The following is a 115,343-nucleotide window of genomic DNA, read 5'->3' on the forward strand; positions in this document are numbered from 1 at the left end:
AGGGGACCGGTTAGTCACTCTTCGGGGTGGCGAAGCTGAGAACTTAAGCGCCAGTAAACGGCGGTGGTAACTATAACCATCCTAAGGTAGCGAAATTCCTTGTCGGGTAAGTTCCGACCTGCACGAATGGCGTAACGACTTCTCGACTGTCTCAACCATAGGCCCGGTGAAATTGCACTACGAGTAAAGATGCTCGTTTCGCGCAGCAGGACGGAAAGACCCCGGGACCTTTACTACAGTTTGATATTGGTGTTCGGTTCGGCTTGTGTAGGATAGCTGGGAGACTGTGAAGCATGCACGCCAGTGTGTGTGGAGTCGTCGTTGAAATACCAGTCTGGTCGTGCTGGATGTCTAACCTGGGTCCGTGATCCGGATCAGGGACAGTGTCTGATGGGTAGTTTAACTGGGGCGGTTGCCTCCCAAAGGGTAACGGAGGCGCCCAAAGGTTCCCTCAGCCTGGTTGGTAATCAGGTGTTGAGTGTAAGTGCACAAGGGAGCTTGACTGTGAGACTGACGGGTCGAGCAGGGACGAAAGTCGGGACTAGTGATCCGGCGGTGGCTTGTGGAAGCGCCGTCGCTCAACGGATAAAAGGTACCCCGGGGATAACAGGCTGATCTTCCCCAAGAGTCCATATCGACGGGATGGTTTGGCACCTCGATGTCGGCTCGTCGCATCCTGGGGCTGGAGTCGGTCCCAAGGGTTGGGCTGTTCGCCCATTAAAGCGGTACGCGAGCTGGGTTTAGAACGTCGTGAGACAGTTCGGTCCCTATCCGCTGTGCGCGTAGGAGTCTTGAGAAGGGCTGTCCCTAGTACGAGAGGACCGGGACGGACGAACCTCTGGTGTGCCAGTTGTCCTGCCAAGGGCATGGCTGGTTGGCTACGTTCGGAAAGGATAACCGCTGAAAGCATCTAAGCGGGAAGCCTGCTTCGAGATGAGGACTCCCACCCCCATGAGGGGTTAAGGCTCCCAGTAGACGACTGGGTTGATAGGCCAGATATGGAAGCCCGGTAACGGGTGGAGTTGACTGGTACTAATAGGCCGAGGGCTTGTCCTCAGTTGCTCGCGTCCACTGTGTTGGTTCTGAAACCACGAACAACCGTCGTAGCCCTGTGCCACGGCTCCGGTTGACAAGTTTCATAGTGTTTCGGTGGTCATAGCGTGAGGGAAACGCCCGGTTTACATTCCGAACCCGGAAGCTAAGCCTTACAGCGCCGATGGTACTGCAGGGGGGACCCTGTGGGAGAGTAGGACGCCGCCGAACTAAATTTGATAAAGCCGTATCCCCCGAGTTTCGACTCGGGGGATACGGCTTTTTTGCGTTCCCCCCATCCGCCTTAGAGGCGGCCGGCCGCCTTCAGCGACAGGTATGCGTCCGCCAAAGCGGGGGCCAGATTATCGGGAGTGGCGTCGACGACCGTGACACCGTGACGGATGAGCTGTTCCGCGGTGCGTTGACGCTCCGCCTGGGCCTGCGCCGCGGCAGCGGCGTCGTACACGGCATCCGTCGTCCCTCGTGCCTTCGCCATCTGTGTGATGTGCGGGTCGGCGACAGACGCGAGCAGGATCGTGTGGCGTTGCGTGAGACGGGAGAGGACCGGGAGCAGGCCCTCCTCGATGGGGGCCGCGTCGAGGCTGGTGAGCAGCACGATCAACGAGCTGCGGGGAGCGGCGCGCAGGGCTGTGGCCGTGAGGCCGCGGGCGTCCGTCTCGACGAGTTCTGGTTCGAGGGTAGCCAAAGCGTTCACGAGAGAGGGAAGGACGTCGCCCGCGGCCTTGCCTTGGACCACGGCACGCACCCTGCGGTCGTACGCCAGGAGATCCACGCGATCGCCGGCCCGGGAAGCCAGGGCGGCGAGGAGCAGGGCGGCGTCCATGGACGCGTCCAGGCGAGGGGCGTCGCCGACCCGGCCCGCGGAAGTGCGGCCGGTGTCGAGGACCAGGAGGATGTGGCGGTCGCGTTCGGGCCGCCAGGTGCGGACGGCCACGGAGGACTGGCGGGCGGTGGCGCGCCAGTCGATGGACCGGGTGTCGTCGCCGGGAACGTACTCGCGAAGGCTGTCGAACTCCGTGCCCTGGCCGCGGATCAGGACGCTGGTGCGGCCGTCGAGTTCGCGCAGCCGGGCCAGCTTGGACGGCAGGTGCTTGCGGCTGGCGAAGGGCGGAAGGACGCGGAGCGTCCAGGGAACCCTGTGGCTGCCCTGGCGGGTGAAGAGGCCGAGCGGGCCCCTCGAGCGGATCGTGACGCGGTCGGCCTGGTGGTCGCCGCGGCGGGTGGGACGCAGGCGGGTGGTGAGGCGGCGGCGTTCGCCGGACGGGACGTCCAATCGCTGCCTGGACGCGGCGACTTCGGTGCCCGGCTGCCAACTGCTCGGGGGCCAGGCGTCGCGGAGTTCGGCGCGTAGGGGGCGACTGGTGGGGTTCGTGACGGTGAGCTGGACGTCCGCGGGTTCGCCGAGACGTACAGAGGTGTCGCCGGAACGGCTCAGGACGAGGCGGCGTACGGGGGCGGCCAGGGCGAAGTCGCAGGCGCAGGCCAGGGCCAGCGGGGCGTTGACCGCGAGGATGCCGGTCCAGCCGGGGTCCAGGATGCCCACAGGGAGGGAGCCCAGGGCCGCCAGGAGGGCGGTGCGGCCGGTGACGGGCATCAGCGGGGCACCGGGACGTGGGCGAGGATCGCGTTGACGACGGAGTCGGCCGTCACGCCCTCCATCTCGGCCTCCGGGCGTAGTTGGACCCGGTGGCGGAGCGTGGGCAGGGCGAGGGCCTTCACGTCGTCGGGAATGACGTAGTCGCGGCCCGTCAGCCAGGCCCAGGCGCGGGCCGTGGAGAGCAGAGCCGTGGCGCCGCGCGGGGAGACGCCCAGCGTGAGGGACGGCGATTCGCGGGTGGCGCGGCAGATGTCGACTACGTAGGCGGTGATTTCGGGGGAGACGGTCGTCTTGGCGACCGCCGCTCGGGCCGCCTCCAGGTCGGCGGGGCCCGCCACGGGGCGCACGCCGGCGGCGCTCAGGTCGCGCGGATTGAAGCCTTCCGCGTGGCGCTTCAGGACGTTGATCTCGTCCTCGCGGGAAGGGAGAGGGACCGTCAGTTTGACGAGAAAGCGGTCGAGTTGGGCTTCGGGGAGGGGGTACGTGCCTTCGTACTCGACGGGGTTCTGGGTGGCGGCGACGAGGAACGGCTCGGGGAGCGGGCGCGGGGTGCCGTCGACCGTGACCTGGCGTTCCTCCATCGCTTCGAGGAGGGACGACTGGGTCTTGGGCGGGGTGCGGTTGATCTCGTCGGCGAGGAGCAGGTTGGTGAAGACCGGGCCCGGCTGGAAGGAGAACTCCGTGGAGCGGGCGTCGTAGACGAGGGAGCCCGTGACGTCGCTGGGCATCAGGTCGGGGGTGAACTGGACGCGCTTGGTGTCGAGTTCGAGGGACGCGGCGAGGGCGCGTACGAGGAGGGTCTTCGCGACGCCCGGGACGCCTTCGAGCAGGACGTGGCCGCGGCACAGCAGGGCCACGACGAGGCCGGTGACGGCGGGGTCCTGGCCGACCACGGCCTTGGAGATCTCCGTGCGCAGGGACTCCAGGGAGGAGCGGGCGCCGCCGGAGCTCGCGGCGTTGTCAGTGGTCGGGTCCATCATGAAGTACGTACCTCACTTTCGAGGGCGTCGAGTTGGTCGGCGAGGGCGATGAGCCCTGCGTCGTCGCCGGGCGGCGGGCCAAAGAGGAGGGGGTGCAGGTCCTGGCCGGGCGTGCGGAGACGGCTGGTCAGGGCGGGCAGGAGCGCTTCGGGCGCGTGGGCCCGGGCGGTGGGGACGCCGACGAGGGGGGCGAGTCGGGTGCGGGTGGCCGAGCGGAGGGCCGCGGCGGCGCGGTCGCGCGCGTTGGCCTTGCGGTAGAGGCGGGCGCGGCCTTCGGCGGTCTCGGAGGCGCGGATCGCGACGGGGAGGTTTTCGGGGACGAGGGGGCCGAGGCGGCGGGCGCGCCACAGTGCCGCGAGGACAGCGGCGACGGTGAGCTGCAGCGTGCCCCAGAGCCAGCCGGACGGGATGAGGTCGAAGAAGCTGTCGTCGGCGGTGTCGTCGACCGCGTCGTCGGAGAGCGAGGGGAGGTACCAGACCAAGTGGGGGCGGGAACCAAGAAGTTGCAGGGCGAGCGAGGCGTTGCCGTGCTCTTCGAGGCGGTCGTTGTGGAGGATGTCGGGGGCGCCGAGGATGACGGTGTCGCCCCGCGCGGGGGCTTGGTCCGCGTTCTCCGGGGCGTCCTCTGGGGTGTCTTCCGTGTTGTCGCCGGTCTCCGGAGAGCCGTCCTTCGCGGTCGTCGCCGGGAGCTGCAGGAGGCTCGGCAGGCCGTCGTCGATGTAGCAGGCCTCGGCGCCGGGGGTGAGCGTTTCGTAGCGGATGCCGCCCACGTCCGCGGAGCCGGCGCGGCGGGCGGCGGGCAGGGAGCAGTCCGGCGAGAGCGTCGAGTCGAAGCTGCGGGTGGGGTCCGCGGTGACCCCGGGGGCGAGCTTCGACACCGACGGGGTGCCCGGGGCGATCAGCACGGTGCGGCCGCCGGAGCCCGCGGTGGCTTCGTGGAGCCGGGTCTGCTGGCGGTCCGTGAGGAGGTCCGGGGCGGCCACCAGGAGGGTGGTGTCGGGGCCCGCGGCGGACCGTGCCTCTTCGGTGGTGGTGACGACACGCGTGGACACGCCCCGGTCGGCGAGGAGTTCGGCGACGGCACGGCTGCCGTAGGGGTCGGCGGAGCGCGGGTCGAGGCGGCCGTGCTGGGCGCCGGAGCGGACGGCCGCGATGGCGACGGCGGCCGCCAGGAGGATGACGACGGCGAGGACGATGCCGCGGGAGCGGGTCCAGAGCTGACGGGGTGTGGGGGCGGTCGAGGTCGACGGGGCGCCGAGGGCTCGGGTGTTGGTCGTCGGTGCGGCCGTGGCGGTGGGGAGCTCGGTGGGGGTGCCGGTCGACGGGGTGGCCGGGGTGCCTGTCGATGTCGCGGTGGAGGCGGGGCGTGCGGGTGTTGTCGTCGTGTCCGGGGTGTGCGCCGTGTCCGGGGTGTGCGCCGTGTCCCGGGTGTGGGGGGAGTCCGTCATCGGATGGCTCCCCAGGAGGCGCTGTCGGACGCCGCGTGGGACGCGGTGGCCAGGAGCGGCTTGGTGCGTTCCAGGTCGCGGTCCAAGTCGGCGAGTTGGCGGTACGCCGCTTCTGTGGCCGTGCGGCCTCCGTACGTCACGTCGTCGAACTCCCGGGCGGCGGCGCGCAGCCGGTCCGCGTGGCCGGGCAGGGGGTGGGCGGCCTCCGCGGCGGCCTCGTCCGCGGTGCGGCCGGGGCGCGGGTCCAGGAGGGCGCGCTCCTCCAGGGAGCGCACGACGGCCCGCATCCGCTCCTGGAGGGCCTGGTTCCAGTGGCCCTGGGCGGCGTGCGCCTCGGCGGCCGAGCGGTGCTCCGCGGCGCTGCGCGGGCGGTCGTCGAAGAGCGCCGGAGAGGTGGCGGGGGCGCGGCGCGGGGTGCCGAGGCGCCACCACAGCGCCACGACGACCGCCACCACCGCGAGGGCGATGACCACGAGGCCGACCGTGCCGCCCGGTGCCGCGCCGGAAGCCGCGCCGAACAGGTCGTCCACCCAGCCCCAGAAGCGGTTCAGGGCGCGCTGGAAGAGGCTCGGGTCGTTCTCGTGGTACATCGGCTTGGACAGCTCGCGCTCGGCCGCCTCCCGCGCGGGGCCGCGCGGGACCGTCACCGGAGGCTCGTCGCCGGAGCGCGGCAGGGTCAGGGCCGCGCCGAAGCCGGTGCGCGGCAGCGGAGCCCCTGCGCCGAGGCCCGTGCGTGGCGGCGCGGCCACGCCGAAGCCGCTGCCTGGCAGTCGTGAGACCGCGCCGAGCGTGTCGAGAAGCGCCCCTGCCGGCGTCACCGCATCAGCTCCCCGGTGTGCCGGGGGTGTCGGAGGTGCCGTGGCCCGGCACACCGGCGGCGCGGGCGAGTTCGAGGTCGAGCGCCTCGCGGCGGATCCGCTGGTCGATGTAGAGGAGCACGGTGACCCCGGCGGTGATCGGGAACGTCAGCATGGAGCCGATCACCTGCCCGACGCCGCTGACGATCAGGAACGTCCAGCCGACCTCACCCGAGCCGGCGTCGAGCAGGTTGGAGATGCTGTCCCCGCTCAGCGCGCCCGCGATGATCGTGAACGGGATGACGATGATGGACGCCACGACGTTCGCGATGACGGCGGCCAGGAGCTGGATGCCGAAGACGCGCCACCAGGAGCGCCGGACCAGCTTTACGGATCGGCTCATCGACTTCTTCACGCCCTGCTTCTCCAGCATCAGCGCCGGAGAGGAGAGCGAGAGGCGGACCATCAGCCAGATGGCGACGACACCCGCGGCGATGCCGCCGATCACGGCGAGGGCGACCCCGGCGTCGGTGGCTCCGGCCACGGCGATCAGGACGCCGGGCAGGGTGCCGGCGGCCACGACGCCCACGGCGATCAGCGGCAGCAGCAGCGTCAGTCCGATCAGCTTCCCGATCCGCGGCTTGGCGTCGTGCCAGGCCTCGGCCGTGGTCACCGGCTTCCCCAGCACGGCGCGGCTGGTGACCATCGTGAGCAGGGCCGTTGCCACGATCGTGCCGAGCAGGGTGATCACGAGGACGACGCCCGAACTGAGCAGCGTGTCCCAGAGCGCGCGCGTGACCTCGCCGACGGACGCGCTCGGGTCGTCGAGGGCCTCGGTGTCGGCCGCGTCGTTGAGGACCAGGCCCTGGAGCAGGATGACCAGGACTTCGGTGACGACGGCGACGGTCAGCGAGATGCCGAGGACCGTGCGCCAGTGCGTACGCATCGTGGAGACCGCGCCGTCCAGGATCTCGCCGACGGCGAGCGGACGCAGCGGGATGACGCCGGGCTTCGCGGCGGCCGGCGGCCCCTGCCAGGCGCCCCAGCCGCGGTAGGGGCCACCGGGTCCGCCGGGGCCGCTGCCCCAGCCGGGTCCGCCCGGGCCGCCGGGGGCACTTCCCCAGCCGGAACCGCCAGGACCGCCGGGACCGCCTTGGCCGCCACCGCCACCGCCACCGCCGTCCCAGCCCTGGCCGGGAGGCGCGGCGGGTGGCGGCGGGTTCTGGCCGGGTGCCGGAGGGCTGGGCGCGGACCACTGGGCGGGCGGCGGCTGCTCCTTGGACCACTTCGAGTCCGGGGCGCTGCCCGGCTGGTCCTCGGGCTCGTCGGCCCCCTTCTTGCCCGGCTTCTTGTCCGGCTCGTGTCCGTCGGAGGGGGCAGATCCGGGCGAGGCCCAGCCCGGAGTGTCGTTCATCGTCGCTCCTTCACAGTGCCCGTCCGCGGTCGCGGCGGCAGGTTGGCAGCCATCGTGCCACGGGGCGGTTGCCCTGGGACCGGGCACGGTGGCGCGGAGACCGTGTGCTGTATGGGCTGCGCACCTTCTATTGTCCGCCGGGTAGCGGGCAGACTGGGCGGATGGCTGATCAGTACGCGCAATCCGGCGAGGCCGTACGGCCGTCCGACGCCGCGGCGATCCCAGCGGTCCCCGCGATTCCCGCGATCCGCTGGGACGAGCCCCCGGAGGGGCCCGTCCTCGTCCTCCTCGACCAGACCCGGCTGCCGGCCGAGGAGACGGAGCTGGTGTGCACGGATCCGCCCGCGCTGGTCCAGGCGATCCGCACGCTCGCCGTGCGCGGGGCCCCGCTGCTCGGCATCGCCGGTGCGTACGGCGTCGCGCTTGCCGCGGCCCGTGGCTTCGACGTGGACGAGGCCGCCGACGCGCTCGCGGGGGCACGGCCCACGGCGGTCAACCTGGCGTACGGGGCGCGCCGGGCGCAGGCGGCGTACCGCAAGGCCGTGGCAGGCGGCGCGGACGGGCGGCAGGCGGCCGCGGCGGTGCTCGCCGCCGCGCGGGCGCTGCACAAGGAGGACGCCGAGGCCAGCGCGCGGATGGCGGTGCACGGCCTGGCGCTGCTCGACGAGCTGATGCCCGGCGGCGGGCACCGCATCCTCACGCACTGCAACACGGGGGCGTTGGTCTCCGGTGGCGAGGGCACGGCGTTCGCGGTGGCGCTCGCCGCGCACCGCAAGGGGCAGCTGCGCAGGCTGTGGGTCGACGAGACCCGGCCGCTGCTCCAGGGCGCGCGGCTGACGGCGTACGAGGCGGCGCGCACCGGCATGCCGTACACACTGCTGACCGACAACGCCGCGGGTTCGCTGTTCGCGGCCGGTGAGGTGGACGCCGTGCTGATCGGCGCCGACCGGATCGCGGCCGACGGTTCGGTGGCCAACAAGGTGGGGAGCTATCCGCTCGCGGTCCTCGCCCGGTATCACCACGTGCCGTTCATCGTGGTGGCGCCGGTGACGACCGTGGACCCCGACACCCCGGACGGAGCCGCCATCGAGGTCGAGCAGCGAGCGAGCCACGAGGTGACGGAGGCCACAGTGCCGTTCGTGCCGGTGACCGGAGCCGAGGTGGGAGGCGGTATTTCCGTGGCGCCCCTGGGGACACAGGCGTACAACCCGGCATTCGACGTCACCCCACCCGAGTTGGTGACAGCCGTCGTCACGGAGGAAGGTGTCGTCTCACCCGTGACAACGGAGGGCCTTGCCGAGCTGTGTGCCAGGTCACGCCAGGTAACGATTAGCTAATGGGATGATGTCAGGCATGAAGGGACGAGTCCTTGTCGTCGACGACGACACCGCACTGGCCGAGATGCTCGGGATTGTGCTGCGTGGTGAAGGTTTTGAGCCGTCGTTCGTGGCAGATGGCGACAAGGCGCTGGCCGCTTTCCGGGAGGCCAAGCCCGATCTGGTGCTTCTCGACCTGATGCTGCCCGGACGGGACGGCATCGAGGTGTGCCGCCTGATCAGGGCGGAGTCCGGGGTGCCCATCGTCATGCTCACGGCCAAGAGCGACACCGTGGATGTGGTGGTCGGTCTGGAGTCGGGAGCCGACGACTACATCGTCAAGCCGTTCAAGCCCAAGGAGCTGGTGGCCCGCATCCGTGCGCGGCTGCGCCGGTCCGAGGAGCCCGCGCCGGAGCAGCTGGCCATCGGTGACCTCGTCATCGACGTGGCCGGGCACTCCGTGAAGCGGGACGGGCAGTCGATCGCGCTGACCCCGTTGGAGTTCGACCTGCTGGTCGCGCTGGCCCGCAAGCCGTGGCAGGTGTTCACGCGTGAGGTGCTCCTGGAGCAGGTCTGGGGCTACCGGCACGCGGCGGACACCCGTCTGGTGAATGTGCATGTGCAGCGCCTGCGCTCCAAGGTCGAGCGGGACCCCGAACGGCCGGAGATCGTGGTGACCGTCCGTGGCGTCGGTTACAAGGCCGGACCGAGCTGACATGTCCCGCGACAGTTCCTCTCCGGCGCCCGGCGAACCGGGAGCGCGGCCGGGGCGGACTGTGCGGCCGCCGCGGCGGGGCCCCCGCTTCGGGGCGCTCGTCGACAGCGGTCTGATGCTGCAGGGCGGCGTGCAGGGCAGCAGCCCCCTGCTGCGCCTCTTCACGCGCTGGGTGCGCCGCCCGCTGCTGCCGATGATGCGGTTGTGGCGGCGCAACATCCAGCTCAAGGTCGTCGTCACCACGCTCCTGATGTCGCTCGGCGTGGTGCTGCTGCTCGGCTTCGTCGTCATGAGCTCGGTGAGCAACGGCCTGCTCAAGGCCAAGGTCAACGCGGCGCAGAGCCAGGCGGACGGTGGCTTCCGGGCCGCCCAGGAGCAGGCCAACAGCGCCCACCAGCCCGCCGCCCAGGGCGGCGACGCGGCGGACGGTCCCACGGCGCAGAACGCCGCCGTGTGGCTGTCCGAGCTGGCCGAGCAGCTCGCCAGCGGCGGCCAGAACGCCTTCTACGTAGTCACGCTGAGCTCCAACGCCAGCGACAGCGGCAGCGTGCGCGGACCGCGCGCCTCCGGCGGCGTCGACCCCATCCAGAGCGTGCCGGTGGACCTGCGCGAGCGGGTCGACGGCGGCTCACTCGCGTACCAGAGCAACACGCGTATCGACTTCATCGACCACCGCGAGTCCCAGCCCGGCCTGGTGATCGGCAAGCAGCTGAGCGACCTCAACGGCGACTCGTACCAGCTCTACTACCTCTTCCCGCTGACGCAGGAAGAGGAGTCGATGAACCTGGTGCGCGGCACGCTCGCCACGGCCGGCCTCTTCGTGGTGGTGCTCCTCGGAGCCATCGCCTGGCTGGTGGTACGCCAGGTCGTCACGCCCGTGCGGATGGCGGCCGGGATCGCCGAGCGGCTGTCCGCGGGGCGCCTGCAGGAACGGATGAAGGTCACCGGAGAGGACGACATCGCGCGCCTCGGTGAGGCCTTCAACAAGATGGCGTCGAACCTCCAGCTCAAGATCCAGCAGCTCGAGGAGCTGTCGCGGATGCAGCGGCGGTTCGTCTCCGACGTGTCGCACGAGCTGCGTACGCCGCTGACGACCGTGCGGATGGCGGCCGACGTCATCCATGAGGCGCGCGTCGACTTCGATCCGGTGACGGCCCGCTCCGCGGAGCTGCTCGCCGACCAGCTCGACCGCTTCGAGTCGCTGCTCGCCGACCTGCTGGAGATCAGCCGCTTCGACGCGGGCGCGGCGGCGCTGGAGGCCGAGCCGATAGACCTGCGCGAGGTCGTACGCCGCGTGGTCGGCGGCGCCGAGCCGCTGGCGGAGCGCAAGGGCACGCACATACGGATCGTCGGCGATCAGCAGCCCGTGGTCGCCGAGGCGGACGCGCGGCGCGTGGAGCGGGTGCTCAGGAACCTCGTGGTCAACGCCGTGGAGCACGGCGACGGCAAGGACGTGGTGGTGCGGCTCGCGGCCGCGGGCGGCGCCGTCGCCGTTGCCGTGCGAGACTACGGGGTGGGGCTCAAGCCCGGCGAGGCCACGCGCGTGTTCAGCCGCTTCTGGCGGGCCGACCCGGCACGCGCGCGTACCACCGGTGGAACGGGCCTCGGGCTCTCCATCGCCCTGGAGGACGCGCGGCTGCACGGCGGCTGGCTGCAGGCGTGGGGCGAGCCGGGCGGCGGCTCGCAGTTCCGGCTCACGCTGCCGCGTACGGCCGACGAGCCGCTGCGGGGTTCGCCGATACCGCTCGAACCCGACGATTCACGGCGCCACCGCGGCCTCAACGGCGCGGGGCTGCCGCTCGGCGGCGGTACGAAGCGGGCCACAGTGCCCCATCAGATGCCCCCCGACCGGGTGCCGCCGCCCATGCCCGCGAAGGCTCCCATCGCGCCGCGACTGGCCCATGCGGCGGCCCTGGACGTGGATCCCACGGCTCTGCCGGGCAACGGGGCGCGCGTGGTGCCTCGACAGGCCTGGGAGGAGTCCGGGGCGGAGAGGGCGTCCGGAGGGGGCGCGGGGGCGGGGTCAGGCGTGCGGTCCGCGGAGGCGGGCGTGGAGTCCGTGGGGGCAGGTGCGGAGTCCGGGGCGGAGGCCACGGGAGCGGGCGGGGGCCCGGCGTCTGCGGAGGATGTGGCGGCCGGTGCGGACGAGGTGTCTGTGGCGGGTGCGTCGCCTGTGGCGGGAGGGGGGCCCGGCGCGGGCGCGGAAGCCGACGCGGGCGCAGGCGTGGACACCGACGGGGGAGTCGGGCCGGGCGTGGACGCCTCGGCGATGGATGCCCCAGTGGCTGCGGAAGCCCAGGCGGAGACGGAGGTCCCGGCGGGTGCAGACGTCCCCGGGGGTGCTGAAGTCCTCGCGGGTGTCGAAGCCCCGGTCGGTGTCGAAGTCCCCCTGGATGACGAAGGCCCCGTGGGGCGGGATGCCGTAGTGGGCGGCAGGGAAGAGGAGGCCTCGCGTGGGCGCTGAGGGTCGTTTGCGGGGGCGTGCGCACCCGCTGCGCGCCGGTCTCGTGCTTGCCGCGTGCGGCGCGCTGCTCGCCGGATGCGCCTCCATGCCCGACGAGGGCAACATGAAGAAGGTCGACGCCTCACAGCGGCCCGATTCGCAGTCCCAGGTGCGCGTGTACGCGATGCCGCCGCCCGAGGACGCGGGCGCCGTGGACATCGTTCAGGGCTTCCTCGAGGCGCTGACCAGCGACGATCCGGACTTCGCGATCGCCCGCAAGTACCTGACGAACAAGGCGTCCGAGAACTGGCACCCGGAGCGCTCCACCACGGTGCTCGCCGACGGCCCGAACACCGTCGCGGACAACGTGGGCAACAACAACGAAGGCGAGCGTACGTACGCGCTGACCGGCCGCAAGCTCGCGACGGTGAACGAGCAGCGCGCGTACAAGCCCGACGCGGGGGCGTACCGCCAGGCCGTCCACCTCACCCAGCAGAACGGGCCGAACGGCAGGGTGTGGCGCATCGACGTGCCGCCGTCGGGCGTCGTGCTCGGCGAGTCGGACTTCGAGCGGAACTACCAGGCCGTCAACAAGTACTACTTCGCGGCGCCTCCGAAGGGCCTCGGTACGGTCCGCCAGGTCGGCAGGCAGCAGGGCCTCGTCGCGGACCCCATCTACGTACGCCAGCGCATCGATCCGCTGACGGAGACGGTGAAGGCGCTGCTCGACGGGCCCACCAACTGGCTCGACCCGGTGGTGCGGACGGCGGTTCCCAGGGGCGCGCGGCTCGCCCCCGACACCAAGTCGCTCACGCCCGACGACAAGAACAAACTCGTCGTGCCGCTGAACGCGCGCGCGGACACGCTCGGCCATGACCGGTGTACGGAGATGGCCGCCCAACTGCTCTTCACCCTGCAGGACCTGACGGCCTCCGGAGTCGAGCAGGTGGAGTTGCAGCGCACGAACGGCTCGCAGTTGTGCGTCCTGAGCAAGGACCGCGCCGAGACCGTCGCGCCGCACCGCACGGCGGACCTACCGGCGTACCAGTACTTCATCGACGGCGAGAAGAAGCGCCTGGTACGGATGCCCGGCAACACGGGCAGCAATGCCGCGCCGGAGCCGGTGACCGGGCCGTTCGGCGAGGGCGAGCAGCCGCTGCGCTCGGCGGCCGTGTCGCGCGACGAGGAGCACGGGGCCGGGGTGTCGCTCGACGGGCGCCGGCTCTACACCGCGTCGCTGGTGAACAAGGGATCGCTCGGCGGTCCGGAGCTGCGTTCCCGCTCCAAGTCGGAGAACGACGGGTTCTCGACGCCCAGTTGGGACGTCCGCGGCGACCTGTGGGTGGCCGACCGCGACCCGAAGCGGCCGCGGCTGCTGTGGCTCGCGGAGGGGACCGGCGAGCCGGTGCAGGTGAACGTTCCCGGCCTGGACGGGCGCATCGAGGCGGTGCGGGTCGCGGCCGACGGGGTGCGGGTCGCGCTGCTCGTGGAGAAGGACGGCAAGACGTCGCTGCGGATCGGCCGGATCGACTGGGCGGACGGCAAGGGCGGACAGCCCGACATCTCCATCGTCGAGCTGCTCGAGGCGGCCCCGCAGATGGAGGAGGTCACCGCCATGTCCTGGGCGGGTGTCAGCCGCCTCGTGGTGGTCGGGCGCGAGTCCGGCGGAGTGCAGCAGATGCGGTACGTCCAGAGCGACGGGTCCGCGCGGACGGGGGCGACGCTGCCCGGCCTCACCGGCGTGAAGGAGATCGCCGCGTCCGAGGACGAGCGGCAGCCGCTGGTGGCCCACTCGGACGACGGAATCGTCCGGCTGCCGTCCGGCGCGCAGTGGCAGACCGTGGTCAAGGACGGGGCCAAGCCGGTCTATCCCGGGTGAGGCCCGGGTGCGGGGCGGCGCTGCGCTCGGCCCAGTGGCGCTGCGCCCGGCCGCCGGGTGAGGCTGCCTCGGCCTGCCCGCGCTCCCGCTCCCGTGCCAACTCCCTCAACAGCGCTTCGTCGCAGGTCAATTGGGGTGCGTGAGGTTATCCACAGGCGGTTGTCCACAGGGGTGGCCGCTGGGCGTCCGCGTTGGCACAGTGGAGGCATGCGGGGGTGGTGGCAGGACCTCACGGATCTGGTGCTGCCGGCCGACTGCGCGGGCTGCGGGGCGCCGCGCGTGGCTCTGTGCGCCGGGTGCCGGGCCGCTCTGTGCGGGGCGGCGCCGCGCAGGGTGCGGCCGGTTCCGGAGCCGCGGGGGCTGCCGGTCGTGCACGCGGCCGCTCCGTACGGGGACGCGGTGCGGGCGGTGCTGCTCGCGCACAAGGAGCGGGGCGCGCTGCCGCTGGCCGGGGTGCTCGGCGAGGCCCTGGCGGGGGCGGTGCGGGCCGCGCTCCGGGCCGGGGAGCGGGGTCAAGGTCCGGCCGGGTCCGTGTTGTTGGTGCCCGTGCCGTCCGCGCGGCGGGCGGTGTGGGCGCGGGGGCACGACCCGGTGCGGCGGATCGCGCTCGCGGCGGCGGGCGAGTTGCGGCGTGCCGGGGTGTCGGCGAGCGTGCTGTGCGCGTTGCGGCAGGGGCGGGCGGTCGCGGACCAGGCAGGGCTCAACTCGCGGCAGCGGCAGGCGAATCTGGCGGGCGCGCTGGAGGTGGCCGCCGGTGCCGGACGGCCGCTGCGGGGTGCTGGACAGGTCGTCGTCGTGGACGACCTGATGACGACGGGGGCGTCGCTGACTGAGGCGTCCCGCGCACTGGGAGGCGTATGTGACGTACAGCGGGTAGGCGACGGGGCAGGGGGCGAGACGGCCGACAGGAGTGGGCGGAAAGCACAGATGGCGGCGGAGCACCAGGCGGGGAATCGGCCAAGCTGCGGCGGCCGGAACAGCGCTGCGGAAGTCGCCGTGAACAGCCGCGCGGCCTGCGAAATGGCCCGGGTAAACATCATCCACGCCGCAGTGGTCGCCGCTACTCCGGCTTCTTTCGAAATAAACCGGAACTGACCGAGAACTTTCATCGTTGCAGGTAGTGAGAGGGCCTATCCACCCGAATGGAGGTACGTGTCAGTAGAGGGTGACGACATCCGTCCGGGCGAGATATGTTCGGTTGTGAGGAACGGCGGACAGCGCCCCTCGCATATCGGATTGCCGGTGCATGGGTTTTCTGCAATCACCCGAGGCCGGTGGGGTGGAGATCTTGTCCACGGGGGAGGAGGAGGTGGAAGTCACCGAGTCCGAGGCTCCGGGAGTTTCCGGGGCCTGGTGCAAGAGGGAGAGGCTCCGCCGAAGCAGCGGAGCGATCCGGAACGGAGTTCTGCGTGGACATCGTCGTCAAGGGCCGCAAGACCGAGGTGCCCGAGCGGTTCCGCAAGCACGTGGCCGAGAAGCTGAAGCTGGAGAAGATCCAGAAGCTCGACGGCAAGGTGATCAGCCTCGACGTCGAGGTGTCCAAGGAAACCAACCCGCGTCAGGCCGACCGTTCCGACCGCGTGGAGATCACCGTCCGTGGGCGTGGCCCCGTGATCCGTGCGGAGGCCTCGGCGTCGGATCCGTACGCGGCGCTCGACCTGGCCACCGCCAAGCTCGAGGCGCGACTGCGCAAGCAGCACGAGAAGCGGCACAACAGGCGCGGCAACGGCAGGCTCACCGCCGCCGAAGTGGCCACCCATGTCCCGGACGCGGCGCATCTCAACGGGGACGGCAGCCTGGTCCGTGACGAGGAGCCGGAAGGCGTGCCCACCACCAGGATCGGCACGCTGGAGATCCAGGGCGAAGGCCCCCTCGTGGTCCGCGAGAAGACGCACGTCGCGGCCCCCATGTCCCTGGACCAGGCGCTGTACGAGATGGAGCTCGTCGGACACGACTTCTATCTCTTCATCGACTCCGAGACCAAGGAACCCAGCGTCGTCTACCGCAGGCACGCCTACGACTACGGCGTCATCCACCTCAACACCGACCCCATGGTCACGCACCCGCAGTCGGCGGGCGGGGGCAGCGCCCTGGGTGGCTGACGCACGCTGACGGAGCGCATTGGCCGGTGCCCCTGGAGCGCGTGTGCGCCCCCAGGGGCACCCCCGTGCGACCACTGCGGGCGCGACCGGGGGGCCGGACATGGAATCATGGGCGCGACGGCCCAACCCACCTGACTCTGCCCAGGGTTGGTGCAGCCAAGGCAAGAGACGGGCCCTGGCCTTCAGGGGGAGGAACGATGGCGGACAGCTTCGGACCGATGCGGAGCGAGGATGCCGGTGACGGCATCGGCATCGGCACGGACGCGGGCGCCCCGCGCAAGGAACCCATCAGGGTCCTGGTCGTGGACGACCACGCGCTCTTCCGCCGCGGCCTGGAGATCGTCCTCGCCGCCGAGGAGGACATCCAGGTGGTCGGGGAGGCGGGTGACGGCGCCGAGGCGGTGGACAAGGCCGCCGACCTGCTGCCGGACATCGTGCTCATGGACGTACGCATGCCGAAGCGCGGCGGCATCGAGGCGTGCACCTCCATCAAGGAGGTGGCCCCCAGCGCGAAGATCATCATGCTGACGATCAGCGACGAGGAAGCGGACCTCTACGACGCGATCAAGGCCGGCGCGACCGGCTATCTCCTCAAGGAGATCTCCACGGACGAAGTGGCCACCGCCATTCGCGCCGTGGCCGACGGGCAGTCGCAGATCAGCCCGTCGATGGCGTCGAAGCTGCTCACCGAGTTCAAGTCGATGATCCAGCGGACGGACGAGCGGCGGCTCGTGCCCGCGCCCCGGCTGACCGACCGGGAGCTGGAAGTCCTCAAGCTCGTCGCCACGGGGATGAACAACCGCGACATCGCCAAGGAGTTGTTCATCTCCGAGAACACCGTGAAGAACCACGTGCGCAACATCCTGGAGAAGCTGCAGCTGCACTCCAGGATGGAGGCGGTGGTGTACGCGATGCGGGAGAAGATCCTCGAGATCCGGTGACCCTTCCCGGGGCCGGGCCCCGGTCGGGGTCAGCTCAGCGCGCGGACCAGGTCTGGCGTCAGCTCCGGGCGGTCCACCCGCTCTATGCGTACGGAGTCGCAGTCCACCCACCGCGCCGCCTCGAGAAGTGCCTGGGCGATGGCCGGCACCGCCTTGGGGCCGTCCAGGGACACCTGCTTGGCCACCAGGGTGCGGCCCTCGCGGGCGGGGTCCACGCGGCCGACCAGCCGGCCGCCCGCGAGCACCGGCATCGCGAAGTAGCCGTACACCCGCTTCGGCTTGGGGACGTAGGCCTCCAGGCGGTGGGTGAAGCCGAATATCCGCTCCGTGCGCGCACGCTCCCAGATCAGGGAGTCGAACGGCGACAGGAGCGTCGTGCGGTGGCGGCCGCGCGGGGGTGTGGCCAGCGCCGCCGGGTCCGCCCAGGCGGGCTTGTCCCAGCCCTCCACGGCCACCGGGACCAGGCCCGAGTCCGCGACCACCGCGTCGAACTGCTCGCCCTTGAGGCGGTGGTAGTCCGCGATGTCCGCGCGCGTGCCGACGCCCAGGGACTGGGCGGCCAGGCGGACCAGGCGGCGTACGCACTCCGCGTCGTCCAGGTCGTCGTGCAGCAGGTCGGCGGGGATCGCGCGCTCCGCGAGGTCGTACACCCGCTTCCAGGAGCGGCGCTCGGTGCACACCACCTCGCCGTACATCAGCGCGCGCTCCACCGCGATCTTGGAGTCGGACCAGTCCCACCACTCGCCCTTGTTCTTCGCGCCGCCCAACTCGGTGGCCGTCAGGGGGCCTTCGGCGCGGAGCTGCTTGATCACCTGGTCGTACGCACCGTCCGGGAGGTCGTGGTGCCAGTGGGGGCGGGCGCGGTAGGCGCGGCGGCGGAAGGCGAAGTGGGGCCACTCCTCGATGGGGAGGATGCAGGCCGCGTGCGACCAGTACTCGAAGGCGGTGGGGCGGGGCGGGGGCGCGCCGTCGGGCGCAGCCGTCCAGTACGCCTTCTCGACCGTTTTGCGGCCTACCGCGCCCAGGCGGGCGTACGGGATCAGCTCGTGGGAGCGGGCCAGGACCGAGATCGTGTCCAGCTGGACCGCGCCGAGGTGGCGGAGCACGCCGCGGACGCCGGCCCTGCGGGGCGGGGCGCCGAGGAAGCCCTGGGCTCGGAGGGCGATGCGGCGGGCCTCGTCGGCGGAGAGGGTGATCTCGGGGCGCGGCATGCTCGTCGTCATGGTCGGAACGATAGGGGGAGGGTCTGACAGTGGGGGTGGCGGTGTGGGGTGCGGGCGCGGGTGGTTGGGCCCTCGCGGGGCGCCCCAGGCCCGCCCCTTTCCCGAAACCAGGGGCGCTGCGCCCCCTGGACCTCAGCGGGGGTGGGTGTCCCGGGTGGGTGGGACAGACCCCTGCCGGAGTGGGTGTTCCGTGCGGGTGGGACGGGCCGCCGCCGATCGCCGCTTCGCGGCTCGTCCTCTCACGGGGCGGGGTGGGGGGGTGGGGAGTTGGGCTCATGTCTGTTCGGGGGCCGGCAGGTATGGCTGGTGGGAGGGGAGGCCGATGTCTGAGGGGAGTAGGGCGCCTACCCAACAGTCGCGGACGGTGCCCTTGTTGAGGAGGGCCGCGCGGAGGGTGCCCTCGATGGTGAAGCCTGCTTTTTCGGCTACCGCGCGGGAGCCCTGGTTGCCGACTTCGGCGCGCCATTCCAGGCGGGTGCAGCCGAGGCGTTCGAAGGCCCAGTGGGCCAGGGCCTGCACTGTTTCCGTCATGTAGCCGTGGCCGCGGTGTTCCCTGCCGGTCCAGAAGCCGATCTCCCAGGCGCCCGCGCGCGGGTGGTGCAGGCTCGTCGCGGCGAGCAGCGGCCCGCCTCCGCGCGGGCGCACCGCCCAGCAGTACTCGGTGTCGTAGCGCCAGCCGTCCGGGACCATGCGGCCGATGAAGCCCTCGGCGTCCGCGCGCGCGTAGGGCGAGGGGATCGTGGTCCAGCGCTGGATCTCGGGGTCCTGGCAGGCGGCGTAGACCTCGTCGGTGTCATCGGGAGTGAAGGCGCGCAGCAGCAGGCGCTCGGTGGTCAGGGTGACGGGCTCCATCGGCTGATTCTGCTAGGGGCGGACGGAAGGACGCCAGCGGATTGTGCTGCCGGGGACGGCACGGGGGCCCCTCAGGGGCCCTCCGGGGCGAGGATTCGCGGTGCGGAGGCGGCACCTTCACGGGTGCCCGTCCGTTGACGTATTGGCAGACCTCCCGGGGCGGCCGGGTCCTCGCATACGATGGCCGTTGCCCGACGAGTAAAACCGACCGTGCCAGGCCCGACCGGCAAGGAGACCAACCCCCGTGTCCGTCCTCTCAAAGATCATGCGTGCAGGCGAAGGCAAGATCCTGCGCAAGCTGCACCGCATCGCGGACCAGGTCAACTCCATCGAAGAGGACTTCACCGCCCTCTCCGACGCCGAGCTGCGCGCGCTCACAGCGGAGTACAAGGAACGGTTCGCCGACGGCGAAACCCTCGACGACCTGCTGCCCGAGGCCTTCGCCACCGTTCGCGAGGCCGCCAAGCGCGTTCTCGGGCAGCGGCATTACGACGTGCAGATCATGGGTGGCGCGGCCCTGCACCGCGGCTATGTCGCGGAGATGAAGACCGGTGAGGGCAAGACGCTCGTCGGCACGCTGCCGGCGTATCTGAACGCACTCTCGGGCAAGGGCGTGCACCTGATCACGGTCAACGACTATCTGGCCGAGCGCGACTCCGAAATGATGGGCCGCGTCCACAAGTTCCTCGGTCTGAGCGTCGGCTGCATCCTCGCCAACATGCCGCCCGCGCAGCGCCGCGAGATGTACAACTGCGACATCACGTACGGCACGAACAACGAATTCGGCTTCGACTACCTCCGCGACAACATGGCGTGGTCCAAGGACGAGCTCGTCCAGCGCGGCCACAACTACGCGATCGTGGACGAGGTCGACTCGATCCTCGTCGACGAGGCGCGTACGCCACTGATCATCTCCGGCCCCGCCGACCAGGCCACCAAGTGGTACGGCGACTTCGCCAAGCTGGTCACCCGCCTCACCAAGGGCAAGCCCGGCGAGCCCCTCAAGGGCATCGAGGAGACCGGGGACTACGAGGTCGACGAGAAGAAGCGCACCGTAGGCATCCACGAGTCCGGCGTCGCCAAGGTCGAGGACTGGCTCGGCATCGACAACCTGTACGAGTCGGTGAACACCCCCCTCGTCGGTTACCTGAACAACGCCATCAAGGCCAAGGAACTCTTCAAGAAGGACAAGGACTACGTCGTCATCGACGGCGAAGTCATGATCGTCGACGAGCACACCGGCCGTATCCTCGCCGGCCGCCGCTACAACGAGGGCATGCACCAGGCGATCGAGGCGAAGGAAGGGGTGGACATCAAGGACGAGAACCAGACCTTGGCCACGATCACCCTGCAGAACTTCTTCCGTCTCTACGGCAAGCTCTCCGGCATGACCGGTACGGCCATGACCGAGGCCGCCGAGTTCCACCAGATCTACAAGCTGGGCGTCGTGCCGATCCCGACGAACCGGCCCATGATCCGCGCCGACCAGTCGGACCTGATCTACCGCACCGAGGTCGCCAAGTTCGCCGCCGTCGTCGACGACATCGCGGAGAAGCACGAGAAGGGCCAGCCGATCCTCGTCGGCACGACCTCCGTGGAGAAGTCCGAGTACCTCTCGCAGCAGCTCTCCAAGCGCGGCGTCCAGCACGAGGTCCTGAACGCCAAGCAGCACGACCGGGAGGCGACGATCGTCGCCCAGGCCGGCCGCAAGGGCGCCGTCACGGTCGCCACGAACATGGCCGGCCGAGGCACCGACATCAAGCTCGGCGGCAACCCCGACGACCTCGCCGAGGCGGAGCTGCGCCAGCGCGGCCTCGACCCGGTCGAGCACGTCGAGGAGTGGGCCGCCGCGCTGCCCGCCGCCCTGGAGAAGGCCGAGCAGGCCGTGCGCGCCGAGTTCGAGGAGGTCGTCGACCTCGGCGGTCTCTACGTCCTCGGCACGGAGCGGCACGAGTCGCGCCGCATCGACAACCAGCTGCGCGGCCGCTCCGGCCGTCAGGGCGACCCCGGCGAGTCCCGCTTCTACCTGTCGCTCGGCGACGACCTGATGCGCCTGTTCAAGGCCCAGATGGTCGAGCGCGTGATGGCGATGGCCAACGTGCCCGACGACGTGCCGATCGAGAACAAGATGGTCACCCGCGCCATCGCCTCCGCGCAGTCCCAGGTCGAGCAGCAGAACTTCGAGACCCGGAAGAACGTCCTCAAGTACGACGAGGTCCTCAACCGCCAGCGCGAGGTCATCTACGGAGAGCGCCGTCGCGTCCTGGAGGGCGAGGACCTGCACGAGCAGATCGTGCACTTCATGGACGACACCATCGACGCGTACGTCTCCGCGGAGACCGCCGAGGGCTTCGCCGAGGAGTGGGACCTGGACCGGCTGTGGGGCGCCTTCAAGCAGCTCTACCCGGTCAAGGTCACCATCGAGGAGCTCGAGGACGAGATCGGCGACCGCGCGGGTCTGACCGCGGAGTTCATCTCCGAGGCCATCAAGGACGACATCCACCAGCAGTACGAGGCGCGTGAGGCGCAACTCGGCTCCGAGATCATGCGTGAGCTGGAGCGCCGCGTCGTCCTGTCGGTCCTCGACCGCAAGTGGCGCGAGCACCTCTACGAGATGGACTACCTCCAGGAGGGCATCGGCCTGCGCGCCATGGCGCAGAAGGACCCCCTGGTCGAGTACCAGCGCGAGGGCTTCGACATGTTCAACGCCATGATGGACGGCATCAAGGAGGAGTCCGTCGGCTATCTGTTCAACCTGGAGGTCCAGGTCGAGCAGCAGGTCGAGGAGGTCCCGGTGGCGGACGCCGCGCCGTCGCTGTCCAAGGAGGGCGTCCAGGACGCGGTCCCGGCCGGCGCCGGCCGCCCCGAGATCCGCGCCAAGGGCCTCGACGCCCCTCAGCGCCCCGACCGCCTGCACTTCCAGGCGCCGAACGCCGAGGGCGGTGTCGACGAGGGCGACTTCACGACCTCCGACCAGCCGGCCGGCGACACGGCGCCGGCGTCGGGCGACGGCATGACCCGCGCGGAGCGGCGCAAGGCCCAGAAGGGCGGGCGTCGCCGTAAGAAGTGACGCTGCGCTGTGCGGGACGCGGTCACGGGGTGACCCGGGGCCTTGCACGCAGGGCGTGAGCTGAAGGGCGTACGTAGGTACGCAGGGTTTCAGTGAGGGCCGGGCACCAGGTGGGTGCCCGGCCCTTCGCGTTGCCTTTCGCGTTGCTCTTCGCGTGGGCGTCGGCCTCGGTGGCCGGGTCGCCCGGTCGATCGTCAGCCCACCTCCACCGCCGTGCAGCGCCAGCGCTCGTCGTCGCCCCGGTGCAGGCGGAACGCCAGCGCCCGCAGGGCCGGGCCCGCGCCGACGCGGGCGAAGACCTCGAAGACCCCGGGGCGTACCTCGTAGTGGCCGACGCGCTGGACGGCGGGGCGGTGGCCGCCCACGGAGCGCAGCGGCAGCAGTTCGGCGAGGCGGACCAGGTCGTCGTACGCGGTGTGGGCGACGTGCCGGGCCACGGCGTGCACCGGGCGCTGGCCGCTGAGCACCAGGAGCAGCAGCTCGGTGAAGAGCTCGGCCGGGTGCGGGGGCGGCTGCGCCGGGATCCGGCGGGGGCGTTGGCCCGGGCGGCGCGGGTCGTGACGGCCTGGCGGGCGGCCCGCGGGCGGGCGGGTTCCGGCGGGCCGGGAGTCGCCGGGGCGGGTGCCTGCCGGGCGGCGAGGGCGGGTCATGATCTTGCGGAGGCTGGTCGGGGGACGGTGCATGGGGGATCTCCGTTCAGGGCTGTGGTGCGGTTCGGGGCTGTGGTGCGGCTCGGGCTGTGCTGCGGCGCAGTGCCGCTCGTGCGGCTCGGGTCCGGTCACCTGGTGGGCCGGTGCCCGGATACCCGGGGGTAACTTTCTGCTGGGGATCTTGTACGGCCACACGTGCGGGCGTCGCAACGGCCTCGGACGGGTCTCGGGGACGGCAGGGCGGTTCACTCATCACGGTGATCAGGGGCGCCCAGGGCCCCGTGTCCGTGCGGGACGGGAGGGTGACGGGGCGTACCGGGGTGGACGCGGCCGTGGCGGCGGGCGGCAGCTCGAAGGGGGACGCGCGCACGTATCCTGAAGGCCCGTCCCGGGAGTCCTGGAGGCCACTCCCGGGAGCCTTGGCGACTACGAAAGCGGCCAGTCATGCGCGTGTACGTTCCCCTGACACTGCCCCGTCTCGCGCAGGCGCACGAGGCCGGTGAGCTGGGTCCCGGGCCGCTGACCGCGTACGCCGTGACGCCCGCGCTGCGCGAGTGGTACGTCTCGGACGACGTCGAGGAGCTGGAGTACGCGGCCCTGAACCGGGCGGCGCTCGCCTCGCTGCGGATGCTGGCCGGGGAGCCGGGGACCGCGCGGCGGCGGGTCGTCCTCGCGGCCGACGTGCCGGACGGAGCCGCCGTCGCCGACCCCGACCGCGGGCTCGACCGGGGTGCCCTGGGCGAGGTGCGGATCACCACCGCGCTGCCGCTGGCCAAGGCGGCCGCGGTGCACGTGGACTCCGACGACGCGGAGGCGGACGTCGCCGCGGCGGCCGGCGCGCTGGGGGCGGCGGACCAGGGGGACGACGACGCGCAGTTCGTCGTGGACGGGGCCGAGGACCACGAGCTGCTCTGGTACGCCACGCAGGAGATCCCGAACCTGGTCGGGCCGGGCGCCTAGGCGGGCTCGGGCCGGGGTGGACCCGGGTGCCGGACGTGTTGTCGGTGGCGCCGGGTACCGTCGTGGCATGGGGACGCAGCAGCGCGGGGCGCACATCGTATGGGACTGGAACGGGACACTTCTGCACGACATCGACGCGGTGATCGAGGCGACGAACGCGTCGTTCCTGGAGATCGGGCTCGAGCCGATCACGCTGGAGCGGTATCGGGAGCTGTACTGCGTGCCGGTGCCGTTGTTCTACGAGCGGCTGATGGGGCGGCTGCCCACCGAGGACGAGTGGCTCGTGATGGACGCCGTCTTCCACAAGCACTATGGCGCGCGGGTGGACGCGTGCGGGCTTGCCGAGGGGGCGGCGGAGCTGCTTGCCGTGCGGCAGGCCGAGGGGCGTACGCAGTCTTTGCTGTCGTTGGCGCCGCACGAGCAGTTGGTGCCGCTTGTGCGGCGGCATGGGATCGCTGAGCGGTTCGTGCGGATCGATGGGCGTACGGATGCTTCCCATGCCGGGAAGGCGGAGCGGATGGTTCGGCATCTCGGGGAGCTGGCGGGGGTTGCCGCCGAACAGGTCGTTGTCATCGGGGACGCCGTTGATGACGCGAGGGCTGCGGCGCATGTGGGGGCTCGGGCCGTGCTGTATACCGGTGGGTCGCACAGTCGGGGGAGCCTGGAGGTTGCCGGGGTGCCCGTTGTCGACAGCCTCGGGGAGGCGGTGGAGACCGCGGAGCGGTTGGTGGCCTGAGCGTTGGCCGTACGGTGCCCTTGGCTCGGCCGGGGTGCCGCCGTCGTAAACGGCACTGTCGGACTGGGCTGTGCCCACCCGTGCCGCCCCTGGCGGCCCAGCTGCCCACAGCGGGGACGGGTACGTCCCCGTCCGCGCCTGGCGGCTCAGGCTGCCCACGGCGGGGACAGGCAAGTTCCCGTCCCGCCCCTGGCGGCCCAGCTGCCCACAGCAGGGACGGGTACGTCCCCGTCCGCGCCTGGCGGCCCAGCCGCCCACAGCGGAAGCGGGCACAGCAGGGAGCGGCGGCCCAGCTGTGCCCACAGCCGGGAGAAGGGACAATCAGGCTCAGCTCACGTAACCGGTGCCTTTGCCCTCAGTACCGTCAAGAATTCGCGCATCCACCTCGAGTGATCCGGCCATGCCCTGGACGAGACCAGCGTGCCGTCGACCACCGCTTCCGCGTCCTGGTAGGTGGCGCCCGCCGCCTGCATGTCGATTTCCAGGGCCGGGTAGGCCGTCACGCGGCGGCCCGCGAGGCTGCCGATGGCCGCGGTGAGCAGCGGGCCGTGGCAGATCTGCGCCACGGGCTTGTCCGCGTCGAAGAACGACTTGAGGATCTTGCGGAGCTCGGGATCCGCCCGGAGGTATTCGGGAGCGCGGCCGCCCGGGATGACCAGGGCCACGTACTGGCCCGGATCGACCTCCGAGAAGGCCAGGTCGGCGGGCCAGGTATAGCCCGGCTTCTCGGTGTACGTGTCGAAGCCCGGCTCGAAGTCGTGCACCACGAACTGGAGCTTCTTGCGGGCGGGGGCGGCGATATGGACGTCGTAGCCCTCCTCGCGCAGGCGCTGGTAGGGGTAGAGGACTTCCAGTGACTCCGCCGCGTCACCGGTGACGATCAGGATCTTGGCTGCCATGGCTGTTCGCTCCCCGGGTCGGTCGAGCGCGGTACGGGCCGTCACGCTCACGGCCGTCACGCCCAACGTGCATCGCGCCGCCGCGTTTGCCAAGAGGGTCCCAGAGGCCGCCAGACGGCGGCGGGAGGCACGGCAAGGCTGTACGTGGCCGGATCTGCCCACCGGCCCCGCCCACCGACCCTGCACACCACACCCCCGCACACCGAGCCGCCCGCCACCCCCGCACTACGACTGTGCAGACTGTCAAAGTTCACCCCCTGGTTTTGTACACATGCGGCTCATGACGACTTCCCCGTGCGGGGCGATAGCCTTGACCCGTGATCAGCGCGATATCCCGCGGAGGCGACGTCGCCTCCGCCTCGCGCCCGGAGACCACGGAGTACACGAACCGTGCCGGGCGCCACGCTGACGACTCTTCCCGGAGCGGATGTCGCGGACATCGTCGACATCACGGACACCTGGGTCGGCCAATGATTTCGCCAGAAATGGCGGATAACCGCCCGGTCACCGCTCATCGCGGCATAACGTCGAATCGGACCGGAGACCCCGCGTCGCGGCGTTATGTCACATCACTTCCTTCTACGTCACGCAACGGCGCGCGACAGGAGTCAGAGGACAATGCAGACCAAGCTGGACGAAGCCAAGGCCGAGCTGCTCGCGCGGGCCGCCCGGGTAGCTGAGAACAGCCCGGTCGGGGGGCGCCTGCCAACGGGAGCACCGACCGGGTCCACGGGCGGGAGTAAGAGCGGCGGGAGGGCCGGCGCGGACCGGACGGCGGACCAGGCCGACCGGACCGACCGGACCGACCTCCAAAAAGTGCTCGCGTTCCTCCAGCGCTACTACCTGCACACCGCCCCCGAGGACCTCACCGACCGCGACCCGGTCGACGTCTTCGGAGCCGCCTTCTCCCACTACCGGCTGGCCGAGAACCGCCCCCAGGGCACGGCCAACGTCCGGGTGCACACCCCGACAGTCGAGGAGAACGGCTGGACGTGCAGCCACTCCGTCGTCGAGGTCGTGACGGACGACATGCCGTTCCTGGTGGACTCCGTCACCAATGAGCTGTCCCGGCAGGGACGCGGCATCCACGTCGTGATCCACCCGCAGGTCGTGGTCCGCCGTGACGTCACCGGCAAGCTCCTCGAGGTGCTCCCCGAGGCGCCGAGCGGCGCCGCGCGCCCGCACGACGCCCTCACCGAGTCGTGGATCCACGTCGAGATCGACCGCGAGACCGACCGCTCCGACCTGAAGCAGATCACCGCCGACCTGCTGCGCATCCTGTCCGACGTCCGCGAGACGGTCGAGGACTGGGAGAAGATGCGCGACTCCGCGCTGCGCATCGCCGACGAGCTGCCGACCGAGCCGACCGCCGACGACCTCCGCGACCAGGAGGTCGAGGAGGCCCGCGAACTCCTTCGCTGGCTGGCCGCCGACCACTTCACCTTCCTCGGCTACCGCGAGTACGACCTGACGGACGAGGACTCGCTCGCCGCCGTCCCCGGCACCGGACTCGGCATCCTGCGCGCCGACCCGCACCACACCGAGGGCGACGACCACCACCCGGTCAGCCCGTCCTTCAACCGGCTGCCCGCCGACGCCCGCGCCAAGGCCCGCGAGCACAAGCTGCTGGTCCTGACGAAGGCCAACAGCCGCTCCACGGTGCACCGGCCCAGCTACCTCGACTACGTCGGCGTGAAGAAGTTCGACGAGCACGGCGACGTCGTCGGGGAGCGCCGCTTCCTCGGCCTGTTCTCCTCGGCCGCGTACACCGAGTCCGTGCGCCGCGTGCCGGTCATCCGCCGCAAGGTCCAGGAGGTCCTCAAGGGCGCGGGCTTCTCGCCCAACAGCCACGACGGCCGTGACCTGCTGCAGATCCTGGAGACGTACCCGCGCGACGAGCTCTTCCAGACCCCGGCCGACGAGCTGCGGTCCATCGTCACGTCGGTGCTCTACCTCCAGGAGCGCCGCCGCCTGCGCCTGTACCTGCGCAAGGACGAGTACGGCCGCTACTACTCCGCGCTGGTCTACCTGCCGCGTGACCGCTACACCACCGGCGTCCGGCTGCGGATCATCGACATCCTCAAGGAGGAGCTGAACGGCGCCAGCGTCGACTTCACGGCCTGGAACACCGAGTCGATCCTCTCCCGCATCCACTTCGTCGTCCGCGTCCCCAAGGGCGGCGAGGTTCCCGACCTCTCCGACGCCGACGTCGAGCGCATCGAGGGCCGCCTGGTCGAGGCCGCCCGCTCCTGGGCCGACGGCTTCGGCGAGGCGCTCACCGCCGAGCTGGGCGAGGAGCGCGCGGCGGAGCTGCTGCGCCGGTACGGCAACGCGTTCCCCGAGGGCTACAAGGCCGACCACACCCCGCGCGCCGCGGTCGCCGACCTCGTCCACCTGGAGCGGCTCTCCCAGCAGAGCCACAAGGACTTCGCGCTCAGTCTGTACGAGCCCGTGGGCGCCGCCCCCGACGAGCGCCGCTTCAAGATCTACCGCTCCGGCGCGCAGATCTCGCTGTCCGCCGTGCTGCCCGTCCTGCAGCGCCTGGGCGTCGAGGTCACCGACGAGCGGCCGTACGAGCTGCGCTGCTCCGACCGCACGAACGCCTGGATCTACGACTTCGGCCTGCGCATGCCCAAGTCGGGGAACGGCAACGGCGACTACCTGGGCGACGACGGCAGGTCCCGCTTCCAGGAGGCCTTCGCCGCCGCCTGGACCGGCGAGTGCGAGGTCGACGGCTTCAACTCCCTGGTCCTGCGCGCCGGTCTGAACTGGCGCCAGGCGATGGTCCTGCGGGCGTATGCCAAGTACCTGCGCCAGGCCGGCTCCACCTTCAGCCAGGACTACATGGAGGACACCCTCCGCAACAACGTCCACACCACCCGGCTGCTCGTCTCGCTCTTCGAGGCCCGGATGTCCCCGGACCGCCAGCGCGCGGGCACCGAGCTCACCGACGGGCTGCTCGAAGAGCTCGACGGGGCGCTCGACCAGGTGGCGTCGCTCGACGAGGACCGCATCCTGCGCTCCTTCCTCACCGTCATCAAGGCGACGCTGCGCACCAACTTCTTCCAGGAGGCGGCGGGCGGCAAGCCGCATTCGTACGTCTCCATGAAGCTGGACCCGCAGGCCATCCCCGACCTGCCCGAGCCGCGCCCGGCGTACGAGATCTGGGTGTACTCGCCGCGCGTCGAGGGCGTGCACCTGCGCTTCGGCAAGGTCGCGCGCGGCGGTCTGCGCTGGTCCGACCGGCGTGAGGACTTCCGTACGGAGATCCTCGGCCTGGTCAAGGCGCAGATGGTGAAGAACACCGTCATCGTGCCGGTGGGCGCGAAGGGCGGCTTCGTCGCCAAGCAGCTGCCCGACCCGTCCGTGGACCGCGACGCCTGGCTCGCGGAGGGCGTCGCCTGCTACAAGACGTTCATCTCGGCGCTGCTCGACATCACCGACAACCTGGTCGCGGGCGAGGTCGTGCCTCCGGCGGAAGTGGTGCGGCACGACGAGGACGACACCTACCTGGTGGTCGCGGCCGACAAGGGCACGGCGACGTTCTCCGACATCGCCAACGAGGTCGCCGAGTCGTACAACTTCTGGCTCGGGGACGCCTTCGCCTCCGGCGGCTCCGCGGGCTACGACCACAAGGGCATGGGCATCACCGCGCGCGGCGCCTGGGAGTCCGTGAAGCGGCACTTCCGCGAGCTGGGCGTGGACACCCAGACCGAGGACTTCACGGTCGTCGGCGTCGGCGACATGTCCGGTGACGTGTTCGGCAACGGCATGCTGCTCTCCGAGCACATCCGCCTGGTCGCGGCCTTCGACCACCGGCACATCTTCATCGACCCGAACCCGGACGCGGCCACCTCCTACGCCGAGCGCCGCCGCCTGTTCGAGCTGCCGCGCTCCAGCTGGGCCGACTACAACAAGGAGCTGCTGTCCCCGGGCGGCGGGATCTTCCCGCGCTCGGCCAAGGCGATCCAGCTCAACGCGCACGTCCGCCAGGCCCTCGGCATCGAGACCGGCGGCGCCAAGATGACCCCGGCCGAGCTGATGCAGGCCATCCTCAAGGCGCCGGTGGACCTGCTGTGGAACGGCGGCATCGGTACGTACGTGAAGGCGAGCGCCGAGTCGCACGCGGACGTCGGCGACAAGGCCAACGACGCGATCCGCGTCAACGGCGCCGACCTGGGCGTGAAGGTCGTCGGCGAGGGCGGCAACCTCGGCCTGACCCAGCTCGGCCGGATCGAGTTCGCCCGCAACGGCGGCCGCATCAACACCGACGCCATCGACAACAGCGCGGGCGTGGACACCTCCGACCACGAGGTGAACATCAAGATCCTGCTGAACGCCGTGGTGCAGGCCGGGGACATGACGGTCAAGCAGCGCAACAAGCTGCTCGCCGAAATGACCGACGAGGTCGGCCAGTTGGTGCTCCGCAACAACTACGCGCAGAACACCGCGCTCGCCAACTCCGTCTTCGAGTCGCCCTCGCTGCTCCACGCCCACCAGCGCTTCATGCGCCGCCTGGGCCGGGAGGGCCAGCTCGACCGGGGCCTGGAGTTCCTGCCCACCGACCGGCAGATCCGGGAACTCCTTAACTCCGGCCGCGGCCTCTCGCAGCCCGAGCTCGCGGTGCTCCTCGCGTACACGAAGATCGTGGCCGCGGACGAGCTGATCCACACGACGCTGCCGGACGACGACTATCTGCGGCGGCTGCTGCACGCGTACTTCCCGAAGGCGCTGCGCGAGAAGTTCCCCGAGCAGGTCGACGGGCACGCGCTGCGCCGCGAGATCATCACGACCGTCCTGGTCAACGACACCGTCAACAGCGGTGGCTCGACCTTCCTGCACCGGCTGCGCGAGGAGACCGGCGCGTCGCTCGAGGAGATCGTGCGCGCGCAGCTCTGCGCCCGCGCGATCTTCGGGCTCGGCGAGGTCTGGGACGCCGTGGAGTCGCTGGACAGCGTCGCGGCCGCCGATGTGCAGACGCGGGTGCGGCTGCACTCCCGCCGGCTCGTCGAGCGCGGCACGCGCTGGCTGCTCAACAACCGGCCGCAGCCGCTGCAGCTCGCCGAGACCGTCGAGTTCTTCGGCGAGGGCGTCGCCCAGGTGTGGACCGAGCTGCCGAAGCTGATGCGCGGCTCGGACCTGGAGTGGTACGAGAACATCCGCGAGGAGCTGACCTCGGCCGGCGTCCCGGACGAGCTGGCCCAGCGGGTCGCCGGGTTCTCCTCGGCCTTCCCGTCGCTCGACATCGTGGCCGTCGCGGACCGCATGGGCAAGGAGCCGCTGGCCGTCGCCGAGATCTACTACGACCTCGCGGACCGGCTGCGGATCACCCAGCTCATGGACCGGATCATCGAGCTGCCGCGGGCCGACCGCTGGCAGTCGATGGCCCGCGCCTCCATCCGCGAGGACCTGTACGCGGCGCACGCCGCGCTGACCGCCGACGTGCTCGCCGTCGGCAACGGCGCGGCCACGCCCGAGCAGCGGTTCAAGGCCTGGGAGGAGAAGAACGCGGCGATCCTGGGCCGGGCCCGGACCACCCTGGAGGAGATCCAGGGCTCCGACGCCTTCGACCTGGCCAACCTGTCGGTGGCCATGCGGACGATGCGGACGCTGCTGCGCACGCATTCGTAAGCCTCGCTCGTTCGTAAGCCTCGCTCGTTGGCTTCGCCTCGTACGTTGTACGTTGCCGGGGGCGCCCCGCACCACATGGTGTGGGGCGCCCCTGTCGGCGTTTTCCGGTGTGTCCGGCGTTTCCGGTCGTGTTCGGGGATACCCGCAGTCTGCGGAATGGGTGATGAGAACGGCCTTATGCTGCCAATTCGGGCATTTGGGCTACGGTAGGTGAGATTGTCTGACGGATGGGTCCGTACGGGTCGGGAAGGGCACAGGGTGAGCCGATGACAGAAGCAAGTCCGTTGGACGCGGCGGAGCGCGCGGTCCGGGTGCTCGGCGCCGGACGGCTGCCCGAGGAGTGGGCCGCCACACCGCTGACCGTCGTGATGCCGACGTACAACGAGGCGGGGAACCTGCCGGGCATGGCCGACGCGCTGCTCGCGCTGCCGCTGCCGGGCCTCAGCCTGCTCGTCGTCGACGACTCCAGCCCCGACGGCACCGGCGACCTCGCCGAGGACTGCGCGCGGCGGCACGAGGAGACGGACGGCCGCCGCCGCATGAGCGTGCTGCACCGCACCGCGAAGGACGGCCTCGGCCGGGCCTACGCGGCCGGGATGGCCAAGGCCGTCGAGGACGGCGCGCACTACGTCCTGCAGATGGACGCCGACGGCAGCCACCCCGTGGAGAAGGTCGCGGAACTGCTCGGCGTCGCGCTCGCCACGGACGCCGGGGTCGTCGTCGGCAGCCGGTACGTCCAGGGCGGCACCCTCTCCGACGCCTGGGGCGCGCACCGCAAGCTCCTCTCCCGCTGGGCCAACGCCTACGCGGGCACCATCCTCGGCACCCGCGTCCGCGACATCACCGGCGGCTTCAACCTGTGGCGGGCCGACGCCGTGCGCGCCGTCGACCTCGCGAGCGTCGACAGCGCGGGCTACAGCTTCCAGGTCGAGATGAAGTACCGCGCGCTGCGGTACGGCTTCGGGGTCGTCGAGGTCCCCATCCACTTCGAGGACCGCACCGTCGGCGAGTCCAAGATGAACCTGATGGTGCAGCTGGAGTCGGTCGCGATGCCGTGGAAGCTGAGGCTGCGGGGCGGGCCGCGGCAGGGTTCCGGTCCGGGGCCGTCTCCTGGTCCGGGGTCAGGTTCGGGGTCGTCCGCATGACGAGCACGCTGCACGAGGCTCCGGCCGCCGCCGTCGCCGGTCCGGCCCCCGCCGCCGGGCTCACCCTGGCGCGGCTGCGCCGCCTGTTCCTGGAGCTCGTCAAGTTCGGCGTCGTCGGCGGCAGCGGCGTCGCCGTCAACCTGGTCGTCTTCAACCTCCTGCTGCACGGCCTGAGTTCGGCCCCCATGACCGCCACGGTCCTGGCGAGCTGTGTCGCCATGAGCACCAACTACCTCGGTTTCCGCTTCTTCGCGTACCGCGACCGCGCGTCCCGCACCAAGCGGCAGATCGCTCTCTTCTTCGTGTTCAGCGGCATCGGCGTGGTCATGGAGAGCCTGCTCTTCTACGCCGCGTACCACGGGGCGGGCCTCAGCGGGCCGCTCGGCTCCAACGTCGCGAAGGCGCAGTCCATCGTGCTCGCGTCCGCGTTCCGCTTCCTGGTGTACCGGACGTGGGTGTTCCAGCACCGTGCCGCTCAGCATGACGTCCGGCGGCCGTGAGCCCGTTTTGACGTCCGGCGGCCGTGAGACCGTTTTGACGCGTGGCGGCCGTGAGCCCGGCTTGACGCGTGGCGGCCGCAGCCGGGACGAGGCCCGCTGGGCGTGGGGGCTCTGGGCGGTGGCGGGCGCCGTCGCCGCGCTGCTCCTCGCCGTGGTCGTCCGCCTCCCCTGGGTCGGTGACCTGGGCATGCACGCGGCGACGATCGAACGCCTCCGCCACGACCCGGTCCACCCCGGCGACCCGCTCGTCGACGCCGACGTACCCAGCCCCTACTACTCGCCGTGGACGGTCCTCCTCGGCTGCCTCGCCAAGGCGACCGGTGTGGGCGCGTTCGGGGTGCTGCGGGTCGCGGCCGTCGTGGGCCTCGCGCTGCTGCTCTCCGGGATCTGGCACTTCGTCCAGGCGCTGACGGACCGCCGGGCCGCCCCGCCCCTGGCCGTGTTGTGTGTGCTGTTCCTGTGGGGCCCGGCGCTGTTCGAGTGGAGCGGGTTCCTCGGCCTCAACTCCCTTGCCCTGACGGTGTCGTATCCGAGTACGTTCGCGCTGGGGCTCTCGTTCCATCTGTGGGCGTGGCTGCGAAAGGCCCTGCGGGCGGGCTCGGGGTGGCCGGTGTTCCTCGGTCTCGGCGTGCTGTGGGCCGTGGTCCTCCTCACCCACCAGTTCACCGGCGTGGTCGCCTCGCTGGGCGCGGCGGCGATGCTGCTCGGCGCGCGACCGTGGCCCCCGCGCCCGGTCCTGCTGCGCCTGGCCGCGGGCCTGGCCCTGGGCCTCGCGGTGCTCGCCGTCTGGCCCTACTACCCCTTCTTCGACCTCTTCGGCGCGGGCGGCGGTGACTTGGAGCAGATCCACCGCGCCCTCTACCGGAACCTCCCCGGCCGCTTCGGTCTGGTCCTCGTGGGCGTGGCCGCGCTGGCTCTGCGGTTCCGGCGGGACCGGCGGGATCCGCTGGTGCTGTTCTTTGCGCTGGGGGTGGTCGTGTTCGCGGTGGGCGGGGTGAGCGGCCACTACTCGTGGGGGCGGGCGCTGCCTGCGGCGTTGTTGCCCGCGCAGGTCGCGGCGGCCGTGGAGGCGGCGGAGGTGGTGCGCGGGGGCGCGACCCGTACTCGTACCCGTGCCCGGCAGGTGTTCGCCGGGGTCCTGGCCCTCGCCCTCGCCGTCGGCGTGTGGACCCAGGCCGGGACGCTCGGCTACGTGCTCCCCACGGGTGCGCTGCCCTCCGCGGTCGCCGCGAAGTACCGGCCGCCGTGGTCCGGCTACCGGTGGATCACCCCGTGGGTGCGGTACGGCGACGTGGTCCTGGCGAAGACGTTCCCGGCCCGGCAGATCCCGGCGTACGGGGCCTACACGGTGGCCCCCGGCTATCCCGACTTCTTCCTCCCGGACGAAGTTGCGCGGGCGGACGCCGTGCGCCGGTACTTCACCCCTGGTACGCCCCGGGACGAGCGGGTGGAGATGCTCCGGCGGTACGGGGTGCGGTGGGTCGTGGCGTATCCCGGGGACGGAGGGCTGCGGGCGGACGACCCCGCGCTGCGGAAGGTGGCGACGGGGCCGCGGGGACAGGGGCTGTACCGGGTGGTGGGGTGAGCGGTGCCCATGTGGACTGCGCGCCGCCGGAACGGCCGTACACTCGGGCTCATGGGTCGCACGAGTTCTATGGGGCAGTGCCCGCACAGGGCGGCCTCAGGACTGCGCCCAGTCGCCGTCGACCCGGTTGTCGCCGTTATCGCCGATACCGCCGTTGACGTCGAGACACCTCAGACCCGGCGTATCGCACTCCACGAGCACGGTTAGCGCTCTTCGCACCGGCTCGCCGCTCCTCCATGCCGCGCGCCGGGCCCCCTTCCCGCGGCCGAGAGCCGCTTCGCCCCTCCCCGCCGGGCGATCTCCCTTCCCGCTCCACGCGTCACCACCACAGCCTTCCGGCCCCCGCCGGTGCTGCCACCTGGCTCCAGCCGCACGACCGGGCCGAGCCACCTCGAAGGGATCACTGTGAAGCTCAGCGAGCTGCTGGCCGGACAGGAACATCAGGTACTCCAGGGTGACCCGAGCAGCACTCCGATCACGGCGGGCGCGACCTTCGACGTCGACCGGGTCACGCCCGGTTCCGTCTTCATCGCCGTGCCCGGACACCGGGAGGGCGGGCCCGGCTCCGTGCCGGCGGCGTTCGCACGCGGCGCCGCCGCCGTGGTCGTCGAAGGGGCGGATCCGGCGCTTCCGGCGATGCCGTGGCCCGCGGACAGGTGCACCGTGCGGGTGCCGGACACCCGACGGGCGGCCGCGGTCGTGGCCTCCCGGTACGTCGGCGAACCGGGGCGGCTGATGGACATGGTGGCGATCACCGGCACCAACGGCAAGACGTCGGTCTCGTACATGGTCGAATCCCTCCTGCGGACTGCCACGGGGGCGAAGGTGGGGGTCATCGGGACGGCCGGCAGCCGGATCGGCGACGAGCCGATCCCGATGCCGCCTTCGGTGCTCACCACGCCGGAGTCGCCCGACCTGCAGTACCTGCTGGGACACATGCGTGACCGGGCGACCGGCAGCGTGGTTCTCGAGGCCACCTCGATGGGGCTGCTGACCCACCGGGTGGACCGGACGTTCATCGACGTCGGGGTGTTCACCAACCTGACGCAGGACCACCTGGACGACCACGGAACGATGGCCGACTACCGGGACGCCAAGCTCCGGCTCTTCCAGGGACTGTGCCGGTACGCGGTGGTCAACGCCGACGACCCCGTGGGCAGGGGGATCGGGGCGATGATGCCGGGCGCGGTGACCACGTACGCCCTGGACGTACCGGCGGACTACCGGGCGACCGGCCTCGCCGTGAGCGCCGAGGGTACGCGGTTCACCCTCCGGCACGGCGGGCGCGCGTACCCGGCGTCGATACCGTTCCCGGGCCGGTACTCGGTGGCCAACGCCCTTGCCGCGCTGGCCTCCTGCCACGTCCTGGGACACGATCTGGACGCCCTCATCGCCGCGCTCGGCCGGATGCCGGCCGTCCCCGGCCGGTTCGAACGCTTCCGGACCCCCGACGGCACCTCCGTGATCGTGGACTACGCCCATTCCCCGGACTCCCTGGACAAGGTCCTGACCACCATCCGCGGCTACACGCACGGCCGGGTGATCACCGTCTTCGGCTGCGGTGGCGACCGGGACACCACGAAGCGGGCCGACATGGGCAGCATCGCCGGAACCCACTCCGACCTGTGCGTCCTGACCTCCGACAACCCCCGCAACGAGGACCCCGAGGCCATCCTCGACCAGATCACGCCCGGCCTCGCCGCGACGGGCACCCCCTTCGAGCGGCTCGCCGACCGCCGCGAAGCGATCGCCTTCGCCCTGTCCGCGGCGGGCCCCCAGGACACCGTCCTCATCGCCGGCAAGGGCAGCGAACCCCACCAGACCGTCCGCGAACAACTGCTCCCGTTCAGCGACATGGCCACGGCGCGCGAACTCGCCCTGGAACAGGCGCCCACCCGCCGCCCCGTGGCCCAGCCCGCCACGACGTGAGCCGCCCTGCGCGCGGCGCGGGCCCTGCGGGCCGGGGCACCTCGGTGGGCCGGGACGCCCCGGCGGGCTCCCGGGTGAGTGAAGCCCGAAGAAGTGGGTAGCGGGCGCCATGTCCGGCTTCGGCTGTTCGGTGGCTTCCAGGGGGCATCGGCCGTTACGGGTGGTCATGATCCGGTCTGATACGGTCAAGTGACCGTTAAGACCGCGTCAAGAACCGGCGAAGGCCGGGGAATGTCGGCGTGGTCCAGTTGCCATGAACCGGGGGGTTCCCATGGTCAAGACGCCTGTTCGCAGGGCGCTGTCCGCTTCGAACCGACGGCTGCGTCGCATCAGTTGACGCGCGGCGCGGGCTGAGGCGCGCTCCGGCTCCGGAGCCGCCAATTCGCTCGCTTCTGTTTACTCTGCCGTACGCCGTTCAGCGGGAAACCCGTCGCCCAAGCCCAACGGGCCCATTCCTGTTGGCTGTTGGCGTGCTCAATTCGTCTTCTCGCCTTCCGGGGCGGCCTCGTGCTGCCCGGACGGAGGCGTCCCCGGCATCCCACACAACGTATGAAAGGTCCTCTGGACGTGAAGTACCAGCACATCGTCGGCGGCTTCGCTGCGGCCGTTACCGCAGGAACCTTCCTCCTCGGGGCGGCCCCGGCCGCCTCCGCCGCCGACGCCGCCCCGGACGAGGCCCCGGTCAAGCCGGTGATCGCCGAGTACAACGGCGAGAAGATCAACCTGGCCGAGTCCTGGGAGGGTGCGAAGGTCTGCACCGAGCTGCCCGGCGGCGAGGCCCGCTGCTACGACAGCGACGCCGAGGCCCAGGCCGACCCCGACCTGCCGAAGCCGAAGGTCCCGGCCGCCCCGGCCGCGCCCACCGCCTACGCCGCCGCCTACCCCTCGAACTGCGCGGTGGACTACTGGTGCCTGTACGAGCACAAGAACGGCGGGGGCCGCCACCTCCAGTTCTTCGACTCGGGCCGGAAGAACCTGGCCGACTGGGGCTTCCGTGACAAGACCAGCTCCATCTACCGGCGCGTGGTGAAGTACCCGCTGGGATACGGCCACGCGACCATGGTCGATTTCCGCTCCGGCCTTCTGCACAACCGGGTACGGAACGTCGGCCAGGGCCTGAACTCGGCGTACCCGAACCTGACGGCGCTGGCCTACCCGGACGGTGGGAACTGGAACGACAAGATGGACGCCTTCGACGTCACGCGCTGACGCCACGTCACATTCCTTGCAAGAAAAGCTTCAAGAGAAGGGGAATTGTCGTGGCTGATGAACAAGTGCGCCGCGCACAGCGGTTTGTGAACACCACCTATGGCGGTGCCATCGGTATGAAACTGAAGGAGGACGGGCGGACAGGCTGGGACGTCATGTACGCCCTCACCCGGGCCCTTCAGTACGAACTGGGGATATCGGCGCTGTCGAACAGCTTCGGGCCCACCACCCTGAACACGCTGACGTCGAAGTACCCGAAGATGAACGCGTCCACCGTGCCGTCGGCGAACTTCGCCCGCATCATCCAGTCCGCCCTGTACTGCAAGGGCTACGACGGCGGCGACATCGACGGCAAGTACAACTCGCGGGTCCAGTCGTCGATCGCCAAGCTCAAGGCCGACATGGGCGTCGACCACGCCTTCCCCGGCGGCGACTTGACGCCGAAGGTGTTCAAGGGCCTCCTCAACATGGACGCCTACGTCACCGTCAATTCCGGTTCGTCGGCGATCCGCGACGTACAGCAGTGGCTGAACGGCCGTTACGTACAGCGCAAGGACTTCTACATCATCCCGTGCGACGGTCACAATTCGCGGGACGTCTCGAAATCCATGCTGCTCGCCATTCAGTACGAGCTGGGCATGGCCGACGGGACCGCCAATGGCGTCTTCGGGCCCGGTACGCAATCGGGATTGCGGAGCCACACCGTGACGCTGCAGTCGCGGGGCACCTGGGTCTCGCTGTTCTCCGCCGCCATGATTCTCAACAAGCGCCCGGTCACGTTCGGCGGGACGTTCAACGGCGCGCTCGCGGACGCGGTCCGCGCCTTCCAGTCGTTCGTCAAGCTTCCGGTGACCGGCAACGGCGACTTCCAGACCTGGGCGTCGCTGCTCGTCTCCTACGGCGACCAGTCGCGTAAGGGCGAGGCCTGCGACGGCGTCACGAAGATCACCCCGGCGCGGGCCGCGGCGCTGAAGGCGGAGGGCGTCAAGTACGTCGGCCGCTACCTCATCAACCCGAGCACAACGGACCTGCCGGAGAAGGAGATTCAGCCCGGGGAACTGCAGACGATCGCGGAGAGCGGCCTGCGCTGCTTTCCCATCTACCAGACCTACGGCCGTGACGCCGAAGGCTTCAATTACCCCTCCGGGAACGCCGCCGGATTCGCCGCGGTCACCGCCGCCCAGGAACACGGGTTCAAGACCGGCACGCGGATCTTCTTCGCCGTCGACTTCGACGCCCTCGACCACCAGGTCACCTCCAACGTCCTGCCCTATTTCAAGGGCATCGAGGACGCCATGGCGGTGTCCGGGAATCCGTACAAGGTCGGTGTGTACGGGCCGCGCAACGTCTGTACGCGGGTCGGCGAGGCCGGGCATTCGACGGCGAGCTTCGTGTCGGACATGTCCTCCGGGTTCTCCGGGAACTACGGATATCCGCTGCCCGCCGACTGGGCCTACGACCAGATCGTGACCCGCTGGGTCGGCTCCGGCGACGGCCGCATCAACGTCGACATCAATATCGCGTCCGGCCGCGACACCGGCCAGAACTCGTTCAACAAGCCGCGCCGCAACAACGCGCCCGACGTCGCCTTCGACGACGGTTTCCTGCTCGCGCTGCACGACGACATCGACAAGTACATGCAGTCGATCGGCTTCGCGAGCGACGGCGGCAACCGGATCTTCTCCCACAAGGAGTGCTTCGAGACGATCCTCTCCAACGACGACATCGTCACGGAGGCCTCGAAGACCCTCAAGATGCGCAAGGCGCTGATCCAGACGTCCACGTACTGGGAAATGCGCCACTACGACCTCATCGACGTGGGCGTCGACGCCGCCGTGAAGTACTACCACACGGGTGTCGGCGGCGGCATGACGCCGAAGCGGGACTCGTCCACGGGCATCGCGCAGATCAGTGGCGACGTCGGCATCCGCGCCTGGAACCACTGCATCAAGAAGGGCTACGCCACCGGAAAGACCCTCGACCCCGCCAAGGACGCGGACATCTGGTGGATGTGGCAGAAGGTGAACAAGGACAACCCCTTCAGCCTCAAGACCGTGTCCCTGATCCATATGTGGGGCGTCGACGGAAAGCCCGGCGGCAACAACCCGCCCAAGGGCGAGACCACTTTGCGCTCCATGCGGTGGGACTACACGGAGAAGGAGATCTTCGAGGTGCTCCGCCGCTATCAGGGATGGGGGAAAGAAGCGGAGGAGCACGCCACCAAGCGCATGGCCCTTTACCAGATCTTCGAGAAGTACAACGGCATCATCCGGAACAACAAGTGAGTGCTGGGTCGGCCGTGGCCGCCGATTCCTTTGCCGGGCACGACCCCGTCACTCTCTTCGGCATCGTCCTGGCCGGCCTCGTGGTCGCCGCCGCGCTCGGGCTGTACGGCCTTCGCGGTCTTTACGGCTTCACGCCGTTGGCGCGGCGTGGCGGGCGGCCGCTGCCGCGGTCGGACAGGGGGCGCGCCTTCCGGTACGTCGCGGCCCTCGCCGCCGCTGCCGCCCTCGCCGTGTACGTCTGGGGCGGCGCCCACCTCATGGCTCTCGACGAGACGGGGCGCGACCAGGCGTGCAAGGGCGCGGTGGGCGCGGAGCGCGCGGGGGACGTCGACGGGTACCGGCCGAGCTATGTGCCCCTGCGGCTCGGGTGCCATGTCGCGGGCGACGGCACGTACTTCGTCGGTGTTCCCGGATACGTCAATCCGGCGGTCCTCGGGCTCGGCGTTGCCGCCGTTGGCCTCGCCATTTTTGCGGCGTTCGAGTCGGAACGCCGTGCCAGAGACAACTCTCAGATCGACAACTCTCAGAGAGACAACTCCCAGAAGGAGAGCTTCAGTTGAATGCTCCGGATATAGCGCGCCGTACCGTGCTTGCTCGTAGCGTCGTTATTACGGGTGCCGCCGTTGCGGCCTCCCTTCCTGCTTCGCAGTTCCTCGCTTCTCCCGCCTACGCGGCCGTTCCCGAGGAGGTGAAGGCCGCCGTGCGGCGGGCCCAGGAACGGCAGAAGCGGGTGCGTACGGGGAAGCCCTCGCTCAACGGCTGGGAGATGGAGCGGGTCGCGGACGACGGGGGCTCCGTCTTCACCCGGCCCGTGCCCGGGACGCCGCTCGGCGGGATCGCGGTCCGCATGGGGGACGTCGAAGCCGTGCTCGTGCATGTGGTGCGCCGCTTCCACTACGAAGTCGACGAGCTTCGTAAGGGGGACGTGGTGGGGTGGCTCTCCCCGGGCAGCGTGCGGAAGGGGCTCGCCGAGTCCAATCTGGCGTCCGGGACCGCGGTGCGGATTCGGCCCGGGCACTACCCCGTTGGCGTGCGCGGTGGGTTCTTTCCGCAGCAGGAGCTTGTGATTCGGGATGTTCTTGCCGAGCTTGGTGGGGTTGTTCGGTGGGGAGGCGACGACCGCAAGGTGGATGAGGCGTTGTTCTACGTCGATGTTGCGCCCGGGGATGGGCGGTTGGCGGAGGTTGCCGGGAGGCTTCGGGGGTGGCGGGACGAAGCCGGGCAGGGGGCCGGGGGGTCTGTTGATGTGACCTCCCGTACGCGGAGGAGTGCGGCCAAGGCCATGGAGCGGAGGCAGGGGGCGTAGGGCCCTGTGGGGCTTTCCCCAGTCCCACCCCTTCCCGCTGCATCGATTGGCGGCTCCGCCGCGGGCAGGGACGCTGCGCCCCCTGGGCCCCAGCGGGTGGGTGTCCCGGGCGGGTGGGACGGGCCTCCGCCGATCGCCGCTTCGCGGCTCGTCCTCAAGCGCCGGGCGGGCTGAATATGGGTGGGCTATGGAGTCCCGCCGGACAGGCTGGAAGGGCGGGCGGGTGGGGTGTGCAGTGCTCGTCAAGGGCGGGTGGGTGGGGTGTGCAGTGCTCGTCGGACTTGGCCTGCCCGGCGGGCTACCGGGCGGATCACGTGTCTCGTTACGCCCACCGGGGTCCAGCGGAGCTGTAGGCGGCCCGCGCCCCTGCCCTCCGGTTCTGCTGTCACCTTGTGGGGGGTCGTGCCGGAGCGGTAGGGGACTCGGGCCGTCAGGCGGGGGAAGGCCAGGGGTGCCAGGAGCAGGCCGCTGTTGCGGAGGTGGCCCTCGGTGAGCTGGATCAAGGGGTGGCGTACGCCCTCGAAGCCGTTCGGGGGGATCGGGGCCGCCGTCAGGTCCAGGGTGACCCGGCCCTCGAACACGCCGGGGCGGACCGGGTCCAGGCGGAAGCGGGTCGTCATCCGGCGGCGGCCGGGCGCCACGACCAGGCTCGCCACCTGGGGGCCCACGGGGAGGCGGAGACCGGGGTCGTATGTCCGGATGTGGAGGGTCAGTGCCACGCCCTCCGACGACCGGTCGATGCGCGTGATCTCGTGGCGGAACTGGGCGCTGGAGAACGGGCGTGAGTCCAGGCCGAGTTCGGTGAGGTCCAGCTCCCGGCGGGCGATCACCCCTTCCGGGACCCGTGCGCCCCAGTACAGCCGCCCCGCCCCGTCCACCGACACCTCGCGCGGAGCCACCCCGTGGCCGAGCCCCCGCGCCGCCACCTGCGCCTCCGTCAGCCGCCCGTCCCGCACCAGTTGCAGCACCACCCGCTCCGCGCGCGGCAGCCGCTCGTACGCCCCCTCCGCGAGCCCCGCCAGATACGGGTTCACGATGTCCGCGAAGCCCCGCACCCACTCCTCGTCCCGGAACGGCAGATCCCCCGCGTACATCCGGAAGTCGTGCTTGAGGAACTTGTAGTCCTTGGCTTCCTGCACGTCCGCGTGGCCGCTCTCCGCGAGGAACGCGTCGATCAGGCCCTGCACGTGCACCCGGTCCCGCACATTGCTCAGCTTGTGCCGCTGGTTGGAGATCGACGCCGCGTCCGCCGCGCCGTACGGCTCTATGTACCAGCGGTACACCGGCTCCGGGATCACCGTGAACGCCTTCGCCAGGCAGTACGCCTGCGCCGAGAACAGCTGGTCCTCGTAGTGGATGCCCTCGGGGAAGCGCAGCGCGTTCCGGTCCAGGAACGACTTGCGGTACATCTTGCTCGTCGACAAGTGCTCGAAGAGCAGCCCCGGTTCGGCCTCGATGCCCGCCACCGTGCGGCGCTCCGCGACCAGGTGCGGCATCCACGTCGAGGTGCGGCCGGTGTCCACGCGCACCCGCTCCACCGCGCCCATCACGAAGTCGACCTCCGCCTCGGCGTGTGCCGCGAGGAGCAACTCCACCGCCCGCTCCGGGAGTTCGTCGTCGCTGTCCAGGAACATCAGGAACGGGGCGCGCGCGATGTCGACGGCGCGGTTGCGCGGCACGCTGCAGCCGCCGCTGTTCTCGGGCAGCCGGAGGTACGTCACACGGTCGTCCCGCGCCGCCAGCTCCCGTGCCACGCGCGGCGTCTCGTCCGTCGAGTGGTCGTCGCTGATGACGATCTCGATGTTCGTGTGCGTCTGGGCGAGCAGCGACGCCACCGCGCGCGGCAGCCGCTCGGCGTCGTTGTAGACGATCACGGTGATGGTCACGTCGGGCACGCGGAGTGCGCCGGGTGCGGTGGTCATTGGGCCGCCTCCTCCGGGGTCGGGGCCGGGGTCCGTTCGTCGACGGGCGTCACCGGCGGCAGCGCCTCCTCGCTCTCGCCGAGGAACACGCGGCGTACCACCCGCTCCGCCGCCCGCCCGTCGTCGAACTCGCAGAACCGCCGCCGGAACGCCGCCCGCGCCTTCGCCGCCGTCTCGTCCCGCCACGCGTCGGACGTGAGGATCTGCGTCAACTCCTCCTGGGTGTGCGCCACTTGGCCGGGCGGCTCGGCCAGCAGGTCGAAGTAGACGCCGCGCGTCTTCGCGTACGTCTCCCAGTCGTCGGCGTAGATGACGATCGGGCGGTCCAGATTGGCGTAGTCGAACATGATGGAGGAGTAGTCCGTGATCAGCGCGTCCGCGGCGAGCGCCAGGTCCTCGACCGGGTCGTACGTCGAGACGTCGATGACGCGGCCGGCCCGGCGCAGGCTCGTCAGCGGGGACGCCGTGCCGCCGTAGAAGTAGTGGCCGCGGACAAGGAGCACCGTGTCCTCGCCGAGCCGGTCGGCGAGCGCCGCCAGGTCCAGGCGGGGTGTCCAGGTGGCCTCGTAGTCGCGGTGCGTGGGGGCGTAGAGGAGAGCGCGCTTCCCGGGTGCGATGCCGAGGCGTTCGCGGACCGCCCGCACGTCCGCGGCCGTCGCCGTGTAGTACACGTCGTTGCGCGGGTAGCCGTGGTCCAGCTCCACGTACCGCGACTGGTAGGCGCGCTGCCACATCTGTGTGGAGTGGCTGTTGGACGAGACGCTGTAGTCCCAGCGGTCGACGCGTGCGAGGAGGTCGTAGAAGTTCAGGCCCTTCGCCGCGGCCGGGTAGTCGAGCTGGTCCAGGCCCATGCGTTTGAGGGGCGTGCCGTGGTGGGTCTGGACGTGCACGGCGTCCGGGCGTTTTACGATCGCGTTGGGGAAGTTGGCGTTGTTCACCAGGTATTTCGCGGTCGCGAGGACCCGCCAGTAGCGGCGCGTGCCGGGGACCACGTGGTCCGTGCCGGGCGGCAGCAGCGGTACGTTCTCGGCCGTGACGATCCACACCGGGTGGATGTGCGGGGCGAGTTCGGCGAGCTTCGCGGCGATCGCGGCCGGGTTGCAGGCGACGCCCCGGTCCCAGTACGCGGAGAACACGGCCAGGTCGGGGTCGACGGGGCGGCGCAGGTCCCGGTGGTAGCGGACGTCGCGCACCTTCCGGCCCAGCGCCCCGCGGCCCGCCCCGACGGCCGACCGCACCTTGCGGCGCCGCTGGTTGGCCGCCTGGAACGCGCGGTACTTCGCGTACGCGTTCTCCTCCAGGAGGCGGCGGCGCACGCCCTCCCAGCCGCCGGGGTGCCGGTGGCCGGGCGGGCGGAAGGCGACCGCCGCCCACGAGGCCCGGCGGAAGAACTCCCGGGCCGCCGCCTCGGGCAGCCGGTCGCGGGCGATGATCCGCAGGCTCGCGGTCACCATCGCCGTGTAGAGCACGGCACGGGGGCCCGGGCCCGCGTCCCGCTCGGCGGCCAGGCGCAGCAGCCGCTCGTACGTGTCGAGCAGCGCGAAGCGGTCGTCGGCGGTGACGGGCGGCAGGCTCGCCGCACGCAACTGCCGTTCCTCCAGGGCGACTTGGTCGTGCGCGGCGACGCGGTCGGCGGTCAGGAGGAGTGCGTACGCCGTGAACAGCTCGTCGTCCGCGGTGAGTTGCTCCTCGTGCGCCCGCCAGAAGGCGGTCCGTACGACACGGGTCCCGAGCAGCGGTGTGACCTTCAGGAGGTCCGGGCAGTCTGCGAGCGGTACGGCGCGGCGGCCCGGCTTGGCCAGGAACCGGCCGTCGGGGCTCGCCGCACCCGCGCGGCGCCAGGTGGAGCGGACGTGATCGGTGAGCAGTACGTCCACGGTGTCGTCCAGCGCGGCCGCGCGCTCGGCGGCCGCGCGTGCCGCGAGCGCGGGCACGCCGTCCTTGCTGTGCACGAACTGCAGCCAGCGGCCCGTGGCCCGCGCCGCGCCCGCCGCGCGGGCCGCCGCGTCCGGGGTGCCGTCGGGCAGCGGGACCACTGTGACGTACGGGTGACGGGCGGCGGCTTCCTGGGCGGAGGTGCCGACGGCCGCGAGGACGACATCGACCGCGGGGGCGGCGTCCGCCAGCTCCGCCAGGGTCCCGGGGAGATGCCCCTGCACATTGCGGCCGTACAGGACGACGCTCAGGTCCGGCATCCGTGGCCCGCCTCTCTCGTCCGTCTGGTGTAAACGCTCCCATAGTGTATGGATCTGCGTATTGATGCGACAAAAGGGGCGCCGTTAGCGGGCAGTGAACCGCTCGTACTCCTTCATGACCTCCGCCGTCGGCCCGTCCATCCGCAGCTCGCCGCGCTCCAGCCACAGCACGCGGTCGCAGGTGTCGCGGATCGACTTGTTGTTGTGGCTCACCAGGAAGACCGTGCCGGCGCGCTCGCGCAGCTCGCGGATGCGGGCCTCCGAACGCTTCTGGAAGGAGCGGTCGCCGGTGGCCAGGGCCTCGTCGATGAGGAGTACGTCGTGGTCCTTGGCCGAGCCGATGGAGAACCGGAGACGGGCCGCCATGCCCGAGGAGTACGTGCGCATCGGCAGCGAGATGAAGTCGCCCTTGTCGTTGATCCCGGAGAAGTCGACGATCTCCTGGTAGCGCTCGCGGACCTGTGCGCGGGACATGCCCATGGCGAGGCCACCGAGGTGGATGTTGCGCTCGCCGGTGAGGTCGTTCATCAGGGCCGCGTTGACGCCGAGCAGGGAGGGCTGGCCGTCGGTGTAGATGTGCCCGCGCTCGACGGGGAGCAGCCCGGCGACCGCCTTGAGCAGGGTGGACTTGCCCGAGCCGTTGGTGCCGATGAGGCCGATGGCCTCGCCGCGGTAGGCGGTGAAGGAGACGTTCCGGACGGCGTGGACCGTGCGTACGCCGCGCTCATCGCCGCCCCCGCCCTTGCGGCGGCGCAGGATGCGGCCCAGCGCGGCGGTGGCGGCGCCGCGGCCGGAGGTGGCCGCGCCGTGGACGCGGTAGACGATGTCGACGCGGTCGGCGACGACGGTGGGGATGGGGGCGGCGGCCGTCGCGGCCTGGGGGGCGTCTGCCTTCGCGGGGGCGCCCTTCGGGGCCTGGGCGGCCTCCGGGTCCGGGGCGGCCGCCGCCTTCGCAGGGGCGGACTTCGCGCCCGGGGGGTCGGTCTTCGTCAGGGTGTCAGCCACGTCCGTACGTCTCCTCTGCCTTCCAGAAGTAGATGAACCCGCCGACCCCGGCGAGCAGCGCCCAGCCCGCGGCCCACGCCCACACGTGCGCGGGGAGCTGGCCCGCCTGGAAGCTGTCGATGAGGGCGAAGCGCATCAGGTCGATGTAGACGGCGGCCGGGTTGGCCTCCAGGAGCACGGTCACCGCGTGCGGCAGGTGGTGGTCCTTGAGGACCGCGTCGATGCTCCACATCACCCCGGACACGTACATCCACGTCCGCAGCACGAACGGCATGAGCTGCGCGATGTCCGGCGTCTGCGAGCCGAGCCGGGCCATGACCAGCGCGAGACCGGCGTTGAAGGTGAACTGCAGCGCGAGCGCCGGGACCGCGAGCAGCCAGGACGCGGTGGGCGGCACGCCGAAGGCGAGCAGGATCACGACCAGCGCGCACAGCGAGAACAGCAGCTGCTGGAGCTGTTGCAGGCAGTACGACAGGGGGAGTGAGGCGCGCGGGAAGTGCAGGGCGCGGACCAGGCCGAGGCTGCCGGAGACGGCCCGGGTGCCCGCCATCACCGACTGCTGCGTGAACGTGAACACGAAGACGCCGGTGACCAGGAACGGGACGTAGTCCGGCACGCCGCGCTTGGTGTTCATCAGCACGCCGAAGATGAAGTAGTACACGGCCGCGTTCAGCAGCGGCGTCATGATCTGCCAGAGCTGGCCGAGCTTCGCCTGGCTGTACTGGGCGGTGAGCTTGGCGGTGGCGAACGCGGTGATGAAGTGGCGGCGGGCCCAGAGCTGGCGTACGTAGGCGGGGAGGGGCGGCCGGGCGCCGCTGACGGTCAGGCCGTGGCGGGCGGCGAGGGCTGCCGGATCCAGAGGGCCCGCGGGGGTCTCCGGGGGAGCGGGGGGTGCCGCCGTCTTGGGCGGTGTGTGGAGGACCTGGCTCACATCCGCTGCTTTCGCTCGGGGACGTTCGGGGCGCTCGGGGAGGCTCGGGGCCGCCGTTACGTCGGGACGGGACCGTTTCGTCGTAACGGCGACAGTAGGGCGTCGCGACGTCGGGACGCAACCGTTTCGTCGTGACGCCCTATGCTGTCCGTATGACGACGAGCGACGGGGACGCGGGCCGCACCGCCCGCCAGCAGGGCAAAAGGGCACCGGCCGGGGCCGCCGTGCTCCGTGAGGATGTGACCGAGGCCATCCGGACGGCCGTCTTCGAGGAACTCGCGGCCGTCGGCTACGCGCGCATGTCGATCGAGGGCATCGCGCGCCGCGCGGGCGTCGGCAAGACGGCCGTCTACCGGCGATGGCGCTCCAAGCTGCACCTCGTCCTCGACCTGGTCTCGGCCCTCGCGGTCCAGGGCCTGCCGACGCCGGACACGGGCTCGCTGGAGGGCGACCTGCGGCTGCTGTACGAGGTGACGGCCCGCGCCCTGCGTCACCCCGTCGCGTCCCAGGTCATCCCCGACCTGCAGGCGGAGGCGGCGCGCAATCCCGAGATCGAGGCGGCCCTGCAGAAGGCGCTGCGCGAGGGGCAGCACGGCGTGGCGAGCGGCATCGTCGCGCAGGCGGTGGCGCGGGGCGAGCTGCGCGAAGGCCTGGGCAAGGGGGACGAGGAGCTGGCCCTCGACCTGATGTCGGGGCCGCTGTACTGGCGGGCGGTGGTGGTGCGGGGCGAGCTGCCCAAGGGCTACCTGGGCGCGCTGGCCACGGCGACGGCGGCGGCGCTCAAGGCGCTGTGAGCGTCGGCCCGGCTCTGGTGTAGCGCGCTACACCCCCGGTTCGGGAGACCGCCCCCTCGATGCGCGGCCGCCGACACGGCACAGTCGATCAGGTACAGCAGCGTTCCCCCGCCTCCCGCTTCCCGAAAGGTCCCCTCATGAAGGCCCTCCTCTGGTTCGTGCTCGCCGTCGCCGTCGTCGTCAATGCCTTCAGCAGCTTCACGCTCGACGGGGCGGCAGAGATCGCCGTGAGCGTCACCACGGGTGTCGCCGTCATCGGCTCGATCACCGCGCTGGTCCTGACCCGCGAGAAGCACTCCTGAACATGCGCCCGCCGACGAGCACGCGAGAGACGGCCCGATGAGCATGCGAGAGACGCTGGACCGGGCCGATCGCGCCTCCATGCAGCTGCTCATGGGCGCGGGGATGGCCCTCGTCTCGTACGTCTTCGTCGGCGTCCTGATGTTCACCGCCGTCGCGTCGGTCATCGTGATCGGCCTGGGCGTGCTGCCCGAGACGGTCCTGCTGCTGCGCCGGATGGCCGGGTTCAAGCGGCGGCAGGTGGGCCGGTGGTCGGGGACGGAGATCCCCGAGGCGTACACGCCGCTGACCGGCTCGCTCGTCGAGCGGGTGCGCAAGGCGGTCCGGGATCCCGGTACGTACCGCGACCTGCGGTGGTTCGCCGTCCAGATCGTCTACGGCCTGGCGCTGCTGTACGCGGCGCTGCCGCTGTGGGTGATCGGCGTGCTGGTCGACGGGGTGTGGTGCGGGCTGCTCGGCCGCAGGGCCGTCGTGCTCCCGCTGATCGAGCGCCTCGCCGACCTGGACACGCGCTGGTCGCGGGCGCTGCTCAAGCCGTCGCCGGAGGCCGAGCGGAACGCCGAACTGGCGGAGCGGGTCGAGGAGTTGACCCTGACGAGGGCGGGCGCGGTGGCGGCGCACGGCGCCGAACTGCGCCGGATCGAGCGGGACCTGCACGACGGTACGCAGGCCCGCCTCGTCGCCCTGTCCATGCGGGTGGGCCTGGCCAGGCGGGCATACGACAATGCCGACAAGGACGTCACGGACCCCGAAGCGATCCGCAAGCTCCTCGCGGACGCGCAGGACCAGGCCGAGGAGGCCCTGACCGAGCTGCGGCACGTCGTCCGCGGCATCCACCCGCCGATCCTGACGGACCGCGGACTCGTCGGCGCCGTACGGGCGCTGGCCGCGAGCAGTGGCCTGGAGGTGTCCGTGCGGGACGACGGCGTGGAGGACGGGCCGCGCGCGCCCGCCGCCGTGGAGGCCGCGGCGTACTTCGTGGTCGCCGAGGCCCTGACGAACGCGACGAAGCACAGCGGGGCGCGGCGGGCGACGGTGGAACTCGCCCGCGGGGCCGCCGGACTGAGGATTTCGGTACGGGACGAGGGGCGGGGCGGCGCCGACGAGTCGGACGGCAGCGGGCTGCTCGGCATGCGGCGCCGGGTCGCGGCGCTTGACGGCACCATGGACGTGGTCAGCCCCGCCGGGGGGCCGACCGAGATCGGAGTGGAGCTGCCGTGCGTGTGGTGATCGCGGAGGACAACGCGTTGCTGAGGGAGGGGATGGTGCTGCTCCTCACGTCCGTGGGCCACGAGGTGGCGGCGGTCGCGGCCACCGGCCCCGAGGTGCTTCCGGCCCTCCTGGAGCACCGACCCGACGTGGCCGTCCTCGACGTCCGGATGCCGCCCGGCTTCCGCGACGAGGGCCTGCGCGCCGCCCTCGCGGCCCGCGAACAGATCCCCGACCTGCCGGTCCTCGTCCTCTCCCAGTACGTCGAGGAGACGTACGCGGCCGAACTCCTCGGCGGCGGCGCGGGCGGCGTCGGCTATCTCCTCAAGGACCGCGTCGGCCGCGTCGACCAGTTCCTCGACGCCCTCGAACGCGTCGCCGCCGGCGGCACCGCCCTCGACCCCGAGGTCGTCACCGAACTCCTCACCCGCCGCGCCGACGACCCCCTCGACTCCCTCACGCCCCGCGAGCGCGAGGTCCTCCACCTCATGGCCGAGGGCCGCGACAACGCCACCATCGCCACCACCCTGGTCGTCTCCGACCGCGCCGTCAGCAAGCACATCGGGAATGTGTTCCTGAAGCTGGGCCTGCCGCCGAGCGACAGCGGGCACCGGCGGGTGCTCGCGGTCCTTGCCTACCTGAACAAGGCCTAGCGCCGGGCGCCGCCGATGTCCTTGGGGGATCGGCGACGCCCGGACAATGGTTCCAGTGTGGCGGTCAGGAGCAGGGCTCGTAGAAGTGCTTCCAACCGTCGGTGGGCATGGTGGGCGGCTCGCCCGGAGTGCCGAACTCCCCGTACTTCTGCTCCAGTTCGTAGTCGAAGTCCCCCGGGCCGGTGCCCGGCTTCGACACGCGCACGGACCGCTCCAGTACCCCGTCACCGGCGTTGTTGAGGATCGCGAGGTCCGGGTACGCGTCGTCGCCGTAGTTGGCGATCCGGAGCTGCTTGGCCTCGCCGTGGTCGCCGATGTCGGAGTGCCGGGCGGTGGCGGAGCCCAGGTCCGACCGCTTGAGCGGGCCGGGGCGGTACTGCGAGACGCGCGCCGTCGACGGGTCGTCACCGCCGGACGGCTTGACGATGTTGACGACCATGTCCAGCGTGCCGTCGTTCCGGAAATCGGCGACGGCGGCGGTCGCGACCTCTCCACTCCTCGTACCGAGAAGCTTGGTGACGTCGTGCTTGGTGCCGAACGAGCCGCCCGACGTCCCCCACTGGACGGTCATCTTGGTGCCGGTGTGCCCAGGGTTGACGATCTTGTCCGGGCGGCCGTCACCGTCGAGATCGCCGACCAGCGTCGTGGCACCGGCCAGGCACGGGGCCGCCGCGGCGGCCTTGCCGGACGGTCCCGCGCCGCCCGAGGCCGACGGCCCGGCCGCGCTCGCCTGGTAACCGGAAACCGTCAGAGTCAGGGCGACAGCCGCTATCGGCGCGGCGATCAGCCGTGAACGCTTGCGAAGCATCTACGAACTCCTCACGTCTTTGCTGCTGGGCCGTTGAGCCCGCCTCCAGCCTGTGGGGTGATTCGTCCAAATCGCCAAGACCACCGGGAAGTTCGGGACGCTGGAACGCGGAAGCGGCCTCTGACCAGGGGGAACGCAGGCCGCCTGGAACGCGCGGGTGGGACGCGCCGACCCTCACCCCGAGCCTCACGCCGCCCCTCACGCCGTCGGATACCGCCCCCGCAGCACCCGCCACACCGGCGGCACCGTCCCCGCCAGGGTCGTGGCCGCGATCACCGTGACGATCAGGATCGCCTGGGCGGGCGGGAGGTAGGGGAGGGTGCCCGTGAAGGCGAGGCTGAAGGCGAGGAGGGGGATCAGGGCCACCGCGATGCCTACTGTCAGGCCCGTGAGGGCTATCGCCACTGCCTCCGTGTGGAGCATGCGGTGGAGTTGGCCGCGGGCCGCGCCCGCCCTGCGCAGGAGGGTGAGTTCGGGGCGGCGGCCCACCGCGATCAGGGTGAGGGTGCTGAGGACGGCGATGACCGTGAAGGCGCCGATCGCCCCGACCGCCGCCCCGGTGACCACTTCGCCCAGGGCCTGGTCCTCCGGTTCTACGTGGGTCGCGTTCCGTACGGCGTCGGCGTCCCCGTCCACGTGGGTGCCGGGGACCGCCGTGCTCACCGCGTGCGCTGTGCGTGGTGAGTCGTCCGTCGCCACCAGGACTTGGGCTGGCCCCGTGCCGGACGTGTGCCGCAGGATCTCGTCCCGCGAGAGGAGGAAGTCGCCCGCGCCCAGACCTCGTTCGTAGACCGCGATCACACGCAGGCGGCCGGGTGCGCCGTCGCCGAAGCGGAGTGTCACCGTCGAGCCGGGCTTCGCGTCGAGGGCGCGGGCGCGGTCGGCGGAGAGGGCGACGCGGCCGGGGCGGAGGTCGGCCAGGGTGCCCTCGCGGACGTCCGGGTCGAGGGTGCGGGTGACGTGGTCCGGGGTGACGCCGAGGACCGGGAGGCGCTCCAACCGCGGTTCTCCCGCCTCCTTGCGGGCCAGGATCACCGTGCTGTGGACGATCTCCGTCGCTCCGGTCACGCCGGGCACGGAGCGGATTCGTTCCAGTGCGCCTTGCGGCAGCCCGCCGTCCGCCCGGACCACCAGGTCCGCCCGGGTCACCTCCCGCGCCTGCGTCTCCGCCTCGTGCGTGAGCGTCGCGCCCGCCGCGAGCTGGACCACGGCGAACGCGGTGACCAGGACGATGGGGGTGATCGCCGCGCCCAGGCGGGGCGCGGACGCCGTGCAGTTGGCGGCCGCCAGGCGTCCGCCCGGGCCGCCGAAGCGGCGCATGGGGGTGCCCAGCACACGCATCGCGCCTGTCGCGATCCACGGGCCGAGCAGCGCGCACGCGATCACCATCAGGACCGCCGCCGCACTCGCCGCCGCCGCGGCCGCCTGGCCGTGTTGGAGCGTCGCCGTCCCCGCGGAGGTGACGCCGAGGCCGAGCAGGACCAGGCCCGTGATCCGGCGCGGCGCCCCCGGCGGGGACTCGCGGAGTGCCTCCGCCGGTCGCACCTTCGCCGTGCGCCCGCAGGCGATCAGGGCCGAGAGGCGGGCGACGAGGACGGTGATGCCTGCGGTGAGGAGGGGAGCCGTCAACAGCCAGGGCGGGAAGGGTAGTTCCAGGCCGGTGGGCAGGGCTCCGCGTGCGTCCAGGAGTGCGCGCAGCGCCACGTACGACGGTACGGCCAGGACGGCGCCCAGCGCCGACGCCGCCACCGCGACCCGCCCCACCTCACGGCCCACCGCGCCCCGGAGCTGCCGGGGCGTCGCCCCCACCGCCCGCAACAGGCCCAGCTCGTGGGCGCGTTGGCGCAGGGCCTGTACGACCGTCGACGACACGACGAGGACCGCGATCAGGACCACCGTCGCGGCGACCGCCCCGAGGATCTCCAGCATGGTCGTGCGCGCGGGCGCCGCCGCCAGGTGCTCGGCGGCGCCCCGCCCGTCCCCGGCGAGCACCCGCAGCCCGGCCGCGTCACCCTCCGCCCGCGCCCCCGCCCCGCGCAGCCCGGCCGCGTCCACCGCGTCCCGCACCCGCCCGTACAGCTCGCCCGCGCCCACACCCTCCTCGGCCACGACCCCGATCGCGTCGACCGTGCCCGCGTGCCCGGCAAGCCGCCGCGCCTGCTCGCCGGTGAAGTACACGGCCGCACGCGGCCCGTCGGCCACCCCCACCACCCGGTACGACGCGTCCACGCCGCCCACCCGCAGCGTCACTCGCTCTCCGGCGCGAGCCCGGCCCGCGCCCACGACGACCTCGCCCGCGCGCTGCGGGGCCCGGCCCTCACGGACCGCGTACGGCGCCAACTCGGCCGCGTCCCAAGGGCGTCCGGTGGCCGACTCGCCCCGGAAGCCCACCGGGAACACCCGGTCGGCGACGGCGGCCCTGACCCCCGACACCTTCCGCACCACGTCCAGCGTCCGCTCCGGCACCCGCACCCGCTCCGTCAGGCCCGCTGTTGCCGTCTCCGGCTCCGAGCCCCACGGCTTCGCGGTGTAACGGGTGTTCTGGTCGCCCGCGACGACCAGGTCGGCCGCCGCGTACCGCTCCACGCGCGCGTGCCCGAGCGCCGCCGACGTCACGGCCAGCGCGAAGGCGCCGAGCAGGGCGGAGGTCAGGACGAGCGCGGCGAAGACGGCGGCCCAGGCCTTGCGGTGGGTACGCGCCGCGCGGGTCGCGAGGAACGCGGTGACCTTTGTACGGGTCCGGGGTGCGGCTTTGCCGGAGGGCTCGGGTGGGTGGTCTTGCCCGGGGCGCTTGGACGTGCCGGGGTGGGACGGGCCACCGCCGATCGGCGCTTCGCGCCTCGTCCTCAATCGCCGGACGGGCTTTCTACCGTCCTGCGTGCGGTCATTGCCGGGTGCTTCGCGCCTCACGCCGCCACCCCCGCGCGCCCCAGCCGCCGCATCACCGCGTGCACCCGCTCCGCGTCCGGCTGGCCGATCGCCGCCACGAGGCGGCCCTGCGCGAGGAACACCGCCTCGTCGCACCACGCCGCCGCGGCCGGGTCGTGGGTCACCATGACGACGGTGTGGCCGTCGTCGTCGACGGCCTGGCGGAGCAGCGCGAGCACGTCGTGCGCGGTCGACGGGTCGAGGGCGCCCGTCGGCTCGTCGGCGAAGACCACGGCCGGGTCCGTCACCAGCGCGCGGGCGATCGCGACGCGTTGCTGCTGGCCGCCGGAGAGTTCGGCGGGGCGGTCCCCCGTCCGGTCACCGAGCCCGACGGCGGCCAGGGCCACGGCCGCGCGCGCGGCCGTGCCGTCGTCGGCCGCGTCGGCGCCCCCCAGCATCAGGGGCAGCGCCACGTTCTCCGCGACGCTCAGCGACGGCACGAGATTGTGCGCCTGGAAGACGAAGCCGATCCGCTCCCGGCGCAGCCGCGTCAGCGCGGCCTCCGACAGCGCGCCGATCTCGACGCCCTCGACGCGGACGGTGCCGGACGTCGGCCGGTCCAGCCCGGCCGCGCACTGCAGCAGCGTCGACTTGCCGGACCCCGAGGGCCCCATGACGGCGACGAACCGGCCGCGCCCCACCGCGAGGTCGGTCGGGTGCAGCGCGACGACGTCGCCGCCGCGGTACGTGCGCCCCACCCCGTCGAGGGCGAGCGCGCCGCTCTCCGCCCGTTCCCCGACCGGCACTTGGGCCCGCCCGCGCAAGCTGTCGTCGCGCCGCCGCCTGAACATTCCCGTACGCCCTTTCGGTGACCGAAGCGGTCAGTGAGTGCCGCCTGTCACCGAGAACGCTAGGAATCCGAGGGCCCCGCCCACGAGGGAGCGCACACCCGAGGTGGCGGTGGAGCCTGCTACACCCCCACCTCGGGCGGAGGGCCCGCACCGGGCCTCCGGCCGCGCCTCAGGCCGGCTTGCGCAACACCTCCACCAGCGCCGCAATGCTCTGCTCCCCGCGCCCCTCGGCCATCGCCCGGCGCAGCAGCTCGTGCATCGGCTCGTGCCAGCGCACGTCGAGCCCGGCCTCGGCCGCGACCTCGGTGTCGCCGGGGATGCCCGCGTGGAAGATGCCGATGGACGACTGGGGGTCGTCGTAGGAGCCGCGGTCGATCTCCGCCGCGAACTGCGGCAGCACGGAGCCGATCATCTCCAGCCACTTCACGGTGTACGGCACGAGCGTGCTCGCCTCCAGGCCGCGCGCCGTGATCAGCGCCGCGCCCTGGAAGAAGCCGAGCAGCGCGGGCAGCAGCGTGCCGCCCACCGCCGACTCGTACAGCGCCGCCAGATCGGGCTCGGCGCCCAGGTGCACGGTGTCGCCGCCGATGACCCGCAGTGTGGTCTCGTAGGTGTCGAAGAGGGCGCGGTCGCCGCTGTAGTAGTGCAGGGTGTCGGGCGCGCCCACGGCCGCGGGCACGTTCTTGATCGCGCCGTCCAGGAACCGCGCGCCGTGCCCGGTGGCCCAGTCGGCCATCGCGCGGGCGCCGGACGGGGTACCGGAGTTGACGGTGATCAGGGTGCGCCCGGCGAGTGCGGCCCCGGCCGGCTCCAGGGCGGCAAGGGTCGCTTCGTACGTCGTCAGGCAGGCGATCGTCAGCGGGCTCGCGGCGATCGCGTCCCGGATGTCCGGGGCGTGCGTCGCGCCCCGCTCGACGAGCGGGGCGGCCTTGGCCGGGCTGCGGTTCCACACGGTGGTGGGGTGCCCGGCGGCGACGTACGCCGAGGCGAGTGCCGCGCCCATCGCGCCGAGTCCGACGATCGTCACGGGCGTGCGGGCGTGCTCGGGCATGGCTGCTCCAATGCGGGGGTGGGATGGGCGAGTTGACCTTCGACCCCAGCCTGGATTCAGCCGTCGTGTTCCTCAAGTACCTACTATTTAGTGGGGTACTTACCTTTCGGTGCGCGGCTGCGTGCCCGCGCGCTTACGGGCGTGCCTCCGGGTGCAGCCGCACCCACCCCGCCCACGCCGACTCCACCATCTCGCGCACGTCCCGCTTGGCCGACCAGCCCAGCTCGGCGGCCATCCGGTCGGCGGCGGCGACCACCCGCGCCGGGTCGCCCGCGCGCCGCGCGGTGACCTCCGCCGGGACGGCGTACCCGGTGACCTCCGCGATCAGGTCGACCATCTCGCGCACCGAAACCCCCTCGCCGCGGCCGACGTTGAGGGTCAGGTCGGTGCCGGGCGGCGCTTCGGCGAGGCGCCGGGCGGCGGCCACGTGGGCCTCGGCGAGGTCCGTCACGTGGATGTAGTCGCGCACACAGGTGCCGTCCGGCGTCGGATAGTCCGCGCCGAAGATCCGCGGGGCCTCGCCGGCGGTGAGCTTCTCGAAGACCATCGGTACGAGATTGAAGACGCCGGTGTCGGCCAGCTCGGGGCCCGCAGCGCCCGCCACGTTGAAGTACCGCAGGCAGGCCGTGCGCAGGCCCGTCGCGCGGCCCACCGCGCGGGTCAGCCACTCGCCCGCCAGCTTCGTCTCGCCGTACGGACTCATCGGCACGCAGGGCGTGTCCTCGGTGACCAGGTCGACGTCGGGCATGCCGTACACGGCGGCCGACGAGGAGAAGACGAACGACGGGACGTCCGCGTCCGTGACCGCTTCGTGGAGGACCCTGAGGCCCTCCACGTTCTCCCGGTAGTAGCGCAGCGGCTGTTCGACCGACTCGCCGACCTGCTTCTTCGCCGCCAGGTGGACGACGCCGGTGACCGCGTGGTCCCTCAGGGTGCGCGCGACGAGCTCCGCGTCGAGGGTCGAGCCGACGACGAGGGGCACGCCCTCCGGCAGCCGCTCGGCGATCCCCGAGGACAGGTCGTCGTACGCCACCGCCCGCTCGCCCGCCTCCGTCAGGGCGCGCACGACGTGCCCCCCGATGTATCCGGCGCCGCCGGTGATCAGCCAGGTCATGGTGAGCTCGTCCCGTCGTGTCGTGTTGGTCGCGGATGTCCCCCGGACATCCCGGACGTGCAGTGTCGCAGAGCCCGCGTACGAGCCTCGTCAGCGGCCGTCGGCCCGTGCACCCGGCAGCCTGCGCACGAGCCGTGCGAGCCGCCGCCGCGCGACCCCCGCCACCCCGCGCGCCCCGGGGGCGAGGCGCACCGAGAGGTTCCCGGCCTGCGTCGCGTACGGCTGCGCGAGCAGCACGCCGCGCCGCCCGCCCGGCACCACCGTGCGGCGCAGCAGGCCGGGCCCGGCCACCGCGCGGGCCGTGGTCTCGCGCGCCGTGCCGTCGTCGAAGAGCAGCCGCAGCCGCAGGTCCCACACGTCGCCGTCGAGCGCCGCGAGGTCGACGCGCACCTCGGCCACCCAGGTCTCGCCCGGCTTCTCCGGGCCGAACGCGGCCGTGCGCCGCAGCTCCGGCCGCCCGCCGCCCCGCCGCGTCAGCTCCACGTCGACCACGCCGGGCCCCGCCGCCGCGACCCGCCCGTACAGCTCGTGCAGGCGAAGCAGCAGCACGCCCGCGCGGGGGCGCAGCTCGGCGTCGACCGCGAGAGGGAGCAGCCGCAGCGGCCGCGCGAGCAGGTGCTCCAGGGTGACCTGGGGCAGGTCGGCCGACCAGACGGGGGTGCCGTCGGCGGCGCGCGCGTACGGCGGGGTGAGCCGGGCCGGGCGGGCCGCCACCTGCTTGAGGCGGTCCAGGTCGCGCGGCTCGGCGGCGGCGAGGATCACCCGGGCGATGACGCGGCCGGGGGCGGGGGCCGCCTCCAGGTCGGCCGCGTCGAACTCGGTGAGGTAGGCGCGGGTGAGCGCCCACCACTCGCGCTGGTACTCCGGGCCGCGCGCGGCCAGCTCCCGCGTGTACATGCGCAAGCCGTGGTCGATGAACTGGGCGCGGGCCGCGCGCGCGAGGAGCTTGTCGCCACTGCGGGCGCCGCCCAGGATGTCGACGGCCTGGCGGTGCGCCGTGATGCGGGCCCGCCAGTTCTCGATCCCGGCGCGGTCCAGCGAGATCGACAACTTGGCGGCGGCACGCCGCACATGCCACACGTACACGGTGTCCGGCACGAGGGCGATGCGCGGGGCGGCGGCCAGGACGCGGGCACCGAAGACGAAGTCCTCGTAGATGAAGCGGCCTTCGGGGAAGCGGGCGGCGTGCGCGCGCAGGAAGTCCGTGCGGTAGAGCTTGTTGACGCAGAGCGTGTCGTGCACGAGGCGCGGGCGCAGCTCGGGTCGGGCGACCAGCGCGGCCTTGCGGTACAGCTCGGGCTGCCAGGGCGTCTCGCGCCCCGACGGCAGCTCGCGGCGCACGCACAGGCCCGACGCGACGTCGGCGCCGTGCCGCAGCGCCGCGTCCAGGAGCGCCCGCGCGCCGCCCGGCGCCAGCATGTCGTCGCTGTCGAGGAACATCACGTACGGCAGGGTCGCGGCGTCGACGCCGTCGTTGCGCGGGGCGCCGCAGCCGCCGCTGTTGGCGGCGCGGCGGATCACGCGCACCCGCCGGTCCCGCGCGGCCAGCTCCGCGAGGACGGCGGGGGTGTCGTCCGTCGAGCAGTCGTCCACCGCGATCACCTCGCCCACCACGGGGCCCTGGGCGAGCGCGGAACGCACCGCGGCGGCGATGTGCGGGGCGTCGTCGTAGCCGATCACGACGACGGTGATCTGGGGCTCTTGGGGCGAATTGTGGTTCACAGGGGAAATTTTAGGGCTTGCCAGGAATTATCCGATTAGGGGGCTTCGTGGCGAGGTTCTGTGCGCCCCGCGCGGGGCTTCGTCACGACGCGTCGGTGGCCCTCGTGACCTTGGGGCCCACCCGCGCGAGCACCTCGCCGCTGCGGGGGCTCCACGCCACCACCACCGCCTCCGGAGGCAGCCGCTGGTACGGGGCGACCAGCAGCCAGCGCACGTGGTGGCGCTTGACCACGGCGGCGCGGGCGGCGGGCGTGGACAGCGGGTCGAGGTACGCGCGCACCTCGCGCAGCCGCCGGTTGCGTACGGACTCCTCCAGCGAGGCGTCCGGCCAGGCGGGCGCGACCAGGTTCACGCCGAACGCGGGCAGGGAGCGCATCGGGCGGTAGCCGTCGGTGAGGACCACGTCGCCGCGGTCCATGTGGGCGGCCGCCCAGGCGTAGCTCGGCCAGCGCGGGGGCTGGTCGAAGCCGATGGGGTCGAGGGTGCGGGGGACCACGGCGCCCGCCTGGATCTGGAAGAAGCCGACGAACGCGCCCAGCGCGGTGGCGCCCGCGAGGGCGGCCCGGCGGTTGCCCCACGTGCGGGGGGCCGTCAGCTCGATCGCCAGGGCGAACTGCAGGGGGACGAGGGTCAGGCCCAGGATGCGGCCGTACGTGTAGTGGCCGCTGAGCCAGCCGTAGCCGACCACCGCGCAGTCGAGGGCGAACATCAGGACCAGGGGGTCCTTGTGGTCCCTGCGCCAGCGCGCGAAGAGGGCCGGGAGGCCCAGGGCTGCCAGCCAGAAGCGCTGGGGCATGTCGGTGTAGAGCTGACGGTGGATCCAGTCGACGCTTTCGTCTCCGACGAGGGTGAGCGGATTGAAGTACGGCCAAGTCGTGGCCACAGCGAGGGCGGTCAGACCGGTGAGCGTCCACTTCAGAGGCGTCCGGAGGTGTGGCAACGCGAAGGCCAGCACGCCGATCACCGCCGCCACCGAAGTGATCGGGTGGATCAGGAGGATCAGGCCGCACAGGGCGCCCAGGCCCGCGTAGGGCCAGACGGATCGGGGCGCCCGCGCCAGAGAAGGCGTCCGCGCCAGCGAACCGGCCCACGCCCAGGCCCAGAACATCAGCGCGATGCCGAACGTCGACGGGTAGCCGAGGTTGCCCGTCATCGACATCAGGCCCAGGTAGCCGCTCCACCAGGCCATGCGGGTGCCCCAGAGGAGGACCATCGCGAACAGGGCGAGGACGGGGGCCCAGGGGCGGGGGGTGAGGACGCGGACGAAGCGGGCGATGCCGGTGAGCAGGACCAGGAGGTTCAGCGGTCCGGAGAGCTTGACGACCTGCCAGCCCGCGAGCCCCGTCGCCTTCGCGAGCAGCGCCTGCGCGACGGCGTACGGAGAGTAGTACGCGCTGCCGTCGCCGGGCAGGTCGGCCATCGGGTGCCGGGGGTGCAGCAGGTCGTCCTTGAGGCGTTCGACGACCGCCGCGTGCTGGCCGAAGTCGCAGCAGATCGGCACCCGCCAGTACGCGAGGGACATCAGCAGCCAGAACAGGCCGCCGAGGACGAGGTAGGGGCTGGGACGCCAGCGGATGCCGAAGCCGGAGGCGGTGGCGCCGAGCGCCGAGCGACGGGCGCGGGTCGCGACCTCGGGCGCGTCGGCACCCTGAGGCCTCGTCCCGGCGGCCTCCGGCGCCGTACCGGCCGTGTGCGACGCCGTCTCGGCGGTCTGCGGCGCCGTCATCGCATCAGCCTGTCCGCGACCCGCGCCGCCGCCCGTCCGTCGTCGAGGTCGCAGTAGGCCTCGCGGAACGCCGTGTACGCGTCGGCGTGGCGGGCCGCGACGGTGTCGAGGTCGCGCAGGGCGTCGACGACCTCGTCGGTGGAGCCGAGCAGCGGGCCCGGCGCGCCGTGCTCGAAGTCGAGATAGAAGCCGCGCACGGTGTCCCGGTAGTGCTCCAGGTCGTACGCATGGAAGAGCATCGGGCGGCCGGTGTGCGCGAAGTCGAACATCAGGGACGAGTAATCGGTGATCAACACGTCGGCGACCAGGAGGAGTTCGGCCGCGCGCGGGTGGGCGGTGACGTCGCGGACGAAGGGCGCGCGGGCGCCGTCGACGCGGCCGGAGGTCAGCGGGTGCTTGCGCACGAGCAGGACGTGGTCGTCGCCCAGGACCTGCTCGGCGGCCAGCAGGTCGAGCGCGGGGTCGTGGCGGAAGCGGCCGCCGCCGAGCCCGAGGTGGTCGCGGTAGGTGGGCGCGTACAGCACGATCCGCTTGTCCGGGGCGAGGCCGAGATCGCGGCGCACGCGCTCGGCGATCTTCTGCCGGTCGTCGGCGAACAGCAGGTCGTTGCGCGGCGACCCGGCCTCCAGGACCTCGCCTTCGTAGGTGAGGGCGCGGCCCAGGTGCGGGGTCGCGAAGCGGCTCGGGGAGACCAGGACGTTCCACTGGGCGGCGAGGCGCGGCAGCAGGTCGAGGTGGGCGTGGTCGGCGTACAGGGTGTCGGTGAGGTCGGTGCCGATGCGTTTGAGGGGGGTGCCGTGCCAGGTCTGGACGACGGTCTGGCCCTTGCGGCGCTCGAAGAAGTCCGGCAGGTGGCCCGCGGTCACGATGCGGCGGCAGCGGGCCAGCGCCTCGTACCACTCGGCGCCGTGCTCCTCCACACCGCGCGCGCCCGCCGGCACCGGCGTCTGCTGGTCGTGCGTGACCCACAGGTGCTCGACGTCGGTGCCGCGCCGCACCAGCTCCTCGTGGACGGCGCGCGGCGAGTCGCCGTCGAAGTACAGGACGGCGTCGCGCAGGCTCTTGGTGCGCTCGCGCGGATAGTGCTCGGTACGCAGCCGGTGGCGCCGGTACGCGCCGCGCTCGGCGGGCGGCAGCACCGAACCGGCCTCGATCAGGAGCCGGTCGCCGAAGCGCCGCGCGGCGACGAACTCCCGCCCCTGGATCATCTGGTGGTCCGGCAGCTCGGTTCCCGTCGACGCGAGCACCCGCACCGGCACCCCCGCCCCGCCGTGCCCCACCTCCCGCAGGAACGCGTACCACCGCCCCTCCCGCAGCACCCCGCCCCCGGGCGCCACCGCCGCCCGGAACCGCCCGTCGGACAGCTCGACCGGCACGGTCACCTCGTCGTCGCGGCCGCTGTGCCGCAGCACCAGCTCCGCCGACGGCCAGCTCGCCCCGGCCGCGCTGCCCTCGACGGCGAGGGTGTCGTCGGCGGTCCACGCGACGCGGTCCGCGACGGGGCGGCGGGTCAGCTCCACGACGAGCCTGCCGCGGTCGTCGGCGGTGGCGCACAGCTCCCGGCCCGGGCCCGACGCGTAGCGGCCGGGCGGCAGGTCGAGCACGGCCGCCAGGGACGTCGTGGTGCCGTCGGCCAGTTCGAGGGCGGCGTGCCAGCGGTCGCCGTGCGGCGGCTCGACCTGGGCGGGCGCGTGGTGTTCGGCGGGCGGCACGTCCTCCAGGTCGGCGAGGCGCACGCGGACCTCGAAGCGGTCGCCCGCGACGGCGACGGGGTAGCTGGACCCGGCGCCGGCGTGCGTGAGACGCAGCGCCTTGGGGCGGGCGCGCCCCGACAGGGCGCCGGTCAGCGTGCCCAGGAGCACCACGTCCCCGCCGTCCCCGCGGTGGCCGTCCACCCGCGCCGCGTACTCCTGCACGCGCAGCACGAGCCGCCCCTTGCTGAAGCCGAGCACGATCCGCACCCCGTCGCCCAGGTCGCGCACCAGGGACTGGGCGCGGGAGCCGTCCTGGGCGCGCACGGCCGCGCGCCGGACCGTGCGGTGGCCCGCGACGAGCACGCCGAGCAGCCAGTTGCCGGGCCGCCACCGGCCCCCGGTCTTCAACTGCTCGGGGTCGACCGTCATCTCGAAGCCCGACAGGTCGTAGCAGTGCAGCCGCTGCCCGGAGCGCTCGGTGGCCTCGGGCGCGGGCACGGTCCGCGTCGGCACCCGCCGGAACCGGCCCCGGCTGTGCGCCGACTTGAGCAGCCCGGCCTTGACGGACTCCGCGGGCCGCGTCGCCTCCAGGTTGCGCACGTAGGCGTAGCCGCGGATCCGCAGCCGTCCGTACGCGTCCCACGTCGCCTCGCCCAGACGGGCCACCGCGGGCAGTTCGCCGCGGCGCAGCCGGGTGAGTTCGCGGGGGATCCGGTCGACGCCCGGATGGGCGGCGTACCGGAGCACCGAGCCGCGCACCTCGAACGCGCCCTTGCCGCCCCGCCGTTCGTGGTCGAGGAGCTCGATCAGCTCACCGGTGCGCCGCTCGCGCACCAGGTGCCACTTCACGCGCAGGTCGACGGGGAGCTGCCGCAGGATCCCCGGGTCGGCGGCGCGCAGGAACTCGGCGGTGTCGGCGAGGAACGCCGCCCGGTACTCGGGCCCGCCCATCGGCAGCCCCTCCAGGAAGTACACGAAGTCGTCGCGCAGGCAGGACGCGTCGTACGTGGACTTCAGCTCCGGCGCGTGCTCGCCGAGGAAGGCGCTGACGTGCGCGCAGGCCGCGATCCGGTCGCGCACGCCCTTGACGTCGGTGCGCCGCCGCGTGATGGAGCCCTCGCGGACCCGCCAGTAGTAGACGTGGTCGCGGAGCACGTCCACGGAGGCGGCGAGGAAGTGCGCCGGGATCATCACCGGCGTGTCCTCGTACAGCCTGCCCTCGGGGAAGAGGAAGCCGTGCCGGTCCCAGAAGGCGCGTCTGAACACCTTGTTCCAGGCGACGCGGTCGGCGAGCAGGGCCAGGTCGCGCGAGATGTGGGTGCCGGTGCGCGACTCGGTGAGCCACTCGTACTGCCAGGCCTGGGAGCGGCCGCGCTCGGTCAGGCGCCACACGTTGCCGCTGGCGAAGTCGGAGCCGCTGGCGTCCAGGCTCGCGATCATCCGGGCGTACGCGCCGTCGGGCACGATGTCGTCGCTGTCCACGAACGTCAGGTACTCGACGGCCGGATTCGCGTGCCGCACACCGGTGTTGCGGGCCGCGCTCAGGCCCGCGTTCGGCTGCCGCACATAGACGAAGCGGGGGTCGCGGGTGGCGAAGTCGCGGGCGATGCTGGTGCTGGCGTCGGTGGAGCCGTCGTCGACCAGGACGGCCTCCAGGCCGCCGCTCCCGCCCGCCCCCTTGCCCAGGGTCTGCCGGGCGATGGACTCCAGGCACTCCTCCAGGAACTCCTCGACGTTGTAGATGGGCACGACGACGCTGAGTCGGGGCTGCACGGCGACCGGCCTTTCGTAGGAGTACGGGTGGCGTTACGTCCTAGTGCGGGCGTATTCACCCCCTTTTCCCGTTCCGATCAACTTCTTTACCGCCGCTCACCCCATCGAGTTCCGCGACCACCCCATCGAGTGAGGCACGGTCTTCGACAGAGCGTGTACGCGTGACTACGGTCGGTGCCCATGCCGCGCTTCTCAGTCGTCGTGCCCGCCCACCGCGTCCAGGGCTACCTGCGGGAATGCCTGGAATCCGTGCTCGACCAGTCCTTCGGCGACCTCGAACTGATCGTCGTCGACGACGCGTCGCCGGACGCCTGTGCCGCGATCGCGGCGGAGTATGCGCAGCGCGACCTGCGCGTGCAACTCGTCCGGCGTACCGAGCGGCGGGGCGTGGGCCCCGCCCGCGACGCCGGCGCCGCGCGCGCCACCGGGGAGTGGCTGCTGTTCCTCGACGGCGACGACGTGCTGCTGCCGGGCGCGCTCGCGGCCCTCGACGGGGCGCTCACCCCGGACGTGGACGTGCTGCTCTTCGCGCACGACCGCACCGACTGGTGGGAGTCGGTGCGCCGGCCGCCCGGCGAGGACGTCAGCGGCGACCCGCTCGCCGTGACCGTCGCCGCCTGGAACCGCGTCTTCCGGCGGTCCTTCTGGTCCGGGCAGGGGCTCGCCTTCTCGCTGGGGGCGTACGAGGACGTGGTGCCCGTGCACCGGGCCACGCTGGCGGCCGGGGAACGGATCGGCTCGCTGGACCGGGCGTGCGTGCGCTGGCGCGAGCGGCGCGGCGGCAGCTTCGCGAAGTCGCCGGGGCGGGAGCACCTGGCGGTCGTCGGGCGGTACGAGGAGCTGTTCGCCGAGGGCCCCGAGGTGACGGCGCGGCTCTTCCCGTACGCCGTGGACCACCTGCTGGCCGTCCTCGACGACCCGGACCGGGTCCCGCCCGGCGACCGCGCCGCGTTCTTCCGCGCGGCGACGGCCATGCTGCGCGCCCACCGCCCGGCGACCCACACTCCCGTGACGGACCGTCAGCGCGCCCTCCTCTCCGGCTCGTACGCCACGTACCGGGCACTCGCGCGCGCGGGCGGCCGCATGAAGGCGCTGCGCACCGCGCTGGCCCGGCGCAAGAAGTCGGTGCGGGCCCGTGCCATGCGCGTCTCCTACCGCGCCGACCTGCGCCGCTCCCTCGACCCGCACCTCGCCGTCTACGGCGCCTACTGGAACCGGGGCGTGAGCTGCAACCCGGCCGCGATCCACGCGAAGGCGCGTGAACTGGCCCCGCACATCCGGGGCGTCTGGGTCGTGTCCGGCCGCCACCGGCACCGCGTGCCGCCGGGCGTCGAGTACGTCATCGAGGGCTCACGGCGCTACTGGCAGGCCATGGCCCGCGCCACCTATCTGATCAACAACTCCTCCTTCCCCGGCGGCTTCACCAAGCGCCCCGGCCAGGTCTACCTCCAGACGCACCACGGCACGCCCCTGAAGAAGATGGGCCTGGACCAGCGCCGCTACCCCGCCGGCACGCACGGCATCAGCTTCCAGAAGGTCCTGGACCACACCGACCAGTGGGACTACAGCCTCTCCGCCAACCCGCACTCCACGGAGGTGTGGGAGCGGGTGTACCCGGCGGCCTACCAGGCGCTGGAGGCGGGCTATCCGCGCAACGATGTGTACTTCACGGCCGGCCGGGACGAAGTGGCCCACATCCGCCGCGAGTTGGGGGTGGAGCCCGGCCAGAAGGTCCTCCTCTACGCCCCCACGCACCGCGACTACCAGAAGGGCTTCCTGCCCCGCCTGGACCTGGAGCGCTTCGCCGCGGCGCTCGGCCCTTCGTACGTCGTCCTGGTCCGCGCCCACTACTTCTACGGCGCCGACGCGGGCCTCGCCGCGCACCCCCGCCTGGTCGACGTCACCGCCCACGCGCGCGTGGAGGAGCTGTGCCTGGCGGCCGACGCGCTGGTCACGGACTACTCGTCGCTGATGTTCGACTACGCCTGCCTGGACCGCCCGATCGTCACCTACGCCCCCGACTGGCAGGCCTACCGCCTCGCCCGCGGCACCTACTTCGACGTCCTGTCGGGCCGCCCGGGCGAGACCCCGGGCGCCGTCGCGACGGCCGAGGACGAACTGGCCGGGCTGTTCCGCGACGGCGACTGGGACTCGCCGGAGACGACGGCGCTGCGGAAGGCGTTCCGGGAGCGGTTCTGTCCGTACGACGACGGGGGCGCGGCGGAGCGCGTGGTGCGGCGGCTGTTCCTGGAGGATCAGCCGGTGGCGGACCGCTCGTAGGGCGAGCGCACCGGGAAGTATGCCGTCAGGAACGACCGCACCGCCAGGGCCATTTCCTCGTCGGACATGCCGCCGCCGGGGGACTCGCCGATGCAGAAGGCCGTCTTGTTCCGTGACTGGAGGAGCTGGCCGAGGCGCGCGTGGTCGGCGCGCCTCCCGATGTCCACGAAGTCGTACGAGATCGACGAGGGCACCGCGCGGCCGGTGAGGTACGCGTAGTGCTGGTGCAGCGACGAGACCAGGGAGTGGTCGCCGGCGCCCCGGAAGCGGCTGCGGGCGGTCTCCGCGAGCTCGTCCGCGTACCGATCGGTGAGCTCTTCGAGGATGTCGCGGCGCAGCGCGTACGGCACGTGGAAGAAGCAGTGCGTCGCCGTCCGGCCGAAGTCGCGGCGCAGCAGCTCGCGGTTGTTCTTCGCCGCCGCCAGATAGCCCTCGTCCTCGGGCGCCACCGGCAGCGCGGGCACCGACGCCGACGACCAGAAGAACTTGGGCAGGCCGGAGCCGAGGAAGAAGGTGTCCGGGGTCGTCGGGCGGCCCAGGAACATGTCGTCGTTGAAGTAGAGGAAGTGCTCCGCCAGGCCCTCGATGCGGTGCAACTGGGTCTCGATGGCGTGGGAGTTGAAGGTCGGCAGGGCGGCGGGGTCGGCGAACAGGTCGCGGTGGTCGACGACGGTCAGGCCCGGGTGGTCCCGGTCGAGCCAGTCGGGGACCTGCCCGGCGGTGACGAGGTACACGTGCCGCACCCACGGGGCGTACATCGCGAGGGAGCGCAGGGAGTAGCGGAGCTCGTCGCGGTTGCGGAAGCGGACCGTGCCGCTGTCGGGCGAGTGCTCGTCGGCCGCCGTGCCGAGTGACGCGGCTTGCGCGGCGGCGCGGGCCGCGCGCCAGCCGGGGTCGGTGTCGTCGACCCAGGTGTAGACGGCGTCGACGGGGAAGTCGACGTCGTTCATGAGGCATTGGGTGAAGACGTCGAGGGTCGGGTACGCGCGGGTGCCGACGCGGAGGCGGGCTGTGGGGGCGAGCGAGGGGAGCTCGGCGCCGGCGAGGGTGCTGCCGAAGGGGGCGCGGCGACGCGACCGGCCGGGGGGCCGGAGCGCGGCGGGGGTGCTGCCCAGCGGCTCGGGTGTCCGGGTCACCGGCTCGGGCGGGCCGGTCATCGGCTCGGGTGCCCGGGTCACCGGCTCCGGCGCCCCGGCCACCCCCTCGGGCGCGCCGCCGCTCTCGGGGATGCCGGTGTGCGCGGGCTCGCCGGTGTCCTCGTCGGGCCCGACGGCGTCCCCGGCCCGCCGCCAGAACGCCACCGTGCACGCCTGCTGCACCCCGTGCCGCAGCGACAGCGTCGTCGTGGTCACCGGCTTGAACACCCGCACGCCCGCCAACTCGCCGATCCCGTCGAGCCGTTCGGCGAGGACCGCGCCGGGCGCCGCGTCCCGGGGGTTGACCAGCTCGGCGTAGACCGGCTCGCCGTGCAGGCTCTCCGCGAGGGCCTTGAGGGCGCGGTCGCGGTCGTCCTCGTCCACGGCGAGGGTGTGGGCCGTGCCGCCGGTGCGCACCAGGACGTACGGAATCTGCCGCGACTCCAGGGCGGCCGCGGTGAGTTCGAGGTTCCAGTCCGCCATGCGCGGCGCGAGCACGTCGTCGCGGCACTCGGCCAGGCGGCCGACCGAGCGGATCACGCGGCCGTCCGGGGCGGCGGCGACGATCTCGTCCTCGCGGGCGCGCTCGTCGGCGCCCGCGGCCGCGTCGAAGGTGTGCGGCGCCGTCGGCCGGAAGCCGCAGCCGCCCGACGCCACGCCGAGCGCCACCCGGTCCGCGCGCCCGGCGAGCCGCTCCGGCCGGTCGCGCCCCGCCACGAGACGGGCGTACAGCTCCTCCCACAGCGCCGTCACACCGGCCGAGGAGAACCGCCCGTACACCCCCTCGCGGGCCGCCCGCGCACAGCTCCGCCGCATCTCGTCGTCCCCCATCAACTCACCCATGGCGAGGGCGAGTTCGTCGACCTCCCCGGGTGGCACGAGGAGTCCGTCCACGCGGTGCCGGACGATCTCCGCCGGGCCCGTCACGACGTCGTACGCGACCACGGGCACCCCGGCCGCGAGCGCCTCCAGGAGCACCAGCGGGAACGCCTCGTTGTGGCCCGCGGTCATCAGGGACAGGCCCGCCTTGGCCCACTCGGCGGCCATGTCCTGGCAGGGGCCGAGGAGTTCGACGCGGTCCTGCAGCCCGAAGCCGTCCACCAGGCGGCGCAGGCTCTGCTCGCGGTGGCCGCCGCCGAAGATCCGCAGGGTCCACTCCGGGTACGCGTCGGCGAGCTGCGCGAACGCGCGGACGGCGTGGTCGACGCGCTTCTCGCCGGTCAGGCGCGCGGCCATCACGATGACCCTGCTCTCGCCGTCGGCGCGCGGCCGGAAGCCGTCCGGTACGGCGTTGGGGATCACGGCGAGCTCGGGGGCACTCGCGCCCAGGGACTCCGCGATCCAGTCCCGCGTGCGCTCCGTGAGCGTGACCAGGGCGTCCAGGCGCGGCGCGTGCAGCAGCAGCGGCTCGCCGGATCGGCCGCGGCGCTGGGTCGGCCGGTGCTCCTGGTGCACGGTCACCACGCGCGCGGGTACGAGGCCGACGGCGGCGGCGAGCAGCGCGGGGGTCGTCGTGACCAGGACGTCCGTGTCCAGCGTGGTGAGCGCCGCCGTCAGCTCCACGTCCGAGAGCCGGTCGAACGCCGACTCCCAGGCGGGGTCGACGAGTTCGCTGGGCAGCGCGGCCAGGGTCCGGCACGCGGCCTCGTCGAGCGCGGACGCCCGCACCGGCCGCTCCGGCGTCACCGTGCGGTCGACCAGATAGCGCACGGGGACCTCGCGCGCCTGCGGGAAGAACGGCTCGGGCCGGGTGCGGAAGACGGAGACGACCTCGACGTCGTGCGGCTCGGCGAGGTGCAGCGCCTGGGTGTACGTGGCCAGCTCGGTGCCGCCCATCTCGTCGCCCCAGCCGAGCAGATACGTGATCTTCAAGAGGGCTCCTTCATGAGGTCTCCTTCGTGATGTCCAGGCAGGTGACGGCGAAGGCGCCGGACGCGGTGAAGTGCGGGTGCGCGCGCACCAGGCGGCCACCGGGCAGCGCGACAAGGCGGAACGGCGTGGGGAAGGCGGACGGCAGATCGGCCACATCGGTCAGCCTGCGCCCGAGCGGCAGCTCGCCGACGTGGAAGTCCCACACCCACTGCCCGGGCCCGGCACCGGTCATCGCGGCCAGCGGCAGCGCGAAGCTGAACCCGTCGCCGTCCCAGGCGAGTTCCACCGGCGCGAGCACACCGTCACGGCGCCGCACGGCCCGCGCCGGCAGCTTTTCTAGGCCCGCCCGGCCTGGCTCCCGGGCCCCCGCGACCACCCTCCCGTACACCGTGATCCCGTCCCCGCGCGGCACGAACCGCACCACCTCCGCACGCGGCCGCGACCGCGTGACCTGCACGACGGCTCGCCCGCCACGACACCGCACGACCCGCATGAGGGTGCCCGTGCGGGGGTTCGGGGCGTGCGGCCTGGTGGGCCCCGGGGGCGGTGCGACCCCGGGCCCCACCAGGCCGAGCCCCCGCCGACGTACACGCCCGTCGCCCCCGGTACTCACGACGGTGAGCCGCCAGACGCCTTCGGTGAGGCGAGGCCCCGAGGTGGGCCGGGGGACCTCCAGCGCGTCGCGCAGGGTGACCGTCGCTGTAAGGAGCGCCCCGCCACCGGTGTCCCGCTCCGCGACGAGCGGCACACGGAAGCGGCGGGGCCCCCGGCTGATCAGCAGCTCGGCGCCCCGCACCTCCGGCTCGGGCGCGGCGAGCGCGAGATTGAGCGTACGACTGTCCCGCAGCGACAGATGCACGGGCGCCGCCAGCAGCCCGCCCCGCCCGGCGACGGCCCGCTCCAGCCGAAACCGCGTACTGCGCACGAGAACGCCGAGGCGGCGGATGCGGGACCCGCGAAAGGCGCGGAGCGCCGAGGCCCCCGGATTCGTGGAGGGGTGCATTGCCCCACTTTGCCGCAATTAACCAAGAATTCACCGCCACGGCACGACCACGGCGCGCGATTGTTCGGTCCGGTGGATCCAAGCCTGTCAGCCGACCGACGACGGGACCGAGATGAAGCCTGTCAGCCGACTGATGACGGGACCGAGTTCAAGCCCGTCCGGCGATTGAGGACGAGGCCCGAAGGGCCGAAAAGCGGGGAAAGGGGCGCAGCCCCATATACCAGGGGCTGCGCCCAGGTCAGGAGCGGCGCCCCAGGAGGGACGCAAGCCCCCGCCCCTTGGGCCGCCGATTGTCCCCGCCCCGCTCGGCGGGCTTGGACGGCGGCGGCTGCACCCCCGCAGCCTGCCGCGGCACAGCAGAGGCGTGCCGCGACACCGGCGGCGCGGGCACGTTCGCCTTGGCACCGCTGATGCGGATCATCGGGTACCCAGCAACCTCCTCGGCGCCATGCCACATGTCATCGCGCCCCGCGAGAAACGCCCCGAGGTCAGCCCGCGTCTCGTCGTACGCCCCCCACGTCCCGTAGAACTTCGTGGCCGTGATGCACAGCGGCTTGAGCCCGGTGGTGGCGACCGCACCCCAGGTCGCGGCGGCGACACCGGGACAGTGCTCGGCACGGAAGTCGTCGAGGACGACGACCCCGTCCCGGGTCAGCAGCCGCTGCGCCGCGGCGATGTCGGCGTGCACGTGCTCGTACAGGTGCGAGGCGTCGATATGGACGAAGCGGCAGCTGTCCGCACGCACATGCGCGGTGATGCCGGACGACGGCGCCTGCACGATGACCGGCAGCTCGTCATGGAAAGAGAGGTAGTTGGCCTCGAAGGCGCGCCGGGTGAGGGTCGCGTACGAGCGGTTCATCTCCTTGGAGTTGGCGTCGTCGGGCGCGGGCGAGTCGAAGAGGTCACAGACCGTGAAGGTCTCGCCGGGGCGCAGATAGCGGCCCATGAAGATCGCGCTCTTGCCCAGATAGGCGCCGAGTTCGAGCAGGTCGCCCGGTTCCTCGAGGTTGAGCTGACGGCTGAGGAACCAGTCGAAGAGCACCTGGTCGGCGGGGTGGAACCAGCCCTTCACATCGGAGAGGCGGGTCGGAAGCGGCAGTTCATCCAATTCCTGGGCGGACGTCGGTACGGAAGCGGAGGCTTCGGGCATGTCAGGTCCTGGAGTCGGGGGCAGATGCGCCGCGACCGACCGTAGTGGCCACGTTCCGCCGAACACCACACGAGGCACGACACGCCCCCGACCCCTTAGGACCCACACCCCCCGGACGTCACCGGAACTTCACTTGACGGCACCGGCCATGACACCCGACACGAACTGACGCTGGAAGGCGAAGAACACCGCCAACGGGATGACCATGGAGATGAACGCGCCGGGCGCGAGGATCTGCACGTTGTCGCCGAAGAACCGCACCTGCTGCTGGAGCGCCACCGTGATCGGCGGGCTGCCCGCGTCGGCGAAGATCAGCGCGATCAGCATGTCGTTCCAGACCCACAGGAACTGGAAGATGCCGAGCGAGGCGATCGCGGGCGCGCCGAGCGGCATCACCACGCGCAGGAAGAGCCGCAGCTCACCGGCGCCGTCGAGGCGCGCCGCCTCCAGGAGCTCGCGCGGGATCTCCGCGAAGAAGTTCCGCAGGAGGAAGATCGCGAACGGCAGGCCGAAGGCGGTGTGGAAGAGCACCACGCCCGTCGTCGACTCGAAGATCCCGATCTCGCCGAACAGCTTGGCCACCGGAAGCAGCGCCACCTGCACCGGCACCACGAGCAGCCCCACCACGCCCAGGAACCACCAGTCGCGGCCCGGGAACTCCATCCACGCGAACGCGTACCCCGCGAGCGAGCCGATCACCACGACGAGCAGCGTCGCCGGCACGGTGATCGACACGCTGGTCAGGATCGAGTCCGTGATCGTCTCGTCCTTGAGCAGGTCGGAGTAGTTCTCGAAGGTCAGCTGGGAGGGCTTGCTGAAGACCTTCCACCAGCCGCTCTCGCTCATGTCCGCCGACGTACGCAGCGAACCGAGCATCAGCCCGAGCGTCGGCACCAGCCAGAACAGGCCGACCACGACCAGGAAGACCCGCAGCACGCTGCCGCTGACGATCGCGGCGAGGCGCCCGCCGAGGGACTGCTTGGCCTTCACGACCTGTACTGGGGGCGCTTTCGGCGTCCCGCTCTGGATGGTCATCGCCGCCCCTCCCGCCGCATCCTGCGCATGTTGAACAACATCACCGGAATCACCAGAAGGAACAGCAGCACCGCGATCGCGCTGGCCACGCCCGCGTCGCGGTCCCCGAAGGCCGAGTTGTAGAGCTGCACCGCGAGGACGTTCGCCTCGTCCTTCGAGGAACCCGGCGGGATCACGAAGACCAGGTCGAAGATCTTCAGTACGTTGATCATGAGCGTGACCGTGACGACGGCGAGGACCGGCGCCAGCAGCGGCACCGTCACACGACGGAACACCTGCCACTCGTTGGCCCCGTCGACGCGCGCCGCCTCCAGGAGTTCGCGCGGCACGCTCGCGAGCCCGGCCGCGATCAGGACCATCGCGAACCCGGCCCACATCCAGATGTAGCTGCCGATGATGGCGGGCGTGATCAGGGACGGGCCGAGCCAGTCGACGCCGTTGTACGGCTCGCGGAAGTTCGAGGCGGGATACCGGAGTTGGGCCCCGTCGGCCTCCTTCGGCAGGCTGAACGTCCCGTCGGCCGCGGCCTTCGTCGAGGCCACCACCTTGCCGCCCTTGACCGCCTCGATCTTGATACCGGGGTAGCCGAACTCGGCGGTGTCGGGGGCGTTCACCTTGCCCCGGCCCTTGCCGCGCGTGAAGTCCTGCCAGGCGGTGCCGGTGACCTTGCCCGGGTCGGCCTGCGCCGGTTTCGCGGACTTCGCGTCGTCGGGCATCTGCCCCGGCGGCACACCGGTGAGCGGCAGCACCACTGGCTCACCCGCCCTGACCGGCTTCTTGGTGATGAACGCGCCGCCGCCCGCGCCCTTCAGGGGAGAGCGCGCGCCGGGATGCCCCTGCGGGAAGGCGGACGACTCGGCGAAGGTGTCGTGCACGCCCACCCACATGGCGTTGGCGACACCGCGGTCGGGGTCCGACTCGTACACGAGCCGGAAGATGATGCCCGCCGCGAGCATCGAGATCACCATCGGCATGAAGACGATGAGCTTGAACGCCGTGCCCCAGCGCACCCGTTCGGTGAGCACCGCGAAGATCAGGCCGAGCGCGGTCGTCAGCGCCGGGGCGGCCACCAGCCAGATCGCGTTGTTCTTGATGGCGGTACGGATCCCGTCATCGGAGAACATCGTCTCGTAGTTGTCGAAGCCACTGAAGTCGTCCGCCTTGTCGAAGAAGCTGCGGCCGACCGAGTAGCCGATCGGATAGAGCACGAGCGCGCCGAGCAGGACGAGGGCGGGCAGCAGGAAGAGCACCGCGATCGTCTTGCGGGTGCCGGTGACGCTCTTGCGGGGGCCGGTCCGGTGCGGGCCGGTCTTGGAGGTGTGCGGCGTCGACTGGGCCGGGGGCACCGCCGCGGTGCCCCCGGCATCCGGGATCGTCATCGCCCGGTCAGCTCTTCTTGTACGCCTTGGCCGCCGCGTCCTCCAGCGTCCGCTGGGTGCCCGCGACGTTCTTCGGGTTCTTCAGGAAGTCCTGCAGGGCCTTCCACTCGCCCTTGCCGGGCGTGCCGCCGAAGGACTGCGGGGCCTGGTCCGACATGTCGAAGCGGATGTCGTCGCCCGCCTTGATCAGGGCGTCGGCGATGCCGCGCTGTACGTCGTTGGGGTACGCCTTGAGGTCCAGGCTCTTGTTCGGCGACACGAAACCGCCCGCCTCGGCCCAGATCTCGGCGGCGTCGGGGGAGGCCAGGAAGGTCAGCAGGGCCTGCGCGCCCTTGCTGTCCTTCAGCGCGACGGCGGCGTCCCCGCCGACGACGGCGGGAGACTCGTCCCCGACCGCCGGGAACGGGAAGACCTTCGCGTCCGTGCCCACCTTGGCCTTGGTCTCCCCGATGGCGAGCGACACCATGTCGCCCTCGAAGACCATGCCCGCCTTCGGCTGGTCGCCGCCGGTGAAGGTCTGCTTCACGGAGGCGGGGAACTCGGTCTGCAGCGCGCCGTCGGGCCCGCCCGCGATGAACCCCTTCTTCCCGAACAGGTCCCCGAGCGTCGTCAGGGCCGCCTTGACCGAGGGATCCGTCCACTTGATCTTGTGCTGGGCGAGCTGGTCGTACTTCTCGGGGCCGGCCTGCGAGAGGTAGATGTTCTCGAACCAGTCGGTGAGGGTCCACGCCTCCGCGCCGCCGACCGACACCGGCGTGACGCCCGAGTCGTACACCGTCTGCGCCGTCTTCATGAACTCCTTCCAGGTCTTGGGCTCCTGGACCCCGGCGTTCTCGAAGACCTTGGTGTTGTACCAGATCAGCGACTTGTTGGCGGCCTTGAAGTACACCCCGTACTGCTTGCCGTCCACCGCCCCCAGGTCCTTCCACCCCTGGGCGTAGTTCTCGTCGAGCTCCTTCTGCGCCTCCGGACCGACCGGCTTGGCCCACTTGTTGGCCACGGCCTGCTCGATGGCGCCGACCTGCGGGAGCATCGCGACGTCCGGCGGCTGGCCGCCCGCGACCTTCGACTCCAGAAAACTGATGATGGGGTCCTGAGCCGGCACGAAGGACACTTCCGCCCCCGTACGCTTCTCGAACTCGTCCAGGACCTTGAGGAACACCTTCCGCTCGGCGCCGCCCCACACGGCAGCGACGGACACCTTCTCGCCGTCCAGCTTGGGCAGTTGAACGGTGGCCGCGCTCTCCTTGCCGCCACCGCCTGCCTTGTCACCGTCGTCCTTGTCCTTGTCGTCGCCCCCGCAGGCGCTGAGCCCCAGCGCGAGGGCGCCGACGACGGCGACCGTCTTGGCGGCCGCCCCGCGCGCGCGGCGAGCACGGTGTGCATGAGGAGTGCGTGTACGAAGAGTGCTGCGCATCACTGCCCCGTTCTCTTCCTCTACCCGGACTTGGTCCCGTGCGGTCTGTCTACGCCCGCGCGGTCAGGGGCGGCAAGATGGTCAACGGCGTCAAGTCGGTGATCGTGATGGCGTTGTGACGTGCAGTCACCTGGCGTGGGCGCGGGCCACTGCGTGGGGCGGGACTGGGGCGCCCTCCGTCCCCGCCGCTGCGCGGCGGGTTGCTCCCACCCGCCCACCCGTGACTGTGGGACGCGTCTTGCCCGCCACAGCGGTGGTCTGCCGGGTGCGCCTTGCGTTCCCGCCGCTGCGGAGGTCTCCCGGCTGCGCCCTCCGTCCCCGCCGCTGCGCGGCGGATGTCTCCCACCCGCCCGCCCGCTTCCAGTCGGCCGCGGGGTGGGCGTCTCCTGCGAGGGTTGCCCGCCGTCGGCGGCTGCGGCTGCGGTGCCGCGGGGTGGCGAGGGGCCGCAAGGGGTTCCGCTCCCCGCTGTGGGCAGTCGTTCCGTGGGGCGGATCCCGCCCCCAAGACAGTCCCGTCCGCGGCGCCGACATGCGAGGGCAAGCGCACCTACGCCGACGGCCGCCACCCGCTTCCGCTCCCCGCTGTGGGCAGTCGTGCCGCAGGGCGGCTCCCGACCCTTAAAGGCAGCCCAGGCCGACGGCGCCGGGATGTGAGGGGAGGGGCGCAGCTCAGGCCGACGGGGGTGTTTCGGGCGGGGGTCAGGTGGGGTGGGGGCGGTCACCCCGGCCTGGGGTCACAGGAGGGACGGGACCCGCTCGGCAGAGACGGACCGCGCCGCTCGGTCCAGCGCACTGGCCAGCAAGGCCAGATCCGTCGGCCCATTGCCCAGCTCCCGCACGGGCCTCCGCGCCGGCGGATCCCCCATCCGCTCCCACTCAAGCGGCACCACAGTGGGCCGCAACGTCGCCGTCCGCGGAATCCTCCCGGTGACCCGCCCGCCCTGGAAGGCGGCCACCCGCCCGTCGCCCCCCCGCAACACCCCCCGCCCCGGAGCCGGATCCTCCGCCCCGGCGCCCACCGCGTCCAACGCGACCAGCAGCCCGGCCCGCCGCCCGACCTCCGAAGCCCCGGCCCGCTCACTGCGCGCCGCCACCACGAGGTGCACCCCGAGCCGCTCCCCGTCCCGCGCCACCGCCTCCAGGGCCCGCACCACGGACCCGGCCGCAGGCCGCCCGGGCGACCCGAGCGCGGGCGCCAGCAACGCGTCGAAGTCGTCCACGAGCACGACGAGCCGCGCGAGCGGCGGCCCGGGCTCGGCCCGCCCGGCCCCGGCGGGCCGCAGCCGCAACGTGGCACTCGTCGGCGCCTCAAGCTCCGCGTCGGCCGGGGCAGTTGCGTCCACCCGGCCGTCGACACCCGCACCCGCAGCGGCACGCCCCGCCCCGGACGACCGCTGAGCCACCATCCGCCCCGAAACCTCCCGCTGCGTATGCCACTCCGCGAACCCCATCCGCCCGAGCAACTCCGCCCGCCGCTTCAGCTCCGCCGACAACGACTGCGCGAACTCCCGCATCCGGACCGGGTCGTTGGCGGCCAGATGCGTCGTGACATGGGGCAACTCCGTACAGGCCCGCAGCCCGTCCCCCGACCGCTCCCCGGCCCCGGCACCGGCCCCGGCCACGGCGGCACCACCCGCCCCGCCGCCCGTACCGCCGTCCCGCCCGTCGATCAGCACGATCCCGAGCCGGTCGGGCCGCTCCGCCGCCGCGAGGGACGCCGCCACCGAGCGCAGCAACTCCGTGCGCCCACTGCCCGAAGGGCCCTCGACCAGCAGATGCGGCCCGTCCGCCACGAGGTCCACGACGACCGGCCCGCGCGCCCCCGCGCCCAGCACCGCCCAGGCCCGCCCGCCCAGCGCCTGGGCGTCGTCCGCGGCGGCCGCCCACCGCGCCATCAGCGAGGCGGGCGTCGCCCGCGCAAGCCCCAACTCGTCCAGGAGCCGCGCCGCTTGGGGCAGTGGAACCGCCACGCGCGCGTGCCCGGCCCCGCCCACCGCGTCGGGCCGCAGCGGCGCGAGCGCCCGCGCGAACCGCTGCGCCCACGCCGCCGACACCGCGTCCACCACGGCCACCGTGCCGTGCCCCGCCGGCCGGCCGTCCGCCGTGCGCAGCACCCGCAGGGCCGTCGCCACGTCCCCGCTGAGCAGCGCCGCCGCCCCGCACGCGCGGAACGCGGGCGACACCTCGCACGCCGCCTCGTACGTATCCGTCACCGGCGACGCGGGCGAGGCCGCCGCCGTCTCGGCGAGGCACACCACATGGATCCCGGCCCGCGCCCCCTCCCGCGCGAGCCGCACGGCCGCCTCCCGCAGTCCGGCCGAGCCGGGGTCGCCGTCCACGACCACCACCGTGCGCGGCCCTGCCGCCGCCCCCTCCGGTGAGCCGTCCAACTGCCCCACGGAGAAGCCCCGTTCACCGGATTCCGGCTCGTCCAGGCGGCGCAGCAGCTCGCCCGTGCGGGCCGCCGCCTGGTCGCGGTCGTAGGCGAGCAGCAGGCGGCAGTCCTGGCCGTGGCCCGGCCGCACGTGCGGCAGCCAGCCGAGCCAGGCCCACTCGTCGGCCCGCTCCCGCGGCGTACGCGTACGCTCCGTGCTGATCAGGACGATCTCCAGGGCGGCGGGCGAGTGCAGCGCGGCCAACTGCGCGAGCACCGACCTGGCCAGGCCCGCGAGCCGGTCACGGGGGCCGGCGAGCCCGAGCGCCCCCGCCTCCCGCAGGCTCACCGTCACGGGCACGGCGGGCAGCAGCCCGGCCGCGGCGGCCCGGTCCACCGTGCCGAGCCGCACGGCCAGCGCCTCCGGGTGCCCGGGGCCGCGCTCCCAGAGCCGCGTGCCCGGGCCGAGCGCCGTCAGGAGCAGCGCCGCCGCGTCGGGCCACGCCTCGGGCACGCGCGCGCCCGCGTCGGCCGCACCTTCGGCCCCGCCGGGCTGCCCGCCCTCGTACGCCGCCACGTCCCGGGGCCCGTCGTACGTCTCGTCGTACGCCGCGTGCTCCCGCTCCGCCTCCTCGCCCCGCCCACCGGCCAGCCGCCGCGCCCACGCCGAAAGCCCACCGCGCTTGCGCAGCCCCCGCGGCACGGAGGTACCCCGCGGCGGCGTGCCCGCCCGATGCCGCTCCATCTCGGGCACCCCGCCCTGCTGCGGCACGACGGCCGCCTCGGAGGAGTGAGAGATGTTCGGGGTGTGCGGGTCGTTCGGGGCTTGTGGGTCGTGTGCGTTGTGTGGGAATTGCTGGGGTTGTTGGGTATGGGGCGCCTGCTGGGCCTGCGGAGCTTGTTGGTCGTGCGGTGCTTGTTGATCGTGCGGTGCTTGTTGATCGTGTGGTGCTTGTGGGGCGTGCGGCGCCTGTTGGGCCTGCGGAGCTTGTTGGGTGTGTGGGGAGTGCGGGTCCTGAGGGGTCTGTACGGAATTAGGGGAATGTGGGGCTCGTGCGGCTGGTGAGTTCCCTGAGCCTCCGGGGGCTTTGGGGCCTGCCGGAGTTACCGGGCCTGCCGGAGCATCCGGGGCTCCCGGAACCGCCGGGGCTACGGGAGCCTGCGGGACGCCAGGGCCTGCCGGAGCCGTTAGGTCGCCCTGACTGCCCTGACTGCCCTGACTGCCCTGACTGCCCTGACTGCCCTGTCTGACCGGGCCGACCTGGCCTCCCGGGCCCCCTTGGCCTTCCGACCCGCCGGGACCCACGCCACTGCCCCCGGCAGCACCCCAGTCCGCCGATCCGTACGCGTGCTGTGTCCACCTGCCCAGGGGCTGCTGGAACCCCTGGGCCGGAACCCCAGGACCACCTGCGGTGCGGGGACCCCCGGACCCACCCGGAGCACCGGCACCGTCCGGAACACCCGGACCGCCTCGCCTGCTCAGGGCACCTGGGGCACCCGGATCGTCGGGCCCGCCCGTAGCACCGGAACCGCCGGGCCCACCGGGAGCACCCGGACCGTCGGGCCCGTCACGCCTGCCCGACACCCCCGGAGCGCCCACAGCACCGGCCCTGTCCACTACACCGGAACCGCCGGGCCTGCCAGCCCCCTCCGGACCGCCAGAGCTCTCCGACCCTCTGGAGCCCCCCGGCCCCCCAAAACCACCTGACCCTGCAGAACTCCCCGGCCCTCCGGAACCACCTGACCCCGCAGAACCCGCAGAACCCGCAGAACCCCCCGACCCCCCAGAACCACCGACCCCCGCGGCCAACCCCACACCCGGCCCGCTGGCCACCCCCTGACCCGACGCACCAGCACCAGCCCCAGCCCCGCCCAGACCAGGACCACCCCCCACCTCGCCCCCAGCCGCCCCGCCGGACACGCCCCCCGCGCGCAGCCCGGGCACGTCGCCCGCCCGCGCCGGGGCACCCTCACCCGCCCCCGCGTCAGCGACCCGCACCCGCACATGGCCCTCCCCGTCGGGAGCGCTCGGCAGCGGGGCCTCCGGGGCGGTGCCGGTGGTCAGGCGGAGCACGGACTCGCCGATGCGCAGCAGGGAGCCGGAGGCGAGGCGGACGGGGCGGTCGGTGACCGTGCGGCCGTCGACCGTCGTGCCGTTCGTGGAGCCCAGGTCCGTGACCGTGACGCGGCCGTCCGGGTCCAGGGTGACGGCGCAGTGCAGCCGGGAGACGTCCGGGTCGTCCAGGGGCACGTCGGCCTGGGCGGAGCGGCCGACGCGGATCTGGCCGCCGTGCAGCAGGTGCACACCGCCCGCGTCGGGTCCCGCGACCACGTGCAGCCGGGTGGCGGCGTCGGCCAGCTCGGGTCCTGGCTCGGCGGGGGTGCCGACGGACAGCACGGCGCCGTCGACCAGGGGCGGCTCGCCGAGTGTGCAGCGCTGGAGGTCGAGGCGGTCGGACTGCGCGTACAACACGGCGGGGCCGTCGCCTGCGGCGACAGTCGCGGCCAGGCCGGAGGCGACCGCGGCGAGCGCGGTTCCGGCGGGGGCGGTGACCAGCACGTCGCAGGCCGCCGCGGGGCGTCCCCCCGGCTCGGTCTGGCCGCCACGCGGCCCGAGGACGGTCAGCCGGATCTGCATCGCCGTCAGCGGTCCCTTCTGCGCTGGGCGCCCGGCACGGGGACTCGCGCTGTGATTCCCCCCACCGCACACGGGCACGTCGGCCAGTACGGACAGCATCCTCGCACCTGCCACTGACAACACGCCCGCCACCCACCCGTAAGTGATCTTGATTGGTCGGCTCTGCTCGGAAAAGTGCCCGCAAAGTGCCTGCTCGGACCGATGTGGACGGTCATGGCCAGGAGAGTGCTTCCGTGCGGCGCGGGAGGGTGCTTTCGTACGGCGCAGGAGAGTGCGCAGGGGAGCGCTTTCGTACGGTGCGGAGCGTGCTTTCGTACAACGCGGGAATCCGCCCCGTACAACGCGAGAATCCGCCCCGTGCGGCGGGAGCGCGCGAACGTACGCGGGGACCAGAGTCCGTTTTCGGGCCCGCCCCGGCCGCCTCGGCAACCAACCGCGCTGGTCGAGCGTCTTCCCTCCGAACAAAGGTCCGCAACGTGGCCGGTTCCGGCCGTCGGTGGGCGCAAGATCGTCGGCCGGTGCCCCGTTCAGCGGCACTACAGTGGGTCGGAACGCCGTGTCGGCGGAAGAGCCAGATCAGATTCAGACCAGCCAGATCAGCAGGGAGCGCATGACGTGCGGCCGGTAGGCAGCAAGTACCTGCTCGAGGAGCCGCTCGGGCGCGGCGCCACGGGCACCGTCTGGCGAGCCCGCCAGCGGGAGACCGCGGGCGCCGAAGCGGCCGTCCCCGGCCAGCCCGGCGAGACCGTCGCGATCAAGGTCCTCAAGGAGGAGCTCGCCAACGACCCGGACGTGGTGATGCGCTTCCTGAGGGAGCGCTCCGTCCTGCTCAGGCTGACGCACCCGAACATCGTGCGCACCCGCGACTTGGTCGTCGAGGGCGACCTGCTGGCGCTGGTGATGGACCTGATCGAGGGTCCGGACCTGCACAAGTACCTGAGGGACAACGGCCCGTTCACGCCGGCCGCGGCGGCCCTGCTGACCGCCCAGATCGCCGACGCGCTGGCCGCGAGCCACGCCGACGGCGTCGTGCACCGCGACCTGAAGCCCGCGAACGTCCTGGTCAAGCAGGATGCCGAGGGCATGCACCCGATGCTCACGGACTTCGGCATCGCCCGCCTCGCCGACTCCCCGGGCCTGACCCGCACCCAGGAGTTCGTCGGCACGCCCGCGTACGTCGCGCCGGAGTCCGCCGAGGGCCGCCCGCAGACGAGCGCCGTCGACATCTACGGAGCGGGCATCCTGCTGTACGAGCTGGTCACGGGCCGGCCGCCGTTCTCCGGGGGCTCCGCCCTCGAAGTCCTGCACCAGCACCTGAGCGCCGAGCCGCGCCGCCCCTCGACCGTCCCGGACCCGCTGTGGACGGTCATCGAGCGCTGCCTGAGCAAGGACCCGGACCGCCGCCCGAGCGCCGAGAACCTGGCGCGCGGCCTGCGCGCCGTCGCCGACGGCATCGGTGTGCACGCGAACGCCGCGCAGATCGCCGCCGCCGAGGGCGTCGCCGCGCTGCTCGCGCCGGACCCGGCCCCCGCGCCGGTGCCGGACACCCCGGGCGCGGCCGACCCCACCCAGGTCCTGCCGACCAACGCGGGCGGGTACGACCCGCACGCCGCCACCAGCGTCATGCCCAACACCGGCGGCCCCCAGGGCCCGAACGCCGACCCCACGGCCGTCATGCCGCCGGTGGGCCACAACCAGGGCGGTAACCCGGACGAGCCGCACCCCTGGCAGAACCAGATGCGCGCGGCCCGCGACCGCAACGACCAGACCCAGGTGCAGTACCTGGACCCGAGCCAGGACCCGCTGCGCCGCCGCCCGCAGCGCCAGGTGGCCCGCCCGCAGCAGCAGCCCCAGCAGCCGCAGCCGTACGCCCCGCAGCACCAGCCGCAGCCGTACCAGCCGCCCATGCAGCCGCAGCGGCAGATGCAGCCCCAGCAGCCGCAGCACCCCCAGCCGTACGCGCCCCCGCAGCAGCCCGCCCCGCCGCAGCCCGCGCCGCCCGCCCCGCGCCAGCGCCGCCGCGACAACCCGAACCGGACCCGGATCCCCGGCCTCGGCTGCCTCAAGGGCTGCCTGGTCGTGCTCGTGATCCTGTTCGTCGCGAGCTGGCTGGTCTGGGAGCTGAGCCCGCTCCAGGACTGGATCGGCACGACGAAGGGCTACTGGGAGCAGATCAAGGACGTCTACAACACCGTCTCCGACTGGATGGGCAAGGTCGGCGGATGACGCCCGGCCGGGTGCGGGAGCCGCACCCGGCCCACTCTGTGGATTTGTCGACTCCCGCGGGGTGATTTCCCCTGCGGATGTGATGGTTGGCGCCCTGGCCGCGTAGTTTTGGGCCAACACACATCCGTAGGAGCAGTCTTGGGACGGAAGATCGGCAGCCGGTACACGGCCCACCAGATTCTGGGACGGGGCAGTGCCGGCACGGTGTGGCTCGGCGAGGGACCCGAAGGGCCGGTCGCCATCAAGCTGCTGCGCGAGGACCTGGCCTCCGACCAGGAGCTCGTCGGCCGCTTCGTCCAGGAGCGCACGGCACTGCTCAGCCTCGACCACGCGCGCGTGGTGGGCGTCCACGACCTGGTGGTGGACGGCAACGACCTCGCGCTCGTGATGGATCTCGTACGCGGCACGGATCTGCGCACCCGCCTGGAGCGCGAGCGGCGGCTCGCCCCCGAGGCCGCCGTCGCGATCGTCGCGGACGTCGCGGACGCCCTCGCCGCGGCGCACGCCGCCGGGATCGTGCACCGCGACGTGAAGCCCGAGAACGTCCTCCTCGACATGCAGGGCCCCCTCGGCCCCGGCGGGGCGCACCCGGCCCTGCTCACCGACTTCGGGGTGGCCAAGCTCATCGACTCGCCGCGCCGCACCCGCGCGACGAAGATCATCGGCACGCCGGACTATCTGGCCCCCGAGATCATCGAGGGGCTGCCCCCGCGCGCGGCCGTCGACATCTACGCCCTCGCCACCGTCCTGTACGAGCTGCTCGCGGGCTTCACGCCGTTCGGCGGCGGCCACCCCGGGGCGGTCCTTCGGCGCCACGTCACCGAGACCGTGGTGCCGCTCCCCGGCATCCCGGACGAGCTCTGGCAGCTCATGGTCCAGTGCCTGGCCAAGGCCCCGGCCTCCCGCCTGCGCGCCTCCGAGCTGGCCGACCGGCTGCGGGAGCAGCTGCCGCTGCTCGCGGGCATGCCGCCGCTGGACGTCGACGAACCGGAGTCGGAGTCCGCGGCCGACGAGGCGTACGAGGAGACGGCGCCGGAGCCGCGCGAGAAGGCCCCGCGGCGGGGCGCCGTGCCGCTGGTGCCCGGGGCCACGCCCGCGGACGCCAACCGGGACACGCACACGTCCATGCGCGTGCCCGCCCCCGACGAGCTGGCCGGGGGCGCCAGGGGGACGGCGCGAGCCCCGCGCACCACGGGCGCCGTCCGCCCCGGCTCGGCCCGGCACCGGTCCTCGGCACGGCGGCGCAGGATCACGCTCGGCGTGGCGGGGGTCGTCCTCGCCGCGGCGGTGGGAGCGGGCGCCTGGTACGCGACGACGGGCGACGACGCCGACCCGGCACCCCCCGACAACAACAATTCGGCGCCCCCGGCCCCGTGAATCAGCCTGTCCGGCGTTTGAGGACGAGGCGCGAAGCGCCGAAAGGGGGGAAAGGGGCGCAGCCCCATGAGCCCAGGCGCGAGGCGAGCCCACGGCACGGGGGAAGACCGGTTGCCGCAGCCGTTACGCTGGGGGTGTGGCAGTCGTCGATGTATCCGAAGAGCTCAAGTCCCTCTCCTCGACCATGGAGTCGATCGAGGCCGTCCTGGACCTCGACAAGCTGAGGGCAGACATCGCCGTGCTCGAGGAGCAGGCGGCGGCGCCGTCCCTCTGGGACGACCCGGACGAAGCGCAGAAGATCACCAGCAAGCTGAGCCACCTCCAGGCGGAGGTCAGGAAGGCCGAGGCGCTGCGCGGGCGGATCGACGACCTGGGCGTGCTCTTCGAGATGGCCGAGGAGGAGGACGACCCGGACACCCGCGCGGAGGCCGAGTCCGAGCTCACCGCGGTCAAGAAGGCGCTGGTCGAGATGGAGGTCCGCACCCTCCTCTCCGGGGAGTACGACGCGCGTGAGGCCGTCGTCACCATCCGCGCCGAGGCCGGCGGCGTAGACGCCTCCGACTTCGCCGAGAAGCTCCAGCGGATGTACCTGCGCTGGGCGGAGCGCCACGGCTACAAGACCGAGCTCTACGAGACGTCGTACGCGGAAGAGGCCGGCATCAAGTCGACCACCTTCGCCGTCCAGGCCCCGTATTCGTACGGCACGCTCTCCGTGGAGCAGGGCACGCACCGCCTGGTGCGCATCTCGCCGTTCGACAACCAGGGCCGCCGCCAGACGTCCTTCGCGGGCGTCGAGATCCTCCCTGTCGTCGAGCAGACCGACCACATCGAGATCGACGAGTCCGAGCTGCGCGTGGACGTGTACCGCTCCTCGGGCCCCGGCGGCCAGGGCGTGAACACGACGGACTCCGCGGTCCGCCTGACGCACATCCCGACGGGCATCGTCGTCTCCTGCCAGAACGAGCGCTCGCAGATCCAGAACAAGGCGACCGCGATGAACGTCCTCCAGGCGAAGCTCCTCGAGCGCCGCCGCCAGGAGGAGCAGGCGAAGATGAACGCCCTCAAGGGCGACGGCGGCAACTCCTGGGGCAACCAGATGCGTTCGTACGTCCTGCACCCGTACCAGATGGTGAAGGACCTGCGCACCGAGTTCGAAGTCGGCAACCCCGAGGCCGTGTTCAACGGCGAGATCGACGGCTTCCTCGAGGCCGGAATTCGCTGGCGCAAGCAGCAGGAGAAGTAATTTCGGCGCTAAGTCGACAAAGCTGAGCGAGGCAACTGTCGCCCTCCGGGCGGCAGTTGCCTTTGTTTATGGGCCTTCCCGGGCCTCCTGTGGGCTTGTTGCGCCTTTTACGTCACAGTCACATGTCCGTACGTCGGTCAACTGACCCCATAACGGGCATCGCGCCCGCAACGACCTTGACGGTGCTTCGAAAACTGGAAAAGCTAGCGAGCGGCATGCGTATCTCTGGGACGCGTGTGATCCGGGGGGCCGATCGCGAGCCACCCCGTGACCGCGATCCGGGGCGCTGCCTCACTGACGATTCAGCTACTGGGGGTAGCAGCCAGATGACGAAGAAGACGCGGATCCGTGTCGCGCGGATCGCCGCCGGCGCGGTGATCGCCGCCGGCGCCTCGCTGACCGCCGCCGGCGCCGCCTCGGCCCTGGACGTCGGCGTCGACCTCGGCGGGACGGGCGCGAGCGCCTCCGCCGACGAGAACGGCATCGGCGTCGACGTCGACCTGCCGGGCGGTGGCGACGAGACCGAGGACCCGGAGGAGCCCACCAACCCGCCGGAGCCGACCGACGAGCCCACCGAGCCGACGGACCCGCCCACGGAGCCGACGGACCCGCCGACCGAGCCCACCGACCCGCCCACGGAGCCGACGGACCCGCCCACCGAGCCCACGGACCCGCCGACCGAGCCGACGGACCCGCCCACGGAGCCGACGGACCAGCCGTCCGACCCGGGTGACGACGACAACAACGGCACCGGCGGCGGCAGCGGCGGCAACGACACCGACCCCGACGGCGGCTCCGGCCCGGCCGAGCAGGGCGGCAAGGACAGCCTGACCGACACCGGCTCCAAGCCGGTCGACCAGGTCGCCGACAACGGCAGCGGCAAGAACGACGGCGAGCTCGCCGAGACGGGTGCCGCCGAGACCACCTTCCTGATCATCGGTGCCGCCACCATGATCGCCGGTGGCGTCGGCTTCCGCTTCCTGCCGCGCCTGGTCGGCAACCGCGGCGCAGCGGCCTGACCTGACGGTCACCCGCCTGCAACGTAGTGTTACGGCGACGTACGCAACGTAACGAGCGGCGTCGAAGGCGACAGAAAGGCCCGGAGCCTCACCGGCTCCGGGCCTTTCCGCGTACCGCTTCGTACGTACGCGTCCGTTGACGGGCTGCCTGCCCGGAAGCTCCTGCTCCGGCGCCTCAGGGGCCGGTTCCGGCCCAGTGCCCAACGACTACGCCGTCTGGTGTGCCAGCAGGGCCATCGCCATGATCAGCACAAGCAGCAGCCCTATCAGGGCGGCAGGGCTGAGGCCGCCGAAGGGGCCCTCGTGCTGCATCCGCTCCCGGCTGGCCCGGCACACGGGGCAGCGGCCCTCGCTCACAGGCGCCGCGCAGTTCGCGCACACCAACCTGTCATAGGTCATGCGCTTCTCCTCCCGCACAGTCTCAGCCTGCCCAACGCTCGGGGAACCTCAACCGTTCCCCCTACCACTGTGCCAGCTTCCACGGAATTCGGCGCGGCCCACCGTCCCGCACCCCTTTTGTGCGGAGTCGGATCCGCAACAAACCGCGCAACTCAGGACGCCGACTGCGCGGCCCCACCCGGTTCGCGTATGGTCACGCTCACCTACCCCCGGCTACCCGTGGTGCATCCGTGATCCGATTCGACAACGTCTCCAAGGCCTATCCGAAGCAGAACCGCCCAGCCCTCCGCGATGTGTCGCTGGAGATCGAAAAGGGCGAGTTCGTCTTCCTGGTGGGGTCATCCGGCTCCGGAAAGTCCACCTTCCTGCGGCTGATCCTCCGCGAGGAGCGCACCAGCCACGGCCAGGTGCACGTCCTGGGCAAGGACCTGGCCCGGCTCTCCAACTGGAAGGTGCCGCACATGCGCCGCCAGCTCGGGACCGTCTTCCAGGACTTCCGTCTGCTGCCGAACAAGACCGTCGCCGAGAACGTGGCCTTCGCGCAGGAGGTCATCGGCAAGTCGCGCGGCGAGATCCGCAAGTCCGTGCCCCAGGTCCTCGACCTCGTCGGCCTCGGCGGCAAGGAGGACCGGATGCCCGGCGAGCTCTCCGGCGGTGAGCAGCAGCGCGTGGCCATCGCCCGCGCCTTCGTCAACCGGCCGAAGCTGCTGATCGCGGACGAGCCGACGGGCAACCTCGACCCGCAGACGTCGGTCGGCATCATGAAGCTGCTCGACCGCATCAACCGGACCGGCACCACCGTCGTGATGGCCACCCACGACCAGCAGATCGTGGACCAGATGCGCAAGCGTGTCATCGAGCTGGAGAAGGGCCGCCTGGTCCGCGACCAGTCCCGCGGCGTCTACGGCTACCAGCACTGACCCGGACGCCGGCGCCTGCCATGGCCGCCGGCGTTCCGCTCCCGTGCCTGCACCCTCCGCTCCACCTGATCCACTGAAAGGCCGCCATGCGCGCCCAGTTCGTCCTGTCGGAGATCGGCGTCGGTCTCCGCCGCAATCTCACGATGACCTTCGCGGTCATCGTCTCCGTAGCGCTCTCGCTCGCCCTCTTCGGCGGCTCGCTGCTCATGCGCGACCAGGTGAGCACGATGAAGGGCTACTGGTACGACAAGGTCAACGTCTCGATCTTCCTGTGCAACAAGGCGGACGCCGAGCAGGACCCCAAGTGCGCCAAGGGCGCCGTCACGAACGAGCAGAAGACGCAGATCCTCGCCGATCTGAAGAAGATGCCGGTCGTCGACACCGTCCAGCACGAGACGGCGGACCAGGCGTACAAGCACTACAAGGAGCAGTTCGGCGACTCCCCGCTGTCCAGCTCGCTGACGCCGGACCAGATGCAGGAGTCGTACCGCATCAAGCTGAAGGACCCGGAGAAGTACCAGGTGGTCGCGACCGCCTTCTCCGGACGGGACGGCGTGCAGTCCGTGGAGGACCAGAAGGGCGTCCTGGACAACCTCTTCGAGCTCCTCAACGGCATGAACTGGGCGGCGCTGGCGGTGATGGCGCTCATGCTCGTCGTCGCGCTGATGCTGATCGTCAACACGGTGCGCGTCTCGGCGTTCAGCCGTCGACGTGAAACCGGGATCATGCGGCTGGTCGGCGCGTCCAGCTTCTACATCCAGATGCCGTTCATCCTGGAGGCGGCCGTCGCCGGTCTGATCGGCGGCGGGCTGGCGTGCGGATTCCTGCTCCTGGGCCGGTACTTCATCATCGACCACGGCCTGATGCTGTCCGAGAAGCTCAACCTGATCAACTTCATCGGCTGGGACGCGGTGCTCGCCAAGCTGCCGCTCGTGCTCGCCATCGGCCTCCTCATGCCCGCGCTGGCCGCCTTCTTCGCCCTGCGCAAGTACCTGAAGGTGTGAGGCGAGAGGCATCTCCCGGTCCTCAGGGTGTGAGGAGTGCCTCGGGCGCCGTGCGGTCAACCGGCCGTGCGGCGCCCCTCGTTGTCCTAGACTCACCGACATGTCAGGCCCCGACCGGCTCACCGAGCCCCGCCGCATCCGCCGCGGGGCGGCCCTGACATTGGTTTTCGCGAGCGTCCTCGCCACCGGCGCGGCCACCGGCTCCTGGACCGAGAACGCGACGGAAGGCCGGAATCCGGCGGCCCCGTCCACCCGCGCCGTCGCCTCCTCCCGGGACAGCGACCGCGACCGGGACCCCGCCGAGGAAGCCGCCGACGCCGCCGCCGAGGCGATGGCCGACGGCAAGTCCGGCAAGGAGGCCGCCGAGAACGTCGTCAGCCGCAGCGGCGACCGCTGGGCGTCGGTCTACTCCCAGGGGGAGTATCGGGAGTTCGAGCAGTCCCTCGACGGCGCCTACACCGGAGTCGGCCTGTGGGCCAGGCGCGCCGCCGACGGCAAGATCGAGGTGTCCCGCGTGCAGCGCGGCGGACCGGCGGAGCGAGCGGGCATCCGCGAGGGCGACGAGCTCACCGCCATCGACGGCAAGAACGCCACCGGCCGCCCCGTCACGGACGTCGTGGCCCTGCTGCGCGGCGACCGCGAGAACACCCCGGTCACCCTCGGCCTGAAGCGCGGCACGCGCGCGTGGACCGAGACCCTGCGCCGCGCCCGCCTCTCGACGGACTCCGTGACCGTCACCCGGCTCCCCGGCGGCGCCGTGATGATCAAGGTCGTGGCGTTCACGAAGGGCTCCGGCAAGGCCGTACGGGACGCGGTGCGCAGCGCCCCCGAGGGCGCCGGCGTCCTCCTGGACCTGCGCGGCAACTCCGGCGGCCTGGTCTCCGAGGCCACCACGGCCTCCTCCGCCATCCTGGACGGCGGCCTCGTGGCGACGTACGACGTACGAGGCGCGCAGCGCGCCCTGCACGCCAAGCAGGGCGGCGACACCAGGAGACCCGTGGTCGCGCTCGTCGACGGCGGCACGATGAGCGCGGCCGAGCTGCTCACCGGGGCCCTCCAGGACCGCGGCCGCGCGGTCGTCGTGGGCTCCAGGACGTTCGGCAAGGGCTCGGTGCAGATGCCGAGCAAGCTGCCCGACGGCTCCGTCGCCGAGCTGACGGTCGGGCACTACCGCACCCCTTCGGGGAAGGCGGTCGACGGCCGGGGCATCACCCCGGACCTGGAGGTGGAGGACGGCGCCCAGGAGCGGGCCGAGACAGTATTGACTGGCCTCGGACCCCCCTCGTAGTGCGAAAATGGGCGGACTATGGCGAAGGAAAAGGTAAAGCGCAAGGCCGCCAAGGCCAACGAGAAGGCCCCCGCCCGCAAGATGATCGCGCAGAACAAGAAGGCGCGGCACGACTACCACATCCTGGACACCTACGAATGCGGCCTGGTGCTGATGGGCACCGAGGTCAAGTCGCTGCGCCTGGGCCGGGCCTCCCTGGTGGACGGCTTCGTGCACATCGACGGCGGCGAGGCGTGGCTGCACAACATCCACGTCCCCGAGTACGTGCAGGGCACCTGGACCAACCACTCGGCCACGCGGAAGCGCAAGCTCCTGCTGCACCGGGCCGAGATCGACAAGCTGCAGTCGAAGTCCCAGGAGACGGGCCACACGATCGTGCCCCTCGCCCTGTACTTCAAGGACAGCCGGGTCAAGGTCGAGATCGCACTGGCCAAGGGCAAGAAGGAGTACGACAAGCGGCAGACGCTGCGGGAGAAGCAGGACACGAGGGAGACGAACCGGGCGATCTCGGCGGCCAGGCGGAGGCAGGGGATCGCGTAGCCGGGCCGGGGGCCCTGTGCGGGGCCGCCCTCCCGCGGCCCGTGGGAATAGGCTGGCACCGGTCGGCGTTGTTCACGTACGATGGACAACGTTCCTCACGCAGGGGCGAGCGCCCTCCCTGGAGGGCTTGAAAAATCAACATGGGGATGATCGGTTTCGACAGCGGATGTCGAAGCAGGGGAAGCGAGCCGAGGAAGCGGCAATGATCTCGTAAACCATATGTCGCAACCAATAATCGCCAATTCCAAGAGCGATTCCCAGTCCTTCGCCCTCGCTGCCTAATAAGCAGTGACTGAAGGACCCTTAATGGGTGTCAGCCCGGGGGTGTTCCCGACCCGGACCCTGGCATAATCTAGGGAACTAAACCGTCGAACCCGGTCACGGGGTTCGACGGGAAATCAAACAGTGACTGGGCCTGTCGGAGACCTGTTCGCGAGATCTCCGGGGCCGAGAAAATCGCAGCGAACTGCGCTCGGAGAAGCCCTGATTCCGCACCGTTGGACGCGGGTTCGATTCCCGCCATCTCCACGAAGTCGACAGGCGACGTGTGCCCGCGGACAGCGCGGGCCGCGTCGCCTTCGTCGTTTTTGCGCGGCTGCGCCGCGCGTAGCGGGGGCTCTGCCACCCGCACCCCCTGGCGCGGGCTCGGGTGGGCCGTGCGGGGCCGCCTACTGTCGCGCGCGGCCGTCATCCGGGATGCTCCAGGGTCATGAGTAGACCCGTGAGACGCGTCAACCACCGTATGCGCCACTGGATCTGGCCCGCCGTGCTCGGCCTCGCCGTGGCCACCCTCTCTTTCGGCTCCCTCAGTGCCCCGGCCGGGGCGGACTCCGACCGGAGCGGGCTGCCCGAAGCCATCGACACCATCCTCGGCGACCCCCGGATGGAGGGCGGTGCCGCGAGCGTCGTGGTCGCCGACGCCGAGACCGGCGAGACCCTCTACCAGCACCTGGCCGGCGGGCGCCTCATGCCCGCCTCCAACACCAAGATGCTGACCTCGGCCGCGGCCCTGGAGCTGCTCGGCCCGGACCACCGCTTCACCACCGACGTCCTCGCCCACGGCGACCGGCACGGGCCCGTGCTCAAGGGCGACCTGTATCTGCGCGGCACCGGCGACCCGACGACGCTCGCCAAGGACTACGACCGGCTTGCCGAACAGGTCGCCGACGCGGGCATCAAGCGGGTCTCGGGGCGGCTCGTCGCCGACGACACCCGCTTCGACGACCGGCGCCAGGGCGACACCTGGGGTGCCGACGACGAGTCCTCGTACTACGCCGCGCAGATCTCCGCGCTGAGCGTCGCGCCCGACACGGACTACGACACCGGGACGGTCGTCGTCGAGGTCGCGCCGGGAGCCGCCGCCGGGGACAAACCGAAGGTCACCGTGACCCCGAAGACCGACTACGTAGACATCGATCTGCGGGCCAGGACGGTCGCCGCGGGCGGCGCGGACACCATCGCCGTCGAGCGGCAGCACGGCAAGAACACCATCACCGTCAGCGGCGACGTTCCCGTCGGCGGCAGCACCACCAAGGAGTGGATCACCGTCTGGGAGCCGACCCGGTACGCCGCCGCGATCTTCCGGGACGCGCTCGCCGCCCACGGGGTGAAGGTCGGCGGGCCCACCAGGGCCGGGATTCCGACCCCCAAGGGGGCGCGCGAACTGGCCTCGCACGCCTCCATGACGCTCAGGGACCTGCTGATCCCGTTCATGAAGCTGTCCAACAACATGCACGCGGAGTCCCTGACGAAGGCCATGGGGCACAAGGCGACCGGGCGGCCCGGGAGTTGGGGCGACGGCATCACGGCGATCGGCGGCTATCTGAAGACGGCCGGTGTCGACCCGGGCAAGCTGCGCCACGTCGACGGCTCCGGGCTCTCGCGCAAGAACAACGTCGCCGCCGACCAGTTCATCAAGCTGTTGCGGTCGGCGAAGGGCGAGCCCTGGTTCGCCGACTGGTACCGCTCGCTGCCGGTCGCGTGCGACCCGGACAAGTTCGACGGCGGTACGTTGCGCTCGCGGATGTGCGGGACGCCGGCGGCGCTCAACGTGCACGCGAAGACCGGGACGCTGACCGGGGCGTCCGCCCTGTCGGGGTACGTGACCGACGCGGGCGGCCGCGAACTGGTCTTCAGCATCGTCCTCAACAACTACCTGCCCGCCTCGGTGAAGGCACTGGAGGACGCGATCGTCATCACGCTCGCGAAGTCCGACGAGGACAAGGCCGTGCTCGTCAGGCCTCGCGCGGAGCGCGGGACCGGGCAGGGCGGCGAGCTCGAGTGCTCGTGGCGCAAGCCCGCGCGGTGCTGAGCAGCAGCGCGCACAGGGCGGCGGCCACGGGGACGGTGTAGCCGGCGGTGGAGCCCAGGTGCTCCACCGCCCAGCCGCCGCCCGCCGCGCCGCACGCGATGCCCCCGAGGAGCCCGGTCACGGCGAGGGTCATGGCCTCGTTCAACTGCCCCTCGGGGGCATACCGCTGCACCAGCGTCATGCCGGTGACCATCGTCGGGGCGGTCGCCATCCCGGCGATGAGCAGCGCACCGGCGAGGACCACCAGCGAGCCGGTCGTCGCCACGGCGAGCAGCGGCAGCGTCATCAGGGCCGCCATCGCCGCCCCGCACCACACGTGGCGGCGGTCCAGTGGGCCGCTCGGCCGCAGGGCTCCGTAGACGAGGCCCGCCGCGCACGAACCAGCGGCCTGCAGCGCGAGGATCACGCCCCCGGCCGCCTTGTGCCCCTGTGCGTCCGCGAACGCGAGGGTCGCGACCTCCAGCGAACCGAAGACGGCGCCGGTCGCGAGGAAGACGACCAGCAGAGCGGGCATCCCGCGCGCGCGGAGGGGCGATTTCGCCTTCGGGGAGCCGCTCGTACGCCGCCGGGGCGGGGGTTCGGTCGCGCGCTGGGCGGCGAAGAGCAGGACCCCGGTCAGCAGCAGGACGGCGCCCACGAGGGTGCCCGCCTGTGGGAACAGGGCCCCGCACAGGAACGCCGCGAGCACCGGGCCGAGCATGAAGCACAGCTCGTCCGCCGCCTGCTCGAAGGAGTTCGCGGTGTGCAGCGCGTCCGGCCGCCCCCGCAGCAGGTGCGACCAGCGGGCCCGCGACATGCCGCCGGTGTTCGGGGTGGTGGCGGTGGCGGCGTACGAGGCGAACAGGGTCCAGTCCGGCGCCCCGAAGCGGACGCACAGCAGCAGCGACAGCGAGCCGAGCACCGCCAGGACCGTGGCGGGCACGGCGACGCGCGCCTGCCCGTGCCGGTCGACCAGACGGGCCGTCCAGGGCGCCACGAAGGCGGTCGCGGCGAGCCCGGTGGCGGTGACGGCGCCCGCGAGCGCGTACGAGTCGCGGGCCCCGGCGATCATGATCACCGCGCTGACGCTGAACATGCCCATGGGCAGCCGGGCGATGAGGTTGCCGACGGTGAAGGCGGTGGCTCCGGGTATCGCGAAGAGGCGGGCGTAGGGGTTGCGGGTGCGGGTGCGGGTGCGGGTGCGGGTGCGGGTGCAGGTGCGTGCGGGATCGCTGGTGGGCGGGGCGGCTGGGTCGGCGGGGGCTTGGGGCATGTCTTCAGGCTCATGGCTCGGGCCCGGGGCGGTCCAACACCTACTGGGTGCCGATTCACGCACCTGGGTTGTAAGTTCACCGGATGACCGAACCGTCGTACGTCGGGCCACACACGGGGCCGACCGTGGGGCCGCACATGGGGCCGTCCGAGGTGCCGCCCCCTCCGTCACCTCGCGTACCCCGCGACGTGGACCCCCGCCTCCTGCGCTCCTTCCTCGCCGTCGCCGAGGAACTGCACTTCACCCGCGCCGCCGCCCGGCTGTACGTCGCCCAGCAGGCCCTGAGCCGTGACGTGCGGCGGCTCGAACGGGAGCTGGGCGTCGGCCTGTTCGCGCGGTCGACGCGGCAGGTGACGCTGACCGCCGACGGCGAGCGTCTCCTTCCGTACGCGCGGCGCGTCCTCGCGGCGCACGACGAGCTGGCGGCCGCCTTCGCGCGCGGGAGCACGGCGGCCGCCGCCCGCCCGCTGCTCGTCGACCTCAACAGCCCGGGCCTGGTCTTCGGCCGGATCCTGGACCGGGCCCGGCGACTGGCCCCGCAGTGCGAGCTGATGGCCCGCTTCGAGAGCGGCCTGACCGGCGCCGCCGCCGAGATCGCGGCCGGGCGCCTGCACGCGTCCTTCGGCCGGTACGCGGGCCTGCCCGCGGCCGTGCGCGCGGGCCTCGCCCAGCAGCCCGTGCGATACGAGCCGATGGCGGTGCTGCTGCCGACCGGCCACCCGCTGGCGGAACTCGACGAGGTGCCGCTCGGCAGGCTCGCGGGCGAGAGCGTCTACGCGGGCGCGGGCAACGAGCGCACTCCGGAGTGGACCGACCTCGCCCGCCGCCTCTTCGAAGGCCGCGGCATCGAGGTCGCGCCGCCCGCGCCGCTCGCCGTCGGCCCCGAGGAGTTCGCGCGGATCATGGCGAAGCACCGTAACCCCGTCCTCGCCGTCGTCGGCTTCCCCGAGTTGCCGGGCGCCGTGCTGCGGCCGCTCGTCGACCCCGTACCGCTGTCCCCGGTGTCGCTGGTGTGGCGCCGCGGCCTCCGCCACCCCGGGCTCGACGCCCTGCGCCGTGCCGCAGCCGAACTCGCGGCCGCCGAAGGGTGGTTGACCCGACCGGTGGACGCGTGGATTCCGGACACGGATGCACTCATCATGATGAGTCAGGACTGACTTGAACCCACGGTTGTCAGTGGTGTGCGCTACGTTCGGCTTCTGGGCGCGGTGTGGTAAGGGGGGCGCTCGGATCGGGTGGGGGCCCGGTCCGGACGGCGAGTGCCCGGGGAGTCGTACGCGCCCCGATTCAGGCTCACGTGGGGGGTTCGCGTACGCATGGAGAAGTGGCGAGAAGACGATCTACCAGGGGATACGCCGGGTCTTTCGGGGCCGGACGGCACACTGCCGGGGCACGCGGGCGGTCTGCCCGCGTCGGCGCACGACCCGAATGAGGTCACGGTCCAGGTCGACGGTCTGGGGCGGCACTTGGCGGGCGAGTCCGGTGATTGGGCTGACGTCACCCGCCGTCAGCAGGGAATTCCGGACACCCAAGATCTGGCCGACAGGCCGGTGTTCGTCGACGAGACGGGGCGCCGCAGCAGGAGATATCGCCGGATCGGCGGGGTCGTCGGCCTCCTCTGCGCGGTGTACGCGGTGGTCATCGTGGCCACGCTCGTCTCGGGCAACTCCAGCGCGCCCTGGCTGCCGGTGCCCGACCCCAAGGACGAGCAGCCCGCGAGCAAGGTCGACACCCCGGACGTCTCCGCGGAGCCGGTGGTCTCGCCCACGTCGCCGTCCTCGTCCGGGGCGACAGCGAGGCCCGGGGCCTCCCGGTCCGGCGGGGGTGCGACAGTCGAGCCGGCCGACGAGTCGGGCGACGAGCCGGGTGGCGCCAACCCGTCGGGGACTTCGGGGACTTCAGGGGCTTCAGGGACTGGGGACGCGGCCGACGGGCCCGGTGGTTCTTCCGGGCCCGGCCCCACGCGGGGCGGCGACGGGCCCGGGTCCCGCCCGACGGGCGGCGGCGACCGGCCCGGCGCGGACCCTGGCGACGACCCCGCCCGCCCTGGTCCCGGGCCCGACCCTGACCCCGGCCCGGATCCGGGCCCGACCGGCGAGTCCGACCCGCCCGCCGGCCCGCCCACGCAGACGCCGGACACCGGTGGCGGCGAAGCGGGCGGCGGCGGCAAGCCGGGCGGCGGCGAGGCCGGCGGCGCCGGGGCGGACGAGGGCGGCGACACCGCCGCCGACAACACGGCCTCGTCTCCAGGCTCTCCGGCCTCCCCTTCCTCCGCCTCCGCCACTACCCCCGCCGTCGACACGCGGTCCGCGTCCGACCGCCGGGCCACGGAGGTCGGTCGCGCATGAACTCCCGCTCCACCACGCGCGGTTCACGCCCAGAAGGTGCCGACCGCGCCCGGACCGGCCATGCCCACGGCCGGCGAACGAAGGGCGCCGCCGCGCGCCGCCGCCTCCCCATGCGCTACCTGCTGCCCTCGCTCCTCCTCGTGGCGCTGCTCGCGATGCTGATGCTCCGCGGCTACGTACACAGCGAGATCCTCGCCGACCACCGCGTGCGCCCGCCCGCGGCCACCGACCAGGTGCCGAAGGAGGTCCTCCGGGGCGGCCCGGTCATCGACACGCGCGGCGGACGCCCGGCGTCCATGCGCGTCCCCGACCACCACCTGGTGCTCACCTTCGACGACGGGCCCGACCCGCAGTGGACCCCGAAGGTCCTCGACGTGCTCGCCGAACACGACGCGCACGGCGTCTTCTTCGTCACCGGCACCATGGCCTCGCGCCACCCCGGCCTGGTCCGGCGCATCGTCGACGAGGGCCACGAGATCGGCCTGCACACCTTCAACCACCCGGACCTGTCGTACCAGTCGAAGGACCGCATCGACCGGGAGCTGTCGCAGAACCAGCTCGCGCTCGCGGGCGCGGCGGGCATCCGCACCTCCCTGTTCCGGCCGCCGTACTCGTCGTTCGCCGACGCCATGGACAACAAGTCGTGGCCGGTCACGCGGTACATCGGCAGCCGCGGCTACCTCACGGTCGTGAACGACACCGACAGCGAGGACTGGAAGCGGCCGGGCGCCGCCGAGATCATCCGCCGCGCCACGCCCGTCGGTGGCAAGGGTGCCATCGTCCTGCTGCACGACTCGGGCGGCGACCGCTCCCAGACCGTCGCCGCACTCGACCGCCTCCTGCCCCAACTCAAGGACCGGGGCTACGAGTTCACCAACCTCACCGAGGCCCTGGACGCACCCAGCGCGCACGCGCGCGTGCAGGGTGTCGAGCTGTGGAAGGGCAGGGCCTGGGTCTTCCTGATCGGCGCCGCGGAGCACATCACGGACGCCCTCGTGGTCGGCCTGGCGGTGATCGGCATCCTGGTGATGGCCCGCTTCGGCCTGATGCTCCTGCTGTCTGCGGTGCACGCCCGCAGGGTCCGGGGGCGGGGCTTCGGCTGGGGCTCCGCCGAGGTGGCCGAACCCGTCTCCGTCCTGGTGCCCGCCTACAACGAGGCGAAGTGCATCGAGAGCACCGTCCGCTCCCTGATGGCGAGCGACCACCCCATCGAGGTGATCGTCATCGACGACGGCTCCACGGACGGCACGGCCCGCATCGCCGAGGACCTCGCCCTGCCGAACGTACGCGTCGTACGACAGCACAACGCCGGCAAGCCCGCCGCCCTCAACAGAGGCCTGGCGAACGCCCGTTACGACCTGGTCGTGATGATGGACGGCGACACGGTCTTCGAGGCGTCGACCGTGCGCGAGCTGGTGCGGCCGTTCGCCGACCCGCGCGTGGGCGCCGTCGCGGGCAACGCGAAGGTGGGCAACAGGGACTCCCTCATCGGCGCCTGGCAGCACATCGAGTACGTGATGGGCTTCAACCTCGACCGCCGGATGTACGACGTGCTGCGCTGCATGCCGACCATCCCCGGCGCCGTGGGCGCCTTCCGCCGCACCGCCCTGGAGCGCGTCGGCGGAATGAGCGACGACACCCTCGCCGAGGACACCGACATCACGATGGCGCTGCACCGCGACGGCTGGCGGGTCGTGTACGCCGAGCGGGCGCGCGCGTGGACCGAGGCCCCGGAGACGGTGCGGCAACTGTGGTCCCAGCGCTACCGCTGGTCGTACGGCACCATGCAGGCCATCTGGAAGCACCGGCGCGCGGTGATCGAGCGCGGCCCGTCGGGCCGCTTCGGCCGCGTGGGCCTGCCCCTGGTGTCCCTGTTCATGGTCCTGGCCCCGCTGCTCGCGCCCCTCATCGACGTCTTCCTCTTCTACGGCCTCGTCTTCGGCCCCACCCAGAAGACCGTCGCCGCGTGGCTCGGCGTGCTCGCCGTCCAGGCGGTGTGCGCGGCGTACGCCTTCCGGCTGGACCGCGAGCCGATGACGCACCTCGTCTCGCTGCCCCTCCAGCAGATCCTCTACCGGCAGTTGATGTACGTGGTGCTGCTGCAGTCCTGGATCACCGCGCTGACCGGGGGCCGGTTGCGGTGGCAGAAGCTGCGGCGCACCGGGGCGGTCGGGGCGCCGGGTCCGTCGTCCCCGTCCCCGCGGCAGCGGGTGGGCGCCGGCGTGGAAGGGAGCCCTGTGGCATGACGTATCCGACGCCTGTCCCGGAAGAGGCCGTACGCCCCAGTGAACCCGCACCGTCTACTGAACCCCAGCCGTCCGCTGAACCCGCACAGTCCGCTGAACCCGCGCCGTCCGCGAAGCCCGGCGCCCGTGACCGCTACCTGGACCTGCTGCGCACCCTCGCCCTGGTCCGGGTCGTGGTCTACCACCTCTTCGGCTGGGCCTGGCTGACGATCCTCTTCCCGTCCATGGGCGTGATGTTCGCGCTGGCGGGCTCGCTGATGGCGCGGTCCCTGGGCCGCCGCCCGTCCTGGTCGGTGATCAGGGGCCGTGTCCGCCGCCTCCTGCCACCTCTGTGGGTGTTCAGCGCGGCGGCCCTGTTCCTGTTGTTCGCCGGCGGCTGGAACCCGGGCGATGACCCCGACCACGGCGGCACATGGGGCCTGCTGAGCCTCACCAACTACGTCTTCCCGCTCGGCGCCCCACCGTTCCCCTGGCACATAGGGGGCGAGGCGGGCCTCCTGGAGGACACCTGGCCCGCGCAGGCGGCGGGCCCGCTGTGGTACATCCGCGCGTACCTGTGGTTCGTGATCGCGTCCCCGCTGCTGCTGTGGGCGTTCCGCCGCGCACCGCGGGCGACGCTGCTCGCGCCGCTCGCGCTGACCGCCGTCATCACCACGGGGATCGTCCGGATCCCCGGCGAAACGGGCAACGCGGTCACGGACTTCGCGGTGTACGGAGGCTGCTGGATCCTGGGCTTCGCACACCAGGAGGGCGCGCTGGCACGCGTCCCGCGCTACCTGGCGGTCTCCCTGTCCACCCTGCTCATGGCCTTCGGCCTGTGGTGGGCGTCCGGCCACCTCGGCCCGGACGGCTGGGACCTGAACGACATCCCCCTGGCCCAGGCGACGTGGTCGCTCGGATTCGTCGTGATCCTGCTCGTCTACGCCCCGTCGTGGCGGGAGCTCCCCGGCCGCCTCGCGAAGTGGGACAGGCTGGTGACCCTGTCCAACAACAGGGCCGTGACGATCTACCTCTGGCACAACCTCCTCATCATGGCCACGGTCCCCCTCATCGACCAGGCCTACGACTTCCCGTTCCTGGACGGGGCAGGGGCGGCCGCGCTCGACGCGACGTACATGATGTGGATGACCGTGCTGGTCTGGCCACTCATCGCACTGATGGTCCTCACGGTGGGGTGGATCGAGGATCTGGCGGCGGGGCGGGGGCCGCGACTGTGGCCGTCCCGGCAGGGCGCCGGGTGTAGCGCGCGGAGTGCGAAGCGCAACGTCTCCGACTGACACAAAGCGGTAATCATCACGGGGCGTTGTGCGACTGTTAGGCAACAACGTCCCGTACAGGGCTTCGGTATGCCCACATCTGTCCCCGAGCTGGGGATACCTCACTCTCGCATCGCGCTTTGCCCGTGGATAGCGTGGGTTCACTCAAGTGAACCCACTGAACCCACGTCCCATCGGGAGCTGACTGTGAACCGCCGACCTGCCTTGCTCGCGGTGGCCGCGCTGACCACTGCCGCGGCCCTGTCGCTCTCCGCCTGCGGTGGCGGAGACGGCGATTCCAAGGGCGACGACAAGATCGAGGGCGCCGGGTCCACGGCCAGCGAGAAGCCGTCGCCGTCGGCTTCCGAGGACAAGATCGAGCGGCCGGAGATCAAGCTGCCCAAGGGCGTGAAGAACGTCTTTGAGGGACTCGAGACGGGCGATCCCAAGAAGGACGCGGTACTCGCGGACAACCAGCGGGTGATCAATTCCGTCGACGAGGCGATCACGGTCAAGGCCAAGAAGCACCCGGCGCTCGAGTTCTATTCGAAGGGCGATGCGCTCGCCAGCGCCGCCACGTACATCCAGTCCTTCTACGACGCGGGTACGACGTGGACGGGCGAGACGCGCTATTACGACCACGCGGTCACGTTCCTCAAGGACGGCGCCGCGGCGGTCACGTACTGCGGCGACGAGACGAAGTCGTACAGCAAGAACCGCAAGACCGGAGTGGTCAAGAAGACGCCCGGAGACTCGGACGACTACATCTCGTACAACACACGTATGGAGAAGAACTCCAAGGGCGTGTGGCAGGCAACCATGGTGACTTCCGAGGAGGGGGCGAAGAAGTGCCAGCCGTGAACCGCGGGATCCTGCGTACCTTGACGATTGCCGGCCTCGTGCTGGCAACCGGGGCGGCTTCCACGCTCGCCTACGCGGGCGACAAGACTCCGGGCGGGAGCCGGGGCAGCGCCAAGGGCACCAGGCAAGGCAAGACCATCACCGTCGAAACGAGCATCCGAACCAGCGTCAACGGTGATTCGCGTACTGCCAAGACCGGAAAGCTCTCCTCGGCCGACGGCAACTGGACGCCGCCGGCGTGCTGGTACGAACCCGCGTTCTCGCCCAAGGAGATCGAGAAGACGGTCAAGGGGCTGCGCTCCTTCGGCGACGGCGTTCCGTTCATGGAGGGCATCGGTGAAATCCTGGGCGACTTCTTCGATTCCTATTACAAGGACGGTCACCCCTACAAGGACTACAACCTTGACAAGCAGGGCAAGGGGATGTTCTGGACCAAGGTCGTCAACCCGAATCGCAAGGACGATCCGGAGGCGATGAAGTGTGACAGGCCGCCGTTCTGGGTCGACGACAATGACACCCCGGAAGAGCCTCTCGCGGTCAATCCGAAGATTTTGGCGGAGTACGCGTACGACGAACTCCCCATCCCCGAAACCGAGATCACGATGGCGCCGGAGGGCGAGACCAAGGTCAATCTGCCGACCTGGGTCTGGCTCGACAAGGCCAAGTTCAAGGAAGTTTCGGTGACGGCGAGCCTGCCCGATACCAACATGTGGGCCAGGACGACCGCCAAGCCCGTCTCCCTGAAGATCAATCCGGGAACGAAGGACGCCACCACCTACCCGGCCTCCGGTGAATGCGCCATCGTCGACGGCCGCATCGGTGAGCCCTGGGCCAAGGGCAAGTCCAAGAAGACCCCGCCGTGCGGCGTGAAGTACCTGCGCTCCTCCGGTGACGGCTCGTACAAGCTCAACGCCACGGTCACGTGGGAGGTCTCGTGGACGAGCAGCACCGGTGAAGGTGCCGATCTCCCGAAGGGCGAATTCGGCGCCGACCAGGACGTCGTGGTCAAGGAGATCCAGTCCATCAACCGGTGAACGTGATGGGTGACGGGGGCGGGCAATCCCCGCCTCAGTCACCGGCTTGTGGCGTCCGTGGTGTCGTCAGTGTCGTCATTGACCGCTCCTGTAACGGGAGTTGACTGTCCGCCTGCGGTGGTGGTGATGACGGTGGGTCCCGGAGCGACGAGAAGATCGAGGGGGCGGGACGCCGTCCTGTCCGACACCGAGCAGTACCTCAAGGCCGTCGACATGGCCATCGCCGAGCAGGACCCGGCCCACAAGGCGTACCGCTTCTACTCCGAGGGCGAAGCGGCGGACCAAGGCGTCCATCGTCTACTGCGAAGACCAGGGCAAGGCGTTCAACAAGAACCTGAAGACGGGGAAGACCAACAAGGGCTCCGCGCAGCCGTCGAAGGACGACTTCGTCATCTACAGCAGTCGACTGCACCGCGACAAGCAGGGTGTCTGGATCACTGAGCAGACCACATCCGAACGGGGGAGTGCAGCATGCCAGGAGTGAGCCGCAAGCATTGGCCGGCCGTCGGGGCCGTGGCGATGGCGTCGACCCCGGAAATGCTCGCCCACCTCGCGTACGCCGAGATCCGCGTGCCGGGCACGAAGGTCTCCATGGCGCCGGAGGGCGAGACCAAGGTCAACCTGCCGACCTGGACGTGGCTGGACGCCGCGGAGTTCAAGCCGGTGTCCGTGACGGCGTTCGTGCCCGTGCTCGGCATCCAGGCCACGACCACCGCCGAGCCCGTCTCCCTGAAGATCGATCCGGGAACCAAGGACGCCCGGACCTACCCGGTCTCCGTCGTGTGCCCCCTCGGCGAAGACGGCCGCATCGGCGAGCCCTACGCCAAGGGCAAGTCCAAGCGGACCCCGCCCTGCGGCGTGAAGTACCTGCGCTCGTCCCGCGACGGGTCGTACCCCCTGAAGGCCACCGTCACCTGGAACATCCAATCGTTGAAGCAGTAGGCGTGCGCGGGTGAACGGCCGCCCCGGCTGAGTGAGCGGGTCCGGGAGCGCCCCGCTCCCGTGCCCTGCCCCCGGTGTGACGCGGTCGTTCGGTTTACGGGTGCGACGGTCGGCGCCTCGGCGATTAGGCTCGCACGCTATGACGCAGCCTCCAGGCCAGCCGCCGCAGGACGGATTCGGTGCCCCGCAGCACCAGCCGAACGGGCCGTACGAGCCGAACCAGTCGCAGCCGCCGTACCCCGGTCAGCCGCCCGCCGCCCCGCCGCAGCCCGGCTACGGCTACCCGCAGCAGCCCCCGGCCCCGCACGGCGCCCCGCCACCGGCCTACGGCCAGCCCGCCCAGGGCGGTGGGCCGGATCCCTACGGTCACGGTCAGCCTCAGGCCCCGTACGGCCAGGCTCCGTACGGCCAACCCCCTTACGGCCAGCCCCAGTTCGGCGCCTACCCGCCGCCCCCGCCGCCCGGCACCGACCCGAAGAAGCGTGCCGTTCTCATCGGTGCGGCCGTCGCCGCCGTCCTCGTCATCGGGGGTGGCGTCTTGTTCCTTGTCAGCGGAGACGACAAGGACAAGGACGACGACAAGAAGCCGCAGGCCGACAAGAGCGCGTCGGCCGAGGTGACGCCGGGCGGCGAACCGTCCGAGGACGCCGGGGACACCGGTGGCATCGGCGACCCCGGGGAAGAGACCCCCTCCATACCCTCCGCCGAACCCAGCACCGAAGACCCCGGCGGCGACAGCAGCAAGGGCCCCGCCCCCGCCACCGGGTTCAAGGGGCAGTGGCAGAACGAGAGCCTGAAGACGCTCACCATCGCCGACAAGCAGACCACCGGTCAGGCCGCGGGCAAGCACATCGTCTCGTACCTCGACCCCGGTGGCACCGGCATGTGCACCGGCCTCGGGCAGGACCGCGCGGGCGGCGAGTTCCGGCTCGCGCTCAAGTGCGGCAGCGGCACGAACGAGAAGTACGTCGGCGCCGACCTGTCCCGCTCCGGCGACTCCGTCGTGATGGATTGGGACAAGGGCGGCTCCGACACCCTCAAGTGGGCCGGGGGCATCTGAGACAGCCGCGCCCGGGCGGGAGAGCCTCACCTCCCGCCCCACCCCACCGTGAGCCCAAAGTTCCCCGCCGGTCACCCACCGGCACAGGGCTGAAACGCGCCATCCCTACCTTCGGGATCATCAGCCGCTTGCCGGGGAGGCGTAGGGATGAAAACCGAGGACGCAGGCACAGGGACGAGCCCGCAGAAGGGCCCGCAGACGAACCCGCAGACGAACCCGCAGACGCGTGAGTCGTCGTGGATCCATCGGTGGGATCCCGAGGACGACGCGTTCTGGGAGCGTGAAGGGGAACGCGTCGCCCGGCGGAATCTCGCCTTCTCGATTCTGTCGGAGCACATCGGGTTCTCCGTCTGGACCCTGTGGTCGGTCATGGTGCTGTTCATGGGGCCCGAGTACGGGATCGACGCCGCCGGGAAGTTCTTCCTGGTGTCGATGGCGACGCTGGTGGGTGCCGTCGTCCGCGTCCCGTACACCTTCGCCGTCGCCCGCTTCGGCGGGCGGAACTGGACGATCGTCGCCGCCTCGCTGCTCCTGCTGCCCACGGTCGCGGCGTTCGTCGTCATGGAGCCGGGGACGTCCTACACCACCTTCATGGTGTGTGCCCTGCTCACGGGCGTCGGCGGCGGCAACTTCGCCTCCTCCATGACCAACATCAACTCCTTCTTCCCGTTGCGGAAGAAAGGGTGGGCGCTCGGGCTCAACGCCGGGGGCGGGAACATCGGCGTACCCGTCGTGCAGCTCGTGGCGCTCGCCGTCATCGGGGCCAGCGGCGGGCCGCGCGTGCTGCTCGGGATCTACATCCCGCTGATCGTCGTGTCCGCGGTCTGCGCCGCGTTGTTCATGGACAACATCGCGTCCGTGAAGAACGACGCCGGCGCGGCGAAGCAGGCCGTGCGGGATCCGCACACGTGGATCATGGCTTTCCTGTACGTGGGGACGTTCGGGTCGTTCATCGGGTACAGCTTCGCCTTCGGGCTCGTACTCCAGACGCAGTTCGGGCGTACGCCCCTCGAGGCCGCGCAGATCACCTTCCTCGGGCCGCTGCTCGGCTCGCTGATCCGGCCCGTGGGCGGGCGGCTCGCCGACCGGTACGGCGGGGCCCGCATCACGCTGTGGAACTTCGTCGGGATGGCGGCGGCGACGGGCGTGGTCGTGATCGCGTCCATGCGGGAGTCGCTCGCGCTGTTCACCGGCGCCTTCGTGGTCCTCTTCGTGCTGAGCGGGCTCGGCAACGGGTCCACGTACAAGATGATCCCGGGGATCTTTCAGGCCAAGGCCGTGCGGCAGGGGCTTGTGGGGGAGGAGGCCGCGGCCTATGGGCGGCGGCTCTCGGGGGCCTCGATGGGGCTCATCGGGGCGGTCGGCGCGCTGGGCGGGCTCGGGATCAACCTCGCCTTCCGGCAGTCCTTCCAGACGGCGGGCTCCGGCACCGGCGCGTTCGTCGCCTTCCTCCTCTGCTACGCCGCGTGCTTCGCCGTCACCTGGGCCGTATACCTTCGCCGCCCGGCCGCCGATCGCACCCCGTCCGCGCCCGACACGGCCGACGAGCCGCGGCCCATGTACGCGGAGGTGTGACGAGGCGCAGGTCACGTGCGCCGCGAGGGGACGTAACACGGAGGACATCCCGGTGATCCGGGACCGTCACCGGCCGTTGGCAGGCTCGGTCGACCGGACACCCCATGGAACGAGCCTGAGTGGGACGAGAGCCATGAACGCCAGCCAGCAGCACGGACCCCTCTCCGGGTTCACCGTCGGCGTCACCGCCGCCCGCCGCGCCGACGAGCTCGGCGCGCTGCTCCAGCGGCGCGGCGCCACCGTCCTGCACGCCCCCGCGCTGCGCATCGTGCCGCTCGCGGACGACAGCGAGCTCCTCGCCGCCACCAAGGAGCTGATCAGCCTCGCCCCGGACGTGGTCATCGCCACCACCGCCATCGGGTTCCGCGGCTGGATCGAGGCCGCCGACGGGTGGGGGTACGGCGAGGCGCTGCTCGGGCGGCTGCGCGGGGTCGAGCTGCTCGCCCGCGGGCCGAAGGTGAAGGGCGCGGTGCGCGCCGCCGGGCTCACCGAGCACTGGTCGCCGTCGTCGGAGTCCATGGCCGAGGTGCTCGACCGGCTGCTCGCGGAAGGCGTCGACGGGCGCCGCATCGCCCTGCAACTGCACGGGGAGCCGCTGCCCGGCTTCGTCGAGTCGCTGCGGGCGGGCGGCGCGGACGTCGTCCTCGTGCCCGTCTATCGGTGGCTGCCGCCGACCGACCTCACCCCCGTCGACCGGCTCCTCGACGCCGTCGTGAGCCGCGGCGTCGACGCCCTCACCTTCACCTCCGCGCCCGCCGCCGCCTCGCTGTTCGCCCGCGCCGCGGAGCGGGGCATGACGGCCGAGGTCACCGCGGCGCTGAGCCACGACGTGCTGCCCGCCTGCGTCGGCCCGGTCACCGCGCTGCCGCTGCAGTCCCGCGGCCTGGACACCGTGCAGCCCGAACGCTTCCGGCTCGGCCCCCTCGTACAGCTGCTGTGCCAGGAGCTGCCCGCGCGGGCCAGGGCGCTGCCGATCGCCGGGCACCGGGTGGAGGTCCGCGGGCACGCGGTGCTCGTCGACGGCGAGCTGCGGGCCGTGCCGCCCGCCGGGATGGCGCTGCTGCGGGCCCTGATCCGGCGGCCCGGCTGGGTTGTCGCGCGCGCCGAACTGCTGCGTGCGCTGCCGGGCGCGGGCCGCGACGAGCACGCCGTCGAGACGGCGATGGCCCGGCTGCGTACGGCACTGGGCACGCCGAAGCTCATCCAGACCGTCGTCAAGCGGGGCTACCGGCTCGCCCTCGACCCGGCGGCCGGGTCCAAGTACGCCGCCGACTGAGCCGCACCCGCGGCGTCCCCGCGCTCCCGGCCGAACAGCACAAGGGCCCGCGCGAGGAACCCGAGGGCGAGCGTGCTCAAGACAGCCCGCACCACGTTCCACGCCACCCACACGTCCTCGAAGTCCGCCCGCACCGCGCCCGGGTCGGCGATCCGCGCGGGATCGCCCGCGTCCGCCAGCTCCTCGTTCAGGGGCACGTTCACCGTGACGGTGAGGGCGAACGTGGCGAAGTACGCGAGCAGCGCCGCGAGCACCCACCAGCGCACCGGGCCGCGCCGCAGCAGCCAGGCCGCGACGGCCGTGAGCAGCAGCGCGCCGAAGAAGCTCGCGAAGAACACCGCGTTCTCGAACGCCTCGTTGATGTCCTGCATGGCCTCGATGTACGCACGGTCCGAACTGCGCGCGAGGCCCGGCATCACGCCGCACGCGAAGATGTAGAAGGCACCGGCGATCAGGCCCATGGCCAGGGTGGCAGCGCCCAGAACAAGACCGGCGCCGCGGCTTTTGCGTACTGTCGCCACGTTTCGACTCATGGCATCGAGTCAACCGCGCGGCGCGGGGGCGGGCCATGGCCGAGAAGCGCGACCGCATACGCGGGCGTCTGTGCGGCACCGGCGCGGGACCCGGTGGTGGCAGGGGTTCCGATGCCGCCCCCGGGCGGGCACTGTAGGGGTACGGCACTCACCGGCACACCCCAAGGGCGGTGAAAGGCGCATGGTGTTGGGTGCGACCAAGGCAGCCAAGGCTGCCCATTCCGGGGCCCCCGCTGCGTACCACTCCGCGTTCCACGAACTCCGCTTCGACGCCGGCCGGCCCTGCCTCGACCTGGTCGCGACCACCCACCCCGTGGAGCGCCTCGACGGCGTGCGGCGGCTGCACGACTGGCTCGTCGGCGCGGGCCTGGTCCCGCCCGGCACACCGCTGCCGGGGGCCGACGCGGCCTGGCTCGCCGCCTTCCGCGAACTGCGCGGCCACATCGCCCAACTCGTCCGCGCCGAACTCGCGGGCCGGCCCGCCGACGCCGCCCTCGCCCGCGTCAACGCCCTCGCCGCCGCGGCCCCGCCCGCCCCGCTCGCCGTGCGGCACGCCGACGGCAGCCTGACCCGCGCCCTGCACGGCGCCCCCGGCCGCCCGGCCCTGCTCGCCGTCGTCGCCCGGGACGCCGTGGAACTGCTCACCGACCCGGTGGCGCGCTCCCTGCTGCGCCAGTGCGAGGGCGACAGCTGCCCGATCGTGTACCTCGACACCTCGCGCGGGCGCCGCCGCCGCTGGTGCTCCAGCGAGGTGTGCGGCAACCGGGAACGAGTGGCCCGGCACCGGCGCCGGGCGGCGCTCGCCCGGGCCTGAGCAGGAACGTTCGCGCGCCGCACGCGGGGCCGACTCTGAACCCCCGTCCGGAAAACTTCGGCCGCTCCTTGAACGCGCGCGCCGTTCCGTCCGTACGTCCAAGGTGACCAGCCGACAGGGCCGACCGAGCCGAACAGGCGGAGAGCGCGGCCGACATGGGCAAGCCGAGACGAACAGCGGACAGCGGAGGCAGACGTGCGCAAGGATTCCGCCGTGGCCGATGAACGCCCGCACCGACGACATCGACTGACGCCGGTTCCGGCCCCGGAGCCGGACGAGGAACTCATGCGCGCCCTCTACCGCGAGCACGCGGGTCCGCTTCTGGCCTATGTGCTCCGGCTGGTGGCGGGCGACCGGCAGCGCGCCGAAGATGTCGTACAGGAAACGCTCATCCGTGCCTGGAAGAACGCCGGTCAGCTCAACCGAGCCACCGGTTCGGTACGCCCCTGGCTGGTGACGGTCGCGCGCCGCATCGTCATCGACGGCCACCGCAGCCGGCAGGCCCGGCCGCAGGAGGTCGACCCGTCGCCGCTGGAGGTCATCCCCGCGGAGGACGAGATCGATAAGGCGCTGTGGCTGATGACGCTCTCGGACGCGCTGGAGGACCTGACTCCCGCGCACCGAGAGGTACTTGTCGAGACCTATTTCAAAGGGCGTACGGTCAATGAGGCGGCACAGACACTGGGTATACCCAGCGGGACGGTGCGCTCGCGGGTCTTCTACGCGCTGCGCTCGATGAAGCTTGCGCTGGAGGAGCGGGGGGTGACGGCATGAGTACGCCGTACGACGCAGGCGCCCATGGCGCACCCGGCCACGGCGCACCCGGCCACGGGCAGGACCCGTGGGGCCCCGGCTCCGGATACGGCTACGACGGCGGAACGGGCGGAATGGGCGCCGGACCCGGTCCCGGCTCGGGCTTCGGCTCCGGCTCCGGTCCCGGCGATGTGCACGAGACCGTGGGTGCCTACGCGCTCGGCATCCTCGACGACGCGGAGGCCACGGCCTTCGAGGCGCACCTGGCGGGCTGTGACTTCTGTGCCCGGCAGTTGGAGGAGCTCTCCGGCATGGAGCCGATGCTGGCCGCGCTCGCGGACCTCCCCGGCGCCGGGCTGCCCGGCTCGGGCGAGGGGCGGAGCGGGAGCGGCCCCGGCTTCGGCGGCGCGGCACCCGGCGGCATCCCCGCCGCGCGCGGCGGTCGGCGCGGCGTACCGGAGATCGGCGCACAGCTCGCCGCCCGGCCGAGCCCGCGTCTCGCGGACCGGCTCGTGGACGAGGTCGCGGCCAAGCGGGCGCAGCGGCGCAGGCGCGGGATGTACCTGGTCGCGGCGGCGGCCGCGCTCATCATCGGCGGCCCGCTCACGGTCCTCGCGGTGACCGACGACGACGGCGGCGGCACGAAGGACGTGGCGGGCGACCCGCACCCCACATCCCCCGCCGAGGACGCCTTCTTCAACCACATGGACGACAAGATCGCTGCCACCGACCCCAAGACCAAGGTCACCGCCACGGTCGGCACGGAGAAGAAGGCCTGGGGCACCCACACCGTCCTGGAGCTGAAGAACGTCAAGGGCCCGCTGAAGTGCTCCCTGATCGCGGTCGGCAAGGACGGAAAGAAGGAGACCGTCACGACCTGGTCCGTGCCCAAGTGGGGCTACGGCATCAAGGACAGCCCGCACCAGCAGGCCCAGTACCCGCTGTACGTGCACGGCGGCGCCGCGTTCGACCGCAACGACATCGACCACTTCGAGGTGCGCACCTCCGGCGGCGAGCGCCTGGTGGAGGTCGACGCCTGACCGGTCCTCCGGCGACCTGCCGCTGCCCGGCGACTGCACAAGCGGGGTCCCTTTCGCGTACGGTGGACGGCTGCTCAATACGGGCAGCAGCACGTCAGGAAAGGGGCCCCGGTGGCCGACGTACGCGAGCGCGAGATCAGCGTCGAACAGGAACACCTCGACCAGGTCTACCGCCGCCTCGAAGAGAAGATCCACGAGGCCGAGTTCCTGATGAACGACGCGGCCAAGCGCTCCCAGGTCGGCACGCCGGGCGCGCTCGCGGAGCGCGACGCGCAGGTCTTCCGCGCGGGCGTGCATCTCAACCGCCTCAACAACGAGTTCGAGGACTTCCTCTTCGGCCGTATCGACCTGCTGCCCGGCAAGGACGGCAAGAAGGGCCCGGACGGCGCGTACACCGCGGTCGAGCCGGCCGAGGGCGCGGTGCGCACCGAGGAGACCGGCTCCTACGCCGACATCGCCGAGACCCTGCACATCGGCCGCATCGGCGTCCTGGACGCGGACTACTCACCGCTGGTCATCGACTGGCGCGCGCCCGCCGCCGCGCCCTTCTACCGCTCGACCCCGGTCGACCCCGGCCGGGTCGTGCGCCGCCGCGTCATCCGCTCCAAGGGCCGCAAGGTCCTCGGCGTCGAGGACGACCTGATGCGCCCGGAGCTGACGGCGTTCCTGGACGGCGAGGAGCTGCCCGTCGTCGGCGACGGCGCCCTGATGGCCGCGCTCGGGCAGGCCCGCAGCCACTCCATGCGGGACATCGTCGCCTCGATCCAGGCCGAGCAGGACCTGGTGATCCGCGCGCCCGCCGCGTCGGTGACGTACGTGGAGGGCGGCCCCGGCACCGGCAAGACCGCCGTCGCCCTGCACCGCGCGGCGTACCTCCTCTACCAGGACCGTCGCCGCTACGCGGGCGGCATCCTCATCGTCTCCCCGACCCCACTCCTGGTCGCCTACACAGAGGGCGTCCTGCCGTCCCTGGGCGAGGAGGGCCAGGTAGCGATCCGCGCAGTCGGCTCCCTGGTGGACGGCACAGAGGCCACGATCTACGACACCCCGGCCGTGGCTCGTGTCAAGGGTTCATCGAGGATGCTGAAGGTGCTGCGGAGGGCGGCGAGGGGCGCCCTGGAACAGCAGGCCGCCGCCCCTGCTGCGGGCGGCGGTGCCGCTTCCGCTTCCGCCTCCGCTGTGGGCAGCGATGCCGCTGGGACGGCCCGCGGCACGGAACAGAATGCCGCGACGGCTGTGGGCAGTCGTGCCGCTGGGGCGGCACGGGTGGGCACAGCCGACCCGCACTCGCCAACGGCGAGCACGCACCAACTGGCCTTCGGCGAGGAAGAGCCCGAAGCCGAAGGCGAGGCGAAACAAGGCACCCCCACCCACCTCAGGGTGGTGGCCTTCGGCCGCCGCCTGGAACTCGACAGCGCCCAACTGTCCCGTATCCGCCAGACGGCACTAAGCGGCACAGCCCCGGTGAACCTGCTACGCCCCCGAGCGAGAAAGCTCCTCCTGGACGCCCTCTGGCAGCAGTCCGGCGCAGCCGGAAGACACGACGACCCCGAACTCGCCGCCGAACTCCGCTCGTCCTTCGACGACGACATCACCTCCGAGGACGACTTCCTCGCCTTCCTCGACGCCTGGTGGCCCGAACTCACCCCCCGCGCAGTCCTCTCCGCGATGAGCGACGAACGCAGCCTGAACCGCTGGTCCCGCCGCATCCTGAACCCGGGCGAGGTCCGCAAGGTCGCCCGCTCCCTCAGACGCGACGCCCTGTCCGTGCACGACGTGGCGCTGCTCGACGAACTCCAGGCGATCCTCGGCACCCCGCACCGCCCCCGCAAGAAGCGGGACCTGGACCCGCTCGACCTGCTGACGGGCCTGGACGAGCTGATGCCGCAGCGCGAGGAGTCCCAGCGCGAGCGCGCCGAACGCCTCGCGGCGGAACGTACCGAGTACGCGCACGTCATCGTCGACGAGGCGCAGGACCTGACGCCCATGCAGTGGCGCATGGTCGGCCGCCGCGGCCGGCACGCCACCTGGACGGTCGTCGGCGACCCGGCACAGTCCTCGTGGTCCGACCCGGACGAGGCGGCCGCGGCCCGCGACGAGGCCCTCGGCAGCCGCCCGCGCCGCCGCTTCACCCTCACCGTCAACTACCGCAATCCCGCCGAGATCGCCGACCTCGCCGCGAAGGTCCTGGCCCTCGCGATGCCCGGCTCGGAGTCCCCGTCGGCGGTCCGCTCGACCGGCATCGAGCCCCGCTTCGCCGTCGTACGCGAACGGGAACTCGGCCGGTCCGTGTGCGAGGAGGCGGCCCGCCTGCTGGAGCGGGTCGAGGGCACCGTCGGCGTCGTCGTGGCCATGAACCGCCGCGAGCAGGCGGCCCGCTGGCTCGCCGGGCTCGGGGAGCGCGTCGTCGCGCTCGGCAGCCTGGAGGCCAAGGGCCTGGAGTACGACGCGACCCTCGTCGTCTCGCCCGCCGAGATCGCCGACGAGTCCCCGGCGGGCCTGCGCGTCCTGTACGTGGCGCTGACGCGCGCCACGCAGCAGCTCACCGTCCTTTCGGGCGAACGCGACGAGCCGGACACGGACGGGGTGCCCGACCTGCTCCGGGATTGACGCCCGCTACGGGAATTGCCTTACGGGGATCGTTTGTTACCGTTGATGTGGCACCGGCCCGATCCAAGCCCCCGGGCCCAACCTTCGTCGCTACGAGCGACCACTTGCCGCGAGGCGAGCATGGCGGGTCGGTGTCACTCAGCATCAGAAGTACGGAAACATCAGCAGTACCGAAACGTCAGAAGTACCGAAGAGGTCCGCGTCACCAAGTGGCGCGGACCTCTTTCTGTTCGCTTCAACTTCTCGTATGGTGGAAGTCGTTTTCCGAAAGAGCGGCGACAGGCCCGTGAACAAAACGTCCGCAATCCGATGCGGCTACCGCGTACTCAGTGGTAGGTGCGACGATCGGACGGCAACAGCTACAAGGTGAAAGCAGAGGAAGTCCGCCATGGCAACGGCGCCCAGCGTCTCCTACTCGATGACGGTCAGGCTGGAGGTGCCCGCGAGCGGAACCGCGGTCTCCCAGCTCACCACGGCCGTAGAGTCCTCCGGCGGCTCGGTCACCGGCCTCGACGTCACGGCGTCCGGCCACGAGAAGCTGCGCATCGACGTCACGATCGCGGCCACCTCCACCGCGCACGCCGACGAGATCGTCGAGGAACTGCGCGGCATCGAGGGCGTCACCCTCGGCAAGGTCTCCGACCGTACGTTCCTGATGCACCTCGGCGGCAAGATCGAGATGCAGTCGAAGCACCCCATCCGCAACCGCGACGACCTCTCCATGGTCTACACGCCGGGTGTGGCCCGCGTCTGCATGGCGATCGCCGAGAACCCCGAGGACGCCCGGCGCCTGACCATCAAGCGCAACACCGTTGCGGTCGTAACGGACGGATCGGCCGTTCTCGGCCTCGGCAACATCGGCCCGATGGCCGCCATGCCGGTCATGGAGGGCAAGGCGGCCCTCTTCAAGCGCTTCGCCGACATCGACGCCTGGCCGATCTGCCTGGACACCCAGGACACCGACGCCATCGTCGAGATCGTCAAGGCCATCGCCCCGGGCTTCGCGGGCATCAACCTGGAGGACATCTCCGCGCCGCGCTGCTTCGAGATCGAGGCCCGGCTGCGCGAGGCCCTCGACATCCCCGTCTTCCACGACGACCAGCACGGCACCGCGATCGTCGTGCTCGCCGCCCTGACCAACGCACTTCGCGTGGTGGGCAAGAGAATCGGGGACGTGCGCGTCGTCATGTCGGGCGCCGGAGCGGCCGGCACGGCCATCCTCAAGCTGCTCATCGCGGCGGGCGTGAAGCACGCCGTCGTCGCCGACATCCACGGCGTCGTGCACGCGGGCCGCGAGGACCTGGTGGACGCCGCGGCCGGCTCGCCGCTGCGCTGGATCGCCGACAACACCAACCCCGAGGGCGTCACCGGCACCCTCAAGGAGGCCGTCGTCGGCGCCGACGTGTTCATCGGCGTCTCGGCCCCGAACGTGCTCGGCGGCGACGATGTGGCGGCCATGGCGGACGACGCCATCGTGTTCGCGCTCGCGAACCCGGACCCCGAGGTGGACCCCGCAATCGCCCGCCAGACGGCGGCAGTTGTGGCCACCGGGCGCTCGGACTTCCCCAACCAGATCAACAACGTCCTGGTGTTCCCCGGCGTCTTCCGCGGCCTGCTCGACGCCCAGTCGCGCACGGTCAACACGGAGATGATGCTGGCCGCGGCCACCGCCCTGGCCGACGTGGTCACCGAGGACGAGCTCAACCCGAACTACATCATCCCCAGCGTCTTCAACGACAAGGTCGCGGGCGCGGTCGCCGGAGCGGTGCGCGGCGCCGCCAAGGCGGCGGGGGCGGCTGTGACAGGCGCCACGGCCTGACCGCACGGCGCGTCGCGGAACGTGGCGCCCGTGACGGCCCTCTAGGGTGGCGGGGCGCGGGCCTTCGGGCCCGCGCGGCCTTACCGGCCCCCGCCAGGGCCTGCGCCGGCCCCACCGGTCAGGCAGGCATGCGGTCCGGCACCGGGAGCGGACGGAGCGTCACCATTTCGAGGCACCCAGCCGCGAGAGGGCGCTTTTCGTGTGACTCCCAGGGGTGCCGGATTGGCTTTCCCGCCGCAGGTGGGGGCAGGATGCGTCTCTGGGCGCGAGGGTCCGACGACGGACCCGGGTCCGGGGGCCGCCTCAGGACCCTGGCAGCATCGGCTTCGCTGTGCCCGATATGCGGCTCCGCCGCGAGGCACGCCTCAACAGCAAGAAGAACACGGGAGTACAAAATGAACCGCAGTGAGCTGGTGGCCGCGCTGGCCGACCGCGCCGAGGTGACCCGCAAGGACGCCGACGCCGTGCTGGCCGCGTTCGCCGAGACCGTCGGCGAGATCGTTGCCAAGGGCGACGAGAAGGTCACCATCCCCGGCTTCCTGACCTTCGAGCGCACCCACCGTGCCGCTCGCACCGCCCGCAACCCGCAGACCGGCGAGCCGATCAACATCCCGGCCGGCTACAGCGTCAAGGTTTCGGCGGGCTCCAAGCTCAAGGAAGCGGCTAAGGGCAAGTAGCCTTAAGCAGCGAAAGAGGGCGGCCACCCCGTTGGGTGGCCGCCCTCTTTGCGTGCCGCTACGCCAGCGCTGCCTTGCCCGGCAGCTCGACCTTTGCGCCGAGCTCCACGAGCTTGTCCATGAAGTTCTCGTAGCCGCGGTTGATCAGGTCGATGCCGTGGACGCGGGACGTGCCCTGGGCCGTCAGGGCCGCGATCAGGTACGAGAAGCCGCCGCGCAGGTCGGGGATGACGAGATCGGCGCCCTGGAGCTTGGTGGGGCCGCTCACGACCGCGGAGTGCAGGAAGTTGCGCTGGCCGAAGCGGCAGTCGGAGCCGCCCAGGCACTCGCGGTAGAGCTGGATGTGGGCGCCCATCTGATTGAGCGCGGAGGTGAAGCCGAGGCGCGACTCGTACACCGTCTCGTGGACGATGGAGAGGCCCGTGGCCTGCGTCAGGGCGACGACCAGGGGCTGCTGCCAGTCGGTCTGGAAACCGGGATGGACGTCCGTCTCCAGGGCGATGGACTTGAGGTGGCCGCCCGGGTGCCAGAAGCGGATGCCCTCGTCGTCGATCTCGAAGGCACCGCCCACCTTCCGGTAGGTGTTCAGGAACGTCATCATCGAGCGCTGCTGGGCGCCGCGGATGTAGATGTTGCCTTCGGTCGCCAGCGCCGCGGACGCCCAGGAGGCGGCCTCCAGGCGGTCCGGCAGGGCCGCGTGGGTGTAGCCGCCGAGCTTGTCGACACCGGTGATGCGGATCGTCCGGTCGGTGTCCATGGCGATGATCGCGCCCATTTTCTGCAGGACGCAGATCAGGTCCTCGATCTCCGGCTCCACCGCGGCGTTGGAGAGCTCCGTCACGCCCTCGGCGAGCACCGCGGTGAGCAGCACCTGCTCGGTGGCGCCCACGGACGGGTACGGCAGGGTGATCTTGGTGCCGCGCAGCCGCTGCGGGGCCTCCAGGTATTGGCCGTCGGCGCGCTTCTCGATGGTCGCGCCGAACTGGCGGAGCACCTCGAAGTGGAAGTCGATGGGCCGGCCGCCGATGTCGCAGCCGCCGAGGCCCGGGATGAAGGCGTGCCCGAGGCGGTGCAGGAGCGGGCCGCAGAACAGGATCGGGATCCGCGAGGAGCCGGCGTGCGCGTCGATGTCGGCGACGTTCGCGCTCTCCACGTGCGAGGGGTCGAGCAGCAGCTCGCCCGGCTCCTCACCGGGGCGGACCGTCACACCGTGCAGTTGCAGCAGGCCGCGTACGACCCGTACGTCGCGGATGTCGGGGACGTTGCGCAGCCGGCTCGGAGCGCTTCCGAGCAGCGCGGCGACCATGGCCTTGGGCACGAGGTTCTTCGCGCCGCGGACACGGATCTCGCCCTCC

At 71.9% G+C, this 115,343-nt stretch carries 80 protein-coding genes, 2 rRNA genes, 1 other RNA gene and 2 pseudogenes (2 of these 85 cut by a window edge); 52 read left to right on the forward strand and 33 right to left on the reverse strand.

The features are described from left to right. Both AC0KTA_RS22825 and rrf read left to right on the forward strand, forming a co-directional pair. A 23S ribosomal RNA gene (locus AC0KTA_RS22825) occupies positions 1–1,056 on the forward strand (it extends 2,067 nt beyond the left edge of the window). 89 nt (positions 1,057–1,145) lie between these two features. Further along, positions 1,146–1,263 (forward strand): 5S ribosomal RNA (gene rrf, locus AC0KTA_RS22830). Positions 1,264–1,336: 73 nt separating this feature from the next. Here the strand turns inward: rrf and AC0KTA_RS22835 are convergent. From AC0KTA_RS22835 to AC0KTA_RS22855, 5 genes are all read right to left on the reverse strand, one after another. Next, entirely contained in the window at positions 1,337–2,647 is a 1,311-nt protein-coding gene (locus AC0KTA_RS22835) for a DUF58 domain-containing protein (RefSeq protein ID WP_481050085.1), read from the reverse strand. After that, a complete protein-coding gene (locus AC0KTA_RS22840; RefSeq protein ID WP_481050086.1) occupies positions 2,647–3,627 on the reverse strand; it encodes an AAA family ATPase in 981 nt (326 codons plus the stop codon). The genes AC0KTA_RS22835 and AC0KTA_RS22840 overlap by 1 nt, the downstream gene beginning before the upstream one ends. Next, entirely contained in the window at positions 3,627–5,078 is a 1,452-nt protein-coding gene (locus tag AC0KTA_RS22845) for a DUF4350 domain-containing protein (protein WP_481050087.1), read from the reverse strand. Before AC0KTA_RS22845 ends, AC0KTA_RS22840 begins: the two co-directional genes overlap by 1 nt. Then, positions 5,075–5,785: a DUF4129 domain-containing protein gene (locus tag AC0KTA_RS22850; protein WP_481056526.1), complete on the reverse strand. Its 711-nt coding sequence runs from the start codon at positions 5,783–5,785 to the stop codon at positions 5,075–5,077. Before AC0KTA_RS22850 ends, AC0KTA_RS22845 begins: the two co-directional genes overlap by 4 nt. 115 nt (positions 5,786–5,900) lie before the next feature. Beyond that, entirely contained in the window at positions 5,901–7,289 is a 1,389-nt protein-coding gene (locus AC0KTA_RS22855) for a glycerophosphoryl diester phosphodiesterase membrane domain-containing protein (RefSeq protein WP_481050088.1), read from the reverse strand. Between the two features lie 161 nt (positions 7,290–7,450). On the opposite strand from AC0KTA_RS22855, the gene mtnA reads away from it, so the two are divergent. The 7 genes from mtnA to AC0KTA_RS22890 all read left to right on the forward strand — a co-directional run bounded on the left by mtnA (position 7,451) and on the right by AC0KTA_RS22890 (position 16,685). Further along, positions 7,451–8,626 carry an S-methyl-5-thioribose-1-phosphate isomerase gene (gene mtnA, locus AC0KTA_RS22860; protein ID WP_481050089.1) on the forward strand — a complete coding sequence of 392 codons (1,176 nt, stop codon included), beginning with the start codon at positions 7,451–7,453 and terminating at the stop codon, positions 8,624–8,626. A 4-nt stretch (positions 8,627–8,630) separates the two neighbouring features. Then, complete coding sequence (gene mtrA / locus AC0KTA_RS22865; protein ID WP_189176211.1) at positions 8,631–9,320, forward strand: two-component system response regulator MtrA; 690 nt, start codon at positions 8,631–8,633, stop codon at positions 9,318–9,320. A gap of 1 nt (position 9,321) precedes the next feature. Continuing rightward, positions 9,322–11,784, forward strand: a complete 2,463-nt coding sequence (mtrB, locus tag AC0KTA_RS22870) for an MtrAB system histidine kinase MtrB (RefSeq protein ID WP_481050090.1) — start codon at positions 9,322–9,324, stop codon at positions 11,782–11,784. After that, the gene (locus AC0KTA_RS22875) at positions 11,774–13,642 is read left to right on the forward strand and encodes an LpqB family beta-propeller domain-containing protein (protein ID WP_481050091.1); all 1,869 of its coding nucleotides are present in this window, start codon (positions 11,774–11,776) and stop codon (positions 13,640–13,642) included. Before mtrB ends, AC0KTA_RS22875 begins: the two co-directional genes overlap by 11 nt. 207 nt (positions 13,643–13,849) lie before the next feature. Continuing rightward, positions 13,850–14,737: a ComF family protein gene (locus AC0KTA_RS22880; RefSeq protein ID WP_481050092.1), complete on the forward strand. Its 888-nt coding sequence runs from the start codon at positions 13,850–13,852 to the stop codon at positions 14,735–14,737. Positions 14,738–15,051: 314 nt separating this feature from the next. Further along, entirely contained in the window at positions 15,052–15,744 is a 693-nt protein-coding gene (gene hpf, locus AC0KTA_RS22885) for a ribosome hibernation-promoting factor, HPF/YfiA family (RefSeq protein WP_229862417.1), read from the forward strand. Between the two features lie 197 nt (positions 15,745–15,941). Next, positions 15,942–16,685 carry a response regulator gene (locus AC0KTA_RS22890; RefSeq protein ID WP_016645733.1) on the forward strand — a complete coding sequence of 248 codons (744 nt, stop codon included), beginning with the start codon at positions 15,942–15,944 and terminating at the stop codon, positions 16,683–16,685. Between the two features lie 29 nt (positions 16,686–16,714). Here AC0KTA_RS22890 and AC0KTA_RS22895 read toward each other — a convergent pair whose 3' ends face one another. Beyond that, positions 16,715–17,908 carry a winged helix-turn-helix domain-containing protein gene (locus AC0KTA_RS22895; RefSeq protein WP_481050093.1) on the reverse strand — a complete coding sequence of 398 codons (1,194 nt, stop codon included), beginning with the start codon at positions 17,906–17,908 and terminating at the stop codon, positions 16,715–16,717. 273 nt (positions 17,909–18,181) lie between these two features. Further along, positions 18,182–18,760 (reverse strand): GNAT family N-acetyltransferase, encoded by a 579-nt coding sequence (locus AC0KTA_RS22900; protein ID WP_481050094.1) that lies wholly within the window; start codon positions 18,758–18,760, stop codon positions 18,182–18,184. Positions 18,761–19,004: 244 nt separating this feature from the next. Between AC0KTA_RS22900 and secA the strand changes: the two genes are divergently transcribed. Next, positions 19,005–21,830: a preprotein translocase subunit SecA gene (secA, locus tag AC0KTA_RS22905; RefSeq protein ID WP_481050095.1), complete on the forward strand. Its 2,826-nt coding sequence runs from the start codon at positions 19,005–19,007 to the stop codon at positions 21,828–21,830. Positions 21,831–22,024: 194 nt separating this feature from the next. Here the strand turns inward: secA and AC0KTA_RS22910 are convergent, their stop codons facing one another. Further along, complete coding sequence (locus AC0KTA_RS22910; RefSeq protein ID WP_481050096.1) at positions 22,025–22,513, reverse strand: Rv3235 family protein; 489 nt, start codon at positions 22,511–22,513, stop codon at positions 22,025–22,027. Between the two features lie 411 nt (positions 22,514–22,924). Between AC0KTA_RS22910 and AC0KTA_RS22915 the strand changes: the two genes are divergently transcribed. After that, the gene (locus AC0KTA_RS22915; protein ID WP_481050097.1) at positions 22,925–23,440 is read left to right on the forward strand and encodes a DUF6912 family protein; all 516 of its coding nucleotides are present in this window, start codon (positions 22,925–22,927) and stop codon (positions 23,438–23,440) included. Between the two features lie 67 nt (positions 23,441–23,507). Next, on the forward strand, positions 23,508–24,176 hold the full coding sequence (locus tag AC0KTA_RS22920) for an HAD family hydrolase (RefSeq protein WP_481050098.1): 669 nt from the start codon (positions 23,508–23,510) through the stop codon (positions 24,174–24,176). 332 nt (positions 24,177–24,508) lie between these two features. Here AC0KTA_RS22920 and AC0KTA_RS22925 read toward each other — a convergent pair whose 3' ends face one another. Further along, the gene (locus AC0KTA_RS22925; protein WP_481050099.1) at positions 24,509–25,075 is read right to left on the reverse strand and encodes a DJ-1/PfpI family protein; all 567 of its coding nucleotides are present in this window, start codon (positions 25,073–25,075) and stop codon (positions 24,509–24,511) included. Between the two features lie 618 nt (positions 25,076–25,693). On the opposite strand from AC0KTA_RS22925, the gene AC0KTA_RS22930 reads away from it, so the two are divergent. From AC0KTA_RS22930 to AC0KTA_RS22970, 9 genes are all read left to right on the forward strand, one after another. Continuing rightward, positions 25,694–30,706, forward strand: coding sequence for an NAD-glutamate dehydrogenase (locus AC0KTA_RS22930; protein WP_481050100.1), 5,013 nt, complete (start codon positions 25,694–25,696; stop codon positions 30,704–30,706). 266 nt (positions 30,707–30,972) lie between these two features. Next, on the forward strand, positions 30,973–31,851 hold the full coding sequence (locus AC0KTA_RS22935) for a polyprenol monophosphomannose synthase (RefSeq protein ID WP_481050101.1): 879 nt from the start codon (positions 30,973–30,975) through the stop codon (positions 31,849–31,851). After that, a complete protein-coding gene (locus tag AC0KTA_RS22940; protein WP_481050102.1) occupies positions 31,848–32,351 on the forward strand; it encodes a GtrA family protein in 504 nt (167 codons plus the stop codon). The genes AC0KTA_RS22935 and AC0KTA_RS22940 overlap by 4 nt, the downstream gene beginning before the upstream one ends. After that, entirely contained in the window at positions 32,332–33,936 is a 1,605-nt protein-coding gene (locus tag AC0KTA_RS22945; protein WP_481050103.1) for a hypothetical protein, read from the forward strand. Before AC0KTA_RS22940 ends, AC0KTA_RS22945 begins: the two co-directional genes overlap by 20 nt. 405 nt (positions 33,937–34,341) lie before the next feature. Continuing rightward, a complete protein-coding gene (locus tag AC0KTA_RS22950; RefSeq protein ID WP_481050104.1) occupies positions 34,342–35,865 on the forward strand; it encodes a UDP-N-acetylmuramoyl-L-alanyl-D-glutamate--2,6-diaminopimelate ligase in 1,524 nt (507 codons plus the stop codon). Between the two features lie 567 nt (positions 35,866–36,432). After that, the gene (locus tag AC0KTA_RS22955) at positions 36,433–37,074 is read left to right on the forward strand and encodes a peptidase inhibitor family I36 protein (protein WP_481050105.1); all 642 of its coding nucleotides are present in this window, start codon (positions 36,433–36,435) and stop codon (positions 37,072–37,074) included. A gap of 50 nt (positions 37,075–37,124) precedes the next feature. Beyond that, positions 37,125–39,359, forward strand: a complete 2,235-nt coding sequence (locus tag AC0KTA_RS22960) for a glycoside hydrolase domain-containing protein (protein ID WP_481050106.1) — start codon at positions 37,125–37,127, stop codon at positions 39,357–39,359. After that, on the forward strand, positions 39,356–39,919 hold the full coding sequence (locus tag AC0KTA_RS22965) for a hypothetical protein (RefSeq protein ID WP_481050107.1): 564 nt from the start codon (positions 39,356–39,358) through the stop codon (positions 39,917–39,919). Before AC0KTA_RS22960 ends, AC0KTA_RS22965 begins: the two co-directional genes overlap by 4 nt. Then, a complete protein-coding gene (locus AC0KTA_RS22970) occupies positions 39,916–40,665 on the forward strand; it encodes a hypothetical protein (RefSeq protein ID WP_481050108.1) in 750 nt (249 codons plus the stop codon). Before AC0KTA_RS22965 ends, AC0KTA_RS22970 begins: the two co-directional genes overlap by 4 nt. Before the next feature lie 242 nt (positions 40,666–40,907). On the opposite strand, the gene AC0KTA_RS22975 is transcribed toward AC0KTA_RS22970, so the two are convergent. From AC0KTA_RS22975 to AC0KTA_RS22990, 4 genes are all read right to left on the reverse strand, one after another. Continuing rightward, entirely contained in the window at positions 40,908–42,587 is a 1,680-nt protein-coding gene (locus AC0KTA_RS22975) for a glycosyltransferase family 2 protein (protein ID WP_481050109.1), read from the reverse strand. After that, positions 42,584–44,782, reverse strand: a complete 2,199-nt coding sequence (locus tag AC0KTA_RS22980) for a CDP-glycerol glycerophosphotransferase family protein (RefSeq protein WP_481050110.1) — start codon at positions 44,780–44,782, stop codon at positions 42,584–42,586. The genes AC0KTA_RS22975 and AC0KTA_RS22980 overlap by 4 nt, the downstream gene beginning before the upstream one ends. An 84-nt stretch (positions 44,783–44,866) precedes the next feature. After that, positions 44,867–45,787: an ABC transporter ATP-binding protein gene (locus tag AC0KTA_RS22985; RefSeq protein WP_481050111.1), complete on the reverse strand. Its 921-nt coding sequence runs from the start codon at positions 45,785–45,787 to the stop codon at positions 44,867–44,869. Continuing rightward, the gene (locus AC0KTA_RS22990) at positions 45,780–46,718 is read right to left on the reverse strand and encodes an ABC transporter permease (RefSeq protein WP_481050112.1); all 939 of its coding nucleotides are present in this window, start codon (positions 46,716–46,718) and stop codon (positions 45,780–45,782) included. Before AC0KTA_RS22990 ends, AC0KTA_RS22985 begins: the two co-directional genes overlap by 8 nt. A gap of 152 nt (positions 46,719–46,870) precedes the next feature. On the opposite strand from AC0KTA_RS22990, the gene AC0KTA_RS22995 reads away from it, so the two are divergent. The 4 genes from AC0KTA_RS22995 to AC0KTA_RS23010 all read left to right on the forward strand — a co-directional run bounded on the left by AC0KTA_RS22995 (position 46,871) and on the right by AC0KTA_RS23010 (position 49,674). Further along, complete coding sequence (locus tag AC0KTA_RS22995; protein WP_481050113.1) at positions 46,871–47,512, forward strand: TetR/AcrR family transcriptional regulator; 642 nt, start codon at positions 46,871–46,873, stop codon at positions 47,510–47,512. A gap of 137 nt (positions 47,513–47,649) precedes the next feature. Further along, positions 47,650–47,814: a hypothetical protein gene (locus tag AC0KTA_RS23000; protein ID WP_481050114.1), complete on the forward strand. Its 165-nt coding sequence runs from the start codon at positions 47,650–47,652 to the stop codon at positions 47,812–47,814. Between the two features lie 43 nt (positions 47,815–47,857). Continuing rightward, the gene (locus tag AC0KTA_RS23005; RefSeq protein ID WP_481056527.1) at positions 47,858–49,042 is read left to right on the forward strand and encodes a sensor histidine kinase; all 1,185 of its coding nucleotides are present in this window, start codon (positions 47,858–47,860) and stop codon (positions 49,040–49,042) included. Then, positions 49,030–49,674, forward strand: a complete 645-nt coding sequence (locus AC0KTA_RS23010) for a response regulator transcription factor (RefSeq protein WP_481050115.1) — start codon at positions 49,030–49,032, stop codon at positions 49,672–49,674. Before AC0KTA_RS23005 ends, AC0KTA_RS23010 begins: the two co-directional genes overlap by 13 nt. Before the next feature lie 64 nt (positions 49,675–49,738). Here AC0KTA_RS23010 and AC0KTA_RS23015 read toward each other — a convergent pair whose 3' ends face one another. The 8 genes from AC0KTA_RS23015 to AC0KTA_RS23050 all read right to left on the reverse strand — a co-directional run bounded on the left by AC0KTA_RS23015 (position 49,739) and on the right by AC0KTA_RS23050 (position 63,281). Beyond that, a complete protein-coding gene (locus tag AC0KTA_RS23015) occupies positions 49,739–50,482 on the reverse strand; it encodes an FG-GAP repeat domain-containing protein (protein WP_481050116.1) in 744 nt (247 codons plus the stop codon). A gap of 198 nt (positions 50,483–50,680) precedes the next feature. Further along, the gene (locus AC0KTA_RS23020; RefSeq protein WP_481050117.1) at positions 50,681–53,332 is read right to left on the reverse strand and encodes an FtsX-like permease family protein; all 2,652 of its coding nucleotides are present in this window, start codon (positions 53,330–53,332) and stop codon (positions 50,681–50,683) included. Positions 53,333–53,388: 56 nt separating this feature from the next. Then, entirely contained in the window at positions 53,389–54,201 is an 813-nt protein-coding gene (locus tag AC0KTA_RS23025; protein ID WP_481050118.1) for an ABC transporter ATP-binding protein, read from the reverse strand. A gap of 169 nt (positions 54,202–54,370) precedes the next feature. Then, entirely contained in the window at positions 54,371–55,252 is an 882-nt protein-coding gene (locus AC0KTA_RS23030) for an NAD(P)-dependent oxidoreductase (protein ID WP_481050119.1), read from the reverse strand. Positions 55,253–55,385: 133 nt separating this feature from the next. Beyond that, positions 55,386–56,366 (reverse strand): UDP-glucose 4-epimerase GalE, encoded by a 981-nt coding sequence (gene galE / locus AC0KTA_RS23035; protein ID WP_481050120.1) that lies wholly within the window; start codon positions 56,364–56,366, stop codon positions 55,386–55,388. Positions 56,367–56,456: 90 nt separating this feature from the next. After that, complete coding sequence (locus tag AC0KTA_RS23040; RefSeq protein ID WP_481050121.1) at positions 56,457–58,088, reverse strand: glycosyltransferase family 2 protein; 1,632 nt, start codon at positions 58,086–58,088, stop codon at positions 56,457–56,459. An 82-nt stretch (positions 58,089–58,170) separates the two neighbouring features. Next, positions 58,171–59,814, reverse strand: a complete 1,644-nt coding sequence (locus tag AC0KTA_RS23045; protein ID WP_481050122.1) for a hypothetical protein — start codon at positions 59,812–59,814, stop codon at positions 58,171–58,173. Next, positions 59,811–63,281 (reverse strand): bifunctional glycosyltransferase/CDP-glycerol:glycerophosphate glycerophosphotransferase, encoded by a 3,471-nt coding sequence (locus AC0KTA_RS23050; RefSeq protein WP_481050123.1) that lies wholly within the window; start codon positions 63,279–63,281, stop codon positions 59,811–59,813. Before AC0KTA_RS23050 ends, AC0KTA_RS23045 begins: the two co-directional genes overlap by 4 nt. A 180-nt stretch (positions 63,282–63,461) precedes the next feature. Between AC0KTA_RS23050 and AC0KTA_RS23055 the strand changes: the two genes are divergently transcribed. Next, entirely contained in the window at positions 63,462–65,561 is a 2,100-nt protein-coding gene (locus AC0KTA_RS23055; protein WP_481050124.1) for a bifunctional glycosyltransferase/CDP-glycerol:glycerophosphate glycerophosphotransferase, read from the forward strand. On the opposite strand, the gene AC0KTA_RS23060 is transcribed toward AC0KTA_RS23055, so the two are convergent. The 8 genes and pseudogenes from AC0KTA_RS23060 to AC0KTA_RS23095 all read right to left on the reverse strand — a co-directional run. Then, positions 65,537–68,569, reverse strand: coding sequence for a stealth conserved region 3 domain-containing protein (locus AC0KTA_RS23060; RefSeq protein ID WP_481050125.1), 3,033 nt, complete (start codon positions 68,567–68,569; stop codon positions 65,537–65,539). The two genes, AC0KTA_RS23055 and AC0KTA_RS23060, sit on opposite strands and share 25 nt — an antisense overlap. A gap of 10 nt (positions 68,570–68,579) precedes the next feature. Beyond that, positions 68,580–69,572, reverse strand: a complete 993-nt coding sequence (locus tag AC0KTA_RS23065) for a hypothetical protein (protein WP_481050126.1) — start codon at positions 69,570–69,572, stop codon at positions 68,580–68,582. Positions 69,573–69,810: 238 nt separating this feature from the next. Then, positions 69,811–70,722, reverse strand: coding sequence for a class I SAM-dependent methyltransferase (locus AC0KTA_RS23070; RefSeq protein WP_481050127.1), 912 nt, complete (start codon positions 70,720–70,722; stop codon positions 69,811–69,813). Between the two features lie 129 nt (positions 70,723–70,851). Further along, positions 70,852–71,757 (reverse strand): carbohydrate ABC transporter permease, encoded by a 906-nt coding sequence (locus AC0KTA_RS23075; RefSeq protein WP_481050128.1) that lies wholly within the window; start codon positions 71,755–71,757, stop codon positions 70,852–70,854. Beyond that, positions 71,754–73,136 carry a carbohydrate ABC transporter permease gene (locus AC0KTA_RS23080; RefSeq protein ID WP_481050129.1) on the reverse strand — a complete coding sequence of 461 codons (1,383 nt, stop codon included), beginning with the start codon at positions 73,134–73,136 and terminating at the stop codon, positions 71,754–71,756. Before AC0KTA_RS23080 ends, AC0KTA_RS23075 begins: the two co-directional genes overlap by 4 nt. A 7-nt stretch (positions 73,137–73,143) precedes the next feature. Continuing rightward, entirely contained in the window at positions 73,144–74,553 is a 1,410-nt protein-coding gene (locus AC0KTA_RS23085; protein ID WP_481050130.1) for an ABC transporter substrate-binding protein, read from the reverse strand. A gap of 734 nt (positions 74,554–75,287) precedes the next feature. Continuing rightward, entirely contained in the window at positions 75,288–77,699 is a 2,412-nt protein-coding gene (locus AC0KTA_RS23090; protein WP_481056528.1) for an FtsK/SpoIIIE domain-containing protein, read from the reverse strand. Between the two features lie 1,044 nt (positions 77,700–78,743). Further along, positions 78,744–79,565: pseudogene (locus AC0KTA_RS23095) on the reverse strand (FHA domain-containing protein); the annotation flags it as partial. Between the two features lie 615 nt (positions 79,566–80,180). On the opposite strand from AC0KTA_RS23095, the gene AC0KTA_RS23100 reads away from it, so the two are divergent. The 4 genes from AC0KTA_RS23100 to AC0KTA_RS23115 all read left to right on the forward strand — a co-directional run bounded on the left by AC0KTA_RS23100 (position 80,181) and on the right by AC0KTA_RS23115 (position 85,430). Next, the gene (locus AC0KTA_RS23100; RefSeq protein ID WP_481050131.1) at positions 80,181–81,791 is read left to right on the forward strand and encodes a serine/threonine-protein kinase; all 1,611 of its coding nucleotides are present in this window, start codon (positions 80,181–80,183) and stop codon (positions 81,789–81,791) included. A 138-nt stretch (positions 81,792–81,929) separates the two neighbouring features. After that, the gene (locus AC0KTA_RS23105; RefSeq protein ID WP_481050132.1) at positions 81,930–83,168 is read left to right on the forward strand and encodes a serine/threonine-protein kinase; all 1,239 of its coding nucleotides are present in this window, start codon (positions 81,930–81,932) and stop codon (positions 83,166–83,168) included. 136 nt (positions 83,169–83,304) lie between these two features. Then, positions 83,305–84,411 (forward strand): peptide chain release factor 2, encoded by a 1,107-nt coding sequence (prfB, locus tag AC0KTA_RS23110; protein WP_481050133.1) that lies wholly within the window; start codon positions 83,305–83,307, stop codon positions 84,409–84,411. 326 nt (positions 84,412–84,737) lie between these two features. Continuing rightward, positions 84,738–85,430, forward strand: coding sequence for a hypothetical protein (locus AC0KTA_RS23115; protein ID WP_481050134.1), 693 nt, complete (start codon positions 84,738–84,740; stop codon positions 85,428–85,430). Positions 85,431–85,637: 207 nt separating this feature from the next. Here AC0KTA_RS23115 and AC0KTA_RS23120 read toward each other — a convergent pair whose 3' ends face one another. Beyond that, positions 85,638–85,829 (reverse strand): hypothetical protein, encoded by a 192-nt coding sequence (locus tag AC0KTA_RS23120; RefSeq protein ID WP_481050135.1) that lies wholly within the window; start codon positions 85,827–85,829, stop codon positions 85,638–85,640. Between the two features lie 230 nt (positions 85,830–86,059). On the opposite strand from AC0KTA_RS23120, the gene ftsE reads away from it, so the two are divergent. The 6 genes from ftsE to dacB all read left to right on the forward strand — a co-directional run bounded on the left by ftsE (position 86,060) and on the right by dacB (position 91,892). Beyond that, positions 86,060–86,749, forward strand: a complete 690-nt coding sequence (gene ftsE, locus AC0KTA_RS23125) for a cell division ATP-binding protein FtsE (RefSeq protein ID WP_016644946.1) — start codon at positions 86,060–86,062, stop codon at positions 86,747–86,749. Between the two features lie 86 nt (positions 86,750–86,835). Then, positions 86,836–87,753: a permease-like cell division protein FtsX gene (gene ftsX / locus AC0KTA_RS23130; RefSeq protein ID WP_481050136.1), complete on the forward strand. Its 918-nt coding sequence runs from the start codon at positions 86,836–86,838 to the stop codon at positions 87,751–87,753. Between the two features lie 100 nt (positions 87,754–87,853). After that, positions 87,854–89,041, forward strand: a complete 1,188-nt coding sequence (locus AC0KTA_RS23135; RefSeq protein WP_481050137.1) for a S41 family peptidase — start codon at positions 87,854–87,856, stop codon at positions 89,039–89,041. Between the two features lie 18 nt (positions 89,042–89,059). Then, positions 89,060–89,581 (forward strand): SsrA-binding protein SmpB, encoded by a 522-nt coding sequence (gene smpB, locus AC0KTA_RS23140; protein ID WP_481050138.1) that lies wholly within the window; start codon positions 89,060–89,062, stop codon positions 89,579–89,581. A 142-nt stretch (positions 89,582–89,723) separates the two neighbouring features. After that, positions 89,724–90,112: a transfer-messenger RNA gene (gene ssrA / locus AC0KTA_RS23145) on the forward strand. A gap of 178 nt (positions 90,113–90,290) precedes the next feature. After that, positions 90,291–91,892 (forward strand): D-alanyl-D-alanine carboxypeptidase/D-alanyl-D-alanine endopeptidase, encoded by a 1,602-nt coding sequence (gene dacB, locus AC0KTA_RS23150; RefSeq protein ID WP_481050139.1) that lies wholly within the window; start codon positions 90,291–90,293, stop codon positions 91,890–91,892. On the opposite strand, the gene AC0KTA_RS23155 is transcribed toward dacB, so the two are convergent. Beyond that, positions 91,816–93,144: an MFS transporter gene (locus AC0KTA_RS23155; RefSeq protein ID WP_481050140.1), complete on the reverse strand. Its 1,329-nt coding sequence runs from the start codon at positions 93,142–93,144 to the stop codon at positions 91,816–91,818. The genes dacB and AC0KTA_RS23155 overlap by 77 nt on opposite strands. Before the next feature lie 137 nt (positions 93,145–93,281). On the opposite strand from AC0KTA_RS23155, the gene AC0KTA_RS23160 reads away from it, so the two are divergent. From AC0KTA_RS23160 to AC0KTA_RS23205, 10 genes and pseudogenes are all read left to right on the forward strand, one after another. Further along, positions 93,282–94,301: a LysR family transcriptional regulator gene (locus AC0KTA_RS23160; protein ID WP_481056529.1), complete on the forward strand. Its 1,020-nt coding sequence runs from the start codon at positions 93,282–93,284 to the stop codon at positions 94,299–94,301. 159 nt (positions 94,302–94,460) lie between these two features. Then, positions 94,461–95,492: a translation initiation factor IF-2 gene (locus AC0KTA_RS23165; protein WP_481050141.1), complete on the forward strand. Its 1,032-nt coding sequence runs from the start codon at positions 94,461–94,463 to the stop codon at positions 95,490–95,492. Between the two features lie 110 nt (positions 95,493–95,602). Further along, complete coding sequence (locus tag AC0KTA_RS23170; RefSeq protein WP_481056530.1) at positions 95,603–97,738, forward strand: bifunctional polysaccharide deacetylase/glycosyltransferase family 2 protein; 2,136 nt, start codon at positions 95,603–95,605, stop codon at positions 97,736–97,738. Further along, the gene (locus tag AC0KTA_RS23175; protein ID WP_481050142.1) at positions 97,735–99,015 is read left to right on the forward strand and encodes an acyltransferase family protein; all 1,281 of its coding nucleotides are present in this window, start codon (positions 97,735–97,737) and stop codon (positions 99,013–99,015) included. The genes AC0KTA_RS23170 and AC0KTA_RS23175 overlap by 4 nt, the downstream gene beginning before the upstream one ends. 186 nt (positions 99,016–99,201) lie before the next feature. Next, complete coding sequence (locus AC0KTA_RS23180; RefSeq protein WP_481050143.1) at positions 99,202–99,855, forward strand: hypothetical protein; 654 nt, start codon at positions 99,202–99,204, stop codon at positions 99,853–99,855. Further along, a complete protein-coding gene (locus AC0KTA_RS23185) occupies positions 99,843–100,889 on the forward strand; it encodes a hypothetical protein (protein WP_481050144.1) in 1,047 nt (348 codons plus the stop codon). The genes AC0KTA_RS23180 and AC0KTA_RS23185 overlap by 13 nt, the downstream gene beginning before the upstream one ends. 522 nt (positions 100,890–101,411) lie before the next feature. Next, a pseudogene (locus tag AC0KTA_RS23190) lies at positions 101,412–101,813 on the forward strand (hypothetical protein); the annotation flags it as partial. A gap of 157 nt (positions 101,814–101,970) precedes the next feature. Then, on the forward strand, positions 101,971–102,891 hold the full coding sequence (locus tag AC0KTA_RS23195; protein ID WP_481050145.1) for a hypothetical protein: 921 nt from the start codon (positions 101,971–101,973) through the stop codon (positions 102,889–102,891). A gap of 147 nt (positions 102,892–103,038) precedes the next feature. After that, positions 103,039–104,466: a nitrate/nitrite transporter gene (locus tag AC0KTA_RS23200; RefSeq protein WP_481050146.1), complete on the forward strand. Its 1,428-nt coding sequence runs from the start codon at positions 103,039–103,041 to the stop codon at positions 104,464–104,466. A 133-nt stretch (positions 104,467–104,599) separates the two neighbouring features. Next, the gene (locus AC0KTA_RS23205; RefSeq protein WP_481050147.1) at positions 104,600–105,742 is read left to right on the forward strand and encodes a uroporphyrinogen-III synthase; all 1,143 of its coding nucleotides are present in this window, start codon (positions 104,600–104,602) and stop codon (positions 105,740–105,742) included. Here AC0KTA_RS23205 and AC0KTA_RS23210 read toward each other — a convergent pair. Further along, the gene (locus tag AC0KTA_RS23210; RefSeq protein ID WP_481056531.1) at positions 105,691–106,203 is read right to left on the reverse strand and encodes an anthrone oxygenase family protein; all 513 of its coding nucleotides are present in this window, start codon (positions 106,201–106,203) and stop codon (positions 105,691–105,693) included. The two genes, AC0KTA_RS23205 and AC0KTA_RS23210, sit on opposite strands and share 52 nt — an antisense overlap. Before the next feature lie 253 nt (positions 106,204–106,456). Here AC0KTA_RS23210 and AC0KTA_RS23215 point away from each other — a divergent pair, with 253 nt between their 5' ends. The 6 genes from AC0KTA_RS23215 (at position 106,457) to AC0KTA_RS23240 (ending at position 113,988) form a co-directional block, all read left to right on the forward strand. Beyond that, positions 106,457–107,089: a CGNR zinc finger domain-containing protein gene (locus AC0KTA_RS23215; RefSeq protein WP_481050148.1), complete on the forward strand. Its 633-nt coding sequence runs from the start codon at positions 106,457–106,459 to the stop codon at positions 107,087–107,089. Between the two features lie 195 nt (positions 107,090–107,284). Further along, positions 107,285–107,863 (forward strand): sigma-70 family RNA polymerase sigma factor, encoded by a 579-nt coding sequence (locus AC0KTA_RS23220; protein WP_481050149.1) that lies wholly within the window; start codon positions 107,285–107,287, stop codon positions 107,861–107,863. Next, positions 107,860–108,882 (forward strand): anti-sigma factor family protein, encoded by a 1,023-nt coding sequence (locus AC0KTA_RS23225; protein ID WP_481050150.1) that lies wholly within the window; start codon positions 107,860–107,862, stop codon positions 108,880–108,882. Before AC0KTA_RS23220 ends, AC0KTA_RS23225 begins: the two co-directional genes overlap by 4 nt. Positions 108,883–108,993: 111 nt before the next feature. Continuing rightward, a complete protein-coding gene (locus AC0KTA_RS23230; protein ID WP_481050151.1) occupies positions 108,994–111,492 on the forward strand; it encodes a HelD family protein in 2,499 nt (832 codons plus the stop codon). A gap of 388 nt (positions 111,493–111,880) precedes the next feature. Further along, entirely contained in the window at positions 111,881–113,311 is a 1,431-nt protein-coding gene (locus tag AC0KTA_RS23235; protein ID WP_481050152.1) for an NAD-dependent malic enzyme, read from the forward strand. A 395-nt stretch (positions 113,312–113,706) separates the two neighbouring features. Further along, the gene (locus tag AC0KTA_RS23240; protein WP_016645140.1) at positions 113,707–113,988 is read left to right on the forward strand and encodes an HU family DNA-binding protein; all 282 of its coding nucleotides are present in this window, start codon (positions 113,707–113,709) and stop codon (positions 113,986–113,988) included. A 58-nt stretch (positions 113,989–114,046) separates the two neighbouring features. Here the strand turns inward: AC0KTA_RS23240 and murA are convergent, their stop codons facing one another. Beyond that, positions 114,047–115,343, reverse strand: the 3' portion of a protein-coding gene (murA, locus tag AC0KTA_RS23245; protein ID WP_481050153.1) for a UDP-N-acetylglucosamine 1-carboxyvinyltransferase. The gene runs 47 nt beyond the window's last position; only the last 1,297 of its 1,344 coding nucleotides appear in the window; the start codon falls outside the window, past its right edge — the gene reads right to left on this strand; it ends in the stop codon at positions 114,047–114,049.

It is taken from the genome of Streptomyces sp. Y309, assembly GCF_056712025.1.

Coding starts and splice junctions, on each gene's coding strand:
- AC0KTA_RS23225 (WP_481050150.1), top strand. CDS start 107,860: ATGAGTACGCCGTACGACGCAGGCGCCCATGGCGCACCCGGCCACGGC.
- AC0KTA_RS23055 (WP_481050124.1), top strand. CDS start 63,462: ATGCCGCGCTTCTCAGTCGTCGTGCCCGCCCACCGCGTCCAGGGCTAC.
- AC0KTA_RS22895 (WP_481050093.1), bottom strand. CDS start 17,908: ATGACGACGAGCATGCCGCGCCCCGAGATCACCCTCTCCGCCGACGAG.
- AC0KTA_RS23205 (WP_481050147.1), top strand. CDS start 104,600: ATGAACGCCAGCCAGCAGCACGGACCCCTCTCCGGGTTCACCGTCGGC.
- AC0KTA_RS23160 (WP_481056529.1), top strand. CDS start 93,282: ATGGGGCCGTCCGAGGTGCCGCCCCCTCCGTCACCTCGCGTACCCCGC.
- AC0KTA_RS23065 (WP_481050126.1), bottom strand. CDS start 69,572: ATGCACCCCTCCACGAATCCGGGGGCCTCGGCGCTCCGCGCCTTTCGC.
- dacB (WP_481050139.1), top strand. CDS start 90,291: ATGAGTAGACCCGTGAGACGCGTCAACCACCGTATGCGCCACTGGATC.
- AC0KTA_RS22920 (WP_481050098.1), top strand. CDS start 23,508: ATGGGGACGCAGCAGCGCGGGGCGCACATCGTATGGGACTGGAACGGG.
- AC0KTA_RS23085 (WP_481050130.1), bottom strand. CDS start 74,553: ATGCGCAGCACTCTTCGTACACGCACTCCTCATGCACACCGTGCTCGC.
- AC0KTA_RS23030 (WP_481050119.1), bottom strand. CDS start 55,252: ATGCCCGAGCACGCCCGCACGCCCGTGACGATCGTCGGACTCGGCGCG.
- AC0KTA_RS22945 (WP_481050103.1), top strand. CDS start 32,332: ATGACGTCCGGCGGCCGTGAGCCCGTTTTGACGTCCGGCGGCCGTGAG.
- AC0KTA_RS23200 (WP_481050146.1), top strand. CDS start 103,039: ATGAAAACCGAGGACGCAGGCACAGGGACGAGCCCGCAGAAGGGCCCG.
- AC0KTA_RS23120 (WP_481050135.1), bottom strand. CDS start 85,829: ATGACCTATGACAGGTTGGTGTGCGCGAACTGCGCGGCGCCTGTGAGC.
- galE (WP_481050120.1), bottom strand. CDS start 56,366: ATGACCTGGCTGATCACCGGCGGCGCCGGATACATCGGGGGGCACGTC.
- AC0KTA_RS23080 (WP_481050129.1), bottom strand. CDS start 73,136: ATGACGATCCCGGATGCCGGGGGCACCGCGGCGGTGCCCCCGGCCCAG.
- AC0KTA_RS22940 (WP_481050102.1), top strand. CDS start 31,848: ATGACGAGCACGCTGCACGAGGCTCCGGCCGCCGCCGTCGCCGGTCCG.
- AC0KTA_RS22900 (WP_481050094.1), bottom strand. CDS start 18,760: ATGGAGCCCGTCACCCTGACCACCGAGCGCCTGCTGCTGCGCGCCTTC.
- AC0KTA_RS23235 (WP_481050152.1), top strand. CDS start 111,881: ATGGCAACGGCGCCCAGCGTCTCCTACTCGATGACGGTCAGGCTGGAG.
- AC0KTA_RS22930 (WP_481050100.1), top strand. CDS start 25,694: ATGCAGACCAAGCTGGACGAAGCCAAGGCCGAGCTGCTCGCGCGGGCC.
- AC0KTA_RS22975 (WP_481050109.1), bottom strand. CDS start 42,587: ATGACCACCGCACCCGGCGCACTCCGCGTGCCCGACGTGACCATCACC.
- AC0KTA_RS23175 (WP_481050142.1), top strand. CDS start 97,735: ATGACGTATCCGACGCCTGTCCCGGAAGAGGCCGTACGCCCCAGTGAA.
- AC0KTA_RS23115 (WP_481050134.1), top strand. CDS start 84,738: ATGACGAAGAAGACGCGGATCCGTGTCGCGCGGATCGCCGCCGGCGCG.
- AC0KTA_RS22890 (WP_016645733.1), top strand. CDS start 15,942: ATGGCGGACAGCTTCGGACCGATGCGGAGCGAGGATGCCGGTGACGGC.
- smpB (WP_481050138.1), top strand. CDS start 89,060: ATGGCGAAGGAAAAGGTAAAGCGCAAGGCCGCCAAGGCCAACGAGAAG.
- mtrA (WP_189176211.1), top strand. CDS start 8,631: ATGATGTCAGGCATGAAGGGACGAGTCCTTGTCGTCGACGACGACACC.
- AC0KTA_RS23045 (WP_481050122.1), bottom strand. CDS start 59,814: ATGACGGCGCCGCAGACCGCCGAGACGGCGTCGCACACGGCCGGTACG.
- AC0KTA_RS22845 (WP_481050087.1), bottom strand. CDS start 5,078: ATGACGGACTCCCCCCACACCCGGGACACGGCGCACACCCCGGACACG.
- AC0KTA_RS23165 (WP_481050141.1), top strand. CDS start 94,461: ATGGAGAAGTGGCGAGAAGACGATCTACCAGGGGATACGCCGGGTCTT.
- AC0KTA_RS23005 (WP_481056527.1), top strand. CDS start 47,858: ATGCGAGAGACGCTGGACCGGGCCGATCGCGCCTCCATGCAGCTGCTC.
- AC0KTA_RS23155 (WP_481050140.1), bottom strand. CDS start 93,144: ATGCCCCAAGCCCCCGCCGACCCAGCCGCCCCGCCCACCAGCGATCCC.
- AC0KTA_RS22995 (WP_481050113.1), top strand. CDS start 46,871: ATGACGACGAGCGACGGGGACGCGGGCCGCACCGCCCGCCAGCAGGGC.
- AC0KTA_RS23170 (WP_481056530.1), top strand. CDS start 95,603: ATGCGCTACCTGCTGCCCTCGCTCCTCCTCGTGGCGCTGCTCGCGATG.
- AC0KTA_RS22855 (WP_481050088.1), bottom strand. CDS start 7,289: ATGAACGACACTCCGGGCTGGGCCTCGCCCGGATCTGCCCCCTCCGAC.
- AC0KTA_RS22880 (WP_481050092.1), top strand. CDS start 13,850: ATGCGGGGGTGGTGGCAGGACCTCACGGATCTGGTGCTGCCGGCCGAC.
- AC0KTA_RS23070 (WP_481050127.1), bottom strand. CDS start 70,722: ATGCCCGAAGCCTCCGCTTCCGTACCGACGTCCGCCCAGGAATTGGAT.
- AC0KTA_RS23000 (WP_481050114.1), top strand. CDS start 47,650: ATGAAGGCCCTCCTCTGGTTCGTGCTCGCCGTCGCCGTCGTCGTCAAT.
- AC0KTA_RS22915 (WP_481050097.1), top strand. CDS start 22,925: ATGCGCGTGTACGTTCCCCTGACACTGCCCCGTCTCGCGCAGGCGCAC.
- AC0KTA_RS23240 (WP_016645140.1), top strand. CDS start 113,707: ATGAACCGCAGTGAGCTGGTGGCCGCGCTGGCCGACCGCGCCGAGGTG.
- AC0KTA_RS23215 (WP_481050148.1), top strand. CDS start 106,457: ATGGTGTTGGGTGCGACCAAGGCAGCCAAGGCTGCCCATTCCGGGGCC.
- mtnA (WP_481050089.1), top strand. CDS start 7,451: ATGGCTGATCAGTACGCGCAATCCGGCGAGGCCGTACGGCCGTCCGAC.
- AC0KTA_RS22835 (WP_481050085.1), bottom strand. CDS start 2,647: ATGCCCGTCACCGGCCGCACCGCCCTCCTGGCGGCCCTGGGCTCCCTC.
- AC0KTA_RS23075 (WP_481050128.1), bottom strand. CDS start 71,757: ATGACCATCCAGAGCGGGACGCCGAAAGCGCCCCCAGTACAGGTCGTG.
- AC0KTA_RS22910 (WP_481050096.1), bottom strand. CDS start 22,513: ATGCACCGTCCCCCGACCAGCCTCCGCAAGATCATGACCCGCCCTCGC.
- AC0KTA_RS23015 (WP_481050116.1), bottom strand. CDS start 50,482: ATGCTTCGCAAGCGTTCACGGCTGATCGCCGCGCCGATAGCGGCTGTC.
- AC0KTA_RS23135 (WP_481050137.1), top strand. CDS start 87,854: ATGTCAGGCCCCGACCGGCTCACCGAGCCCCGCCGCATCCGCCGCGGG.
- AC0KTA_RS23025 (WP_481050118.1), bottom strand. CDS start 54,201: ATGTTCAGGCGGCGGCGCGACGACAGCTTGCGCGGGCGGGCCCAAGTG.
- AC0KTA_RS22935 (WP_481050101.1), top strand. CDS start 30,973: ATGACAGAAGCAAGTCCGTTGGACGCGGCGGAGCGCGCGGTCCGGGTG.
- ftsX (WP_481050136.1), top strand. CDS start 86,836: ATGCGCGCCCAGTTCGTCCTGTCGGAGATCGGCGTCGGTCTCCGCCGC.
- AC0KTA_RS23195 (WP_481050145.1), top strand. CDS start 101,971: ATGACGCAGCCTCCAGGCCAGCCGCCGCAGGACGGATTCGGTGCCCCG.
- AC0KTA_RS23210 (WP_481056531.1), bottom strand. CDS start 106,203: ATGGGCCTGATCGCCGGTGCCTTCTACATCTTCGCGTGCGGCGTGATG.
- AC0KTA_RS22925 (WP_481050099.1), bottom strand. CDS start 25,075: ATGGCAGCCAAGATCCTGATCGTCACCGGTGACGCGGCGGAGTCACTG.
- AC0KTA_RS22840 (WP_481050086.1), bottom strand. CDS start 3,627: ATGGACCCGACCACTGACAACGCCGCGAGCTCCGGCGGCGCCCGCTCC.
- mtrB (WP_481050090.1), top strand. CDS start 9,322: ATGTCCCGCGACAGTTCCTCTCCGGCGCCCGGCGAACCGGGAGCGCGG.
- AC0KTA_RS22980 (WP_481050110.1), bottom strand. CDS start 44,782: ATGCCGGACCTGAGCGTCGTCCTGTACGGCCGCAATGTGCAGGGGCAT.